Here is a 113,834-nt window from a genome sequence, read left to right as displayed (position 1 = left end):
TCCATGACCGGCTGATCGCCCGCGGTCGACGAACCGATCGGGAAAACGCCCGCGCCACCGTTGCTTAGCGGCACGCGATCGGGCAGCTTGCCGCTGCGGTCGCGGGGGTGCGGCCCGATGGGGGGTGTCATGGGTTCGTTGCGTCTGGGGGCCGCCATGGCCGGTTGCGTCCTGCTTGCCGCGTGTGGCGGGGCGGGTGGCGGCGGCGGCGTAGGGGCGCTTCCCGCACCACCGACCGGCGGCACCGGGGGCGGCACGCCGACGCCGACGCCCGCGCCGGTCAACACGCTCATCACCGACCTCAAAGCCAGCCAGACCTTTACCAACGACGCGACCACGACAGATGTCGAGGTGCGGACCGCCGGCGGCATCGTCAACCGCACCGCTGTGTCGGGCGCCGGGATCCAGGTCAGCTACGACGCGGCCGCGGGCAGCTACACCGTCACGACCGCGGGCCGCAGCCAGACTTTCGCCGCCGCCGACCGCCGGCCGGACCGTTTCCCCGGCGAGGCGACCTTTGCCAAGACGGGCGGCGACCCCGAATATCTGACGCTGGTCACGGTGCCGCTCTACGATGCCGGCAATTCGAACCGCTATGTCGGCCTTGGCTATTGGCAGCGCAACGCCGTGGCGGGCGGGGTACAGGCGACGCAGTTCACGACCTTCGCCTATGGCCTGACCACGCCCGCTGGCGCGGTGCCGCGGTCCGGTAGCGCAGCTTGGGCGACCGATATCTTCGGCCTGCTCACCACCCCGGGCGAGGAATTGCGCACCGTTCAGGGCCGCGGTGATTTCAACGTCGATTTCGGAGGCGGCATCTTTACGGCCTTCGCCAATCTCGACGAGTTCGATTTCATCACCGGCGGCGGCCGTGTCGGCAGCCTGCGCTTTCGCGCGGGCGGTCAGGTGGGGAGCGCCGGTAACGGCTTTTCGGGCAATATGAGCTATTCGAGCGGCCGGGCGGGCACGCTCGGCGGGACGATCAGCGGCCAGTTCTACGGCCCCGGCGCCGAGGAGATCGGCGCGTCGTTCAAGGCGAGCGGGAACGGCACCGTCCTGAACGGCGCGCTCACCGGCCAGCGGGCGACGCCGGCCGCCGGGTTGCCCAACCTGTCGCTGGTCAACGTCCAGTCGACCGAGCGGCTGTTCGCGACCGGCGCGGGTACCTTTACCCAGGCGCGCGAGGGACAGCCCGGCTACTCACAGGTCAACGCGACGCAGTCCGACAGCCGCGTGACGATCACCCCGACCGGACCGGGCTCGATCGAAGTCGGCAGCGCCACCTACACGCCGGTCGAGGCCGATCGTGTCGCCGATGGCCGCCTCAACTACACCACCTATCGCGGACAGGTGGCAGGATCGGACGGTGGCCCGGTCGAGGTCGCCTTTTACCGTCCCGGCGGCACCAACAGCGAGATCGCGCTCACCTATCTGAGCTTCGCCACCTGGACGCGCACTGTTCAGGATGCGGCCCAGGGCCAGCGGATTGCCAACACCACCCGCCAGTTCGTGCTCTACGGCATCCAGACTCCGCGCGAACTGCTGTCGGGCCGGACCGGGACGGGCAGCTATGCCGGGATCGTCGCGGGCGCGGGCGCGAACCGGCTTGGCGATACCTACAGCATCGGCGGCACCTCTCGCTTCGATGTCGATTTCGGGGCCGCAAGCTATACCGGCAGCCTGTCGCTGGTCGGCACCGCCGCCGACGGCACACGCCGCGAGTTCGGCAGCTTCGGCTTCGGCAACCGCCTGATCGAGGGGGTGATGGTCCAGGCCTCGCTCGACGGCGGCCGGAACGCCGATTCGTTCAATATCATCACCCCGGCCTTTTACGGACCCGACGGGCAGGAGATCGGCGCGAGCTTCTACCTGACGGCGGGCAACCCGATGGATGCGGCGGCCGTCGCGATCGGTGGGATCACCGTCGCCAAGCGGCAGTGATCGCGCCTCCGCCGGTCGCGGTACAGGCGGCGCAGGAGGCGCCGGTCACTGCCGTCCGACTCGATCCGGCCGGCGTCTTTGCCGCGGCGGCAGAGGCCGAGCGCGGCGGTCGACCCGAAGAAGCGTTGGTCCTGCTCGACGCGCTGACCCGCGACCGCGACGGGGAAGTGCGGGCAGAGGCGCTGTTCCGGCGCGCGATGCTGCTCGACGCGCTCGGCCGCAGCGACGCGGCGGCGACGACGCTGCGACGGCTTCTCGACGAAAAGCCCGACGCCGCGGCCGTCCGCCTCGAACTCGCGCGCATCCTGCTGGCCCGCGGCGATGCGGAGGGGGCGCGGCGGGCGCTGCGACAGGCACAGGCCGGCGTGCTGCCCGCCGACGTCGCGGCGGTCGTCGATCAATTCGCCGCGGCGCTGCGCACCACGCGGCCTTTCGGCGGCTCGTTCCAGCTCGCGGTGGCGCCCGACAGCAACGTCAATCGGGCGACCGATGCGCGCACGCTCGATACCGTCATTGCCCCCCTGACCCTGTCGCGGGCGGCGCGGTCGCAATCGGGGCTGGGCGTGCGGGCAAGCGGCACGGCGTTCGCGCGCATTGCGGTCGGCGACACGCTGTCGCTGCTGCCGCGGGTGTCGGGATCGGGCAGCTTCTATCGCCAGCGCATGTTCGACGATGCGTCGGCCTCGGCGATGCTCGGCCTCGAATGGGTAAGCGGGCGCGACCGGGTGACCCCGTCCGCCGGTCCCGGATGGCGCTGGTACGGTGGCAGCCTCTATGCCCGCACGAACACCGCGGCGCTCGACTGGCTGCATCCGATGGGGCGGCGTGCGCAGCTGTCGGTGTCGGTCAGTGCCGCCTCGGCCCGATATCGCCGCAATGCGCTTCAGGACGGCGGCTTGTTCGACCTGTCGGCGACGGTCGAGCGCGCGCTGTCGCCGCGTGCGGGGATCGGCGTGACGGTGGGTGCGACACGCCAGACCGCGCGCGATCCGGGCTATGCGACGGTGTCGGGCCAGCTCGGCGTCAGCGGCTGGCGCGACCTTGGCCGAACCACGGTCTTCGCCAGCGCCGCGCTGCGACGGACCGAGGGGGACGCCCGCCTGTTCCTGTTCCCCGATCGGCGGCGCGAATGGCTGGTCCAGGCCAGTGCCGGCGCGACGCTGCGCCAATTGAGCTGGAAGGGCTTTGCCCCGCTGGTACGCGCCACGTTCGAACGCAACGCGTCGAGCGTGGGGCTCTACGACTATCGCCGGTTCGCGGGCGAGATCGGAATCGTCCGCGCGTTCTGAACCGTCGCTTCCGGTTTGACAGCGCGCAGCCAGGCTTCCTACGCGTGACAGCAGTCGGAAGGCAGAAAGGCGGCGGGACGGACATGGCGATCCTCGAAATCTGCGTCGAAAGTCTGGCGGGCGCCCGCACGGCGCTGGCTGCCGGGGCCGACCGGCTGGAACTGTGCGGCGCGCTGGCGGTGGGCGGACTGACGCCGACGCCTGCCCTCGTCGCGCTTGTCTCGGCGGCGGCGGCGGCCGAGGGGCGGCGCGTCCACGCGATGGTCCGGCCGCGCGCTGGCGACTTCGCCTATAGCGAGGACGAGCGCGACCTGATCGCGGCCGAGATGCGCGCGTCGATCGCGGCGGGCGCGGACGGCCTCGTCTTCGGCGCGACGATCGGCGACCGGCTCGATATCGAGACGCTGGGCTGGTTCGCGGCGACCGCGCGGGCGCTGCGGCCCGATATCGATCTGACGCTGCACCGCGCGGTCGACCTGCTCGCCGATCCGGTCGAGGCGGTCGAGCCCGCCGCGGCGCTCGGCTATCACCGCATCCTGTCGTCGGGCGGCGCGCGATGCGCCGCGAACGGCATCGAGACGCTGACGCGCATGACCGCGCGCGCTGCCGGGCGCATCGCGATCATGCCGGGCGCGGGCGTGCGCGCGGGGAACGCCGCGGCGATCTTGGCGGCAACGGGCGCGAAGGAAATCCACGCTTCCGCCAGCGCTCCCGCGGCAAGCGACCCGCGCCTCGTCGCCCTTGGTTTCGCCGCGGCGGACGCCCGCACCACCAGCGGCGATGCAGTGGCGGCGCTCCGCGCGTCGATCGACGCCGGATAGCGCCGCCCCGTCAGTCGTAGATCGGCCGCAGCACCGTATCGAGGTGATAGCGGGTCAGCGCCATCGACGCGAGCATGTCGGGCGAACCGTCATATTCAATCGACATCCAGCCCTTGAACTCATGCTCCTTGAGCAATCGGTACAGCCCCTCGAGGTCGAGTTCGCCGAGACCCGGTTCCCAGAACCAGCGCTTGCCGTCGTCGGTGATCTCCGGATCGCGCGAATAGCGCACGCTATCGGGCTGGCGCGCGGAAGCGGTATCCTTCAGGTGGAAGGTGCTGATCCGGTCGTGATAATCCTTGTAAAAGGTCAGGATATCCTCCCCCAGGATCGCCACTTGCGCAGTGTCGAGGCAATAATGGACGTAGCGCGGGTCGGTCGATTCGATCAGCTCGCGGTGGTTGGGCAGGTTGATCGCGCAGAAGAACTCGTTGTGAATGCCGATCTTGACGCCGTTGTCGGTGGCATAGCGGCCGATCTCGTTCAGCACCTTGGCGCATTGCTGCACCTCTTTGTGGCTCAGTGGCCCGGCACCGCAGTAATTCTGCGTTGGGCAGGTGTTCATATACTGCCCGCCGAACTTCACGATCGTGTCGACCGCCTCCCGCCCCGCGCGGATCGCCTCTTCCTCATGCCCCGCATCGTGCGAGGCGTGGGCGCCGTGGAACATGCCGATCACCTCGACCCCGCGCTTCTTTGCAAACGCGGTGAAGGCCTCGGGCGAACCGAACAGCGGCAGGATATCGGACAGGTCCCAAGGCGCGATCTCGATCCCGTCGAAGCCGAGGGCTGTCTGATATTTAAGGATCGTATCCCAATCCGAATAATAAGCGGTGTTGGTGCGGTCTTCGTAATAGAAGTCGCGGAAGTTCTCGATCCGGCGATAAGGGATCGACTTCCAGTGGCACATGTTGGCGTAGCGGATGTTGGGCATCGTCCGAGCCTCAATTCGAAAACTGGTTGAGAAGCGCGCGGGTGCGCAGCAGCGCGCGGAACGGGTCGCGCGTCTGGCGGGCGCTGACCGTCACCGGACCTGCATAGCCGACGCGATCGAGCAGGCCGGCGACGCCCGCCAGATCGACCGAGCCGGTGCCGGGGTCGCGGAACACCTGCGTCGCACGGTCCTCGGGAAACTCGGGGTTGGCGGTCTTCCACGTCTCGCCCATGTCGACGAAATCTGTGTCGGTCAGGTGGACGCAGCCGATGCGGTCGACATGCGACTCGACGAACGCGGCGGGGTCGATGCCGGCGATCGTCAGGCTGGCGGTGTCGACGTCGAGCTTCACCGCGTCGGGCAGGCCCGCGAGCATTGCCGCCATGTCGTCGCCGCGGAACACGCTCCAATAGTCCTGACGCATGACGACCGTGACGCCCGTCCCCGTTGCCTTTTCGGCAAGGCCAGTGAGCAGTTCGGTCGTCTTCTCGGCGAAGACGCCGCGCTTGGCCTCTAGGTCGGGGTGATAATGCGCCGCGCGGCCGTAATAGGGCGACGGGCTGATCGCCAGATAGTCGGCGCCGAGGTCAGCGGCATGGCCCAGCGCCTCGCCCGCGAAATGGCCCGACGCGCCAAAGAAGAAGCCGAGATTGTCGTTGCGCATGAACAGGTTGGGATCGAACGTGACGCCCGCCACCCGCTCAATCCCAGCCGCCGCCAGCACCGCGCGATAGTTGGCCGCGCTCTCGTACTTCGTCTCGATCGAATAGCGCGTCATCGGCACGCCGCTGCGCCCGCCGAACTGCCACACCGGCTCATACGGAATCTCGATCGAGCGGAAGCCTGCCGCGCGGATCAGGGGGTAGAGTTCCTCCCAGAAATACTTGCTTTCGAAGCGGTTGCGGTTCGGTTCCTGGTAATGGCGGTTGATCAGGTCGAGGCTGATCGCAATCCGGTCGCTGTTCATCGCGAAGGTCCGTTCATGGCAAGAATCGTCCGCCGACCCGTGCCGGCGGGCGGGGTCGTCAGTCGGCGGCGAGCATCCGCTGCGACTGGGCGAGCGACTGGTCCATCGGCATCGTCGGGAAATATTCGAGGCCGATCGCGCCGGTATAGCCAAGGTCGCGCAGCGTCGCGGCGACCTTCACCCAGTCGAGGGTGCCGGTGCCCGGCTCGTTACGGTCGGGGATGTCGGCGACCTGCACATGCTCGACCAGGTGGATGCGGCCCGCGAGCACCTCGGCCATGTCCTCGCCCATCACCGCGCTGTGCCATACGTCGTAGAGAAGGCGCAGATTGGGGCTGTCCACCGCCTCGACGAGGTCAAGGCCAAGCTTGGTGCTGACGAGGTACATCGCCGCGAACAGCCGGGTGTTGAGCGGCTCGAGGAGCAGCATCACGCCCGCGGCTTCAGCCGCGTCGGCGGCGGCGCGCAGCGCGGCGACGGCGTTATCGAAATGCTCCGCCTCGCTCATCCCCTCGACCTTGAAGCCGGAGGCGACGATCAGCGCCGGCTTACCGAGGATCGCGGTCGCCGCGATCGTCTCGCGCACCGCCGCCAGCATCTCAGCACGCTCGGCCGGGTCGACGATCGAGCGGCGCGGATCGACGCAGACGCCGGTCAGGCGCATCCCCGTCTCGTTCAGCGCGTCGGCGATCGCCGCGACGGGCTTGTCGCGCCACAGGTGGAACTCGGCCAGCTCGAAGCCCGCCGCCTTGGCCGCATGCAGCCGCGCGGCAAGGTCGCCCGCCTCGGCGAACTGCCATTCGATACAGGATGATAGTGGGTACGCCGCAGACATAGGATCCCTTCCCATTCTACGGCCCCGTGGTGCGGTCGCACTCGTATGCCTGGCGGGCTCGCCCCGCTATTTTGTGGCGCCGCCTTACCGCGGCGGGCAGCACAAATCAATCGCGGGCCGCGTCAGTTGCCCTCGGCATCGACCATGAAGGTCATCGGCCGCCCGCGTGACATCGGGTCCCAGCCCGCCGCCAGCGCGGCACGGATCGAGCGCGCGATCGTCGGCTCGTCGAGCTGGAGCCGCCCGCGCGGCAGGCCGCGAAGCAGGCGCTTGGGCGCGGGAAACTGGACGAACGCCTCACGCTTGGCCCCCTGTTCGCGCAGGCCGATGGTCATACCCTTCCAGCCTTCGTCGTCGGACAGATGCGGCTCGCTCTGGAGGTGCCAGTCATAAGTGTTGCCGTCGACGACGATCTCGCCGGCATTGGGTTGGGAACGGGACATGGCCCGCCCCCTATCACGGCGCGGCGGGAAGCGCACCGGGCATGGGCAGACGCGGGGGATCGGCGACGGTGCGCAGCCGCCAGCCGTCGGGCAGGTAGTCGATCGACATGTAGAAATAGAAGGCGCAGCCCCCATCGCTGCGATAGCTGCCGCCCTTGAGAATGCCGTACGCGACCGGGCCGAGGAATACCGGCGACCCGCTGTCCCCGGCCTTGCACGACGGCCCGGCGACGGTGATCCACGTCGGCAGGCACGCGCCGCCGCACAGGTCGCCGGCGGGCGCGAAGTCGGTGAGCTCGACCTGCGAACAGCTATGGCCCGTCCGCTCGCCCCGGTGGCAGACGACGTCGCCGGCGCGCATCGATGCCCGCGGCATCGCACCCGCGACCGCGCGGCCACGGGTCCGTTCGGCATCGGTGTAGAAGACCGGATCGAGCGGCACTGCGCTCAGATTGAGCTGCACGTCGCGATTGCCCCAGCCCCATTGCCCGGCGAAGGGCAGGTCGATCGTCCGCCCGCCCGCGTCGCGGATCGACAGCGCGTCGGGGCAATGCGCCGCCGTGGTCAGCGCGTCGCGCGTCCCATCGGTGACAGCAAAGGCGGAGGTGCAGAGGTAGCGCCGCGTATCGCCCGGTCGCGATCCGGTCAGCCGCACCCCGCCGCCCAGCCCCTCGCCTGAAAAGTCCAATGAGGGATCGTTGATGGCGCGCAGCCGCACCGGCACCTGCGTCATCGAGGCGAGCCTGTCGCGAAGGCCCTGCACTCCCTCCCGCGCCACATCGCGGGCAGAGACGACGGCGACCAGTTCGCCGCTGCGCTGATCGATGCCGAGGCCCGGCGGCACGTCGAGGCTGTCGCGCATCGGCGCCTGATAGGTCGTGATCGCCGCCAGCAGCTCGCCTCGGCTCGCCCACGCGCCGGGGACATAGACGATGGCGACGGGCTGCCCCGCGATCACCACCGTCTCGGACACCACCGAATCGTCGCCCTTCAGCCGGACGACGATGCGAAATACCGGGGTGTGCTCGATCGCGATGCCCGTCAGCCGGTCGGCGAAGCGTGCGGCGATGGCGTCGGTGACGGGGACGCTCGCGACCTGGAGCGCCAGCAGGCGCGCTGCAACCGCGGGCGCGACGCCCAGCCGCGGGGCGACCGCCGCCGCATCCTCGGCAAGCGCGGGCTCGGTCGCCGGCGGCAGCGCCTGTGCCGCCGCCACGCCCATGCCGGCACGGATCATCATCGCAACGAGCGCGGCGCGCAGGAACAGTCTCACCCGAGCGTCATAGCCGCGCCCGCTTGGATGCCGAATGAACGAGCGCGGCGCGGATCAGATCGTACCGGCCTTCATCTGCTTGACCGCATGGTCGGCGGCGCGCGCGGTCATCGCCATGAAGGTGAGCGAGGGATTCACGCACGACACCGACGCCATCATCGCGCCGTCGGTAACAAACAGGTTGGCCGCATCGTGCGCCTGGTTGAAGCCGTTGAGCACCGAGGTCCCGGGATCGCGGCCCATCCGTGCGCCGCCCATCTCGTGGATCGCCTCACCCGGGATGTGCGTGCCGCGATTGCTGGTGACGTTGGTCAGGCCCGCCTGGCGGAGCATCCGCTCGCCCTCAGCCTGCGCGTCGTCCATCATCTTGAGCTCATTGTCGCGGAAAGTGACGTCGAAGCGCAGGAGCGGCATGCCGCGCGCATCCTTCTTGGCGAAGTTCAGCATCACTCGGTTGTCGTCATAGGGCAGGCATTCGCCGAACGCGCTCATGTTGAAGCGCCAGCCACCATAGGTGCGCATGCCATGCTTCATCGCCGCGCCGAAGCCCTCGGGCGCGGGCTGTCGCCGGCTGGCCCCGCCCTGATAGCCATAGCCGCGCTTGAACGGCAGTTCCTCGGCCTTGAGGTTGCGGAAGCGGGGGACATAGACGCCGCCCGGCCGCCGGCCATATTCGACGAATTCGGTCATGCCGGGCACGTCGCCGCCGATATTGACCTTGAAGATATGGTCCATCACCGCGCTGCCCAGCGCACCGTTCGAGTGGAAATGGCTGCGCTCGCTCCCCTCCGGCCGTGAATTGAGGAGGACATGGAGCGATCCCATGGCGGACGCGCAGAGGAACACCATCCGCGCCGGCACGACCTCGACCGCGCCTGTATTGGCGTTGACCAGGCGGACGCCCGTGACGCGCTTCTTCGCGGCGTCATATTCGACGTTGGTCGCCCACGTATCGGGGCGCAGCGTCAGCCGCCCGGTCGCGCGCGCGGCAGGCAGCGTCACCGCCTGCGTCGAGAAATAGGCGCCGAAGCTGCACCCGCGGTCGCACTGGGCGCGCTTCTGGCAGCGGGTGCGATTCTGCTCGGGCTTGTCCTCGGTGATGTTCGACAGGCGTGCGTTGATGAGCTTGCGGCCCGGGAACTCGGTTTCCAGCCGTTCCTTCAGCCACTTCTCCGCGACGTTCATCGGGAAGGGCGGCATGAACTCGCTGTCGGGCAGATAGTCGAGATTCTCCCGCCCGCCCGACACGCCGATATATTTCTCGACATAGCTGTACCACGGCGCCACGTCGTCATAGCGGATCGGCCAGTCGGTCCCGATCCCTTCGCGCTGGTTCGCCTCGAAATCGTTCGGCCCCCAGCGAAAGCTCCAGCGGCCCCAGGTCAGCGACTTACCGCCGACCACGCCGCCGCGCACCCAGTGGAACGGATTGGGCGCGTCGAAGTCGTAGGGGTTCAGGCGGTCGTTGGTGAAGAAGGGCTGGTTCGCGGGCTGCACCCAGAAATTGAGGCCCTTGTAGTCGCTCTTCGTGAAGGCCGCCGGCATCCGGTTGCGCGCCGGAATCTCGAAGGCCGGCTTGCCGTCATAGGGATAATCCTCCCCATGCTCGACCATCCGGCCGCGATCGACCATAAGGACGCGCAGGCCCTTTTCGGTCAGTTCCTTGGCGGCCCAGCCGCCGCTGACGCCCGAGCCGATGACGATTGCGTCGAAGCGATCCGTTGCTGCCATGATATCTGCCTGTCGAAATCGGAAAGGGAATGCGCGCGCGAGGAGGCCGCGTCAGGACGAGAAGATGCGGTCGATCTTCGATGCGGGATAGGCACCGTCATAGTCGCCGGGGACGGGCAGATAGCTCCGCTCCTGCATGATCCCGACTTCGGACGTGAAATAGCCGGTCAGCACCAGCTGGCGGAACGCCTCGAAGAACTTCGCACCGCCGGGGATCGCGTCGTTCATCGTCAGGGTCAGCAGCGCATCCTGCTGCGCCGAAGACGCCTTTAGCGCGGGCTTCTGGAAGTCGGCCATGCTGCGCGCATCGATCGCGGCGAGGCCGCCGAGGATCAGGTCGCGGTCGTCGCTGACCGCCCAGTCACCCATCATGTGCTCGATATAGTCGGGTACGCCAGCGGCGATCGCGCCCGGCGTGTCGGTGGTCGGCATGATCCGTTCGCTGAGCGCCGCGACCAGCGCGCGCTGGGCGGGGGTGAAGACGACCGCGGGCTTGCCGGTGTTGATCTTCGGGATCGGCTCGTACCCCGCCGCGCGCGCCAGCGGCGCGAACAGGCTCGCGCCGAACACGCCTGCGATCCCGGCCAGCGCGGTCCGCCGATCGAGCGAAAAATGCGCGCTCGGTTCCGCCGCCATCGTGCCGCCCTGATCCATCCTACCCCTCTCCCAAGGTGATCGGCTGATCCTATAGGATCGCACAGGAGCTGTCGACCGCCTCTTTGCGCCATCGGGATGGAGCCGGATGGCGCGACAGCGGTTCCTCGCCTAGAGTAATCGGCGCGGCAGACCCCTGCCCGCCACCGGATGGAAGCGGGTCGAACCGAATTGCAGCATTCCGACAACCCCGTTCCCGACCACGCGGTCCTGATCGTCAACGCCCATTCGCGAAAGGGCGAAGCGCTGTGCGGCGAGGCCAAGGCGCGGCTCGAGGCGGCAGGGATCACCCTCATCGCATCGCACGCGGTCAAGGATCCCGCCGATCTCGACGGAATCGTCGCCGGGGCGGTACGCGACGGTGCGCCGATGGTGATTGTCGGCGGCGGCGACGGCTCGCTCGCACGGCTGGTCCGCCACGTCGCGGGGACCGAGTGCGTGTTCGCCGTGCTGCCGCTCGGCACCGCCAACAGCTTTGCGCGCACGCTCGGCCTGCCGCTCGACCTGGCTGGCGCAGTCCAGACGATCGCGAGCGGCCGGCGGCGGCGCATCGACCTCGGCCGGATCGGCGAGCATTATTTCGTCAACGCCGCCGCCCTCGGCCTGTCGCCGATGATCGGCGATACCGTGCCGCACAAGCTGAAGCGCTATCTGGGCCGCGTCGGCTATCTCGGCTGGGCGATCTGGTGCCTGACCCGCTTCCGCCCCTTTCGCCTGACGGTCGAGGATGCGGCGGGCGAGCATCGCACCTGGGCCAGCGAAGTGCGCATCTTCAACGGGCGCTATCATGGCGGGGTCGAACTGATCGAGACGACCGACGTCGACAGCGGCGACCTCGTCATACAGGCGGTGACGGGACGCAGCCTCCTGCGCCTCGCCTTCGACTGGTATGCCAAGGTGGTGCGGCTGAAGTCGCGCAGCGCCAACACCGTCGAGTTCCGGGGGGAAGCGCTCGGCCTGCGCACCCGCCCGCGTCAGAAGATCTCGATCGACGGCGAATGCCTGGCGAAGACGCCGGTGACGGTTCGCGTCGCTCAGGGCGCGGTCGAGGTCGTCGTCCCCTCCGCACCCTCGATCGCCTGACGCCGCTGGAGGATCGCGGCGACCCACGACGCCGCGACGGCCCAGGCGATGCCGATCGCCCAGCCCGCCAGCACGTCGGTCGGGAAATGCACGCCGAGGAACACGCGCGAAAAGCCGATCGACAGCGTGAGGAGCAGCGCCGCGGTGATGAGGAACACGCGCACGCGCCGGTCCGGCTCGGCACTGGCGAGGAGTGCCGCGCCGGTCAGATAGACCATCGCCGAGTTCATCGCATGGCCGCTGGGAAAGCTCGCCGAACTCACCTCGACCAGATGCGGGACGATGTCGGGCCGCGCGCGGGCAAAGACGATCTTGAGCAGTGCGGTGAGGACGGCGCCGCTGCCGATCGACCCGGCGACGAACGCCGCCAGCGCCAGCTTGCGTCGCGCGGCCAGATAGCCGGTCACGAAGATCGTCACCAGCGTCAGCACCGTGCCCCCGCCGAGCGCCGTGAGGTCCAGCATCGCCTGCCCGAACCAGCGCGGACCGATCGACACGCCGGGATCGGCGACCTGGCGAAGCAGGAGCAGCAGCCAGCGGTCGATCGCCAGCGGATGCCCCTCCATCACCTCCGACGCGACGTAGGCGAAGCCGGCCAGCCCCGCGGTGACGAGCAGCAGCGCGACGAGAATCCGCGTATCGGGGCGACGCGCCCAGGTCCGGTCGATGAATGGTCGGTGCAAGGCGGTTTCCCGATCGGTGACCCGCCGATAACGCAGGCCCGCGCCGGCGGCTCCGCGCGTCGCTATCCGACCGAGCGCAGGCGCATCGCCGGCAGCACCGGATGCTCGGCCGGCATCCCGAACAGATAGCCCTGCGCCTGCGGGCACCCCTCCTCGGTCACCACGCGGCGCTGTGCGTCGGTCTCCACCCCCTCCGCCACCACCGGCAGGTTGAGGCTGCGCCCCAGCCCGACGATCGCGCGGATGATCGACCGGGCGGCCTCGTCGTCCTCGACCGAGGAGACGAAGCTCTTGTCGATCTTGATCTTGTCGAACGGAAATGCCTGAAGGTTGTTGAGCGACGAATAGCCGGTGCCGAAATCGTCCATCGCGATCCGGACGCCCAGCGCCTTGATCGCGTGCAGCACGGCCAGCGTCGTCTCGCGATTGCGCAGCAAGGCGGTTTCGGTGATCTCCAGCTCCAGCCGCTCGGGCGCCAATCCGCTTTCGGCGAGCGCATCGGCGACAATCGCGGGCAGGTTGGGCACCAGGAGCTGCACCGGCGATACGTTGACCGCGACCCCCACATCGCCCGCCCAGCCCGCCGCGGTCCGGCAGGCGCGGCGCAGCACCCACTCGCCGATCGGCACGATCGCGCCCGTTTCCTCGGCGATCGGGATGAAGATGTCGGGCGCGATCCGCCCGCGCGCCGGATGATCCCAGCGCAGCAGCGCCTCATACCCCACCACCTGCCCGCGGGCGGTCGAGACGAGCGGCTGGAAGACGAGGTGGAGCTGGTCCGCGGCGATCGCCTGGCGCAGTTCGTGCTCCAACTCGCGGCGCTCGCGGGCCAGATGGTCCATCTGCGTGTCGAAGAAGCGGAACTGCCCGCGGCCGCTCTGCTTGGCGCGATACAGCGCGATGTCCGCGTTGAGGCGCAGACCCTCTGCATCGGCGCCGTCGCGCGGGAAGATGGCGATGCCAATACTGACCCCCACCGCCATCGGATCGCGCGCGGTGTCCATTTCGGCGGCGAAGGCGGTGAGGATGCGCTGCGCCAGTTGCTGCGCGCTGTCGGCGGCGTCGGCATGGTCGGCAAGGATGACGAACTCGTCCCCGCCGATCCGCGCGACCAGATCGCCGGCGCGCACCGTCTCGCGCAGGATGCGCGTCACCTTGCACAGCACCTCGTCCCCCGCGGCGTGGCCGAAGATGTCGTTGACCGCCTTGAACCGGTCGAGGTCGAGCGCGAGCAGCGCGAATGGCCGGGTCAGGTCGCGAAGCTGCGCTTCCAGCACCTGGGTGAAGTGTGCGCGGTTGGGCAGCTGGGTCAGCGGGTCGTGGGTGGCGAGGTGCTGGATGCGCCGCTCGAACCGCTTGCGTTCAGTGAGGTCGCGGACCGCCAGCACCCGGCACGGCCGACCGCGATACTCGATCGAGTGGGTGGCGATCTCGAGCCACTGGTCCTCCTGCACCGCGTCGAAGGCGCGCGCCTCGACCGGCCCTTCGTCGAACCAGGCGAGCGGGGCGCCGCCGCCGTCGACGAACAGCGCCTCCGGCCGGGTGCCAATCAGGCTGCGGCTCTCGATGCCGAGAATGGCGGCAAGCCGGGCGTTGACCTCGACGATGCGGCCGTCGCGGCCGACGATCGCCAGCCCCTCCAGCGTCGCCTCGGTCAGGCCCTTGAGGTCGGTGAGCAGCCGATCGAGAAACGCCCCCGCCAGCACCAGCAGGATCAGGCCGATCGTAACCGCCATGACCGCGGCGACGACCCAGATCGGGTCGCCGTCCGCCTCGCTCGCAAGCGCGGGGTCGAGGATCAGCGTGGTCGCGTCGATCGCGGTGAAATGGAGGATGACGACCGCCAGCACGGACAGTGCGGCGGGCACGACGATCCCGGCGGTCCTTCCGAGATCGCGCGTCCCGAACGCCGCCGCAAACAGCCCCGCGACCAGACCGCCGGCGATCAGCACGGGCACCGGCGCGACGCCAAGATGCACCACCCCCTCCAGCGCGGTCATGCCGATGAAGTGCATCGTCCCGACGCCAAGCGCGGCGATGACGCCCGCCGCCAGGCTGCGCCATGCCCGCGGCTGCTTGCCGGCGACGTGCAGCGCCGCCCAGAAGCAGCAGACCGCCGCCGCCGCCGACAGGATCGTCAGCGCCATGCCGAATCGCAGCGGGATCGGCGTACGATAGGCGAGCATCGCGACGAAATGGGTGGCCCAGATGCCAATTCCTGCCGACAGCGCCGCCACCGCCAGCCACTGCCGCCGCCGCGCCTCGACGCAGTCCCCGGCTCGGCGCAGCAGGAGGAACAGGGCGAGGCTACCGATGATCCACACCAGCGCGGCAAGCGCCACGAGCGCCGGATCGTGATCGACCGTCAGACAATTCAGGATCGCAAACATGTACTTGGCCCCCATCACTGCCGATGGAGGGTCCGTTTTCGTCCCCAAGATTCGGTTATCGCCGCTGGTAACCCGATCGGAAACGGAGCTTTCTCTCGCGGCTAGAGCTGGTGCCCCGTCCGGTCGCGCTTGGTCGCAAGATAGCGTTCGTTGTGCGGATTGGGCGGCAGCTTGTGCGGCACGCGCTCGGCGACCGCGATCCCAGCGGCCTCGAGCGAGGCGACCTTTTCGGGATTGTTAGTCATCAGCCGGATGCGCGTCTGGCCGAGCAGCCTCAGCATCTGCGCCGCCACGCCGAAATCACGCGCATCGATCGCGAAGCCCAGGCGCGTGTTGGCATCGACGGTATCGAACCCCTGATCCTGCAGCGCATAGGCGCGCAGCTTGTTGACCAGCCCGATCCCGCGCCCCTCCTGCCTGAGATACAGGAGGATGCCCCAGCCATCGGCACGCATCGCGGCGAGCGCCGCCTGCAACTGCGGCCCGCAATCGCATTTGAGGCTGCCGAGCGCGTCGCCGGTCAGGCACTCGCTGTGCAGCCGGACGAGCGGCGGCGCGCCGGTCGGCTGGCCGATGAGGAGCGCGACATGCTCGCCCGCCGCCTCGGGCGTGCGGAACGCGACGATCTCCGCATCCTCGGCCGCTACCACCGGCAACCGAGCGCGCGCGGCGATGGCGAGGCGGCCGGCATCCTCGTGCGCGTCGATCGCTGCGATCGGCAGCGCGTCGGTGCCGGCATAGGGCCGTACGAAAAAGGCGGGCAGTATGCCGGCGATCCTCGCGAGACGAAGCGCCGCGGCGGCCGCGTCGGGCACGGCGACAGGGGCGGCGTGGAACGGTCCCTTGAACGGGGTTGCCAGATCGAACTGCGGATCGGCGAGCGCGGTCGCGGCGGCGAAGTCGAGCCAGGGCGCCCGCTCGATCCGCACCGGCGCGTCAGGGACCGCGGCATCGGCCTGGTTCGCAAGCTTGAGCGTCGCGGCACGCCCGGCGGACAAGAGCACATCGGCGCGCCCGCCCGCATCGAAGTCGGCAAGCCGGTTGGCATCGCCGCTCTCGATCGCCAAGACCTCGATCGCGCCGCCTTCGCCCGCCAGCGCGACGGGCCAGCCGCGACGCAGCGCGTCGATCGCGCGCGCGGCATCGCGGGCGGGGTCGCTCAAAGCGCGAACTCGGTCATCAGCGGGATATGGTCACTGGGCTTCAGCCAGCTTCGGCAATCCTCGAACACGCGGTGGGCGGTCGCCGTCGCGGCGACGTCGGCACTCGCCCACATGTGGTCGAGCCGCCGGCCGCGATCCGACGCCGCCCAGTCCTTCGCGCGGTAGCTCCACCAGGTATAGAGCCGCGCGGGCGGCGGCACGAACCGGCGGCCAAGGTCGACCCAGTCGTTCGCCGCCTGAAGCCGGCCCAGCGCCTGGACCTCGATCGGCGTATGGCTGACGACATCGAGCAGTTGCTTGTGGCTCCACACGTCGCTTTCAAGCGGGGCGATGTTGAAATCGCCGACGAGCAGCGTCGGGATGCCTTTCAACCCTTCGGACCAGCGCGTCATCCGCTCGACGAAATCGAGCTTCTGGCCGAACTTGGGATTCACCTCGCGGTCGGGCACGTCACCGCCCGCAGGCACATAGACGTTCTCGAGCCGCAATCCGTTCGGCAAGCGCACGCCGACATGCCGCGCCTCGCCGTTTGCCTGCCAGTCGAAGCGGTCGTCCTCGATGAGCGGTACCTTGGACAGGATCGCGACGCCGTGGTGCATCCGCTGGCCATGGATGACGATGTGCTCGTAATCGAGCGCGCGTAAGGGGCCGTGTGGGAAATCCTCATCCACCACCTTCGTTTCCTGAAGGCATAGGATGTCGGGCGCGGCCTCGGTCAGGAAGCGGGTGACGATGTCCATGCGGAACCGCACCGAATTGATGTTCCACGAAGCGATCTTGAGCGTGTCGGTCATGTGCGCCGCGATGTAGCCGCGCATCGGCCGGTCCGCCAGCCACGGGCTTTGGCCCGCAAACGGAAAGGCCCCCGCTCCGGGGGCATGGAGCGAGGGCCGACCTGGCGTTCAGTCACGCAGGCTGGAGGATGGGGGCCGAAGCCCGGGCAACAGGGGGAAAATCCCGGAAAGCGCCCCATCTCCGCGGAACCAGAAATAGGCCCCCCAACCTTGCGCGCGGATGAACGGATCGTCAGTTCCGGCGCGTTCCCTTCCGCGGGTCGTTGAAACGGAACGTGTTATCGGAAACGGGCACGTTGAACCGCTGGTTGGTGAGGCGGACGGTGGTGCGATTCTTCTGCGAATCAAGCGCGACCCAACCCTGAAGCATCAGGCCACCGGGGGCCGATGCCTGCCGCTCGAAAATCATCGTGATGCGTCCATATTCAGGCCGCTTGGCGTCATAGGCCTCGACGCTCAGGATGTTCGGGCTGCTGCTCGGCACCACCTTGGCGTATTTCGAGATGTCGCGGTTGGGGTCGATCAGCACGCCCAGCGGCGAATCGCCGATCGGCCAGCGCGACCGCTGGCCCACCGAATAGTCGAGGAACCAGATCGCCTTGCCGTCGCCGACGATCAGGATCGGCACGCCCTTTTCATACTGGAAGCGGATCCTGCCCGGCTTCTTCAGCGTCAGCGTGCCGTTCAGCACCTTGCCCGACCGATCGGTCTGCGCGAACGCGGCGATCATACTGTCGACGGCGCGCAGATGCGCCTGGACGGCGGCAAGGTCGCCCTGCTGCGCTTGGGCGGCGGGAACGGCGGCGGTGACGGCGACGAGCGCCGCGACGGGTGCGTAACGGATCATGGCAGTCCTAGACATGCGAACCGGCTAGAGGTTCCGCGATGAAGCGGGCGTGAATCGGCCGTTCAGGCCCCGGTTCAGCCCGGGGTTCAGGCGAGCGGCCGCCCCTCCTCGTCCATCAGCACCTCTCGCCGACCGACATGGTCGGGCTTGGAGACGAGGCCGTCCTTTTCCATCCGCTCGATCAGACGCGCGGCGGAATTGTAGCCGATGCGCAGCTGGCGCTGGAGCCACGAGGTCGAGGCCTTCTGGCTCTGCGCGACCAGCGCGATGCCGTTTCGGTACATCTGGTCCTCTGGGCTGTCGCCGCCCACCGGCGCGCCGTCCATGCTGAAATCGGCGTCGCCGTCGGGCTCGTTGGTGACTGCGTCGATATAGTCGGGCTCGCCCTGCCCGCGCCAGAAATCGGCGATCGCCTGCACCTCCTCGTCGCTGACGAAGGGGCCGTGGACACGTGCCAGCGCCTTGCCGCCGGGCATGTAGAGCATGTCGCCGCGGCCGAGCAGCTGTTCGGCGCCCTGCTCGCCCAGGATCGTTCGCGAATCGATCTTCGACGTGACGTGGAAGCTGATGCGCGTCGGCAGGTTCGCCTTGATGACGCCGGTGATGACGTCGACCGAGGGGCGCTGCGTCGCCATGATGAGGTGGATGCCCGCCGCGCGCGCCTTTTGCGCGAGGCGCTGGATCAGGAACTCGACCTCCTTGCCCGCGGTCATCATCAGGTCGGCCAGCTCGTCGACGATGATGACGATCTGCGGCAGCGGCGACAGGTCGAGCGTCTCTTCCTCGTGCACCGGGCGGCCGTTGTCGTCGTATCCGACCTGCACCTTGCGGCCGAGCTTCTGCCCCTTGGCCTTGGCCGCGCGCACCTTTTCGTTGAAGCTGCCGAGCGAGCGAACGTTGACGCTCGCCATCATGCGATAGCGGTCCTCCATCTGCTCGACCGCCCATTTGAGCGCGCGCACCGCCTTGGGCGGGTCGGTGACCACGTCGGCGAGGAGGTGCGGGATGCCCTTGTACATGCTGAGTTCCAGCATCTTGGGATCGATCATGATCATCCGGCACTGGTCGGGCGTCAGCCGATAGAGCAGCGACAGGATCATGCAGTTGAGGCCGACCGACTTGCCCGAGCCGGTGGTGCCCGCGACGAGCAGGTGTGGCATGGGCGCGAGGTCGGCGATGACCGGATCGCCCGAGATGTTCTTGCCGAGCACGATCGGCAGCTGCGCCGACTGATCGGCGAAACCCTGGCTGGCGATCAGCTCGCGCAGGTTCACCGTCTCGCGCCGCGCATTGGGCAGCTCGATGCCGATCACGGTGCGGCCGGGGATCGTCGCGACGCGCGCCGACACCGCCGACATGTTACGGGCGATGTCGTCGGCAAGCTGGATGACGCGGCTGGCCTTGATGCCGCTGGCCGGCTCCAGCTCATACATCGTGACGACCGGGCCGGGGCGCACGCCGACGATCGAGCCGCGGACGTTGAAGTCGTCGAGTACCGTTTCAAGGAGGCGGGCGTTCCGCTCCAGCGCCGCCTTGTCGACGGTGTTCTTCGCATTCGCCGGCGCCTGTTGCAGTAGGTCGGCGGGCGGCAGCTTATAATTGTCGCGCAGGTCGAGTGACTGCTGCGGCTTCGACGCGGCGGGCACGACGGCGGGCGCGCGCTCTGCGATTTCGGGCGCGGGGCGCGGGTCGGGGGCGACGGGCTTGCGCGGCGGGGCGGGCATCCGCGGTTCGGGCGCGGCGTCGATCACGTCGTCGTCGACCTCGAAGGGCAAGTCTTCCTCATCCTCACGCGCGGCGCGGCGCGGCAGGCGAAGCGCCGGGCGTGGCAGCTCGATCGTCATCCCCCGTGCCCAGAAGATCACCCCGGCCAGCCCGGCGAGCGTGCCGAGACCGCGCATCGTCCAGAGCTCGGCCACCGGATTGCCGATCAGCGCGACGCCCGCGCGCGCCGCAGAGGCGATGGCCATGCCGAAGATGCCGCCATAGCCCGCGGGCAGCGCCAGCACCGACCCGCCGACGAGAAAGGCGAGCGCGGTGCCCATCAGCACGACGCCGATGAGGACGCCGCGCAGCATCGCCTTCCACGCGCCGACCGGGCGGTCGCGCCACAACCGGCTGGCGAAGACGAGGCCGAGCGGCATCACCAGGAAGGCGGGCACGCCGAACAGCGTATAGAGCGTGTCGGCGGCATAGGCGCCGGGCAGCCCCAACCAGTTTTCCGCCGGGCCGCCCGCCGCGGTGTTCAGCCCCGGATCGCTGGGCTTGTAGCTGGCGAGCGATAGCAAGAGGATCGCCGTCCCGACGAACAGCGCCGCCGCGCCGAGCAGCGCGGTCGACCGCCGCGCGCCCTCGCGCACCGTATCGCGCCACAAGCGATGCTGGGCCTGCGCACGGCTGGCCATGACAAAATCCCCCGAATGTCCCTGAATCGAGCCGGAATCATCGCCCGGCGCGGGTTTGGCGTCAAGGTGGCGCCGCGGCGGGCTGCCTTGCATCAAGGGTCGTACCCCGGCGAAGGCCGGGATACACGGGTGTGGCTGTTCCGGTCCGCCCTGCCCTCCCGTCACCCCGGACCTGTTCCGGGGTCCACCGTGCCCCGCGAGCAGCGGCGACTTGGCTCGCGGAACCGTGGACCCCGGAACCAGTCCGGGGTGACGGGCGAGGCAATGCCCCAAAGCCCGGTGGTCAACCGCCGTGCGGGTCCTTAAGTCACGTCGCATGACCGATGTGCTCATCCTCGGCGCCGGCCTCGTCGGCACCACCCTCGCAACTGCGCTGGCCGCGCATGGCCTGACCAGCATCGTCGTCGATCCCGCCGACCCCGCGGCGATCCTCGCCCCCGGCCATGACGGCCGCGCCTCTGCCGTGGCGAGCGCGAGCCACCGGATGCTCGACGCGATCGGGGTAGGCGCGCGACTGGCGGGCGAGGGCAATCCGATCCGCTCGATCCGCGTGTCGGACGGCCTTGCGCCGGGCAAGCTCGACTTCGTGCCGGACGAGGACGACGGCGCGCTCGGCACGATGTACGAGAACCGCACGCTGCGCCGCGCGCTCCACGCCGCCGCCAGCGAATTGCCGCATGTCGACCTTCGGATGCAGCGCCGCGCCGTCTCGATCGATCGCGGCCCGGCGGGCGTCACCGCGACGCTCGACGACGGGGCGGTGGTAAAGGCGCGGCTGCTGGTCGCGGCGGAGGGGCGTCGCTCGCCGACGCGGGAGGCCGCGGGGATCAACGTCGCGCGCTGGCAGTACGATCACGTGGCGATGATTGCCACGTTCAATCACGAGCATCCGCACGGCGACTGCGCGTACGAGATATTCTACCCCGCCGGTCCGTTCGCGATCCTGCCCTTGAAGGACGACGAGCGCGGGCATCGCTCCGCCCTTGTCTGGACGGTGGATGCGAAGGACGCGCCCGGCATGCTCAAGCTGTCCGACCGCGCCTGGCTGGCGGAGGCGGAGAAGCGGATGGGCGGGTTCCTGGGCGCGCTCGGCCCGGTCAGCCCGCGGACGAGCTATCCGCTCGGCTTCCACCACGCCGCGCGGCTGACGGCGGAGCGGCTAGTCTTGGTCGGCGATGCCGGCCACGGCATCCACCCGATCGCCGGACAGGGCCTCAACCTCGGCTTTCGTGACGTGGCGGCGCTGGTCGAGGTGCTGGTCGAGGGCAAGCGCCTCGGCCTCGACGTCGGCGATGCCGAACTGCTCAAGCGCTACGAGCGGTGGCGCGGGCTCGACACGCTGATGGTCGCGGGCGCCACCGATACGCTCACCCGCCTGTTCGGGGTGCCGGGCAAAGCAGCGTCGGCCGTCCGCCGCTTTGGCATCAGTGCGGTCGATTCGATCGCGCCGCTCAAGGCCCGCTTCATGGCCGAAGCGCGCGGCGAAAGCGGCGATCGGCCGAAGCTGCTGACCGGCGTGCTGGCCTAATATTCCTGGCGGTTGAGGGGTCTCGCCCCGAGCGCACCGCTCGTTGCCCGCCCCCTCCGTCAGCCTTCGCTGCCACCTCCCCCTGCCGGGGGGAGGATTGCTAAAGTGCCCCCGCCTTCAGTCGCTCGACCGCATGCGCGGCCGCGCGCGCGGTGAGCGCCATATAGGTCAGCGACGGGTTCTGGCACGCCGATGAGCTCATCTGCGCGCCATCGGTGACGAACAGATTGCCCGCATCGTGCGCGCGGCTGAAGCGGTCGAGCACCGACGTCTTCGGGTCGAGGCCCATGCGCGCGCCGCCCATCTCGTGGATCGCGCCGCCGCCCGGATTGGGGGTGTCGAGGCCCATGATGACCTGTCCGCCGGCATGGGTCAGCATCGCCGCCGCCTCCGCCTTGGCATCCGCAAGCGCGGCCTTTTCCTCCGCCCCGAAGGCGAAGGCGATCTCCAGCGCCGGCAGGCCGTTGGCATCGGCCTTGGTCCTGCTCAGCGTCAGGCGATTGGTCGCGCGCGGGACACAATCGGCAAAGGCGACGAGCACCATCCGCCACGGCCCCGGCGCCTGCAGCCCGTTCTTGTAATCGGCACCGATGCCCGCCTCGCGCTTGCCGCGCGTCCAGCCCGATTGCAGCGCGCCGCCCTGGTACGAGAAGCCGCGGCTGTGCCCCTTGCCGTCAAGCGCATCCATGTTGCGGAAGCGCGGAATGACGACGCCGGTCGGGCGGTTGCCGAAGGTGGTGTACCCCTCGTATCCCGGCATCAGCGCGATCGCCGACAACGTGCTCGCATGATCCATGATGTGCGTGCCCAGCACGCCGGACGAATTGGCGAGGCCCCGCGGCATCGCCTCGCTCGCGGAGTTGAGCATCAGGTGGACCGAGTTGAACGACCCGGCATTGAGGAATACCATCCGCGCCGTCGCCGCCTTGCGCGTCTTGGTCGCGGTGTCGATCCAGCGGACGCCGGTCACGCGGCGGGTCCTGGGGTCGTAATCGACCTTCTCGACCACCGCATCGGTCATCAGCGTCAGCCGCCCGGTCTTCTGCGCGGCGGGCAGCGTCGAGCTTTGCGTCGAGAAATAGGCGCCGTAGGAACAGCCGCGCGCGCAGATCGAGCGGTTCTGGCACGCCGCGCGGCCCTCCTCGTCCTTGGCGACAGTGAGGTTGGCGGTGCGGCCGATCGTCAGCCGCCGCTCGGGCCAGCGCGCCATGATCTTCTCGCGCGTCGCCTGTTCGACGACGTTGAGCGCCATCGGCGGCTGGAACTTCCCATCGGGAAGCTGCGGCAGGCCCTCGGCCGCGCCCGACACGCCGATGAAGTCCTCGACCTTGTCGTACCATGGCGCGACATCGGCATAGCGGATCGGCCAGTCGGTGCCCTGCCCGTCACGCTTGTTCGCGCCGAAGTCGTAGTCCGACCAGCGATAGCTCTGCCGCCCCCAGGTCAGCGACCGCCCGCCGAGCTGATAGCTGCGATACCAGGTGAAGTCGGTGCCGGGCGCATTGACGTACGGATTGACCGCGTCGTTGACGAAATGGTCCTGCGTGAACTCGTTGAAGTGCCGATTGCGGACCTGCACCTGATATTCGCGGGCATAGAGATCAGCATCGCCGACGCCGCGGAACGGCATCTCCCACGGCGCCTTGGTCTCGTTGCCGTAACCCGTCTGGTGCTCGATCATCCGTCCGCGTTCGAGCATCAGCACCTTGAGACCCGCCTCGGTCAACTCCTTCGCCGCCCAGCCGCCGGTGATGCCGGAGCCCACGACGATCGCATCGAAATCAAACTCGCTCATCCGAAATCCACCGCGGTCCAGTCGTTGGAAATGGCGCGCGTACCCGGCGGGTTGGGCAGCGCGGGGTCGAAGCGGCCGGGGACGGGCTCGTAGCGCAGCTCCTGCGACCCGCCGACTTCGCTGGTGTAATAGCCGGTCAGGATCAGGCCCTTGATCGCCTTCCACGGATGCGGCGCGCGGCCGTCCCCGGCATAGGCCTCGGCATCCAGCGCGGCGAGCGCGGCGGTCTTTGCCGCGGCATCCTTGCCCGCCCAATTCCCCTTGGCGCGGCGGTCGAGCTCCCCCTCCAGCCAGTCGAGATAGCGAAGGCTCCCGTCCGGCCGCCGCGGTGCGGGCACGCCAGCGGGGATCGCCGCCGCCGCGCCCGGATCGCGCGTGCCATCTAGGCCGTGGGCGAGCGCGAGAATGACGAAGTCGCCCGTCCCCACTTCGCCCGCGCCCGGCGTGCCGGTCTTAGGAATGACGATTTGCGCCACCTCGCGGATCATCGCGCGCTGCCGGTCGGTCGGCGCGTCGCCGTCCTCGACCTTCGACCAGATCGAGGCGCCCGCAGGCACGCCGACGACCATCGCCAGCAGCGCCGCCGCGCCCATGAACTCGCGCCGGTTCCACGCCCGGCCGCCCTCGCTCGACACTCGCCTCTCCCGCTCTTGTCCGAGCGGATGATGCCGAGTCTTATATCAGAATGAAAGTTCTATTTTATGGATGTAGGCGGGGTCGCACCCCCGCCCTGCCCGTCATTCGCCAGTGATCCCCATCATCCGCCGGTTGAGCTCACGATCGACGCCGCCCGCGGCGAAATCGTCGAAGGCGTGCTCGGTGACGCGAATGATATGCGCGTCAATGAACGGCGCGCCCTCGGCCGCGCCCTGCTCGGGATGCTTGAGCGCGCATTCCCATTCGAGCACCGCCCAGCCGGCGAAGTCGTACTGCGCCATCTTGGAGAAGATCGAGGTGAAATCGACCTGCCCGTCACCCAGCGAGCGGAAGCGGCCGGGGCGGTCGACCCAGCCCTGATAGCCGCCGTAGACGCCCGACCGACCGGTCGGATTGAATTCGGCATCCTTCACGTGGAAGCACTTGATGCGCTCGTGATAGATGTCGATGTGCGCGAGGTAATCGAGCTGTTGCAGCACGTAATGGCTGGGGTCGAACAGCACGTTCGCGCGCGGGTGGTTGCCGACGCGCTCGAGGAACATCTCGTACGTGATGCCGTCGTGCAGGTCTTCGCCGGGATGCAGTTCGAAGGCGAGGTCGACGCCATTCTCCTCGAACACGTCGAGGATCGGCTTCCACCGCCGCGCCAGCTCGTCGAACGCGTCCTCGACGAGGCCCGCGGGCCGCTGCGGCCAGGGATAGACATAGGGCCAGGCGAGCGCGCCCGAGAAGCTGGGATGCGCGGTGAGGCCCAGGCGGCGGCTGGCGACCGCGGCCTTCTTCACCTGATCGACGGCCCATTCCTGCCGCGCCTTCGGATTGTTGTGGACCGCGGCGGGCGCGAACCCGTCGAACTGCGCGTCATAAGCCGGATGCACGGCGACGAGCTGCCCCTGAAGGTGCGTTGACAGCTCGGTGATCTCCAGCCCCTTGTCCGCCAGAAGCCCCTTCACCTCGTCGCAATAGGTCTGGCTCTCGGCCGCCTTGTCGAGGTCGAACAGCCGGCCGTCCCAGCTCGGAATCTGGACGCCCTTGTAGCCCATGCCGGCGACCCAGTCGCCGATCGTGTCGAGGCTGTTGTACGGGGCGGCGTCGCCTGCGAACTGGGCGAGGAAGATGCCCGGTCCCTTGATCGTGCGCATATCTCTCTCCTCAAACCGTGAACGCGGTCCAGCCGGCGCGGTCGGCGCTGGCCCGGACGGCGGTGTCGATGAACGCCATGCCGCGCAGCCCGTCGTCGATGCCGGGGATCAGCGAGCCGGGCTCGCCGCGAAGCTGCTTGGCGAAGTCGCGATAGAGGTTGGCGAACGCCTCCAGATACCCCTCGGGATGCCCCGCCGGGGTGCGCGTCGCCGCCTGGGCGATGGGGCCGAGCGCCGCGCCGCCGGCGTGGACGATCTCGGTCCGGCCGTCGATCGTATGGATCGTCAGCGTATTGGGCCGCTCCTGATGCCAGACGATGCCGCCCGTCTCGCCATAGAGGCGGATGCGCAGGCCGTTCAGTTCGCCGACCTCGATCTGGCTGGCGAGCAATACGCCGCGCGCGCCGTTGTCGAACCGCAGGAGCACGGTGCAATCGTCGTCGAGCGCGCGACCCGGCACCACCGCAGCGAGATCGGCGAGCAGCTCGGTCACGCGCAGCCCGGTGATGAACTCGGCAAGGTGAAAAGCATGGACGCCGATATCGCCGATGCAGCCGCCCGCCCCCGACCGCGCCGGATCGACGCGCCATTCGGCCTGCTTGCCGCTCGCCTCGCCCGCAAGCCAGCCCTGTGGATATTCGACGACGACCTTGCGAACGCTACCAATCGCGCCCGCGGCGACGCGTTCGCGCGCCTCGCGAACCAGCGGATAACCCGAATAGGTGTAGCTGAGGCCATAGGGCAGCCCCGCCTGTCCGACGATCTCGCCCAGTTCCTTCGCCTCCGCAAAGGTGGCGGTCATCGGCTTGTCGCTCAGTACCGGATAGCCGGCCGCCAGCGCCGCCTTGGCGGCGGGCAGGTGGTGGTGGTTGGGGCTGACGATCGCGACGAAGTCGATGCCGTCGCCCCGCGCCTTCTCCGCGGCGAACATCGCATCGAGCGACGGATAGGCGCGGTCGGGGTCGATGCGATAGGCCTCGCCCCCCGCGCGCGAGCGGTCGGCGTCGGAGGAGAACACCCCCGCCACCAGCTCGATTTCCCGATCCAGTTCGGCGGCGATGCGGTGGACGGGGCCGATGAACGCCCCCGGCCCGCCGCCGATCATTCCCATGCGCAACCGCGCCATTCGCCTCTCCCTTAGAGGGCCGCGTCGTCCAGATCGTCGAACGCGGCGGTGAGCGGCATGCCATGATCCTCGGCATGCCTTGCGATGCGCAGGTTTAGAGTGCGTCCGATCGGCGTCCAGCCCCCTTGGCCCCAGATCATGAACCGCCGGGCGGGTAGCGCGATGGAAACGCGGCGTTCCTCGCCGGGCTGAAGGCGGACCTTGGCGAAGCCGACCAGCGTCGGCTCGGGCGTGTCGCGATAGACTTGGACGATCTCGCTGCCCGCGCGGTCGCCGGTGTTGCGCACCGTGACGGCGACGCCGCCGCCCTCGACCGCGGCGTCAGACCAGTTGAAGCGGGTATAGCCCTCGCCGCTGCCGAACGGATGCCGCGCGGGGGTGCCGCTGGCGATCAGCCCGCGATAGCCGAGCCGCGTGCCCTCTTTATAGGGGAGCCGCCCGCCCTCGCCGGGCTTCAGGTCGAAGGCGGGATAGTCGGCCTCGTCACGTGCGATCGAGACCGGCAACCGCCCGCCGGGCTCGCGATCGCCCGCCAGCACCGCGGCGATCGCCTCGGCAAAGCCCTCGCCCGGATACCAGGCGGCGATGAGCGCAGCGGCATCCTCGGCCCAGCTCGCGTCGAAGGCATGGCCGATATTGGCGACGATCGCGGTGCGCGGATTGGCGGCGAGCACGCGCGCGACCAGTTCGGCCTGTTCGGGCGCGAGGCGGGTGTCAGGCCGGTCCTTGCTCTCGACGCTCGAGTCCGACGTTTCGCCGACGAACAGCAGCACCGCCTCCGCCTCTCGCGCCGCGGCTTCGGCGCGCGCCAGCATCGCCTCGCGGCTGTCGGGGCCGCGCACGCCGTACCACAGGCCGTGGACGCGCGCGGGGGCATAGGTGAAATCGGCGACGATGCGCACGGGCACGCCGGCCTCGAGCACGACCTCGCCCGTCTCGGCATCGCCGGACTTCAGCTTGCCCATCACGTCCTTGGCGAGCGTTGCGCCCGTCGAGACGACGGTTTCGCCGTCGACGCGCAGCCGCGCTTCGCCCGTCGCGCCGAGATAGAAGCGATGCGGCCCGCTTTGTTCGGGGGTGAAGATGCCGCTCGCGCGCACCGATCCGCCCTTGTCGAACGGTCCCTGCTCATGCACGCCGACGAACCAGACGAGCGAGTTGGTCGCGCGCGTCTCGCTGTTGAGCGGCTCGCCCGAACCGTCGTCGCTGGCGAAATAGTCGATCGTCATGCCGCGGGTGCAGCCGTCGCCGATATCGCGAGCGGGGGCGACGGGCATGGCCGGCAGCCGCGGCGCGGGATCGACGCCCGCCTCGAACGTCACGTTCTCGGCGCCGTAGCGCGCGGCGATCGCCTGTGCCGGGCTCGGCAAATCGGGCGAGACCGAGATCTTGGCAAAGGTGCCGCCCTGGAAGCACGGCGCCGCCGCATTGGGGCCGATCACCGCGATCTTCCTGCCGGGCGCGAGCGGCAGGAAACCGTCGTTCTTCAGCAGCACGAACCCAGCCGCCGCTGCCTCGACCAGCAGGTCGCGGGCCTCGCCGTCGGAATAGGCCTGTCGCTTCTCGCCGGTGACGCGCCGCGCACCGCGGGCGATCCGCTCGGCGGCATCGGCGACGCGCGCGGCGGGCACGTCGCCCGCGGCCACCGCCTCGTCCGCCTTGAAGCCGAGGAACCGCGCCGGTCCGGGCATTTCGAGGTCGAGGCCCGCATTGAGCGTTGGCGCGGTCGAATGCGTGCCGAACCAGTCGGACATGACGAGGCCGTCATAGCCCCATTCGCCCTTCACCACCTCGGTGATGATATGCGCCTGCTCCGCGCACCAGTCGCCGTTCACCTTGTTGTACGCCGCCAGCATGCCCACGCAGCCCGCGCGTGCCGCGAACTCGAACGGCAGCAGATAGACCTCGCGCAGCGTCCGCTCGTCCACCCGGACGTCCAGCGTGTCGCGCTCGGTCTCACTATCGTTGCAGACGAGGTGCTTGGCGACCGACCCGGTGCCCGTCGATTGCAGGCCGGCAATCCACGCCGCGCCGAGGATGCCGGCATGGAGCGGATCCTCGCCGAAATATTCGAACGCGCGGCCAGCCAGCGGACTGCGCGCGAGATTGAGGTTGGGCGCCAGCACCGCATCGACGCCGCGCGCCGCCGCCTCGCTCCCCACCAGTGCACCGATCCGCTGGACGAGGTCGGTGTCGAAGCTCGCGCCGAGCGCGGTGGCGCAGGGGGAAAGCCGGGCGATATCGCGCTCGTCCACCCGGCCGGAAGCGATCCCCATCGGCCCGTCGCTCATCGTGAAGGCGGGGATGCCCGCTTCCGCGACCGCGTGGCTCGCCCACATCGCCGCACCCGCGGTCAGGCGGGTCATTTCCTCGATCGTCGGATCGCGCATCGTCAATTCCATGCAAAAAGGCGCCCCGCCGTCATCGGACGGGGCGCCTCGTGAGTCGTCAGGCGGCGAGGTCGAGTTCCTTCACGTCCTTCGTGGTGGGCACGAAGGGCAGGTAGGAAACGCGCATCCGCACCGCGAACTCGATCCGGTGCTTGCCCGGCGTCAGGCCGCCAGCGCGCACGACGCCGATCGTCGCCTTCTCGCCGAAGTTCCAGCGGTCGTCATAGACCGTTTCCATCTGATCGAGCGTGTAGGTGTTGCCGTGGACGGTGAAGCGCACGTCCCCGCGCGCGACCGCCTCGCCATCGACGGTGACGGCGATATCCTCAATCATCGACAGGCCGAGGCCGCGATAATAGGGAAGCCGCCCCAGGAACGCGAAGCCGGTCGTCTCGCCCCCCTCGACGACGTTCTCGAAGCCGTCGACGCAGATCATCTTGTTGTCCATCATGACACTGGTGCTCCGGTTCAGGCGGCGAGCGCGGCGGGAGTGGGCTGGCCGATCAGGCGCTTGAGCATTTCCTGGTGGCGGCGCACCTGCTCGACCGAATCGGGCTCCTCGACATCCTCGACCCAGCGATTGCCCTCGTACTCCGAGCAGATATAGCCGTCATACCCGCCCTTCTCGAGCACGTGGACGATATCGTCATAGGGGATCGACGGCTCGGTGAGGTCGGCGTCCATCTCGTAGAACTTGCCGTGGATGTTGTGGATGCGCGGCATGTAGTCGAGCATCCGCTTGGGCTCGAACGCAGCATTGTGGCGCAGCGTCTCGGCCATCGCGATCGCCGGCCCCTGACCGCCCATCTCCCGGACGTTGAGGATCACGTATTCGCTCAGCACGCGGTCCTCGTACGCCTTGACGATATAGTCCGAGATGTTCTTCGGCACGCCGATCCGCTCGAACTTCGCCTTCCAGACGCGCGGGAAGCGGAACAGGAACATGCCCATGTCGGGCAGGAAGCCGAGTGCGTCGGAGCCCGACTTCTCGAAGGCGTCGGCGTGACGGACGATCCAAGGGTGGTCGAAATGCAGCGGCGCGTGCACCTCGATCAGGATCTTGATGCCCTTTTCCTCGGCATAGGGCGCGGCGGCCACCAGCACCTCGGGCGCAATCGAGACGAGCGCGCGGATATATTTGACGCCGAGCAGCGCCGCGAAGTCGACATCCTTGCGGACGCTCGCCACCTGCTCCTCGAACGGCATCTCGCGGCCCTTGTACCGCTTGTAGTCGAGCATGAAGTCGTGGGCGACCGGTACACAATCATATTGCTTCAGCAGGCGGTGCCACTCCTCAACCTTCGCATGGTCGACGCCGACTTCCGGCCAGCCCCAGAAGGTCTGCTCGCCGATCACCTCGATACCCCGCGCGCCGAACTCGGCACAGGTGCGGATGCAATCCTCAAGGCTCATCTTGCCCGTGAAGGTGTCGTTCTGAAAGCTGTAGAGGCTGACGCCCCGCTTGATCTCGGCCATTGCCCGTTCCTCGTGCCGTTGCGGCCCGGCGGCGGGCCATCATCGAAGGTGGCGATCGGCACGGCGAGCGTACGACGCTGACGCGCCCGGCCGCTCGACTCCTCTCCCCATCTCAATTAGAACCTGTATTCTATATCAGGCCGGGACGGTCAAGCGGGGAGACGAGAAATGGCGATCGTTCCGACGACTCTGCGCATCTTCCTGTCACTGCCGCTGGCGGCGTTCTTCGGCTTCGTCGGCTGGATGAAGGCGAGCGCGCCGGTGGCGACGCTGGCGCAGCACGGCGCTTGGACCGCGCGCATCCCCGAACCGCTCGGCCGCGCAGTGGGGGTGAGCGAGATCGTGTGCGCACTGCTGCTGCTGGTCGGCCTGCTTCCCGGCCGCGCCCGGATCGGGGCCGCAGCGGCGCTGGTGCTGATCACCAATCAGGGCGTCGCCGCCGCGGTCCATGCAAGCGCGGGCGAGAGCCATGCGCTGCCGCAGAACGCCGTATTGGTCACCGCGCTCGGCGTCGTTGCGTGGCTGTCGCGGCGCTACTTCTCGGTGCGATAGGTCTGGGGAATGTCGAAGCCGGTTGCCTTGTCGAGCGCGGGGATCGTTACCTTGCCCGTCGCTGCCCACTCCGCCCCGCGCGTCACCAGCGTGCGTACGCCGTCGAACTGGAGCGTGTCGGGCCCGTGGCCAAGCGTGATCGAAAACACGCGGCCCTTGCCGTAATCCTGTGTCCAGACGACGGGGTTTGGCTTGTTCATTCCCTTCATCCTCGCGACGTTCGCGGCCTTGTACGCCTCAAAGTCGTATTTCGGCCCGGCCTTCTCGGGCACGTAGTCGGCCGCGTCGTCGAACGCGGTCGCCAGCACCGTCACCTTGGCCGCCCGGTCGAAGGACATGTTGGTGTACTTGTCCTCCATGAAGCTCCAGATATAGGGCCGCAGCCCCGCGGTGACGGGGTGCGTCCTGTTCTCGATCTTCACGCGAAAGCCGTCGGGCGGCGAGCGGCGGCTCTCGCCCGGCACCATCACCGCGCCGAGCAGGCGCTTGTATTCGGGAATGTCGCGGCCCCAGGTGAAGCTGGAGTGGAAGGCGACGAGGCCGCCGCCCTGCGCCACATAATCGTAGAGCGCCTTGAACGCGCCCGGCGACCACAGATGCTGTTCCTTGTCGCCGTAATTCCAGCGGCTGGCATAGTTGAGCAGCACGACGTCGTACTTCTTCAGCATCGCCAGCGTGCCGTCGTCGAAATCCTCGGTCACGCGCACGTCGAAGCGGCCGGTGTCCTTCATCATCGTGCGCAGCTGATTGTTCACGCCGGTCCAGTCATGCTCGTAGCTGTTCTGGCCGCTGATGATGAGGACCTTGAGCCGCGCTTCCTTCGGATCGACGGGGGTGACAACGCGCTGCACGGTTTCGGGCGGGGCATAGGGCTTGTTGCCCGGCATCGTCGGAATGTCGGCGACGGGCACCTGCTGCGCGGCGGCGAGCAGGGGGAGGAGCAGCAGCGGCTTCATCGTGTCTCTCCGGATCAGGCGGTCGCGAGCGCGGGGCGGCGGCCGGCGGGCCACAGCAGGATGACACCCGCTTGAAGCGCGAGCAGCACGATCGGCCAGCCATAGTAAGACCAGCGTATCGTCTGACGCGCAGTCTCGGTCACGCCGCCGGGGACATAGCCCGCGATGCCGAGCGAATAGGCGATGGCGGCGGTCCCCACCGCCATGCCGATCTTGGTGGCAAGGCTGATGCCGGAGGACAGCAGCCCCTCGTTCCGGGTCCCGAAGAGGGCCTCGTGATAATCGACCGTCTCGGCCGCCATCGTGAAGATGCCGGTGATCGTGACCGACGTCGCGATCGAGGCCATCAGATAGACGGCGATGAAGGCGGGCGGCGACGCCTCGGTCAGCGGCAGCACCGCGAACAGCGCGATCGAGATCAGGATCGCGGCGAGGCACCCCCGGCGCAGCCCCGTGCGCGCCAGGATCGGCGGCGCGATGAACGCCGCCAAGAGCAGCATGCCGGAGATCGCGGGCAGCAGGATCGAGATCATCCACGGCCGCCCCAGCACCTCGATCGCGAAGAAGGCGGTGAGGGAGATCATCGTGCCGAAGCGGATGAAATAGAGGAGCGTGAAGCCGAAGCACACGGCCCAGGCGCGGTTGCGCAGCATCTGCCCGATCGCGGGCATCACCGCGAAGCGCGGCGAGGCATTGTCGTCGAACCGCTCGCGGCAGTTGCGAAAGAGGAGGAGCAGCGCGACCAGCGACAGCCCGGCGAACAGCGTCGCGGTCGCCGCGAAGCCGCGCTGCTCGTCCCCGCCGCCGAACAGTCCGACCAGCGGCATCGTCGCGGCAGTGCCGAGGATCACCGAGACCGACGTGCCGATCGAGCGCGCACCCGACAGCTTTAGCCGCTCGCCGGTGTCGCGCGTCATCATCGGGAGCAGCGCGGTATAGGGGATCGACCCCAGCGACATGAGGATGCCGAGCGCCTTGAAGGTCAGGAAGGCGTAGAGCAGCCGCATCGGTTCGCTGCCGCCCGGCACGTTGAACAGGAGCACGACGACGACGGCATAGGGGATGGCGGTGAACAGGAAATAGGGGCGCGTGCGCCCCCAGCGCGTGCGCGTCTTGTCGACGGCGATACCGACGAGAATGTCGATCACCGCATCGAGCAGGCGGGCGGCGAGGAAGATCGTGCCGACCGCCGCGGCGGGCAGCTTAGCGACGTTGGTGTAGTAATAGAGCAGGAACGCCCCGGCCATGTTGTAGGCGAGGCTCAACCCGAAATCGCCCAGCCCGTAGCTCAGCCGCTCGGTCAGGGTCAGGCGGGGCGCATCCGTGTCGGCCATCGATTAATCCACAAAAAAACGGGGCGCCGCGAGGATCGTGCGGCGCCCCAGGACGGGATCAGTAATCGACGGTCAGGCGCACGCCGTAGGTGCGCGGCGCGCCGAAGGTCCAGTTGTAGATGTCGTCAGGGCCAGCCGCGACGAAGGTCCCGAAGGCCAGCGGCTGCGCATCCTCGAGATTGCGGACGAAGGCCTGGACGCTGAACTTCTCGTTCGCCGGGCGATAGATCAGCGCGACGTCGGTCTGGCTGAAGCCGCGCTGGCGGCTGTCGTTATAATTGAAGATATCGAGGAAATAGTCGCTCTTGAACCGCGAGAAGGCACTCGCCGTCAGTGTGCCGGCATTGCCCAGGTCGAAGACGTGGTCGTAGCCGAGCGTGATGATGACGTCGGGGCTCTGCGGCAGCTTGTTGCCGGCGAGGTTGGGCTGCGTCACGGTGTTCGGATTGGTGTCGAGATCGCCCACCGACGTATCCGCCCCGCCGACGCTGAACACCGTATAGGCGGCGAGCAGGTCGTCATACTTGGCGTTCAGGTAGTTGAACGTCGCGTTGAACGTGTCGTTCTTCGACAGCTTAAAATTGCCCTCGACCTCGATGCCCCAGATCGTCGCCTTTCCGGCGTTGAAGATCTGGCCGCCGACCGCCGGATTGAGCAGCACCGACGCCTGCAGATCCTTGTAGTCGTAGTAGAAGGCCGAGGTGTTGATCTGGTGCGGGCCGATGCCGAACTTGCCGCCCACTTCATAGGCGGTGTTGCTCTCGGGATCGTACGACCCGACGCTGTCGAAGCCGCCCGCCTTGTAGCCGGTGGCGACCTTGCCGTAGATCAGCGTGTCGGCATTGGGCTTGTAGTTGAGGCCGGCGAGCCACGTCACCTTCTCACCCTTCGCCTCGGGCCGGATGATCGAGGGGGCGGGGCGGACGGTCGTCTGGTCGACGCGACCCGCGTTGAACACGAAGCCGTAATTGCCGAACACGCCGGTCCGGTCGTCATGCGTGTAGCGGATGCCGCCGACTACGGTCAGTGTCTGGGTCAGGGGCACGTCGACCTGGCCGAACGCGGCGTAGCTCTTAATCTGGCTGTCGCGGGTGAAGAAGTTGATGAAGCTGCCGTTCGGGCCGATGAAGCGGTTGAACAGGCCGCGGACGTTGTCGAGCTTCTCGTCGAAGTAGAAGCCACCAACCTGCCACTGGAAGCCGCCCGCCGGGTTGTTGCCGCTCAGCCGGATTTCGTGGCTCTGCGTCTCGACGTTGTTACCGAACTCCAGGAACTCGTAAGCCGGCGGCAGCGCCTGCTTGGTGTCCTGCGAGCTGTCGCGATAGCCGCCGGTATAGGTGAAGGTGGCTGCACCGAAGTCGTACTGGAGCCGGCCGCGGATGGCGGTCGATTCGATATGATTGGGGCTGAGGCCCGAAATCGGCGCATTATAGGTCTTGCGGTCGATCGTCTGGAGATAGCTGGTGCCGGTCGGGATGCACTGCGTCCCCGGCGTCAGCGGCGCGACTTCGGTGAAGCCGATGCCCGAGCAGCCCGCGCCCGGCGCGCGCCCGCCCTGGTTCAGGTTCACCGCGGCGAAGGCGGGGATGATGTTGTCGATCTCGACATATTCGCCGACCAGGTCGACGGTCAGCCCCGACACCGGCGTCAGGCGCAGGCTGGCGCGGCCACCCTTCGTGCCGGCCGAGCCGCTGCGCGCGTCGATGTTCGGATGATAGAAATAGCCGTCGCGGTCGGTGTAGATACCCGACAGGCGCAGGCCGCCGAAATCGCCGAACGGCACGTCGACGCCGCCCTCGACGCTGAACGCGTTATAGTTGCCGTAGCTGGCGTTCAGGTTGACGCCGAACTCCTTGCCGGGCTTGCGCGTGATGAAATTGATCGCGCCGCCGGTCGCGTTGCGGCCGTAGAGCGTGCCCTGCGGCCCGCGCAGCACCTCGACCCGGTCGAGGTCGAACAGCGAGACGTTGAGGATGTTCGGGCGGTTCAGATACTCGCCGTCGATGTTGATCGCGATCGACTGGTCCTGCGCCTCGTCGTTCGAATTGGTGCCGACGCCGCGCACGGCGACGCGGGTATACTGCGAATCCTGGGTGATCTGGAGCACCGGGGCGATCCGCTCGACCTCGCGAAAGTCGGTGACGCCGGCTTGGGCGATTGCCTCCGCGCCCACCACGTCGATCGCGATCGGCACGTCCTCGACCCGCTCGGCGCGGTTCTGGGCGGTGACGATGATGTCGGCGGCGTCATCCTCGACCTGCGCGGTCGCGGCGGGCGGGGGCACGTCCTGTGCCATCGCCGGCGTCGCCATGGCGATCAGCCCGCAGCCGGCGAGCAGGACGCACTTCTTCGGAAAACGAGTCATCAAACCCTCCCCATCACGTGCGCCGATTCGAATGGGCCGGCGCTTTGTTAATAGAATTGTTGTTCTAGTTCGTTTCAATTCACTGTCAAGCGCCGGGTCGGACGCCCTGCATCAGCTGATCCGCCATCGCCTCGACCGCCGCCGAAATGCCGGTCTCGGCGAGGTTTCCCTCGGCATCGAAGGGCTTCTGCTCGATCGAATTTACGGCCAAGCCGATCGGTGTCGGCCAGCCGCGCATCGCGTGGACGATGCCGCGCAGCGCGGCGAGCGTGACGCCGCCCGCCTGCCACCCCGCCGCCGACACGATCAGCCCCACCGGGCGCCCGTCGAAATAGGGCCGGGCATCGCCGCGCAGATCCTCGAGCAGGTCGATCGCATTCTTGACGAGGCCGGAGACACCGCCGTGATAGCCCGGCGAGGCGATGACCAGCGCGTCCGCCGTCCGCACCGCCTCGACCAGTTCGGCCTCGGCGGGCGAGCGGTCGGGCATCGCCGGGTCAAAATGCGGCAGCTGTGCGAGGTGCGGGCCGTCGAACATCCGCACGCTCGCCCCGCGCACCTCGCACGCGGCAAGGACGGCGCGGCCCAGCCGCTCGCTCGACGATCCGGCGCGCAGCGTGCCGCCGATGCCGACGACGCGCATCAGGCCGCGACCGACGACGCGCCGAGCGCGGGCATCACCTTCTGCGAGATGAGGTCGAGCGTCTGGTCGGCGAGGCGCAGCCGCTCCTCGGTCAGCGGGCCGGTGGTCGTCCCGCACAGGATGTTGCCGATGCCGAGGTCCTGATAGGGCTTCAGATGCTCGATCACCGTTTCGGGCGAGCCATAGAGGCACCAGGTGCCGATCCAGTCCTCGGTCAGCGCGTTGGGCGTGCGATCGGTCTTCTTGTTCGCCGCGTCACCCTCGGCCCGTGCGTTGAACTCGGCCTCGCGCTCGATCGCTTCCTGATAAGCCGTGAGGATGACCTCGAGCTCCTCGCGCGCCTGCTCGTCGGTTTCGGCGATATGGACGCACTGATAGGTGTGCGTCGTCCAGTCGAGCGCCGCCGCGACCGCTTCGTCCGAATGGCCCGCGCCGGTCAGCGCGGCGTGATAGGCGTCGAAATACTTCTTCACATGCACGAACGGCTCAGTCCCGCCGATGACCGGCGGGGTGAAGGCGGGGATGAACGCCGGCCAGGCATTGTCGGCGGCGCGGCGCATGCTCGCCTCCTTCATCGCGACGGGCATCAAACGGGCATGGCGGGGCGTGTAGTTGGTGGGCGCGATCCGCTGGAGCACGCGGCCCTGATGGGGTCCGTTGTCGATGATGATCGCGGGGTCGTTCATCTGTTTGGCCCACAGCGCCTCGGCGAGCTCTAGCGTCTTTTCGGCGATCGGCCCGGCGTCCTTGTAGTTGACGTTGAAGCCGATCATCTCCTCGGGCGTCGTGCCCGACCCGATCCCGACGAGCAGCTTGCCGTCGGTCAGCTGGTCGAGGATGTTGATCCGCTCGACCAGCCGCACCGGGTGGTGGAGCGGCACCGAGACCACCGAAAAGCCGAAATGCATGTGCGGCAGCTTGGCCGCGAGGTAGCCGGCGAAGATGAAGCTGTCGCTGGCGACGGGCATGTACCCGTTGAAGTGATGGTCCGGCATGAAGATCGCCGAAAAGCCCTGCCCCGCCGCCTTGACCGCGTGGGCCTCCAGGTCGCGCATCAGCGCGCGGTCCTCTTCGGGCCGCATCGTACGCGCGTTGAGGAAGACAGAGAAACGCATGGCCGGACCCCTCCCAAGGCTCCATCCGTCCGAATCAAAACGTGAGACGGCAGATGAATTAGAATTGACGTTCTGTTTTTATTTGTTTCAACGTCGTGGCCATGTCAACTGCCATTTCCAGCCTCGCCGCCACCGCAAAGCTCGCCGCCTCCGCCGTCTCGCGTCAGCCGCGTCAGGGGCGCAGCAAGGAATCGTTCGAACGGATGCTCGTGGCGACGCGCGAGCTGATGCTCGAGCGCGCGAGCGAGGAGTTCACGCTCCAGGACGTGAGCGAGCGCGGGGCGGTGTCGATCGGCTCGATCTACCTGCGCTTCGAGAGCAAGGATAACCTCATCCACGCGGTGATCGCCGAGGCGCTGGAGGGGATCATCTCGTCCGAAACCGACATGCTCGCCGCGGTACGGGCCGAGTCGCCGACCCTCGCCGCGTTCGTGCCCGCCTATATCGAACGCTATTCGCAACTTCTGGCCGAACACGCGCCGATGCTGCGCCTCGTCATGCAGCGCGCCTCGTTCGATCCGGCGGTGTCCGCACCCGGCAAGGCGACCGCAGCACAGAGCGCCCAGACCGCGGTCAAGGCGATGCTTCACTACCGCGCCGAAATGGCCGCGACCGACCCGGAGGCGAAGGCGCTGGCGGCGTTCCACATCATCTTCGCGACGATGGCGCGACACCTGAGCCTCGGCTCGACCGCCGAGGGCGCGGACGCGGCGGCGTTCGGCCTGTTGCGCGTCGAGCTGGCGGAGATGGTGCTGGCATACCTCACCACCTCGCGCTGAGAGCTAGAACATCGGGTGAGCGTTCCTCGCCTGTTCGGGCACGGGCTGGATCGCGTCCCAATGCTCGACGATCCGGCCGTTCTTGAGCCGGTACATGTCGAACACCGATGCGCCGCGCGACCCAGGCGTCGGAATCGCGTGGATGTGGATCACCGCCATGTCGCCGTCGACCAGGATGCGCTTGATCGCGAACACGCGGCCCGGCTGCGAAAACATCGGCGCGAGTGCGGCGACCGCGGCGGCGCGGCCGTCGGGAATGCCCGGATTGTGCTGGACATAATCGGACACGACATAGCGATTGAACGCTGCTTTCACGTCGCGCTCGAAATAGAACAACCGCGCGAAGTCGGCGACGATGGCCCGGTTGTCCGGCGGCGGCGCGGCACCGAGCAGCGCCAGCGACAGCAGTGCGCGCTTCACGAGCGGGCTTTCAGGAAGCCGCGGATGCCAAGCCAGGTGTAGAACCGCTCGATCCACCCCTCGCTCCCCGTCCCCGGTTTGCCGAGGCCGAAGCCGTGGCCGCCATCGGCAAGCAGGTGAAACTCGATCGACTTGCCCGCCGCGCGATAGCTGTCGATCAGGCCGAAACCGCCAGCACGTTGGAGCAGGAAGTCGTCGACGGCGATCGTCACGAACATCGGCGGCGCGTCGGCCGGCACCTTAAGCGGCTTCATGTTCGGATAGATCGGCGCGGCAAAGTCGGGCTTGTCGGCCCCGCCCTCCGCCACGACGCTGCGCGTCAGGAAGCCGCCCGCGGAAAAGCCCATGAAACCCACGCGTTTCGGATCGATGCGATACTCGCCCGCATGACCGCGCAAATAACGCAGCGCCGCGATGCCGTCCGCCAGCGCCTCGGCCGGGGTATCGTCGGGCGGGGCGACGCCGGTCCTCTCGCCGCGCATCGCCCGCGCGAGGCTGTCCTGAAACACCGCGTTGTCGCGCGGCGTCGGCAGGATACGGTACTTGAGCACGAACGCGGCGATGCCGTGATTGGCGAGCCAGCGCGCGACCTTCCACCCCTCTTCCTCGATGGCGAGGCCGAGGAAGCCGCCGCCCGGCGCGACGATCACCGCCGCGCCGCTGCCGGGACCGACCGGCAGCACCGGGGTCAGCGTCGCGCGGGTGACGTTGCGTACGTCGATGGAGCCGTCACGCAGCATCCATTGCTCGCGATTCGGCGCCTTCGGATCGCCGATCACCACCTCGCCCGGCTGCGGCGGCGCTTCGATCTCGGTGAAGGTCCGCTCCTGCGCCGCGGCGGGCGTGGCAGCGAGGATCGCGGTGAGCGCCAGCAGCGCCCTCATGCCGGCGCGCCCACCAGCACTGCCGCGTCGCGGCGACCCAGAAGCGCCAGCACGACCACCGCCCCGATCATCCCCAGCATCCCGGCCACAAGGAACGCGCCCTGCATCGTGCCGGTAAAGCGCGAGACGAGATTGACGAGCAGCGGCGAACTGAACTGGCCGAAGAAGAAGCAGGCGGTCCATACCCCCATGCCGCGCCCGCGATGCGCGAAGGGCAGTTTCGACTGCGCCCAGGCAATCAGCGACGGGATCGCCATGCCTGCCCCCGTCTGCTGCACCGCCATCCCCGCGATCATCCAGCGCCAGTCGGTCGCCAGCCCGATGATCGCGAGGCCGGCGCCGAGGATGCCGAGGAACGTCGCGATCTGCACCCGCGAGGAGAAGCCGCGCTTGCCCGTCCACCAGAAGATCACCGCGCCGACGAGGATGAACAGCGTCGGCAATGCGCTGATCTGGCCGATCTCATGCGGGTCGGCGACGCCCAGTTCCTTCCAGACGAGCCCGCCATTGATGATGAAGACGTAGTAGAGCGCCGAGGCGAACAGCGTCAGCGCACCGATCGAAATGACGGTCGGCCACGGGAATCGCGAGCCCGACCGATCCTCGTCCATCCCCAGCATCCGCCGCGCGGTCGCGTCGCTTTCCGGCTCATACATCCAGCGCAGCATCGCGAGAAAGATCGGGAAGGCGACGAGGTAGAGGAGGAAGATGCCGTTCCACCGCCATGCCGCGAGGCTGCCGGCGAAGAAGATCATCACCGAGGACAGCGCCGGCCCCACCAGCCCCTGCAACGTCAGCCAGTTGCGCCGGCCGTCCTCTGCCCAGTAATCCGCGATCAGCGTGTTGAGCGTCGTCAGGATCACCGCCTCCGCCACGCCCAGGGCAAGGCGCGATGCATAGATCGCGTCGAGCGATTCGAGGAGGAACGGCATCGCGCCGAACAGCCCGTAGACCAATGTCGCGGCGAGCAGCAGCCGCCGCCGCCCGAACCGGTCGACCAGCACGCCCGCGAACAGCGCGACGATCGCGATCGTCAGTCCCGGCGCCGACACCATCGCCGGCACCTTCCACCCCGCATTGGGGTCGGCCGAGAAATGCCCGATCATCGCCGGCACCGCCGGGAACATCGACACGATCGCCAGGATCGGCAGGAAACCCGCGATGATGACCGTCAGTCCCTGTGCCGGCCCCGGTCGCCGCACGCCCGTCTCGCTCGTCAACTCGCCTCTCCCCACGCGTCATTTTGCCGCTGATGCTTGACGCTTAGTCGATCGACGTCAATAGTAGAAGCAATATTCTATTTTAGCGGAGGGGGAGCCGCCCGTGTCGACCATCGAAGCCGCGCCGGCAGGGGCCGGGCGCAGCGACTGGCGCCGCACGCTCGCGTTCGTGACAGTGCTGATCGCCTTCGTGGTCGAGATCGCCGATGCGACGATCGTCAACACCGCCTTGCCGCAGATCCGGCGCGGCCTGGGCGCGGGCGACATCGCGATGCAATGGATCGCGGCGGCCTATTTCCTCGGCCTCGGCTCGCTCCTCCTGATCGGCGGGCGAATGGGCGACATCTTCGGCTATCGGCGGATGTTCATGGTCGGCATCGCCGCATTCGTCGTGGCGTCGGGCCTGTGCGGCCTTTCGCGCACGCCGGACCAGCTCGTCGCGGCGCGCCTGATCCAGGGGGCCGCTGGCGCGCTGATGGCGCCGCAGGTCATGTCGATCGTGCAGTTGCTCTACACGCCGCTCGAGCGCGTCGCACGGCTCGCATGGTTCGGCGTGCTGGGCGGGCTGGCGGCGATCCTCGGGCCGATCGCGGGCGGGCTGCTGATCGAGGCGGACGTGATGGGGCTCGGCTGGCGTGCGATCTTCCTCGTGAACCTGCCGATCGGCGCGGTGGCGCTAGCAGCGGCATGGCGATTCGTCCCGCCGCTGAAGTCGGAGGCTTCGATCCGCATCGACCTGATCGGGGCGGGCATCTTCATGGCCGGGTTCGCCGCGTTGCTCGCCGCGCTGATCGAGGGGCCGGAGCGCGGCTGGCCGCCGCTCACCTTGCTGGCGCTGGCGGTCGGCACGGCGCTGATCGCGATCGGCTGGCGCCATGCGAAGCGGCGCGAGGCGACGCACGGCTCCGCGGTCATCGCCACCGCGCTGTTCTCGCTGCCCACCTTCTTCTGGGGCCTCGTCGCGATCCTCGCCTTTTCGGCGGCGTCGGCCGGGTTCCTCCTCGTCTTCGCGGTCGCGCTGCAACAGGGGCTCGGCTACTCCGCGCTTCACGCGGCGCTCGCGCATGTGCCTTTCAGCGTCGGCGTCATGGCGGGGATCAGCGTCGTCGGCCGCCGCTTCCTGCCGCGGCTGGGGCGCAAGCTCCTGGTCGCGGGCGCGATCGTGATGGCGACGGCGGGCACTGCCGTTCTGCTGCGCGTCGCGGGCGGCGATGCGCGCGATCCGCTGACGATGGCGCTGCTCGCGCTGACGGGGCTCGGCATGGGGATGCTCGCCGGGCCATTGCCGCCGGTGATCGTCTCCGACGTCGACCGGGCGCAGGCGGGGGCGGCTTCGGCGACGCTCAAGACCGCGCAGCAGATCGGCGGCGCGGCAGGCGTCGCCCTGATCGGTGCTGCGTACTTCACCGCGGGCGACGGGGCGGATGCGCGGCTGGCGGGGCTGTATCCCGCGGCCGCCGCCTTCGCTGCCTTACTGGCGGCGGCGATGTTCGCGGCGCTGCGGCTGCCAGCGGTCATCTTCAAGCGCTAGAGCGCCTCGATCGTTTCCAGCCCGTATCGCGCCACGGCCGGCGTGAGGGCACGCGCATGGTCGTCGAGGCGGGTGAAGATCGCCCGCCCCGGCACCGCGGCATCGGGCCAGGCCTGCCCCTCGGTCAGATGGGCGATGCGCCGCGCGATCCCCGGCCCGCCATCGACGAAGTCGAGCGGGCGCGGTGCCGCCGCCGCCAGCCGGTCGGCGACCAGCGGGAAATGCGTGCACGCGTTGACCACCACGTCAATCCGCTCGCCCCCCGGCTGATCGAGCAGCCCCGCCAGCACCGCGGCATAGGCCTCGTCCGGCTGCCGCTCGTCCGCCAACTCCGCTTCGGCCAGTGCCACCAGCGCCGCCGATCCGTGCCGCACGACAATGCAGTCGGCGGCGAACCGCCGGGCGAGGTCGTCGACATAGGGCTGTCGCACCGTCGCCTCGGTCCCAAGCACGCCGATCGCGCGCGTCTTGCTCATTTCGGCGGCGGGTTTGATCGCGGGCACCGTGCCGACGACGGGCAGGTCGAGCCCCCCGCGCACCGCCGCCAGCGCGATCGTCGAGGCGGTGTTGCACGCGATCACGACCAGCCGCGGCCGCACCCGCTCGACAAGCCGCCCGAGCAAAGCGGGCACACGCGCGGCGATCTCCGCCTCGCTCTTCGTGCCATAGGGAAAGCCCGCGTTGTCCGCGGCATAGACGATCGGCGCGGCGGGCAGCAGCGCCCGCGTCGGCGCGAGCACCGACAGGCCCCCCACGCCCGAATCGAAGAACAGGATCGGCCGTGCGTCGCTCATCGCCGAGCGATTAGGCCTGTGTACGCTAGCGGACAACCGGTCGGGTTCGGACCCCGACTGATCGAGATCGTTGCGCAGACGGTCCGCCCTGCCCTAAAGGCGGTACAAATGGGGCACGCGACTTGACCACCGAGATCCTCTGGCTGCCGCCCGTGGCCGCGCTGCTGATCGGCTATCTGCTGGGCAGCATCCCGTTCGGCGTGATCCTGACGCGGATGGCGGGCGCGGGCGACCTGCGCCAGATCGGCTCGGGCAATATCGGCGCGACCAACGTGCTGCGCACCGGGCGCAAGGGGCTGGCGGCGGCGACATTGCTGCTCGACGCGCTGAAGGGCGCGGCGGCGGTGTGGATCGTCGCGGCGATCTGGCCTGGCCTCGCCCCCGTCGCGGGCGCCGCGGCGTTCATCGGTCACTGCTATCCGGTCTGGCTGCGCTTCAACGGAGGCAAAGGCGTGGCGACGCTGATGGGCATCGCACTCGCGCTCAGCCCGCCGGTCGCAGCGGTCTATGCCGTCGTCTGGCTCGGGCTGCTCGCGCTCGTCCGCATTTCCTCGGTCGCCGGCATGGCGGCCGCGGTCAGCGCGCCCGTCGCGGCGGCGTGGTTCCAGCGGTTCGACATCGTCCTCGTCCTGCTCGCGCTCGCGCTCATCGTCCTTTGGAAGCATCGCGCCAATATCGATCGCCTCGCCAGCGGCACCGAACCGCGCATCGGCAGCGGCAAGCGTGGATGATGCGGAGCGTCGCGCGCGGCTTCGGCTCGCGCGCACGCACCGGGTCGGGCCGGTCGGCTATGCCGCACTCCTCGCCCGCTTCGGCACCGCGACCGCGGCGCTCGAGGCACTCCCCTCGCTTGCCGCGCGCGGCGGCGGCAAGCCGATCGAGCCCGCCGACCCCCGCCGCATCGACGATGAGATCCGCCGCGTGGCCAAAGCGGGCGCGCGCCACTGCCTGACCGGCGATCCCGATTATCCCGCTTTATTGGCGGAGGCGGACGGCGCCCCCGTCGTGCTGATCGTTCGCGGCGACCTGTCGCTGCTCGCCCGGCCGAGCGCGGCGATGGTCGGCGCTCGCAACGCCTCGGCCGCTGCCTGCCGCTTCGCGCGCGGGCTGGCACAGGAACTGGGACAGGCGGGCGTCACGATCGTCTCGGGCCTCGCCCGCGGCATCGACACCGCCGCGCATCAGGGGTCGATCGCCAACGGCACCGTGGGCGTGATCGCCAGCGGCATCGACATCGCCTTCCCACCCGAAAACGAAGGCCTCCAGGCGCGAATCGCCGAGGAGGGGCTGCTGATCGCCGAGCAGCCGCCGGGCACGCAGCCGCTCGCGCGCTTCTTCCCCCAGCGCAACCGCATCATCGCCGGCGCCGCGCAAGGGACGGTGGTGGTGGAGGCAGCGCCGCGCTCCGGTTCGCTCATCACCGCGCGGCTGGCGGCGGAGGCGGGGCGCGAGGTGATGGCCGTCCCCGGCAGCCCGCTCGACCCGCGCGCACAGGGGTGCAATTCGCTGATCCGCGAGGGCGCGACGCTGATCCAGACCGCGGCCGACGTGCTCGAACTGCTCCGCCCCATCGACCTGCGCGCTTTGCGCTCGCCAACGCAAGCCTGGGGCGCGCCGCCGCCCGAGGATGCGAGCGACCGCGAGCGAGCCGCCGTCACCGGCTTGCTCGGCCCCGTCCCCACCGCGATCGACGAGGTGATCCGCCAGTCGGGCCTGTCCCCCGCGATCGTGCAAACGGTGCTGCTCGAACTCGAACTCGCCGGCCGGCTCGAACGCCATGCCGGCGCGCGCGTCAGCCTGCTTCTTGGATAGCGGGCCGGGGCTTGCCCGCCCCCGCCGCATCGCCTAGGTCCGTCGCCGCTGCCCCTGTGGCGAAATGGTAGACGCATTCGACTCAAAATCGAACGCCGCAAGGCATGCTGGTTCGAGTCCGGCCAGGGGCACCATTTCCGACGCTAGCGCGCGAGGATCGCCTCGGCCGCTTCGGTCCCCGATAGCCAGGCGCTCTCGACCCGAGGCGCGATTAGCCAGTCGCCGCACGCGGTGAGGTGGGCCGCGTCGTCCCGCCAGTGCCCCAGCCCCCCCGCCGCGGACCGCGCGTAGCGCCAGCGATGCGCGCTGGCATGAACGGGCGCGGGCAGGCTCGGGAGACGCGCGGCGAGCGCGTCGGTCAGGCGGCGGGCGACCTCGTCCCGCGATGCCCCCAGATGGCGCGCGGACCAGTCGGCGTCGGCATGGACCGTCCACGCCTCGCCATCGGCGCGGCCGGGCTTGGCAGGATTGCGGACGGCCACGTCGATCACGGCGTCGCCCTCCAGCATCGGCGGTGCGCCGGTGGGCCGCTCGAACGCGAGCAGGGCCGTCCAGCAGGGCTGTGAGCGGTTCGCCCGGGCCAACGCCGCGAGGGCGAGGCTCGCCGACGCGGCCATCGCTTCCGCCTGCTCGGCGGGAAGGGCGAGGACGAGTTCGTCGAACGGCCCCACCACGACATCCCCAATCCTCAAGTGCCAGCCATCGGGCGCGCGCTCGATCCGTTCGACCTGCGCCGACCAGTGGACGTCCAGTCGGCCCGCCATGACGGCGAGCGGGGCGTCCATCGATGGCGTCCCCACCCACGCATCCGGCCCGGCCGCGGGCCAGGGCGCAGCCACGCCCGCCGCTTCCCAAGCGCGCAGCCGCTCGACAAAGCCGGGCGCGCGTGCCGTCATGTACTGCGCGCCGTAATCGAAGGCATAGGCGACGCCGCCGACCTCGATCGTGCGGCTCGCCAGCCGCCCGCTCGGCCGTCGGCCCTTGTCAAAAATCGCCGGACGGATCCCCGCCACGGCCAGCGCCTCGCCGCAGGCGAGCCCGGCCATCCCCGCCCCGACGATGGCGACGCGCTTCGCCATCAGGTGAACGACCGGACCGGCGTGTCCGACGACATCAGCGTCACGCGAAACGCGATGACGCAGATCCAGATGACGATGAACAGCACGACGGCGGCGATCAGCGCGTTGCGCTGCTGCGGGGTGATCTTACGCATTACCGGTCTCCGCTCACATCAACAGGTCTTCGTAGATGAAGTGATAGCGCCGGTGGCCCGATTGATCGCGATCGAGCGCGAGGCCGTGGCGGACGCCGAAAAAGCCCCTCGCCGCAGCCTGCGCCATCTCGTCACGGCGCTCGAGGATGAACGCCGGGCTTTGCGGGTTCTTCTGCTGCATCGGATGTCTCCTTCGCTGATTGACCCACCCCCGGCGCGCACGTCACGCTGTCGCACCGAGTTTTCGCGTGCCGGATCTACAAAGAACATACGGCGTTATTTCCGCATGCTGCCGCCGGGAACCCGATCGCTTTGTGCGGTATGCTTTACCAACCCACGTGAAAGCCGTGATTTTCCCATGGCCTTCGTCGCGGACTGGGCTTTGGCCTAGGTCCTGCTGCGACCGTATCCGCGCCTATCTCTACCGCATGGCCGCCCCTATCCCCCCCGAAGCCGAAAGAGACGATGACATGAAGACGTACAAGGACGCGCTTGCTGGCAAATGCCCCTTCGGCGGCGATCGGATCGGTGGGACCGAGGGGACCCCGCCGACGCTGGCGCAGTGGTATCCCGAGCGACTGCGCGTCGAACTGCTCGCGCGCAACGCCCCTGCGGCCAATCCGCTCGGTGACTTCGACTACCCGGCCGCCTTTGCGAAGATAGACCTCGACGCGCTCAAGGCCGAGATTAAGGCGTTCCTGACCAGCTCGGTCGAGTGGTGGCCGTCGGATTACGGCAATTACGGGCCGCAGATGATCCGCATGTCGTGGCATTCGGCGGGCAGCTATCGCATCGCCGACGGGCGCGGCGGCGCGGGGGAGGCCATGCAGCGCTTCGCTCCGATCGAAAGCTGGTGGGACAACGGCAATATCGACAAGTCGCGCCGCCTGCTCTGGCCGATCAAGGCCAAGTACGGCGCGTCGCTGTCCTGGGCGGACCTGATCGTCCTGACCGGCAATTGCGCGCTCGAGATCATGGGCCTGCCGACGCACGGCTATGCCGGCGGGCGTGAGGATGCGTGGATCGCCGACGACGCAACCTACTGGGGACCGGAGGTTTGGGACCCGCACCACATCGAATCGTTCGATTCGATGACGATGCGCGACAAGCGCTGGCGGGGACAGAACGGCGATGCCGACTACGACCTCGAACATCCGCTGGCCGCGTCGCATCAGGCGCTGATCTACGTCAACCCCGAAGGCCCCTACGGCAACGGCGATCCGGAGGCGTCGGCACGGGACATCCGCATCACCTTCACCCGCATGGCGATGAACGACGAGGAAACGGTGGCGCTGATCGCCGGCGGCCACGCCTTCGGCAAGAGCCATGGCATGGTGAAGCCCGACCGCATCGGTGCGCCGCCCGAAATGGCCCCGCTGGAGGCCGCCGGCCTCGGCTGGCACAACCCGGAAGGGACCGGCAACGCCGAGTTCACGATGACCAACGGCATCGAGGGCAGCTGGACGCAGGACCCGACGCGCTGGGACAACAGCTATATGGAAAACCTGTTCGGCCATGAATGGGAGCAGACGCGCAGCCCCGCCGGCTCGCTCCAGTGGACGCCGGTGGACAAGAACGCGCCGCGCACCCCCGACGCGCACATCCCGGGCAAGACGCACCCGTTGATGATGATGACCAGCGACATCGCGCTCAAGGTCGACCCAGTGTACCGCGAGATCTGCCAGCGGTTCATGAGCGACTTCGACTATTTCACCGAACAGTTCTCGAAGGCGTGGTACAAGCTCACCCACCGCGACATGGGGCCGCGCGAGCGGTACATCGGGCCGGAGGCGACGATCGCCCCCGACCTGCTCTGGCAGGACCCGATCCCCGAGCGCGATTACGCGTTGATCGACGGGGGCGACGTGGCGGCGCTGAAGCAGTCGATCCGTGATGCCGGCCTGTCGATCTCCGATCTCGCCTTTACCGCGCTGTCGGCGGCGATCCCCTATCGCGACAGCGACAAGCGCGGCGGCGCCAACGGCGCGCGCCTCGCGCTCGCGCCGCAAAAGGACTGGGCGGTCAATGCGCGGACGGTCCCGGTGATCGAACGGCTGAAGGCGCTCAAGGCCGAGTTCGACGGGCAGGCGGCGGGCGGCAAGCGCGTCTCGCTTGCCGACCTGATCGTGCTAGGCGGCGTCGTGGCGGTCGAGGATGCGGCGGCGGCGGCGGGCCATACCGCACCCGTGCCGTTTACGCCGGGCCGGCGCGACACGACCGACGAACTGACCGACGCCGACAGCTTCGAATGGCTGCGCCCCGTCGTCGACGGGTTCCGCAACTATACCGACGAGCATTTCGAGGCGGTGACGCAGGGCCGCGTCGCGCCCGAGCAGCTGTTCCTCGACAAGGCGGCGCTGCTGCGGCTCAGCACCCCCGAATGGGCGGTGCTGACCGGCGGCTTGCGCGCGCTCGGTGCCAACTGGGACGGCGGCAAGGCGGGGGTGTTCACCGACCGGCCGGAGACGCTGACCAACGACTTCTTCAAGGTCGTGACCAGCACCGACTATGTGTGGGCGAAGACCGACGAGGCGGGGCACCGCTTTACGCTCAACGACCGCGCCTCGGGCGAGGCGAAGTACGAGGCGACGCGCTACGACCTCATCTTCGGCGCAAACAACCAGCTGCGCGCGGTGACGGAAGTCTATGCCGCCGCCGACGGCGAAGCGCGCTTCGTGCGCGATTTCGTGAAGGTCTGGGACAAGCTGATGACCGCCGACCTGTTCGGCGAGACGAAGGCGCCGCGCTGACCCGATGACGGCCCGCCGCCGCTCTTCCCGAGCGGCGGCGGGATCGCCTCAGTCGTGCTCGCGGCCGTTGGCGCCGATATAGAGCTCGCGGCCGCCCTCGTTATACGCCTCGCTCATCGCGGCCATGCCGGCCTCGGCCTCTTCGGCGGCGATAAAGGTCGTCGCTTCCTGATTCTGCTTGGCGGCGAAGTCGCGCACTTCCTGCGTGATCTTCATCGAGCAGAATTTCGGCCCGCACATCGAACAGAAATGCGCGGTCTTGGCGCCCTCGGCGGGCAGCGTCTGGTCGTGATACTGCTCGGCGGTTTCCGGATCGAGCGACAGGTTGAACTGGTCGCGCCAGCGGAACTCGAACCGTGCGCGGCTCAGCGCATCGTCGCGCAGCTTGGCGGCCGGGTGGCCCTTGGCGAGGTCGGCGGCGTGGGCGGCGAGCTTGTACGTCACCACGCCCACCTTCACGTCGTCGCGGTCGGGCAGGCCCAGATGCTCCTTGGGCGTGACGTAGCAGAGCATCGCCGTGCCGTACCAGCCGATCATCGCCGCGCCGATGCCGCTGGTGATGTGGTCGTAGCCGGGCGCGATGTCGGTCGTGAGCGGCCCAAGCGTGTAGAAGGGCGCCTCTCCGCACGCCTCCAGCTGCTTGTCCATATTCTCCTTGATCTTGTGCATCGGCACATGGCCGGGGCCCTCGATCATCACCTGCACGTCCTGCGCCCAGGCGCGCTTGGTCAGTTCGCCGAGCGTGTAGAGCTCGCTGAACTGCGCCTCGTCATTGGCGTCGGCGATGCTGCCGGGGCGCAGGCCGTCGCCGAGCGAATAGGCGATGTCGTACGCCTTCATGATCTCGGTGATCTCGTCGAACCGCTCGTAGAGGAAGCTCTCCTTGTGGTGCGCGAGGCACCATTTCGCCATGATCGAGCCGCCCCGGCTGACGATGCCGGTGACGCGCTTCGCCGTCATCGGGATGTAGGGCAGCCGGACGCCGGCGTGGATGGTGAAGTAATCCACCCCCTGCTCCGCCTGCTCGATCAGCGTGTCGCGGAAGATTTCCCAGGTCAGCTCCTCGGCGATGCCGCCGACCTTTTCGAGCGCCTGATAGATGGGCACCGTGCCGATCGGCACGGGCGAGTTGCGCAGGATCCACTCGCGCGTGTCGTGGATGTTGCGCCCCGTGGACAGGTCCATCACCGTGTCCGCGCCCCAGCGGATCGACCAGACCAGCTTGTCGACTTCCTGCGCCACGTCCGACGCGACCGCCGAATTGCCGATATTGGCGTTGATCTTGACCAGGAAATTGCGGCCGATCGCCATCGGCTCGGATTCGGGGTGATTGATGTTGTTCGGGATGATCGCGCGGCCGCGCGCCACTTCGTCGCGGACGAACTCGGGCGTCACATAGTCGGGGATCGCCGCGCCGAAGCTCTCGCCGTCGCGGACGTACTCGCGCAGCATCTCGCGGCCCAGATTCTCGCGGGTCGCGACATATTCCATCTCGGGCGTGACGATGCCGCGGCGGGCATAGTGCATCTGGCTGACATTCGCGCCGGGCTTCGCGCGTAGCACACGGCGGCGGACGTTGGGGAAGGGCTGGACTCCGCCCGAGCGGTCGGGGCCGAGCTGGCCGTTATCCTCTGGCCGCACCTCGCGCTGGTCGACTTCCTCGACATCGCCGCGATCGCGGATCCAGTCCCGGCGGATCTCGGGCAGCCCTGCCATGATGTCGATGCGCGCGTTCGGGTCGCTGTACGGCCCGCTGGTGTCATAGACGTTGAGCGGCGGCTCTCCGCACGAGGGTTCGAGGTCGATCGCGCGCATCGCGACCTTGAGCGGCCCGACATGGATCTTGCGGCTCCCGCGGATGGGGCCGGTCGTGACCTTGAGTTCGGTGCGGGCGGGGATATCGGCCATTGTCAGTTCCACTCCATGCGGAGGAAACGGACCTCATTGGCGGGGCCGCTCCCTCCCTACGCCGGTGTCAGCCGGATCAGGTTCAGCGGGTCGGTGGCTGCGGCCACCCTCTCAACCGCTGCGTCAGCGGTCCCCCGGGGATGGCATGGGTGTAGGCGCTTCACGGGTCGCCCGCAAGCGAGGCGAACCAGTCGGCATAGGGCGTATTCCGCACCATGTGGCGGTTGAGATCGGGCGCGCCGTCATCCCACCAGACCGGCCCGCGCTCGCCAAGCGCCACCTTGGCCGCCTGTACCCGCGCACGAGCCGCGCGGGTCATCGCTTCGTCGGCGGCATCGCGAACGGCGCGGCGGGCGTCCATCAGTTCGTTGACGAGCGCCTGCCGCTCCGCCTCCGGCAGCGCAGGATTGCTCCGCCGCCACAGCCGCCCGCGGACGACGATGTACCGTCCGTCGGGTGTCTGGAGCGGTGCTTCTTTGGATCCGCTCAGGCGGATGGTGCGGCACCGGCCCGCTCCCCCACCCGGCCCCCCCACAGCATATCCTGAATGGGTGGTCGGGCGGGCGAGCGGGCCGGTGCCGCCATCAAAGCGCTCAGAAGCTGTAGGCAAGCCCGAGCGCGCCGATCCACTGGTTGGGCGATCCGACGCGGGTCAGCGGCGAATCGGCGAAGTCGCCCGAGAGCCGGCGATAGACCACGCCGCCGACCAGCTGGAGCCCGCCGGTCAAATCGCCGGTCAGCGACCGCATGCCCACGGCGCCGATGCCCCAGTTCTTGAACCCGCCGCCCGCGGTATAGATGGGCAGGCCCGAGCGCGCGCTCTCGGCCGGGGTGACGCTGAAATAGGTACGGCCATAGCCGCGCTCGACGAACTCGGCCGAGGCGAACAGGCCGACCAGCGCCTTGGTCGACAGCGGCGTCGTATAGGTGACGGTCGGCGTCAGGATGCCGCTTGAATGCACGCCCGCCACGTCGTAGCGATAGCTGACGGTCGCGGAGAAGCGGTCGTAATCGCTGGTGATGACGCCGGTCTTGCCGATGCCGACATAGCCGCCGAGCTCGATCGCGGTGCCGCGTTCGTCGAGCAGCGCGACCTGGGGGTTGTCGATCGCATCGCGGCTGTTGCGGTTGAAATTGACGACGCCGATCGGTCCCGCCTGCACGTCCCAGGTCGGACCGTAGCCGTCCTTGATGAGGTCGACGCTGACGCGGTTGCCCGCCAGGATGAAGCGATAGCCCGAAACCTGACCGATCGCGGCGGGCACGGGCGAGACGCTGTAATCGCCCGACCCCTCGTAATCCGGAAGCAGGCCGACACCGACGCCGACGATCGCGAAATCGCCCTGCGGATCGGTCGAGGGCGGGGTGTCGACCGGCGCGGGCGCGGTATCTTGGGCAAAGGCGGGGGAAGCGAGGCCGAGCGACAGCGCGGCGGCGAGAAGGATGCGCAAGTGACGGAACTCCGAAGCTTTCAGCCGCGAAACGTCTCCGGTTCCGTTTAGGTCCGTTCAGAACATGTAGCGCATGCGAATCCTCTGTTCCTCGCCGCCCTGCTGCACCGTGAAGCGGGCCGCGTCGAAGCGCGGCGGGCCGAAGGCGATGCGCGGATTGCGCGAGAAGCCGAACCCCTCGCGCGGGATCCCGGCAAAGGTGTCGAGCTTGCCGTTGCCGTTCTCGTCATGGATGATCGCCACGGCATAGCCGCCGGGCGGCAGACCGTCATAGGCAAGGCTGCGCTGGCTGGCGGGCACCGAGCGGGCGACCGCGCGCGCATCGTCCTCGCACGTCGGGAAGTTGCTGGCGACCGCGGTCAGGCAGAGGCGAATGACGCCGCGCGCATTGCGCAGCGCATCGACGTCAACCTTGAGCGTCGCGACCGGCGAGGCGCCGACCAGCAGCGCCAGCGGCGCGAGCGCGGCGAGCCGCCGCATCGAAGTTACCCAAACCGTCATCGGTCCCGCACACCCGGTCCCAGAACCGGAAATAAAGCCCGTAATTGCACCCGTAGCGCTCATGATGGCGCTGGTGATGGCTGGCCGTGATGAGCCAGCGGCCCAGCGGCCCCTCCACCATGAACTTCGGGAAAACCTCCCACCCCATGTGGTTGGTCACACCCATAAGCGTCATGATCGCCAGGACCAAGCCCAGTGCGGCGACATGGATCGGAATTGCGAAGACCAGTAGCGGAATTACCACGGCGCCGGTCAGCGCCTCGATCGGATGGAACGCCATCGCCGCCCAGGCAGTGGGCGGGCGGCTGGCGTGATGGACCGCATGCGCGGCCTTGAAGGGCTTGGGCCGGTGCATCCAGCGATGCGTCCAGTAGAACCAAGTGTCGTGCGCGAAGAGGTAAAGGAACACCGAAACCGGCAGGTACCAGAGCGGATAGGCGCCCACGTCCTCGTAGATCTGCGTCCAGCCATGCTCGCGCCAGCCCCAGGCGACGACCCCCGCCGGCACGCCATAGATCGCGGCGGAGGCGAGGCTCCACTTGATCTCCCGCCCGATCTGCTTGTCGAGGCCGACATACAGGCCCGGCCGCGTCGCCCGTGTGGCGAGCGCGAACGCGCCGGAGGTGATGATGTAGCGGACGCCGACGATCGCCGTCATCGCGGCGGCGGACAGGAGGATGGCGGCTAGCGCGTTCATCGGGCTCGTCTAGCCGCTTTACGTGCGGCGTTGAAGCCGGCGGCCGGCTGCGCGTCCACACCTAGTCGATCCGATTATCGAACCGACAGATTGCAGTGCGTAGAACGGGGACATCACGGTATCAGGAGCGTCCGCCATGTCCCTCACGCCCGTCCAGCAAAACGCCTATGACGATGTGCGTGGCCGGCTCGAGTCGGGGTTTCTGAACCCGGTCACGCACGGCGACGTGAACGCCGCGGCCGCGACGCTCAAATCGCTGAACGCCGCCGACGCCAATGCCGTCGTCGCCGAGATGGAAAAGAGCGGCCAGCTCGACAAGCTCGCGTCGGAGGGTGTCGACGGCACCTGGTTCGGCAATGGCGGCTATACCGATGGCGAACGGCGCGACCTGTTCAACGATCTGGCCGGCAAGCTGACCGGATCGAACCTTGCCGCGGTGTCGAACGCGTTCGAGCGATCGAAGTCGGGCGAAGGTGGCTTCGACCTTGCCGGTGAATTCGCGTCGTCCGTGGCGACGCACGCGTCGGCCGCTCAGAAGGTGGATTTCATCAAACAGCTCACCAGCGAGGCGAGCGATGGCAAGGGCCTGTCGGGGGTCAACATCGGCGGGAGCTGGAGCCGCGAGGTCGACGGCGACGCAGCAGCGATCGGGACCGTGCTCGGCTCGCTGCGCGGCGGACAGGCAGAGGCGGCATTCCGCCACCTCGCCGCCAATCCCGCGGCGCTGAGCGCGGTGACCCGGACCGGCATCGACCAGACCAGCCACTACAGCCAGGGCGGCGTCGTCACCGGCTTCGACACCGCGCGGTTCCGCGGGGTGATGGACGCGGCGGCATCGATTTCGAATCCCGATCTCAAGGCGCGCGTCTTCGATGCCGGCGCGACCGAGCTTCGCACGATTCGCGACACGCCGGGCATCAGTTTGGGCGTCAACTCGATCGACCGCGGCGAAGCACTGGGCGACGTGCGCGACAGCCTGACCAAGCTGATCGACAGCGACACGACGGGCGTCGTCCACGAACTCGAAACCAACAGCGAGACGCGCGCCGGCTCGGCGCTGTCGGCCTATACCCAGCAGATGTTCGAGGGTGACAAGGCCGACACGCTCGGCGAGCAGATGGCCCGCCTGCAACTCGGCAACGACGCCACGACTCGGCCGCAGGACCCGGTCGCCCGGCTCAACCAGACGGTGAAGGCCCCCGACGGCACCGACCGTCGCGAGAACGCCGCCGCGCTTGGCTATTTCGTGGGTGCCGCCTATGCCGGCGCCGCGGCGCAAGCCGACGGGATCAAGGGGCAGCAGGACAACGTGACCGCGATGCTCAAATCGGTCGGCGCGATCGTCGGCGCCGCTACCGGGCCGGTCGGCGGCGCGATCACGGGCGCGGGCGGCGAATGGCTGAACAAGGCGGTCGAAGCGGCGATCGACAACCCCAAGCTCGAGCCCGCCCAGCGACTGGAAAGCGCGGCCCTCCCCTCGGTCGCGAACGATCCCGACGCGCCCTTCGACCGCGAGGTTGCGGTCGGCGACAAGGCGGAGAGCGCGTTCGGCGATGCCGTCGACCGCGTGCGCCGGAACGCCCAGCCCTGATGCGGGCCGGCCGATGGCCCCTCCTCTTGATCCTTGCCGCCGGCTGCACGGATAAGGTGCCCATGACCCTGCCCGATCCCCCCGCGCCGATCGTCCAGCCCGCGGAATATGCGTTCGGCGATGCCATCGCCTCTGCCGACAATCGCGCGGCGGCGGCGGCGCAGGACCTGTTGCGGCCGCGTTTCGGCGGCGGACAGGAGCGCAATCTGGTCGCACCGGCCGGCACCGACTTCGCCGCGGTCACGCGCTGGTACGACGCGCGCGCCCAGGAAGCGGGATGGGAGCCCGTCGCCGGATTCACCGACCGACTGGGTGGCGGACGACACGGCTTCGCCTATGCGGCGGGAACCCGCGCCTTTGCGCTGGTGTGGATCGATGAGGCTTCGCCGGACGGCAACCGCCCGGTCACCACCATTCGCTTCGGCGAGGGACGCTGAGTCCGCGCATCCCCTTCCCACTCCCCCCGATCCCCGCTAGTCGAGGGACATGGCCTCCACCCATCGTTGCAACGTCGCGATCGTCGGCGCAGGCCTTGCCGGCGGGCTGATCGCGCTGGCGCTGGCGGAGCGGCGGCCGGGGCTGGAAATCCGGCTGATCGACGGTGCGGGATCGGTGGGGGGCAATCACCTCTGGTCGTTCTTCGACCACGACATCGCGCGCGAGGATCGCTGGCTGGTCGAGCCGCTGATCGTGCATCGCTGGGACAGCTACAATGTCCGCTTCCCGCGGCACGGCCGTGCGATCGCGGCGCGCTACAATTCGATCGAATCCGACCGGCTCGACGCGGTGGTGCGAAAGCGGCTGCCCGAGCGCGCGCTGATGCTGGGGCGCAAGGTGCTGGCTGCCAGCGCGACCGCGGTGGTGTTCGCCGACGGCGACCGGATCGAGGCGGACGGCGTCATCGACTGCCGCGGGCCGGGCGACGTGTCTCACCTCGTCATGGGGTGGCAAAAGTTCATCGGGCAGGAACTGGTGCTGACTGCCGATCACGGTGCCCCGCGGCCGATGGTGATGGACGCGTCGGTCGAACAGATCGACGGCTATCGCTTCGTCTATTGCCTGCCCTTCGCGCCCGACCGGATGTTCGTCGAGGACACTTATTACAGCGACACCCCCGACATCGACGACCGCGCGCTGGACGGCCGCATCGCCGCCTATGCCGCCGCGCGCGGGTGGGAAGTCGAACGCGTCGCGCGGGCCGAACGCGGGGCGCTCCCCGTCGTGTGGGGCGGCGATTTCGAAAGCTACTGGCTGTCGGGCGGGCGCGGGGTGGCCAAGGCGGGAATGCGCGCAGGGCTGTTCCATCCGCTGACCGGCTATTCGCTGCCCGATGCGGTGCGCACCGCCTCGATGCTGGCGCGCGCCCGCGATTATGCGGGCGCGGCGCTGCACGACACGACGCACGACCATGCCGCCGCCACCTGGGCGTCGCGCGGCTTCTATCGGATGCTCACCGCGATGCTGTTCCGCGCCGCCGATCCGGCGGATCGCTGGCGCGTGCTCGAACGCTTCTACCGCCTCGATGCCGGGTTGATCGGCAGGTTCTATGCGGGGCAATCCACCATCTTCGACAAGGCACGGGTACTGACGGGCAAGCCGCCGGTCCCCATCGGGCGCGCGATCGCGGCTATTAGGGAGTCAAGGGTTTGAAGACCGCAGCGGTCATCGGTTCGGGTTTCGGCGGGCTGGCACTCGCCATCCGCCTGCAGGCGGCGGGCATCGCCACGACCATCGTCGAGGCGCGCGACAAGCCCGGCGGACGCGCCTATTACTGGCAAAAGGACGGCTTCACCTTCGACGCCGGCCCCACCGTCATCACCGCGCCGGAGGCATTGCAGGAGCTCTGGGCACTGTCGGGCCACGACATGGCCGAGGATGTCGAGCTGGTCGCGGTCAATCCCTTCTATCGCCTCAACTGGGCGGACGGGACCAATTTCGACTACACCAACGACGATACCGTGCTCCGCCAGGAAATCGGCAAGCTCGATCCCGGCGATATCGAGGGATACGCCCGCTTCCTCGACTATTCGCGCGGCGTGTACGAGGAAGGCTATGTCAAGCTGGGGTCGAAGGCGTTCCTCGACTTCGGATCGATGGTGAAGGCGGCGCCCGCGCTGGCGAAGTATCAGGCGTGGCGCTCGGTCTATTCGATCGTCGCGGGGTTCGTGAAGAACGAGAAGCTGCGCCAAGCGCTGAGCTTCCACACGCTCCTCGTCGGCGGCAATCCGATGAAGACGTCGAGCATCTATGCGCTGATCCACAAGCTGGAGCGCGACGGCGGCGTCTGGTTTGCCAAGGGTGGCACCAACCGGCTGGTCGCGGGCATGGTCCGCCAGTTCGAGCGGCTGGGCGGCACGATCCGCCTCGACGACCCGGTCGTCTCGATCGAGACGCTGGGCGACCGCGCGACGGGGCTGACGACCAAGAGCGGCTGGCATCTCGACGTCGATGCGATCGCGTCGAACGCCGACCTGATGCACAGCTACAAGGACCTCCTTTCAGGCTCGCGCAGCGCCAAGCGGACGGGTGCGAAGCTGGAGCGCAAGAAGTTCTCGCCCTCGCTGTTCGTCGTGCATTTCGGGGTGAAGGGCACGTGGCCGGGGATCCCGCACCACATGATCCTGTTCGGCCCGCGCTATCAGGGGCTGCTCGCCGACATCTACGATCACGGCGTGCTGTCGGAGGATTTCAGCCTCTATCTCCACCACCCGACCGTCACCGATCCGTCGATGGCGCCGGAGGGGCACTCGACCTTCTACGCGCTCGCCCCCGTGCCGCATCAGGGCAAGTTCCCCGCCGACTGGGACGCGATCAAGGAAACCTACGAGCGCCGCATCCTCGACGAGGTGGGGCGCCGGCTGATCCCCGACATCCACGACCGGATCGTCACCAAGTTCAGCTACACGCCGGCCGACTTCACCCGCGACCTGTCGGCGCATCTGGGCAGCGCGTTCAGCCTGGAGCCGGTACTGACGCAGAGCGCATACTTCCGCGCGCATAACCGCGACGATCATATCCCGAACCTCTATTTCGTCGGCGCGGGCACGCATCCGGGCGCGGGCATCCCCGGTGTCGTCGGCAGCGCGAAGGCGACGGCGGAGCTGATGCTGGCGGAACCACGCTGATCGGCCTATCGGCGGCGCGGACAAGCCATTGAGAAAGACGAAGTCATGAACCGCATCGCGGTCTATTGCGGGTCGGCGACCCCCGCCGACCCCTCCTATATCGAGTGCGCGGCGCTCACCGGCCGGACGCTGGCGGGCCGCGGCATCGGCACCGTCTATGGCGGCGGCAAGCTGGGGCTGATGGGCGCGGTCGCCGACGCGGCACTGGCGGCGGGAGGCGAGGTGATCGGCATCATCCCGCAGGCGCTGGTCGATGCCGAAGTCGCGCATCGCGGCCTCACCAGCCTCGAAACCGTCACGGGCATGCACCAGCGCAAGCAGCGCTTCACCGACCTGTCCGACGGCTTCCTGACGCTGCCGGGCGGCACCGGCACGATGGACGAGTTGTGGGAAGCGATGAGCTGGTCGCAGATCGGCTATCACACCAAGCCCGTCGGCCTGTTCAACTGGCAGGGCTTCTACGACCCGCTGATCGCCTTCGTCGATCGTATGGCCGAGGTCGGGTTCCTGCGCCCGCAGCACCGCGACATCCTGATCGTCGACAGCGACCTCGACCGGCTGCTCGAACGCATGGCCGCCTATCGCCCGCACGTGCCGATCACGCGGATGACGCGCGAGGAACTGTGAGCGAGCGCGCCGCGCTGGTCGCCGCCGCCCGCGCGTCGATCGCGCGCGGGTCGAAGAGCTTCGCCGCCGCCTCCACCCTGTTCGACCGGGCGACGCGTGAGCGCGCGTGGCTGCTCTATGCGTGGTGCCGCAAGTGCGACGACGTGGCCGACGGGCAGGACCATGGCCACGGCATGTCCCGCGTCGAGGACGCCCCCGCCCGCGTCGCGCAGCTTCGCGCGCTGACCCATGCCGCGTTCCGGGGCGAGCCCACCGGCGACCCGGCGTTCGACGGCCTCAACGTGGTGGTGCGCGAAACGGGCCTGCCGCAGCGGTTCGCCGACGACCTGATCGACGGCTTCGTCCTCGATGCCGAGGAGTGGCAGCCGCGCAGCGAAGCCGACCTCTACCGCTATTGCTACCATGTCGCCGGCGCGGTCGGGTGCATGATGGCGGTGGTGATGGGCGTCGACCCGGCCGACGAGGCGACGCTTGACCGCGCCTGCGACCTCGGCCTCGCGTTCCAGCTCGCGAACATCGCGCGCGATATCGAGGAGGATGACCGTGCGGGCCGCTGCTACCTGCCGCAGGAATGGCTGGCGGAAATGGACGTGCCGCCCGGCCAGCACATGAAGCCGCCCTTCCGCTCGCGCCTCACCGTCCTCGCCCGGCGGCTGGCGACGCGCGCGGCGCTGCACGAGCAAAGCGCGCGCGGCGGCACGCCTGCGCTCTCGCTGCGCTCAGCCTGGGCGGTGCTGGCGGCGGCGGGCATATACGGCGACATCGCCCGCGAAGTCGCCCGCCGCGGCGACCACGCCTGGGATCACCGCGTCCACACGACCAGGGCGGAGAAGCTCCGCTGGATCGCGCGCGCGGGGGTGCAGGCGGCGCGGCGGGAACGGTATGCGGGGACGGCGCGGCCGGCGGAATTGTGGAGGCGGCCGCGGTGAGGCGACGGCATTAGGTCGTGGTCGATACAAGCTCTGGCCGCGTGTCCTAACCCATCATCACGAACGAATAGTCTTGCCCCGGCCGGGCGCGGCGCGGCGCTCAGTGCGGTTTCGGTTCGGTGTCCGCCAAGGCGGACTGGCGGAGCCGCGTGACCCGGATGGCAGGACTGCCATCATCCCCCGATACGACCGCCCCAGTCAACAGAACGAAGATCTCGCGCGGTGCGCCGCGCCGCTCCGGCGAGATGTCTGCCCCGTCGATAGCTCGATACGCGTCGCGGGCGGCCTGGTTCACGAGACTGATCGGATAGCGGGGACAGTTTTCGCCGCCGCCCAGCTTCGGCCCGATGTGAAAGGAAAAGGGCGAGGGGATGTAGAGTATGGCGGCTCCCTCTATCCGATCGCCTGCAGAAACCGACCAGCACTGGCCTACCGTGATGCGCGCCGGCTGGGAACTGCAAGCGGCAACGCTCAAGATCGCCACAGGAAGAGCCGCAACTCGCATGCATCAAGGCTCACAGATACCAAGGCGTTACGCAAGCGGCGTTCTCTACTGCCGGCACTTGGCGAGATCGTGGCGGGGAGGGCCCCGGTTCTTCCTCGTCACCCCGGACCCTTCGACAGGATCGGGACAGGCTTGATGCGGGGTCCCGCTCACTCTTCTACAAGCGTCAGGCAGCGGGACCCCGGGGTGACGATGAGGGTCAGGGTGGGCTTCCGTCTCGAAGCAGCGCCGCCCCCAGCAGCGTCAGCAGCTTCACGTCGACCCCGCACCCCTCCGCCCGCTTCGTCGCCACGAACGCGGGAAGCGCATCCAGCGCCACGCGGTGGACGGTGATCCCCTCGCCCGCCACACCGCCGCCCGGCCCGACCTGCGTCAACCCGCTCGCGCGCATCAGGGTGAAGCCCTCCGACGCCATGCCGGGGGAGGACCAGAACTCGCCCACCGGCTCCATGACGGCGGCGCGCCAGCCGGTTTCCTCCTCCAGCTCGCGCCGCGCGGCCTCGACCGGGTTCTCGCCCTCGGTCTCGTCGCCGACCAGCCCGGCGGGCAGTTCGATGCAGTTGCGGCCCAGTGGCACGCGGTACTGCTCGACCAGCAGGACATGGCCGTCCTCGACCGCCAGGATCACCGCCGCGTGGATGTTGCCGGTGCGCGAGACATATTCCCACCGCCCCCGCCGTTTCATGTCGAGCCAGCGGCCCGCCCACATCGTCTCGACCGGCTTGTCGCGGTCGAAGGGGTCGTCGGTCATGGCTCGCCACCCTTGCTGATCGTCGTTAGGCTGGCGCCGCCTTTAACGGGATCAAGGGGACAAGGCCAATGCTCAAGGATTTTCAGGCGTTCATCGCGCGCGGCAACGTGCTCGACCTCGCGGTCGGCGTCATCATCGGCGCGGCGTTCGGCAACATCACCAAGTCGCTGACCGACGACGTCATCATGCCGGTGATCGGCGCGATCTTCGGCGGGGTCGATTTCTCGGGCTATTTCCTGCGGCTGGGGCCGGTGCCCGCGGGCTATACCGGGTCGCTCTCCAACTATGCGGCGCTCAAGGCGGCGGGCGCGCCGCTGCTCGGCTTCGGCCAGTTCGTGACGGTGGTCATCAACTTTCTGATCCTCGCCTTCATCGTCTTCCTGCTGGTGCGCAGCGTCAACCGGATGATGACGCGCCTCGAAAAGCAGAAGGCCGAAGGTACCGCAGCGCCCGCCGCCGACCCGGCCGACGTAATCCTCCTTCGCGAGATCCGCGACGAGCTGAAGGCGTCGCGGGGAAATGCCCCGAGTGTCTGAATGAAAAAACGGCCGGTGCATCGCTGCACCGGCCAGAGTGGTCCGCAGGAGGAACCTGGGTACGGGGCCGGCCCTGAACCGGCCCCGAAGCTTGTCAGAGGTTGTAGGCGCGCTCGCCATGCTCGTTGATGTCGAGGCCCTCGACCTCGACCTCGAGGCTGGGGCGAAGGCCCATCACCTTGTCGATGACGAAGAACAGAACGAAGCTGATGAGGCCCGAATAGAGGAGCGTGAAGGCGACGGCCTTGACCTGCGTCCAGACCTGCGTCGCGATCGAATAGGTCGAGGCGTCGAATGCGGCGGGCAGGACGTTGTAGTCAAACACGCCCTGGCCGCCGAGCGACGGGGCCGCGACGATGCCGGTGCCGATCGCACCGACGATCCCGCCGACGCAGTGGACGCCGAACACGTCGAGCGTGTCGTCATAGCCGAACTTGTTCTTCACGGTGGTGACGAAGAAGAAGCAGACGATGCTGGCGACCGCACCGAGCACGATCGACGTGCCGGGATGGGCGAAGCCCGCTGCCGGGGTGATCGCGACGAGACCCGCGACGACGCCGGTGGCACCACCCAGCAGCGACGGCTTCTTGTGGACGATCTGCTCGATCACCGCCCAGACGACGCCCGCTGCCGCGGTGGCGACGAAGGTGTTGATGAACGCGACCGCGGTGACGGCATTTGCCTCGAGATTGGAGCCGGCGTTGAAGCCGAACCAGCCGATCCAGAGGAGCGAGGCGCCAATCATCGTCATGACCAGGCTGTGCGGCGGCATCGGCTCGGACTTGTAGCCGTGACGTTTGCCGAGGACGATGCAGCCAGCGAGGCCCGCGATGCCCGCATTGATGTGGACGACCGTGCCGCCGGCGAAGTCGAGCGCACCCCAGCCCCAAAGCAGGCCGTGATCGTCGGGCAGCCCCGGCTGGAAGTCCGGACCCGGCCAATACCAGACCATGTGCGCCATCGGGAAATAGACCAGCGTCAACCAGATCACCGTGAAGATGATGAGCGGCGTGAACTTCACCCGCTCGGCGAACGCGCCGACGATCAGCGCGGGGGTGATGCACGCGAACGTCATCTGGAAGATGACGAAGACCAATTCGGGCAGATAGACGCCGTTGGTGAACGTCGCGGCGAAGGTGGTCGCATCGACGCCCTTCAGGAACATCTTGGAGAAGCCGCCGACGAAGCTGTTGAGCGCGCCGCCGTTGGTGAACGCCATCGAATAGCCCCAGCCGACCCAGACCAGGCTGGCGACGCAGACGATCGTCAGCACCTGCATCAGCACCGACAGCATGTTCTTGGCGCGGACGAGGCCGCCGTAGAACAGCGCGAGCGCCGGCACCGACATCATCAGGACGAGCGCCGAGGAGAACAGCATCCAGGCGACGTCGCCCTTGTTCACCATCTCGGCGGTGGGCACCACGGGCGCGGCGGCGGCCGCGGTCTGGGCGAAAGCGGGTGCCGCGGCGAGGAGCGCGGCGCCCCCGGCGGCGATGGGTGCAATCAGTCGCTTCATCGGTCCCCCCTTCAAAGCGCGGTCTGGTCGGTTTCGCCGGTGCGGATGCGAACCGCCTGTCCGACGTCGAGCACGAAGATCTTGCCGTCGCCGATCGCGCCGGTGTTGGCGGCGGCCTGCACCGCCTCGACCACGCGCGGGGCGAGGTCGGAGGCGCAGACGACCTCGACCTTGATCTTGGGCACCATGTTCGTGGAGTATTCGGCGCCGCGATAGATTTCGGTCTGACCCTTCTGGCGGCCGAAGCCCTTCACTTCGCTGACGGTCATGCCCGCCACGCCGATTTCGGTGAGCGCCTCACGCACCTCGTCGAGCTTGAACGGTTTGATGATGGCGATGACGAGTTTCATGGCGCCCCCTGGCTGTGTCCCGGGGTCAACTTCGCAAGGCGCGTGCCAAACGCGAAAAACCCGGGTTACGGGCGCCTGCGGCAACGAAACTTCGTTACGGAAGTGTGAAATTTGTGCAGCCGCGAGAAGCTGCCTGTTTTTGAGGCAGGTGAGGGGCCGTGCCGATGTGCAAAGCCCCTCCCTGGCAGGGAGGGGTTGAGGTGGGTTGGCCGATGGGGTGGGTGCCGCCAGACGACGGGCCTACCAACCCCCAGCCCCTCTCTTCCAGAGAGGGGAGCAAAAGGGAGCTAGCCTTCCAGCGCCTCGGCGATCACGGCGCGGGCTTCGCGCTCGTCGTCGGCGTCGACCATGACGCGGACGGGGATGAGGAAGGCGCTGCCCTCCCCCAGGCTCATCTCGCCGTCGAAGCCGATCGCGGGGATGCCCGCGGCCTCCAGCGCGCCGACGACGACATGGGCTTCGATGCGATTGTAGCGGCCGATCTCGACGAGCATGACACCCGCCTGCCCCGCTTCGGCCGTCAGGGCAAGGGGTTCAGGCGGCGCGGCGCTTGCCCGAGGCGCGGGCGTTGTCGGCGGCGATGCTGTCGACCATGAGCTCGTACTGGCGGAGGTCATAACCCGCATCGACGAACCGGCGGATCTCGGAGGTGTCGACCTCATACCCGTGCCGCCAGCTCAGCACCGCCATTCGGCGCAGTGCCTCTAGCTTCGGATCGGCGAGGCGCGGGTTGGGCCGCTCGCCGAACAGGACGCCCATCGCGACCGCGACGCGGCCCGGCTCACGCAGCGATGCCACCTTGTCCCGGCGCGCAAGTGCGACGACCGACCATTCGAGCGGGCTGAACGCGGGCTTCGCGCGGAAGCTGGCGGGCGCAGGAGCAGCGGCGCTGCCGGCTGCCACTTCGGCGAAAGCGAGATATGCCATGAACCGTCCTTCCCTGAACCCGGCCGCACAGCCCCGCCGCGAACCGCATAGCTCGCGCGCCGCCGAACGTCGCCGCCTTTTCGATGGTGGAAGGAGGGTCGATCCCGACTTCCATACCAAGCGGTATAGAAGTTCATTCAGTCGCCGTCAATCGTTCTGTACCGCCCGGTACAGAAAAAAGTTCAGCGCGTCGGCCAGATGTCGAGCGTGAAGTCGACGGTCCGGGCAAGCTGCTCGCGCGGGACGCCCGCGCTCGCCTGCACCGCCAGGCCCTGAAGCACGGCGAACAGGTAGTGGATGAGATCGTCGGGCGCGATGTCGGCGCCGAAATCGCCCTCGGCCTGCGCGCGCTCGAACCGGGCGAGCATCGCTGCGTGCGAGGAGGCGCGGCGCGCGATCACTTCCTCCCGAATTGCCTGCGCATCGTCGCCGCAGGGCAGGCTGGAGATGACGCTGAGGCAGCCCTTGGCCGCGCAGTCGCTGGTCTGCGTCTCGATCCCGCCGCGCATCATCCGCTCGGCAACGCCGCGCGCGGTGGGGGCGGCGAGCGCACGGCCGATATAGTCGAGCTTCTCGCGCTCGTAGAGGTCGAGTGCGTGGCGGAAGAGCGATTCCTTGTTGCCGAACGCGGCATACATGCTCGGCCGGGTGATCCCCATCGCCTCAGTGAGGTCGCTGATCGAGGCGCCTTCATAGCCCTTGGTCCAGAACACACGCAGCGCCGCGGCCAGCGCGGTGTCGGTGCAGAAACCGCGCGGGCGGCCCTTCTGCGCCTGGACGCAATCGCCCTGAATGTCGTGATCGAGAACCGTGACCATCGCACGCATATACGACGCGCGGGCGCCGCTTTCAAATCGGACCGCGACGCGTCAGGCGAACGCAGGTTCGCGCTCGGTTGTGGCGACCTGTCGATAGAGCGATTCGCAGCCGTCGAGCCAGCGGTCGTGCGTGAAGCAGCGGCGGACCCGCGCATGCGGCACCGCGCGCGGGATCGCCGCCGCTTCGCCGATCGCGCGGGCCAGTGCGGCGACGTCGCCGGGCGGAACGACCACCCCGCCTTCGCCCACCACTTCGGCCGCAGCGCCCATGTCGAACGCGGCGACGGGAAGCCCGCAGGCCATCGCCTCGATCGCGACGAGGCCGAAGGGCTCGTCCCAGCAGGGCGTGAACACGAAGACCGATGCGCGGCCCACTTCCGCTGCCAGCGCCGCGCCGCGCAGGTGCCCGCCATAGCGGATTGCGGGGCCGAGGCGGGGCTCGACCTCCGCCGCCCAGTAATCGGCATCCTCGATCGCGCCGAACAGCGTGAGGGGCACGCCCGCCCGCCGCGCCGCGTCGATGGCGTGGTGCGCGCCCTTGTTCGGGGTGATCCGCCCGCACCACACCGCCTCGCCATTGCCCATGGGGACGAACGGCCAGCGATCGGGGTCGATGCCGTTGTGGAGCACCGATGCCTCCGCCGGTGCCCCCTCCGGCCACCAGGCGTCCAGTTGCCGCGCCGATGTGACCGTCAGCCGGTGACCGGGCGCCGCACTCGCCCGCACGAACCAGTGGAGCGCGTCATAGGGCGGCACGTGGAGCGAGGTGACCGTCGGCACCGCCGCCGTCCGCCGCGGCTCCAGCGGGAAGCGGTGAAGGCTGTTGTTGTGGACGACGTCGAAAGCGCCGCGCGCGATCCGGTCGCATGCCGCGCCGTATGCGGCGTCGAGATAGCCGGTCAGCACCGCCGACCCGCGATAGACATCCCAGGGAAAGGCACGCTCGTAATGCTTGGCGAGCACGGGATCGATCGCGAACGCCGCGTCGCTGTCGCCAGAGGCGAACAGCACCACCTCGTGCCCGCGTGCCGCCAGTCCGCGCACCAGATGCCAGCAATGCGATTCCATGCCGCCGGCGAACGGCTCGGCGATCGGCTGGCGAAGGTGCGCGAGGACGGCGATCCTCACGCGGCGACCGTCACCGTGGTGACCTGCAACGCCTCGGCCTGAAGCTGGCGCAGGACGCGCGCGGAATTGGCATAGGGCATGTGGCTCTGCTGGCCGGTGAGCGCGCGGTCAGCCTCGTCGGGGCGGCGCAGGATGCGGATCGGCTGGCCGGGGGTGTCGTCAACCAGCCCCATCAGGCGGAACGCGTGGAGCCAGTGGCCCATCGTCCGGTATCCCCACTTCGCCTCGAACAGCTCGGCATTGCGCACCACGCTGTCGAGATGGTGGACCGGCGGCATGTGGTGCGGGTGGTACTGGTGATAGGCGAGCGCGCCCTTGATCCACGCGATCGGCACGCCCGCCAGGCTGATCGTCTTGCCGAAGTCGGTATCCTCGCCGCCATAGCCGGCATAGCGCTCGTCGAAGCCGCCGGTGGCGAGGAAGGTCGCGCGGCGCATCGCGAAGTTGAGCGACCAGAAGCAGCGATAGTCGGCGCAGATCTCGATCCCCGAGGGCGGTGGCCCGCGGCGGTCCGAATGCCGCTCCGCCACCGCGGCGAACCCCTCGTAGGTCCACGCGCCCGCCGTCGCGCCGCCGGGCAGGTACATGACCTCCCCCATGATGAGCCCGTCGAGTTCGGCGAGGCCCGCGGCATAGTCGGCGACGAGGTCGGGCGTCGGGATGCAGTCCATGTCGAGGAACACCAGCCCCTCCCCCACCGCAGTCGCCGCAGCGGCATTACGCGCGGCCGCGAGCGGCAGCTCGTCGGCGAGAATGTGGATCTGGCGGGTGGGGAACGGTGCTTCGGGCAACGTATAGAGCGCGTCCTGCATCACCGCGACGATCAGTTCGGCCGGCTGCTGCGTCTGCCGGCAAAGCCCCTCGACGACGTTGGTCAGGTGATCGGGCCGGCCGCTGGCAAGCGTGACGACCGAAAGGCTGTTCATCGGATCAGGGCTCCATCGTCGGGGGTGGTCTGTGGTGCGGGCTCAGGGTTCCAAAGGCGCTCGGCGAGCGTTTCGAGCCAGAAGGCGACGCGCTCGGCCGGGTCGTCGTCGATCATCGCCTGCTGAACGGCGGGGCGATGGTTGCCGAGCGTCTCGGCGAGCGCGGCGGTCCAGGCGTGCGCCGAGGCGGGCAGATGGGGGCGCACCGTCGCCGCCCCCGCAGCGGCCAGCGCCGCCGCCTTGGCATGCTGCTCGTCGAAATAGCGCCATTCGGGCACCGCCAGCCAGGGCCGGCCGGCGGCGAGGATCTGCTGGCAGGTAGTGTTGCCCGTCGACGCGACGATCAGGTCGGCGGCGGCGATATGGTCCGCCGCATCCTCGACCCAGCCGCGATGCTCGACATTGGCGGGCTCGGTGGCGTGCCAGTCGCGCTGGACGTTGCCGATCGTGATCCAGCGCGCGCCGGGCCTCGAACGTGCGCCGACGCCGATCGGAGCCTGTGCGAACCCCGCGCCGCCGCCGCCCGACAGGACGAGGATCATCTCCTCGCCCGCGGCCACGCCGATCCGCTGCCGCGCGACTTCCCGCTCGGGCACGCGCGTATCGACGCCCAGCCCCCCGGCGAAACACGTCTTGGCCCGCCATTCGGGCGTCCACTCGGGCTGCGCCAGCGCGGCATGGAACGGCGCGAGCAACCCCGCCGCCCCGTCATAGGCCGCCCGATGCCCCGCATCGCCGCGGTCGCCGTGCTGGAGCACCTTCACGTGCGGGACCGAGCAGATGCGCGCGAGCTGCGCCACCTCGGCCGACACATCGCTGACCATGAGCGCAGGGTCGGCGCGGTCGAACCAGTCGGTCATCACCGCCATCGCCCGGCGGATGCCCGGCCAGCCGAGCGGCGCGCAGTGCAGCGTCTGCGGCGTGGGCACCCAGTCCATGCCGCCGCTCTCCTCGCCCGTCGGTTCGAACAGCGAGGGAAGCTTCACGATCTCGACATGGCCGGGCAGCGCCGGGAAGATATCGTCCCGCGCGCAAAAGACGGTGAGCGGGCGCGCCGTGGGCAGCGCATTGGCGATCGCCGCCAACCGCTCGGCATGGCCGCGCCCCTGATGATGGACGAAGTAACCAAAAGGCCGCATCATGCGACCTTCGCGATGGGCAAGGCAGCGAGGCCAAGCCGCGCCAGCCCCTCGATCACACCATCGGCATGGCAGGCCGCCGCGCGGTAGAGCCCCGGCCGGTCGGGCAGAACGGCGAGTTCGTCGCCCGCATTGCCGACGACGATCGCATGGCCGCACGCGGTCAGCATGTCGATATCGTTGCCGCTGTCCCCGGCGGCGACGCACTGCGCCAGGGCCAAACCGGTGCGCGCCGCATAGGCGGCGATCGCCCGCGCCTTGCCTCCCGTGGCCGCGATCACGTCGATCAGGCGGCCGTGCGAGAAGATCACCTGCGCGCGCACGCGCGCTGCCGCGAGCGCGCCGCGCATGCGCGTCGCGTCGCCCGCACCGCCGAAATAGCTCAGCTTGTGCGGCCCCGCGGTCTCGGGCGGCTGCGCATCGAGGTCGAGCGGGGCAAGCGCAGCCTCCACCGCGCCGCGGTCCCACCCCTCGTCCAGCGCCGCCGCATAATCCTCGCACTCGCGCCAGCCGCCGCGCCCGTCGGGCAGCATGATCCGCGTGCCCACATCGACGATGAAGGCATCGGGCACCGGCAAGCCCCAGCGCGACAGGATCGTCCGCGCCATCGGCAGGCTGCGCCCCGTCGCCACGACGAACGGCAGCGACGAGGCACCGCGCCACGCGGCGAAGGCAGCGGCAGCGGCGCGGCTGCCGGTGAGCGTATTGTCGATGTCGCAGGCGAGCAGCCCGGGCTCGGCCAGGTCGGCATAGATCGACACCGACCCGGCGGCGTACCGATCCCAGTCATACGTTCCGACGCCGCGCCGTCCCGCCTCGGCAAAGCCGCGGTGCCGCGCGCGGTTGCACAGGATCGCGCGCATCGCCGCGGCGAGCGCCGCCTCGTCGGTCGGATCGACGGACAGGCCGTGGCCGATCGTCGCGACGATCTCCGCCGCGCCGCCGCGGTTCGTCGCGACGATGGGGACGCCCGCCGCTGCCGCCTCGAGCAGCGTCAGCCCGAACGGTTCGTGGAGCGCCGGATTGACGAAAAGCCCGCCCGCCGCCGCCCGCGCATAGAGCGCCGCCACGTCGCCCGCATCGTGGCGCGGCGGCAGCGCAATCCGACCCGCCAACGACGGCCGGCCGGCAAGCGCGCGGAGTGCGTCCAGCACTGCCGCTTCCTCATCGCTCGCATGGTCGTGCTGTCCGGCGAGGATCACGAGGTTCGCCGCCTCGCGCAGCGCCGCATCGCCGGCATAGGCGCGAAGGAGCGCGGCAAGATTCTTCTTCGCCACCGGGCGGGCGATCGCGAGGATGATCGGCTTGTCCGGATCGCTCAGCCACTCGCCGAGCCGGTCGGTGATCGCCGAGCCTGTGTCGCCATGCCGCGCGGGCACCCCGGGCGCGACGACATGCACCCGCGTACCCGGTGCCATGCCATAGCCGCCGACCTGCCGCGATGCCTCTTCCCGCGTGGAGACGATGACCGCCGAAGCGCCCCGGATCGCCGCCCGCTCGCCTTCGATCCGCGCGGCAAGGCCGGGGCACTCCAGCCCCTGCCGCTGCTTGTCGATGCCCAGCGCGTGCGGCGTGTAGACAAAGGGGATGCCGAAACGGCGCTCGGCCTCCGCCGCGACCGCTGCGGCATCGGCGAAATGAGCGTGGATGACGTCGGGGCGGCGATCGAGCGCATCCAGATAGGCGCAGAACGCCTCGACAAAGGCCGGCAACTCGGCCGCGAGCGCTTCCTTTTCGAGATAGCCGGGGCTCGGGGTGGCGATCCGTCGAATGGCAACGCCGGGCGCAACCGGCTCCGTCGCGGCGCCGTGGACGGCGCCCAATCTCGCATCGGTGAAGCGGCGCGTGACGATCGTCACCTGCTCCACCCAGCGCAGCCGCGCCTGCGCGAGCGCAGCGTCGATGACATAGGCGATGTGCCCGCCCGTATCGGCGGTGATGCCGTACTTGATCGGCGGCGCCTTCAGGCAACCGCCCAGGGCAAGATGGACGATGTGCATGCCTGCCCCCGTTTTCCTTGAAAAACGAGAACGTTGCGATGCTCGATTCGGGTCCCGAACGAAATATTGATCCCGATCATAGCCGATGCTCGGTCAATCGGACCATGCTCCAGCCCTGCGCTGATCAGGCTGCGGGATATGTCGTTATTCGGAAAGTGGTGCCCGGGGACGGAGTCGAACCGCCGACACTGCGATTTTCAGTCGCATGCTCTACCAACTGAGCTACCCGGGCACGGGTCCGCGGCCTTGGAGCGCCGCTGGGAGCGCGCCTCTTAGTCGGGCGAATCGCCCCTGTCCAGCCCATCAATCTCCATCGGATCGACGGGGCGGCCGGGCAGGCGATAGCCCTCGCCCAGCCATTGCAACAGGTCGCGGTCGCGGCACCCCTGTGAGCAGAAGGGCGCGTGCTCGGCGCTGGCGGGGCGATCGCAGATCGGGCAGCCCTTGGACTTGGTCATCGTGGCTCCTCGGCGACGAACCGCGCGGCCACGCCGGTTCGCCGCGCCAGTTCATCGATCAGGTCGGGGCGGCGCGCCAGCCAGCGCGCCACGGGTTCGGGGACGATATGGGTATCGGGCACCGGCGGCGGAACCCGCTCGGCGATGCGCAGCGCCGCGCGGGCGGCGTGGCCCACGGGATCGGCGAGGATCACCTCGGGCAGCGAGGCACGGGTGCGGCGGCGCACGACCTGAAGGAAGCCGAAGCCGTTGATCGCGGTTCGCTCGAACGGCTGGGGCAGCGCGGCGTCCAGCGCGGCGGCAGCAGCCACGCGCTCGGCCTTGTTGGCGAGCGTCGGGAAGTCGATGCCGATCGAGCCGCCGATCCCGTGCCGCTCGATCGCCTGCGCCGCGGCATGCGCGGCGGCGATCGATAGGGGGCCATGCGGCGGCGGGCCGTCGACATCGAACAGCGTCATCGCTGGCGTCACCGCCATGCGCAGCCAGCCGCCGGGAAAGGCGATGTCGCCGGCGATCGCCTCGTCGATGACTTCGGACCAGCCTGTCGCCTCCAACGCGTCGGGCTGGTGCGCGCGGAGCTCGACGACGGGGATGCCGGTCGCGGCGATGCGATCGCGCAGCGTCGGGCCGGGTTGCAGCGGGCCATCTGACGGCACCGCCTTGGGCAGGCGGCGGCGGCCGCGCTCGATGATCGCCTCGCGCACGATGCGCACGGTCAGCGATGCGCCCTGGGTGATACCGGGGGGCAGCGGCTCGACCAGCGCCTCGCCCAGCTTGCCCGGCAGCGCGACCTTGCCGGTGCGGGGGCCGTTTCGCTCGACCAGGCGGGCGCGGGCGACCATCCCGTCGCGCGGCTCAGGTCCGTCCACCTCGATCCGCGCCTTCCAGATGCGCCCGCGCGAGACGAGCGCGGCGCGCGCCTCACCGATCCCCGCCTCGTAGATCCATTCAGCCAAGGGGGACGCCGGCGCTCTCGAGCAATGCGCGCGTGTCGTAGAGCGGCAGGCCGATGACGCCCGAATGGCTACCCGACAGGAAGCGGACGAACGCCTCGGCCCGGCCCTGGATGGCATAGCCGCCCGCCTTGCCCAGCCCCTCGCCGCAGGCGATGTACGCCTCGATCTCGACATCGGTCAGCCGCTTGAATGCGACGATCGTGTCGGACAGACGCGTTCGCGCACGGCCGCTCGCGTCGATGACGCAGACCGCGGACAGCGCGTGGTGACGGCGGCCCGACAGCAGGCGAAGCAGGTCACGCTGGATCTCGGGCGTCTCGGCGGGGGGCAGGATGCGGCGGCCGACCGCGATCGTGGTGTCGCCGGCGATGACCACCTCATCGGCGGCGCGGTCCACCGCGCGCGCCTTGGCCTCGGCCAGCCGCAGCGCATAGGGGCGCGGCAGCTCGCCCTTCAACGGCGATTCGTCGATGTCGGGCGCGGCGACGCGCGACGGTACCGCGCCGATGCGCGCGAGCAGGTCCCGTCGCCGCGGCGACGTCGAGGCGAGCACGAGCGGCACGGACAGGATCGTCAGGCGGGGATCAGGACGACGACGGGCCGGGGCCGCCGCGACCGGGCATGAAGCGATAGGTGATGCGACCCTTGGTGAGGTCGTAGGGGGTCAGCTCGACCAGCACCTCGTCGCCGACGAGCACGCGGATGCGGTTCTTGCGCATCTTGCCCGCGGTGTGCCCGAGAATTTCGTGATCGTTCTCGAGCCGGACGCGGAACATCGCGTTGGGGAGCAATTCCACCACGCGCCCGCGCATTTCGAGCAGTTCTTCCTTGGCCAAACGCAGTCCTCACGGGGTTCGCAAAAGTCGCGGGCCTATACGCCCGGACGGTCAAAAAGGAAAGCGCCGCGGCGGCTTGGGGCTCGGCGGCGGCGGTTTCACGCCTCAGCCGTGGTTCAGATGCCACGCGGCAAAACTTATATAGGCGGATTGTCGCGTAATTCGAGGGTGGTTCGATGGCTTATGCCGCGGTCGATCGACGGGAACGGGTGCCGGGCGCGGTCGCGGCGCTGGCGGCGACGGGGCTGTTCGGCTGGGCGCTGATCACCGGGCTCGGCTTCGATCCGGTGTCCCATGTGGTCGAGAGCCTCAAGACGTTCGACGTGGCCCCCGAACCGCCGCCGCCGCCCGATCCCGTCGTCCCCCCGCCGCGCCGCGACAAGCGGCCGGAGGGGGAGGCCGCACCGCCCAACCTGCGCTCGAAGGCGACCGAGGTGACAGCACCGAAGCCGATGATCGTCCTCCCCCTGCCCCCGCCGCCGGTCACCGTCGCGGAGAAGCCGGGGCCGGGGGTGCAGGCGACCAGCGGCGCGGCCGATGTGCCCGGTCCGGGCACGGGCGCCGGCGGCGTCGGCAACGGCTTCGGCGCGGGCGGTTCGGGCGATGGCGAGGGCGGCGGCTGGGAAGACGAAACCCCGCCCGAGCAGATCCGCGGCAACATCGCCGATGCCGACTATCCCTCGCACCTCGCCGATGCGGGGATCGGCGGGCGTGTCGGCGTGCGCTATCGCGTCGATCCCGACGGGCGCGCGCGGGACTGCCGCGTCACCCGGTCGAGCGGCACGCGCGAGCTCGATGCGCTGACCTGCGACTATATCCAGCGGCGCTTCCGCTTCCGCCCCTCTCGCGATGCGCGCGGGCGTGCGGTGGCGGCGGAGATCGTCGAGAATCACGAATGGGTGCCGGACGGCAATTGAGCGGGGCGCCCCGACGGGCGCCCCGCGCCGTCGTCAGTCTTTGAGATTCGCGGGCACCGCCCCGCCGCTCTTGGCCAGTTCGCGCATCACGGCCTGGTGCAGCCAGATATTCATTTCGGCACTGCCGTCGGTCGCGCCCGTATAGCCGAGCTCGGTCGCCAGTTCCTTGCGGTTGGCGAGGCTCGAATCGAGATCGAGCAGCTTCATCAGGTCGACGATCGATGTCTTCCAGTTAAGGTCGGGATTGCCCTTCGCCTGCGCGATTTTCGCGATCGCTGCCTCGGGATCGACGGGGGTCGGGGCGGCAGGCTGCGCCGCCGCCGGGGCGGGCGCGGCCGGATTCGAAGCCGGGGCGGCGGTCGGCTGGGCCGGCGCGGGCGCCGGGCGCGGCGCCGCGGGCGCGGATGCAGGCGTCGGCGCGGCAGGCTTGTTGTTGCTGTGGCCGAGGTAATTGTCGCTGAAGGGTCCGCCGCTGCCGAAGATCGCGCTCTTGATCTTGCCGAGGATGCTCATGGTCCGTCGCTCCTTGAATGACGGTGCCTGAACGCCCCCGCGGCGCGAACGCTCCTAGCGCACGAGCCGGATTGGCGGGGAATAATCGGCCTGGGTCATGAAGATGCTCTCGACCCGCTCGACCAGCTTGCCGTTCGCTTCCGAGGCAGCGGCGACGGCGCGCCATTCGGGGTCGGCGCCGAACGCCGCCCAAGCTTTCTCCCGCGCCTCCCGGCTCGGATAGGCGAGGACATAGACGACGCGGCCGCCGGGCGACTTCTCGTTCGGCTGCTCGACCCAATAGGCGACGTTGGTCATGCCGTGCCGCTCGAACAGCTTGAGCGTATGTCCACGGAACCGGGCGCTCAGCGCATCGAGCTTGCCCGGCGCGGCGTGATAGATGCGCAGTTCGTAGATCGCCGTGCGCGGATCGAGCCGCGGCTGGGCCGCTTGAGCGAGGGCGAGCGTCGTCAGCGCGGCGATCATGTCGGTTTCCTTCGAAGAAAGCGGCCCGCCCCTTGTCGGAGCGGGCCGGTCGGGTCAGCCCATGCCCGCCAGCGCGGCGAGCAACAGCAATGCGACGATGTTGGTGATCTTGATCATCGGGTTGACCGCGGGGCCGGCGGTATCCTTGTACGGATCGCCCACGGTGTCGCCGGTGACGGCGGCCTTGTGCGCCTCCGACCCCTTGCCGCCGTAATTGCCGTCCTCGATGTACTTCTTGGCATTGTCCCACGCGCCGCCGCCGCTCGTCATCGAGATCGCGACGAACAGGCCCGAGACGATGACGCCGAGCAGCATCGCGCCCAGCGCCGCGAACCCCTGCGCCTGCCCCGCCACCGCCGTCACGATGAAGTAGATCGCGATCGGCGCGAGGACGGGGAGGAGCGAGGGGATGATCATCTCGCGGATCGCCGCGCGCGTGACGATATCGACGGTGCGGGCATAGTCGGGGCGGCTGGTGCCCGCCATCAGGCCGGGGTTGGAGCGGAACTGCTCGCGCACATCCTCCACCACCGAACCCGCCGCGCGGCCGACCGCAGTCATGCCGAACGCGCCGAACAGATAGGGCAGCAGGGCGCCGAGCAGCAATCCGACGATCACATAAGGGTTCGACAGGCTGAAATCGACGGTCAGCTCGGGGAAGAACGCTTTGAGGTCGGTCGTATACGCCCCGAACAGCACCAGCGCGGCGAGCGCGGCCGACCCGATCGCATAGCCCTTTGTCACCGCCTTGGTTGTATTGCCCACCGCGTCGAGCGCATCGGTACGCCCGCGCACGTCGTCGGGCAGGCCCGCCATCTCGGCGATGCCGCCGGCATTGTCGGTGACGGGCCCGTAAGCGTCGAGCGCGACGACCATGCCGGCCAGCGCGAGCAGCGCCGTCGCGGCAAAGGCGACGCCGATGATCCCGGCAAGCTGATACGCCGCCACCACCGCGACGACGATGACGAGCGTCGGCAGCGCGGTCGATTCGAGGCTGATGGCCAGCCCCTGGATGACGTTGGTGCCGTGGCCGGTGACGCTGGCCTTGGCGATCGACTTGACCGGGCGATAGTTGGTGCCGGTGTAATATTCGGTGATCCACACCAGAAGCCCGGTGACGGCGAGCCCGATCATCATGCACCAGAACAGGTCCCAGCCGGTGAAGCTGAGCCCCGCCTCGGGCAGCGGCCCGCCCTCTGTCGTCAGCGCATCGGTGCTCGCTTCAAGGAAGCCGGCCCCGCCGATCGGCGCGGACAGGTCGCCGAGCGTCATCTGCGTTGCGAGCCAGATGGCCGGAATGGCGAGCAGCGCAGTCGTCCAGAACCCCTTGTAGAGCGCGCCCATGATCGACCCGCCCTTGCCGAGCTTGACCATGTAGGTGCCGAGGATCGAGGTGACGATGCACACGCCGCCGACGATCAGCGGCAGCGCCATGAGTTGCAGGAGGTTGCCCGCCGCGGGGACGAGCAGCGCGATCGAGACCATGGTGAGGCCGAGGGTCACGACGTACGTCTCGAACAGGTCGGCGGCCATGCCCGCGCAGTCGCCGACGTTATCGCCCACGTTATCGGCGATCACGGCGGGGTTGCGGGGATCGTCCTCCGGGATGCCCGCCTCGACCTTGCCCACAAGGTCGGCGCCGACATCGGCGGCCTTGGTGAAGATGCCGCCGCCCAGCCGCGCGAAGATCGAGATGAGCGACGCGCCAAAGGCGAGCGCGGTGAGCGCCTCGACGATATGCCGGCGATCCGCCTCGACCGACAGGTCCATGCCGCCCGGCCCGATCAGATAGGCGAAGATACCCGCAATCGCGAGCAGGCCCAGGCCCGCGACGAGCATCCCAGTCACCGCGCCCGACCGGAACGCCATGGTGAGCCCACCCTGAAGCGAGCCGCGCGCCGCCTCTGCCGTGCGGACGTTCGCGCGGACCGAGATCAGCATGCCCACATAGCCGGCAATCCCCGAGAGCACCGCGCCGATGAGGAACCCGACCGTGGAAAGCGCCCCGAGCGTCGGCCACAGGACGATCGCGACGATCACGCCGACGATGGCGATGGTGCGGTATTGCCGGCCCAGATAGGCCTTGGCCCCCTCCTGGATCGCGGCAGCGATATCCTGCATCCGGGCGTCGCCGGCGGGCGCGCGCAGGACCTGTGCGGCGGTAACGATGCCATACAGGACCGCGAGCACGCCGCAGCCGATGGCAATCAGAACGATATCCATATCGCTGACTTCCCCTCCTATGGGGCGCCCGCGCCGATACGATGCCGCCGCGGGTCACCGAACCCACAGGGGTATAGGCCGATTCGGTGCCACGCAAGCCGCGGTTTCCGCTCAGTCCCGCCCATGCTCCCAACCAAGCGAGGCGGGCAGCGGCACCGATTCGCCGCCGTCGATCAGCCGCAGGCCGAACCCCGCCTCGAACCAGCCGACGCGGCGGGCCTCGACCGGCGGGCTGGTGCCGTGGGGTAGCGCGAAGAGCAGCGCATAGTCGTCGCCCGCAGTCGCCGCCTCCAGCCGGGCCTCGCGGCTCGATCCCGCCAGTTCGCGCGCGGCGGGCGAGCGGGGGATGCAGGACAGGTCGATCACCGCGCCGCACTGGCTGGCGGCGGCCATCCGCGCGGTGTCGATAAGCAGGCCGTCGGACACGTCGCACATGGCCGTGACGACGGGGCCGAGCGCGCAGCCCGCCTCGATCAGCGGCATCGGCCGGCGATAGGCGTCGAGCAGCACGCTCGGCCCCATCCCGCTCATCGCGAGGGCAAGGCCGAGGCCCGCATCGCCGATCGTGCCGGCGACCCACAGCGTATGGCCCGCCTGTGCGCCGCTGCGCAGCGGCACCTTGGGCCCGGCGCGCCCGATCGCGGTCAGCGACAGCGTGCGCAGCCCCACCCCGCGGACCGTGTCGCCCCCAAGCAGCGGACAGGCGAACGCCTCGCAGGCAGCCCGCAGCCCCTTCAGGAACGCGCGATCCCAAGCATCCTCGCCCAGCGGATAGCCCAGCAGCACGCCGACCGGCGCCGCGCCCTTGGCCGCCAGATCGGAAAGGTTGACCGCCATCAGCTTCCACGCGACGTCGCCCGCCGAGTCACCGGGCAGGTAATGCACCCCCTCGACCAGCAGGTCCTTGGTCAACACGAACTCGGACAGGCGGGCCGCGTCGTCGGACAGGTTCATCGCGCCGGGGTGCAGCGGCAGGCCGCGCAGCGCGGACAGGAAATCGTCTTCGTTCACCGCGCGAGTGCTAGCGCGCTTTGACCCGTCTGTCGCCAACATGGTGATGCCGCCGCCCCGGTCCGGGACGACGGCAACGACGATCGATCTAGGTTTCGATTAGCGGCAGCGGACGCCGCCGCGGTCGATCTCGCGGCCGAGCAGCGCACCGCCGCCGGCGCCCAGCAGCGTGCCGAGCGTGCCGCCGCCGACGAGGTTGCCGAGCACGCCGCCGCCGACCGCGCCGACGACGAGGCCGGTGGTGCCGTCGTTGCGGCGGCAATAGGCGCGGCCGTCACGCCCGCGATAGATGCGGTCGTTGCGACCGAGGCGACGCTCGCGATAGCGACCCTCGCGATAGCTGCGGCTCGGCTCCCAGTCGCGACGGTCGCCGTTCCAGCGATAGTCGCGATCGCGGCGCTGCGCGGTGGGCGCCATCTCTACTGGGGCGGCGATCGCAGTCGCGGTGGGCGCGGCCGCAGCGGCGGGCATCGCGGTGAGCGGCATGGCGGCCGCAACGGCGGCGATCAGGAAACGCTTCATGGTCGGGGGCTCCTTTGGACGTTTGCCCCCACAGAACACCCCGACGTTGATTTGGGTTCAGTCGGCGGCGGGCTTCGCGCGCACTTCCTTGGCAACCGCGTCGAGCAGGCCGTTGACGAAGCCTTTCTCCCGCCGGTCGTAAAAAGCGTCGGTCACGTCGAGATACTCGCTGATGACCGCGCCCACCGGCACGTCGGGCCGCGCGATCAGCTCGTAAGTGCCGCAGCGCAGGATCTGCCGCATCGGCTTGTCGAGCCGGTCGAGCGACCAGCCGGCGGCGAGCTTGCCCGCGACCGCGGCGTCGATCTCCGCGCGGCGCGCCATCGTCCCCTGCACGAGGTCGTCGAAGAAGAAGACGTCGGCGTCGTGATATTCGGCATCCTCGATCGTCGCGCCGAGCCGGTGCTGGTGGAACTCATGCAGCAGCGCGGGAATCGCGGTCCCCTCCATCTCGTGCTGATAGAGCGCCTGGACGGCGGCGAGGCGCGCGGCGGCGCGGGCCTGGGTGCGGGAGCGGGACTTGGGACTGGGCATTCGGGTTCCGGAACTGGGATGAAATCAGGAAAGGCGAAGCGCGACCGAGCGGGCATGCGCGGGCAGCCCCTCGGCCTCGGCCAGCCGGACGGCGGCAGGACCGATCGCGGCGAGGCCTTCTTGGCTAAGCGACAGGAAGCTGGTGCGCTTCATGAAGTCGAGCACCGACAACCCGCTGGCAAACCGCGCGCGGCGACCGGTGGGCAGGACGTGGTTCGGCCCGGCGACGTAATCGCCCACTGCCTCGGGCGTATGCCGGCCGAGAAAGACCGAGCCGGCATGGCGCACGAGATCGAACAGCGGTGCCGGGTCGGCAACCGCCAGCTCCAGATGCTCGGGCGCCAAGCGATTGACGAGCGGCATCGCCTCCTCGAGCGAACGCACCAGCACGATCGCGCCGTTGGCGTCCCAAGCGGCGCGCGCGACCTTTGCGGTCGACAGCGTGCCGATCTGGCGATCGACAGCGTCGGCGACGGCATCGGCGAAGCCGGCATCGTCGGTGAACAGGATCGACTGGCTGGTCGGATCATGCTCGGACTGGCTCAAGAGGTCGGCGGCGGTCCATTCGGGGTCGTTCGCACGATCGGCGACGACGACGATCTCGCTCGGCCCCGCCACCATGTCGATGCCGACGACGCCGTACAGCTGGCGCTTGGCCTCGGCGACCCAGGCATTACCGGGACCGCAGATCACATCGACCGGCTTGATCCTGTCGGTGCCATAGGCGAGCGCGGCGATCGCCTGTGCGCCGCCCACTCGCCACACCTCGTCCGCGCCGACCAGCGCGGCGGCGGCGAGAACGAGCAAGTTCGCCTCGCCCCTCGGGGTTGGCGTGACAATCACCAGCCGCTCGACCCCGGCGACGCGCGCGGGGATCGCGTTCATCAGCACCGAGCTTGGGTAGGCCGCGCGCCCGCCGGGCACGTACAGCCCCGCCGCATCGACCCCGCGCCAGCGCGCGCCGGTGACAATGCCGTTGTCCTCGGCATATTCCGCATCGGCGGGCCGCTGCTTCTCGTGATACGCCGTAATCCGGTCGCGGGCCAGCGTCAGGGCCTCGCGCAGGTCGGGATCGAGCGTTTCGAGCGCCGCTTCGCAATCCGCGCGCTCGATCCGCCAGCCACTGTCGTTGAGGTCGTGGCCGTCGAACTTCTTCGTGAACGCATGGAGCGCCGCATCGCCTTCCCGCCGGACGCTGCCGATGATTGCGGCGACGTCGCGCGACACGTCGGCATCGGCTTCGCGGCGGTCGTTCACCAGCGTGTCGAACGCGGCGGCAAAGCCGGGGGCGGCGGTGTCGAGGCGGATCATGCGGCGACCTTCTCGGCGACGGCCGCGCGGAAGGCGTCGACCAGTCCCACCACCTCGGCGCGCGTCTTGAACGCGGTGCGGTTGACGACGAGGCGCGAAGAGACCTCCGCGATCGTCTCGACCTCGACCAGCCCGTTTTCCTTCAGCGTGCGGCCCGAGCTGACGAGATCGACGATGCGCGGGGCGAGGCCGAGGATCGGGGCCAGCTCCATCGCGCCGTTGAGTTTCACGCACTCGGCCTGGACGCCGCGCGCCTCGAAATGGCGGCGGGTGATGCCGGGATATTTGGTGGCGATGCGGACATGGCTCCACCCGCGCGGATCGTCCTTGGCGGCCATGTCGGCGGGCTCGGCCACCGACACGCGGCAATGGCCGATGCCGAGATCGACGGGCGCATAGAGCTCGGCATAAGCGAACTCCATCAACACGTCGGATCCGACGATGCCGAGCTGCGCCGCCCCGTGCGCGACGAAGGTCGCAACATCGAACGCGCGCACGCGGATGAGGTCGATGTCGGCCCGGTTGGTAGCGAAGCGCAGCGCCCGGCTATCCTCGTCGGAGAAGGCAGGCTCGGGCACGATTCCCGCCGCGGCGAGCAGCGGCAGCGCCTCGGACAGGATGCGGCCTTTCGGCACGGCGATGACGAGTGGGCTTTTCATGGGACGGCGCGCTTTACTTGGGGGGCCGCGCGGGTGCAACAAGGCGGGACCTATACGGCCCTAAAGTCCCCCCGGGAGCCCCCATGATCCTTCGCACCCTGTTGCTTGCCTCGCTTTCGCTCGCCACCGTCGCCGCCGCGCAGGAGGCGCCCGCCCCTGCCCCCGCCGCCAATCCCGCCGAAGTGAACGCCCGCGTCAACGCCGCGCTGCCCGAAGCGGAAGCGGCGATGAAGGCGCACGTGATGTTCCTGGCCAGTGACGCGATGCAGGGGCGCGAGGCGGGGAGCGAGAGCTACAACGTCGCCGCGCAGTACGTGGCCTCGCAATATTATGCCGCGGGCCTGCGCCCGGCGGGCGATAATGGCAGCTATCTCCAGACCGTGCCGCTCGTCAGCTACAAGGCGGCCGACAAGGGCGCGTTCGGGTGGACGCCCAAGCGCGGCGAGGCGGCGTCGCTGACCTTCGGCGAGGATTACCTGCCCGGCGCCGACCCGATGCGCGCCGAGACGACCGTCGACGCGCCGGTCGTGTTCGTCGGCTACGGCATCGACGCCCCCGCCTTCAAGCGCGACGACTATGCCGGGGTCGACGTGCGCGGCAAGGTCGTCGCCTTCTTCTCGGGCGCGCCCGCCGGGCTGCCGGGCGAGGAGCGCGCGCATTTCGGCAATGCCGCGAACAAGGCGGTGACCGCGCAGGCCAAGGGCGCGGTCGGCGTCATCACGCTCGAATCGCCGTCGAGCGCGAAGGTTCGCCCCTTCTCGCGCCTTGCCGACACCTGGGACAGCGCGCGGATGACCTGGGCCGAGAAGGACGGCACCGGCTTCTTCGCCGCGCCCAAGACGCCCGCGCTGGGCACCTTGAGCATGAAGGGCGCCGAAAAGCTCTTCGCCGGCGCCAGGACGAGCTGGGCCAGCGTCGTCGCGACCGCCGAGAACCCGAACGCGAAATTCCGCGCGGTCGAACTGCCGGGCCGCCTGTCGGTCAAGCTCAAGACCGAGACCAAGCCCGTCACCAGCTATAACGTGGCGGGGCTTCTGCCCGGCAGCGATCCGAAGCTCAAGGACGAGGTGGTGGTGCTCACCGCGCATCTCGATCACGTCGGCGTCGGCAAGGCGAAGAACGGCGACACGATCTACAACGGCGCGATGGACAATGCGGTCGGCATCGCCTCGCTGATCGAGGAGGCCAAGCGGTTCAAGGCGGCGGGCGCGGCGCCGAAGCGGTCGGTGCTGTTCCTCGCCGTCACGGCGGAGGAAAAGGGGCTCGTCGGCGCGGATTACTTCGCGCACTATCCGACGCTGCCCAAGGCGAACCTGGTGGCCGACGTCAATCTCGACATGCCGATCATCACCTACAAGTTCGAGGATGTGGTCGCCTTCGGCGCGGATCGCACGACGCTCGGCCAGTACGTCAAGAACGCGGCGGGCAAGCTCAATCTCGAAATCTCGCCCGATCCGATGCCCGATCAGGGCTTCTTCGTGCGCTCCGACCATTACCGTTTCGTCCAGCAGGGCATCCCCAGCGTGTTCGTCTGGCCGGGCACCAAGGGACCGGGCAAGGCGGCGTTCGAGGCGTTCCTGTCCACCCACTACCACCAGCCGAGCGACGAGGTGGGCCAGACGCCGCCGATCGACTGGGGCTCCGGCGTGCGCTTCATCGAGGCGAACTACATGATCGCGCGCGAGATCGCCGACGCGCCAGAGCGGCCGCGCTGGAACAAGGGCGACTTCTTCGGCACGCTCTATGGCGGGCTGGGCGCCAAGTGAGGGCGTGGCTGCTCGCCGGTGTCGCCGGGCTGCTGATCGCGGCCAACGACGCGCCGCTTCCGCCGGATCAGGCGGCGATGAAGGCGCATGTCGCGTTCCTCGCCGACGACGCGCTGAAGGGTCGGCAGGCGGGCAGCCCCGAATATGACGTGGCCGCCGCGTACGTGGCGGCGCGGATGCAGGAAGCGGGGCTGACCCCCGCTGGCGACAACGGCACGTGGCGACAGACGGTGCCGCTGGTCGCGTCGCGGCCCATGGAGGGCAGCGCCTCGCTGACGCGCGGCGGGGCGAGCGAGCCGCTGGTCGCCGGCAAGGATTTCGTCGGCCGCGCCAGCCTGACCGACGCCGATCGCACCGTCGAGGGCGAGGTGGTGTTCGCCGGATACGGCGTCGTCGATCCCACGCGCGGGGTGGACGACTATCGCGGCCTCGACGTGAAAGGCCGCATCGTCGCCGTCCTCTATGGCGGCCCGCCGGGTCTCAACAGCGAAGTCGCCGCACACTATGGCAACCGCGAGGTGAAGGCCGAAATCGCCGGCAAGCGCGGGGCGAAGGGCATCGTCTTCATCGAATCGGCGGCGATCCGCGCGACCTACGACTTTCCCGCGATCGTCGAGGCATGGTCGGGACCCAGCATGAACTGGACGAGGCCGGGCCAGCCGCGCGGCGACGGCGCGCCGCAACTCGCCGCGATCAGCGATGCGGGGGCGGCCAAGCTGTTTGCGAAGTCGCCCGTGTCGTGGGACCGCGTGCGCAAGGCTGATGCCGCCAAGAAGCCGGTGCCGGCCGGCGCCCTCGGCGTCACCGCTCGCTTTGCCCAGCGCAGCGAGATCGTCTCGCTGGCCAGCGCCAACGTCGTCGGCAAGCTCGAGGGAAGCGATCCGGCGCTCAAGGGCGAATACGTCGTCCTGACCTCGCATCTCGACCATATCGGCGTCGGCGAGCCGGTGAACGGCGATGCGATCAACAACGGCGCGATGGACAATGCGATGGGCATCGCCTCGATGCTCGAGGCTGCGCGCGCGTTTCGCGACGCGGGCGCGGCGCCCAAACGCAGCGTGCTGTTTCTGGCCGTCACCGCGGAGGAAGAGGGGCTGATCGGCTCGGACTATTACGCCCGCTTCCCGACCGTGCCCAAGGGATCGATCGTCGCCGACGTCAATCTCGACATGCCGATCATGACCTACAAGTTCGAAGATATCGTCGCCTATGGCGCGGACCGGTCGAGCATCGGCCCGATCCTCGCCAAGGTGGCGACCGCCGACGGGCTGAAATTGAGCCCCGATCCCGCGCCCGAGGAATCGAACTTCGTGCGCACCGATCACTACAGCTTCGTCAAGCAGGGCGTCCCCTCGGTCTCGATCGACGCGGGCTGGGCGGGGCCGGGCGCGGCGGCGACCAAGGATTTCCTCGACAAACATTATCACCAGCCATCGGACGACATGAAGCTGACCTTCGACTGGGCGTCGGCCCGGCGGTTCGCGATGCTGAACTACAAGCTCGCGCGGGCGCTGGCCGACGGGCCGCGGCCGGTGTGGAACAAGGGCGATTTCTTCGGATCGCTCTATGGGAGCACGCCCGCCCCGTGAAGCTCCTGATCTTCGGCCTCGGCTATAGCGCGCGGGTGATCGCCGCGCGGCTTGCCCCGCGCGGCTGGCGCGTCATGGCGACGACGCGCGACGGGCGCGAGGGCACGATACGCTTCGACGATGCCGAGCGCGTGCGGTTCGAGGCGGGCGAGGCGACGCACATCCTGTCGAGCGTGCCGCCCAATGAAGCGGGCGATCCGGTGCTCGCGACCTATGGCGATGCGCTGGGCCGGGCGAGCCTCGCCTATCTTTCCTCGACCGGCGTCTATGGCGATGCGGGCGGCGCGTGGGTGGACGAAAGCACGCCGATCCGCGGCCGGCGCGCTAGCCGGAACGAGGCGGATGCCGCGTGGCTCGCCCGCGGGGCGCGCGTGTTCCGCCTGCCGGGCATCTACGGCCCCGGTCGCTCGCCGCTCGACCGCGTGGCTGCTGGGGAAGCGCATCGGACGGGGATCGCGGGGCAGGTGTTCAGCCGCATCCATGTCGACGATCTGGCCGAGGGGGTGGCCAAGGGCCTCGACGCCCCACCGGGCGCCTACAACCTTGCCGACGATGCCCCGTGCGCGCAGGACGAGGTCGTCACCTTCGCCGCCCGCCTGCTCGGCCTCGACCCGCCGCCGGTCGTACCGCTGGAGGCGCTGAGCCCCGCGGCGCGCGCCTTTCATGCGGAGAACCGGCGCGTCGCCAACGGCAAGGCGAAGCGACTGCTCGGCTGGCAGCCGCGATATGCCGATTATCGGTCGGGCCTGCGCGCCCTCAAGGCGACGACCAGCCCCGTCATCGCCAGCGCCGCGCCCAGCCCGGCCAGCAGCGACCAGCGATAGCCCTCGAACAGCGTCGACAGCGCCATCGCGATGACGGGGACGAGCACGCCCGAATAGGCCGCCTTGGCCGGGCCGATCGTGCGGATGACGCCGAAATAGAGCGTAAAGGCGAGCGCCGAGGCGGCCAGCCCCAGATACAGCAGCCCCGCCACGTAAGGCAGGCTCCAGTCGAAGCGCGGCGGCCCCGTCGTGACCCAGGCGAAGGCCGCATCGACGCTCGCCCCCCACAGCATCGCCCAGCCGAGCATCGCCGCCATCGGGTAGGCCCGCGCGGTCTGCGTCGCCTGCATGACATTGGCGACCGAGGCGGCGCAGACCCCCGCGATGGTGATCGCGATGCCCGTCAGCGTGCGCCCCGCCCCGCCGCTGTCGATCCGCGCCTCGTGAATGAAGAGCAGCGCGATCCCGCTCATCGCGATCACCGACCCGACGATCAGTTGCGCGCCCATGCGCTGGCCGAGGAAGATGCGCGACAGAATCGCGTTGGGGACGAGCAGCAGCGCGAACACCACCGCGACCAGTCCCGAGGTGACGTAAAGCTCGGCACGGTAGACGAAGTTGAAATTGAGCACGAACTGCATGAGGCCGAGCACCGCGGCAAATCGCACGCCGCGCCCATCGAGCTTTAAGCGCTCACGCCGCCACAGCCCCCAGCCGAGCATCGCCACCCCGCCGATCGCGAAGCGATAGGCGACCGACCATGACGGCGGCACCTGTCCCAATTGGCCGGTGATGACGATCCAGGTCGAGCCCCAGATCAGCGTGACGATGCCGAACGGAATGAGGACCGACAGCCGCGTCGATTGCGGCTTGGGTTGGTCGCTCACAGTCCGGCGATGGCGTCGGCGAGCGGCCGCACCGCCGCCTCGCCCTGATCCCACGCCGTCACGAACCGCGCCTGCCCCGGACCCCAGTCGTAGAAGTCGAAACCTTTCGCACGCAGCGTCGCGGCCTCTTCGGCAGTCAGGCGGCAGAACACCTCGTTCGCCTCGACCGGCTCGACCAGCCGATCGCCCGCCGCCGCCGCGATCAGCGCCGCGCCGGCATTGGCGGCGCGCGCGTTGGCGAGCCACACGTCGTTCTCGAGCATCGCCAGCAATTGCGCGGCGAGATACCGCCCCTTGGATTGGAGGTGCCCCGCCCGCTTGCGGCGATAGCGGGTCGCGGCGGCAAGGTCGGGGCGGAAGAACACCAGCGCCTCCGCGGACATGCCGCCATTCTTGACGAAGCCGAAGGAGAGCGCGTCGACGCCCGCGCGCCACGTCACCTCGGCCGGCGTGCAGCCTACATGCGCGACCGCGTTTGCGAAGCGCGCCCCGTCCATGTGTAGGGCGAGATTGCGGCGCTTCGCCACCTCGCCGATCGCGGCGACCTCGGTGGGGGAATAGGCGCGCCCCGCCTCGGTCGCGTTGGTGATGCTGATCGCGTGAGGCTGCACCTGGTGCACGTCGTCGCGGATCGCGGCGGCGGTTGCCTCGATGGCGTCGGGGGTCAGCTTTCCCCCCTCGCCGTCGATCAGGAGGAGCTTGGCGCCGTGCGTATAGAACTCCGGCGCGCCGCATTCGTCGACCTGGATATGCGCCTCGCGGTGGCAGAGCAACGCGCCATGCGGCGGCACCATCGCCGCGAGCGCGAGCGCGTTGGCGGCTGTCCCCGTCGGCACCCAGATCACCGTGACATCGGTGCCGAACAGGTCGGAGAACGCCCCGTCGAGCCGCTTCGACCAGGCATCGCCGTCATAGGCGGTGTCCTGTGCGTTGGCCTCGACGAGCGAAGCCATGACGGCGGGACAGGCGGGGGCGGCATTGTCCGAGAAGAAGCGCATGGGTCAGCGCATTACGGGGCCGACCGCGGCCGTCAATGCCGGTGCAGGCGGTTCCTGACCCGGCGCGCACGGCGGCGGATGCCGCGGACGAGGCGGCCCGGCCCGGCGGGTTCGAACGCCTGTTCGGGATGCTCGGGATCGAGCGCCTGGCTGCGCGCGATCCCGCGCTGGATCTCGCCCTTGTCCGGCGGATCGAACGGCGCGAGCGTCCGCCCCGATCCGCGCAGCCGCTCGACCGTGGCGATCAGCGATCCCGTCGCCTCCAGCGTCTCAGCGACGACGGCAGGCCCAACGCCCAGATGCTCGCCGATGAGGTCGGCGCGGATCGCGGCGATCATCGCGCGGGCGTCGTCGTCCGGCGCCTCGATCACCAGGTCGCATTCGCTGTCGAGGCCCATCGAGCGGTTGTTCATGTTCGCCGAGCCGACGCGCAGCACCCGATCGTCGGCGATCATGATCTTGGCATGGACATAGATGTCGGCGCCGCGATGCGTGACGGGGGTGTAGATGCGGATACGCTCGTGATGCGGATGCTGGCGGAGGGCATCGATGAGCTCGGCCCGCGCTGCGCCCATCACCTCTTCCTCCAGCCAGCCGTCGGCGACCTTTGGATTGACGATCACGAACTCGGGGCCGTCATCCTCGTCCAGCCGCTTGGCGATCGCCTCTGCAATGACGCGAGAGGCGAAATACTGCGTCTCGATATAGGCGAAGCGCTCCACCCGCTCGATCATCGCAACGAACATCGCCTCGATCTCGCGAATCTCGGCGATTTCGCCATTCTCGCCGCGGGTCCGCGCGATCGTGATGTCGAGGTCGCGGAAATGCGGCTCCAGCCCGTCCGGCCAGGCGTGACCACCGGGCGCGGGTTCGGGCAGCTCGCTGCCGCCCGCGATCCGCCACCGTTCGCGCGCCAGGTCGCCCAGCGCCTTGGCGATCGGACCGTCCACCGCCATGGAGGCGTCGTGCCACGGCATCGAGCGCCGCCCGGTGAACGGCCGCCGCCGCCGCTCGTCATCGTCCAGATGCTCGCGCGTGTCCCAGCGCGAGGCGGTCATGTCGATGCCCCCGCAAAAGGCGAACGCGTCGTCGATCACGACGATCTTCTGGTGGTGGCTGCCGCTGAACGGGTGCGCGCGGTCAGGCAGGAAGGTGATGTTCGGCCGCGCCATCCAGCGCAGCAGGCGCAGCCCGGTAGTCCCGCGCCCGAGCAGCTTCACCGCCGCCACGTCCCAGGTGAGGATGTTGATGCACAGGTCCGGCTTGGTATCGGCCAGCCAGGTCAGGAACGGCCCCAGCTCGGTCGGCGCCCCGTCGCGCGGGGTGCTGCGGTCGAGGATAATGCGCGTGTCGAAGTCCCAGCCGATCAGCATGATCCGCTCGCGCGCCTGCATCATCGCGCGGCGGGCATGGACGTAGTAATCGGCGGCATCGACGATCAGCGCGGCGCGGTTCGCATGGTCGGTGCGCCAGCCGTGCTCGGAAAGGCTCATGCCGGTTCGGGTCCCTCTGGCGTCAGGATGTGCGTGCACAACTGGGCGGCGGGGGTGTCCTCACCCTCCAGCGCCGCGACCGTAACCCAGCCCTGCCGCCGCAGTTCCGCCGCCGCGGCGGGATCGGCGCCCACTGGCACGAACAGCCGCCGCCGCTCGACGGGGGCAAGGCCGGCATCGAGGATCGCGTCGGCATAGAGCGAGAAGCCGATCGCTGGCTCCTCCGCGCCGTCGTCATGGACGATCGCATAGCTGCCGCCGCGCCCCACCTCGACCGGCACGCCGGTCTGGAACAGCGAGAAGCCGAGCCAGCTCTGATATTCGAACCCGTGCCGCTCGGTCGGGTCGAGCGTCAGCGCGACGCCGGCGGGCACCGACGCGGCGATCTCCGCCAGCCCGTCGAGCCGGGTCTTCAGCGCCGCCCCGTGTGCGCTCTCGCGCAACCGGGCGAGTGCGGCGTCGAACGGCCCCGCCGCCTCGATGAGGGGCAGGTACGCGCGATCGATCGCGGCGACCCCGGCGGCGTCCTTGCCGTCCAGCGCTTCACGCAGCGCCGCCAGCGTTTCGGGGGCCATGTCGCCGGCCAGTTCGGCGAGCAGGTCGGGAAGCGTGAAGTCGATCGACAGCCCTTCGAGGCCCGCGGCCTGCAACGCCTCGATCGCGACGCCGACGACCTCGCGCGCGGCGGCGACCGAATCGCGGCCGATCAGCTCGCAGCCGATCTGTCGTGCCGCCCGCTCGGGCCGAATCTTGCCCCCGCGCAGCCGCACGACCGCGCCGGCATAGGACAGGCGCACCGGGCGCGGGTGGTGGCCCATGCGCGTGGCCGCGATGCGACCGACCTGCGCGGTGATGTCGGGGCGGACCGCCAGCGTCGCCTGCGACACCGGATCGACGAAGCGCACCGAATCGCGTGCGCCGCCCGCCTTCAGCCGGTGGGTGAGCGCGCCCTCGAACTCGACGAGCGGGGGGTCCACCTGCTCGTAGCCATGCGCGAACGCGGCATCGAGCACGCGCCGCTCAAGCCGCGCGGCGGCATCGGCGAACGGGGGCAGGCGGTCGTGAAACCCTTCGGGAAGGAGGCCGGTCATGGCCGGCCTCCTAACCGGATCAGAACTTGAGCGCCATCACCGTCTTGACGCCCGGCAGCGCGCGGACCTTGGCGATCAGGTCGGGCGTCACCGGTTCGTCGACCGAGAGGAGCAGCACCGCCTCGCCGCCCGCGGCGCGGCGGCCGAGGTGGAAGGTGCCGATATTGACGCCCGCCTCGCCCAGCGTCGTGCCGATGCGACCGATGAAGCCGGGCGCATCCTCGTTGACGACATAGAGCATGTGGCCGGCCAGATCGGCCTCGACCTTGATCCCGAACAGCTCGATCAGGCGCGGCGCCTCGTTGCCGAACAGCGTGCCGGCCACCGACCGCTCGCCCGCCTCGGTCTTGACCGAGACGCGCACCAGCGTGTGGTAGTCGCCTTCGCGCTCGGTCCGCACCTCGCGCACCTCGATCCCGCGCTCCTTGGCGAGGAAGGGGGCGTTGACCATGTTCACCGTGTCCGAATGGACGCGCAGATAGCCGGCGAGCACCGCCGAGACGATCGGCTTGGGATTGAGCTCGGCCGCCGCGCCCTCGGTATGGATCGAGATGCGCGGGACGGCGTCGTGGCTCAGCTGGCCGATCAGGCTGCCGAGCCGTTCGGCGAGCGCCATGTACGGGCGGATGCGCGGTGCTTCCTCGGCCGAGAGGCTCGGCATGTTGAGCGCGTTGGTGACGCCGCCCGAGACGAGATAGTCGGCCATCTGCTCGGCCACCTGCAGCGCCACGTTCACCTGCGCCTCGTTGGTCGAGGCGCCGAGGTGCGGGGTCGCGACAAAGTTCGGCGTGCCAAACAGCGGGTGCTCCTTGGCCGGCTCGGTCACGAACACGTCGAGCGCGGCGCCGGCGATATGGCCCGAGTCGAGCAGTTCCTTCAGCGCCGCCTCGTCAATGAGGCCGCCGCGCGCGCAGTTGATGATGCGCACGCCCTTCTTGGTCTTGGCGAGGTTCTCCGCCGACAGGATGTTGCGCGTCTGGTCCGTAAGCGGCGTGTGCAGCGTGATGAAGTCGGCGCGCGCGAGGAGCTGGTCGAGCTCGACCTTTTCGATGCCGAGTTCCACCGCGCGGTCGGCGGACAGGAACGGATCGAACGCAACGACCTTCATCTTGAGGCCGAGCGCGCGGTCGGCGACGATCGAGCCGATATTGCCAGCCCCGATCAGGCCCAGCGTCTTGCCCGTTACCTCGACGCCCATGAAGCCGTTCTTGGGCCAGGTGCCCGCCTGCGTCTGCGCGTTCGCCTCGGGCAGTTGGCGGGCGAGTGCGAACATGAGGGCGATCGCGTGCTCGGCGGTGGTGATCGAGTTGCCGAACGGCGTGTTCATGACGACCACGCCCGCAGCGGAGGCGGCGGGGATGTCGACGTTATCGACGCCGATGCCCGCGCGGCCGATCACCTTGAGGTTCGTCGCGGCGGCGAGAATGTCCTTCGTCACCTTGGTCGAGGAGCGGATGGCGAGGCCGTCATACTCGCCGATGATCGCCTTCAGCTCTTCGGGGGTCTTGCCGGTGATCTCGTCCACCTCGACCCCGCGTTCGCGGAAGATCTTGGCGGCGAGGGGGGACATCTTGTCGGAAATCAGGACCTTGGGCATGGTTCACCTCGTCATCCCAGCGAACGCTGGGATCGGGCGCCGCAGGGGCGCGATTGGGAAAAGCGACCCCAGCGTTCGCTGGGGTGACATCAAAAGCGAAGGGTTCAGGCCGCCTTCGCCTGGGCGTAGGCCCAATCGAGCCACGGGCCGAGCGCCTCGACATCGGCGGTGTCGACCGTCGCACCGCACCAGATACGCAGGCCCGGCGGCGCGTCGCGATAGCCGGCGACGTCGTAAGCGGCGTCTTCCGCCTCCAGCAGCGAAGCCATCTTCTTGATGAAGCCCTCGTCCGCGCCCTCGACCGTCAGGCAGACGCTGGTGTTCGATCGCGTCGCCGGGTCGGCGGCAAGATGGCCGAGCCAGTAGCGTTCCTCGACGATACGGCCGAGCGCGGTGGCGTTGGCGGTCGACCGCCCGATGAGCGCATTCAGCCCGCCGATCGACTTCGCCCATTCGAGCGCGAAGATGTAATCCTCGACCGCAAGCATCGAGGGGGTGTTGATCGTCTCACCCTTGAAGATGCCCTCGATGATCTTCCCGCCCTTGGTCATGCGGAAGATCTTTGGAAGCGGCCAGGCGGGCGTATAGCTCTCGAGCCGCTCGACCGCGCGCGGGCTGAGGATCAGGATGCCGTGGCCGCCCTCCCCGCCCATCACCTTCTGCCAGGAGAAGGTGGTCACATCGAGCTTGTCCCACGGCATGTCCATCGCGAACACGGCCGAGGTCGCGTCGGCGAAGGACAGCCCCTTTCGATCGTCGCGGATCCATTCGCCGTTCGGCACGCGCACGCCCGAGGTGGTGCCGTTCCAGGTGAAGATGACGTCGTGGCTCTGGTCGACGGTCGTCAGGTCGACGATCTCGCCATAGGGCGCCTTCATCACGGTGGGCTCGATCTTCAGCTGCTTGACCGCATCGGTCACCCAGCCTTCGCCGAAGCTTTCCCAGGCGAGCAGGCTGACGGGCCGCGCGCCGAGCAGCGACCACATCGCCATCTCGACCGCGCCGGTGTCGCTCGCCGGCACGATGCCGATGCGGTGCGTGTCGGGCACCTGCAGGATCTCGCGGGTCAGGTCGATGGCGTGCTGGAGCCGGTTCTTGCCGAGCTTCGAGCGGTGCGAGCGGCCCATGACGCGCGTGTCGAGCTTGTCGGGCAACCAGCCGGGGGGCTTGGCACAGGGACCGCTGGAGAAATGGGGGCGCCGGGGTTTCTCGGCGGGCTTCACAGGCGCAAGGGTGGCGTCGGCGGCAGGCAAATCAGTCATGTCAGTCTCTCCTTGCAGAGAGCACGCGCGGCGTTGGGACCGCGTGGCCCGCCGCCGGCCCTAACGGCACGTGGCGGCGAGTCAAGCAAGGAATGGCGCGGGCGCCGACCCCGCGCCGCATCTTTATTTCGCGAGGACGGCGCTCGCCTGTGCCTCGCCCTGATCGCGGACGGCCTTGGCGCGGGCCTCGGCCTGTTCCTTGATCAGGTCGGCTTCCTTGCGAAGCGCCTCAGCGCGGACATTGGTGCGCTGCGCGTCATAGCCCTGCGAGGTGCCGGCCTGGTTGGTCAGCGCGGCGGCCTGTTCGTCCATCTGCGCGGCCTGGTTGGCGGCGGCGGCTTCGATCGAATCGCCCTGGGCATCGGCCTGGTCGCGAATCTTCTCGGCCTGCTGCTCCTGCGGGGTCTCCGGCGAGCAGGCGACGGTGGCCAGCGCGAACGGGAGGAGCGCAAGCGCGGGGCGGAGTGTCATCATCTTCACCTCGATCAATCTCTTTGGCCCGTGGCAACGCCGCGGCGAAGCGAAGGTTGCGTGGGGGTCGCTCCCGCCCCTAAGCCCGCGCGATGCTCGTCCGCCTCGCGCTCAGCGATTTTCGCAACCACGCCGACGCGGTGATCGAGCCGGGGCCGGGCTTCGTGGCGCTGACGGGGGAGAATGGTGCGGGGAAGACCAACGTACTGGAAGCGGTCTCGCTGCTCGCCCCCGGCCGCGGCCTGCGCCGCGCGACCTTTCCGGCGATGGCGCGGCAGGGCGGACCGGGCGGGTTCGGAGTCGCCGCGACGCTGATCGGCGATGCGACGCTGGGGACGGGCGTGCAGCCCGGTGCGCCGGAGCGGCGGCTCGTTCGCGTCAATGGCGCCGCCGCGCCCGCCACCGCGCTCGCCGAATGGCTGGCGGTGCTGTGGCTGACGCCCGCGATGGACCGCCTGTTTGCCGAACCCGCGAGCGAGCGGCGACGGTTCCTCGACCGGCTGACGCTGGCGCTGGAGCCCGGCCATGCGAGCCACGCTACGCGCTACGAAACCGCGATGCGGGAGCGCAACCGGCTGTTGGCGGACGAGGTGCCCGCCGATCCCCAGTGGCTGACAGCGCTGGAAACGCGGATGGCCGAGCATGGCGCCGCGGTGGATACGGCGCGGCGGCGGACGGTGGCGGCGCTGTCGGCGATCGTCGAGAGCGCCGATCCGGGGCCGTTCGCCCGCCCGACACTGGCGCTCGATGGCTGGGCGGGCGGCGACCTGTCGCGCGAGCTGGCGCAGGGGCGCGGGCGCGATGCCGCGGCGGGGCGCACGCTGGTCGGGCCGCACCGCGCCGACCTGATCGTCACGCACCGTGACAAGGATCAACCGGCGGCGCTCTGTTCGACGGGCGAGCAGAAGGCGCTGTTGCTCAGCATCGTCCTCGCCCATGCCGACCTCGTCGCCGCGACGATGCCGCATCCGCCGGTGCTGCTGCTCGACGAAGTCGCCGCGCATCTCGACCCGCTACGCCGCGCCGCGCTGTTCCAGCGCCTCAGTGGCAAGGGACAGGTGTGGATGACGGGGACCGAGGAAGCGCTGTTCGCCGAGCTGCCCGCCGATGCCACGCGGCTGCATGTCGAGCACGGGCACGTCACCGCATCTTGACTTTTCGGACGTTCGGGCGCATCTGCCGCAGTGCAGCGACGCTTTCAATCGAAGCAGCGTGATCGGCGAGGGTTTCAAGACCCCGCCAGGCTCGCGTCGCCCAGCCAGCATCCCATGTCACGCGGGGCGCCTTTACGACCCGCCCGTCGTGCGCCCTTTGCTGTGCCCGGCGCGCCAGAATACGAGATACCCCCATGTCCTTTTCGACCCTCGGCCTTTCGCGGTCCGTGCTCGATGCGCTTGCGTCGAAGAACTACGACACGCCGACTCCCATCCAGAGCCAAGCGATCCCCGCCCTGCTCGAGGGCAACGACCTGCTCGGCATCGCCCAGACCGGCACCGGCAAGACCGCGGCGTTCATGCTGCCGTCGATCGACCGTCTGGTGAAGGCGAACGAGCGCCGCAAGCCGATGCGCTGCCGCATGCTCGTCCTTGCGCCGACGCGTGAGCTCGCCAGCCAGATCGCCGATTCGGCGCGCGCCTATGCCAAGTTCACCAAGCTCACGGTCGCGACCGTGTTCGGCGGCACCCCGATCGCGCGCAACCGCCGCGATACGGCTGCGGGCGTCGACATCCTCGTCGCCACGCCCGGCCGCCTGATGGACCTGATCGAGCAGCGCTGCATGAGCCTCGGCGATCTGGAAATCCTCGTCCTGGACGAGGCGGACCAGATGCTCGACCTCGGCTTCATCCACACGCTGCGCAAGATCGTGTCGATGCTGCCCGTCAATCGCCAGTCGCTGTTCTTCTCGGCCACCATGCCCAAGACGATCAAGGAACTGGCCGACAAGTTCCTGACCGATCCGGTCGAGGTGCGCGTCGCCCCGGTGAGCTCGACCGCCGAGCGCGTTGAGCAGTACGTTACCCACGTCAACCAGGCCGAGAAGCAGGCGCTGCTGACGCTGTTCTTCCAACGCAACGAGGTGGAGCGCGCGATCGTCTTTACCCGCACCAAGCACGGCGCGGACCGCGTGGTGAAGCTGCTTGCCTCGAACGGCATCGTCGCCCACGCGATCCACGGCAACAAGTCGCAGCCGCAGCGTGAAAAGGCGCTGGCCGAGTTCCGCGCGGGCAAGGTCAAGATCCTCGTTGCCACCGATATCGCCGCGCGCGGCATCGACGTGTCCGACGTCAGCCATGTCCTCAACTTCGAGCTGCCCAACGTCGCCGAGCAGTACGTCCACCGCATCGGCCGCACCGCGCGCGCGGGCAAGACCGGCGTCGCCTTCGCGTTCTGCGACGCCGAGGAGAAGGGCTACCTCCGCCAGATCGAGAAGCTGACGCGCCAGAGCATCAGCGTCGTGCCGCTCCCCGACAATTTCGAGGCGGAGAGCCACCGCATCAAGTCGAGCCGCGTCGGCCCGATCCCGGCAGAGCGTCCCGAGCGTCCGCGCCAGGAGCAGGGTCCGCGCCGTCCGCGCGCGACGCATGCGGCCAAGCCCGCGGGCGATCGCGCGGGTCACGGTGCCGGCCGCCCCGGCGGCCCGCGCGGTGGCCGCGGTCGTCCCGGCGGCGGTGGTCGCCCGGGCGGCGGCAATCGCCAGGGTGGCGGTGCCCGCGCGCAGGGTTGATCTGATTGAATTAAGAAGCGGGATCTCGGGTCGAGCCCGGGGCGACGGGTTTGGGGGCGTCACGCCTTTTACCTCCGTCACCCCGGACTTCATCCGGGGTCCCGCTTCTTTCTTCTTTCGACCGACCACCCGACCTTAACCTGCGATAAGCGGACCGGCCAGCAACGGTTCAAGCCTTCGGGCGTAGCGCCCACCGTCGGTTGCGGGGGCAGCTACGAAAGGTTTGAACATGGGTAACAAGCGTAACCTCATCCTCCTGTCGATGATCGGCGCGACTGCCAGCCCGGCGCTGGCGCAGAACTGGGACTGGTCGGGCGGTCGCCGCGGCCAGCCCGCGATCCGGCTGGTCGGCGCTGGCGTGCCCGCACTCTATCCCGAACTGCGCGCCAGCAACCGCGGTCGCGCGTTCGTCCTGCGCAACTTCGACCGCAATCGCGACGGCCGCATTCAGCCGATCGAGGCGCGCGAGGCCAATCGTGCGTTCGAGATCCTTGCCGACGGGCGCCGCGACCGCTTCGACTGGGAAGCGCGCGATCGGGGCGCAGTGGTCGTTGTGCGTGAGGGACCGGGCCCCTGGGATCGCGCGCGGATGCGCGGCTACGGCTTCCGTCAGACCCCGCGCGGCGCGACGATGACGCTGGCCGAGGAAGTGCTGTTCGCCACCGACAGCGCGGTGCTGCGCCCCGGTGCGATCGCCAGGCTCGAGCCGCTGGCCGATTACCTGCGCGCGACGCCGGGCGTGCGCGTCGCGATCGACGGCCACACCGATTCGCGCGGCACCGACGCGCACAACAACGCGCTGTCGCTGCGCCGGGCCGATGCCGTGCGCGCCGCGTTCGACCAGATGGGTGTCACCAGCGCGCGCTTCAGCACCAAGGGGTTCGGCGAGCGTCAGCCCGTCGCCACCAACGCCACCGCAGAGGGGATGCGCCGCAATCGCCGCGTCGAGATCACCCTGCTCGGCCGCCGCGCCGCCGAGTTCGACGGGCGCTGATTGGAACCGAGCCGCTCCGTGGCGACGCGGGGCGGCTCCTCCATCGTCCGACCGAGGCGAACGTCATGGCGGCACATTCGTCGCTTGGCATTTCCTATAGGATGCGCTTGGCTGCTCGAAAGGGAGAGCCAGATGCATACCATACTCAAGACGCTAGCCGGCGGACTGTTGATCGCCGCTTCGACCCTGCCGGCACAGGCGCGCCAGAGCGGCGCCATCGCCGAACGCCGCTTCATCCACCATGTCTTCTTCACGCTGAAGCGGCCGGGCAATATCGAAGATCGCGCGAAGCTGATCGCCGCCCTCAAGAAGCTCGCCGCGACGCCGACAATCCGCAGCTATCAGATCGGCCAGCATGCCGGGACGACGCGCGACGTCGTCCAGCGCGGCTATGATCTGTCGTGGACGCTCACTTTCGACAGTCCAGCCGATCAGGAAGCATATCAGGATCATCCGATCCATCTGGACTTCGTGCGCGACAATGCGGCGCTCTGGTCGAAGGTGGTCGTCTTCGACACCGTGCCCGCGGGCTGAACGACGCGGAAAACCGCGGATTAACCGTTCGCGCGCTAAGGGCGGGCATGGCCAGCCGCCCCGCCCCCCTTGCGCCAGTCACCCTGCCCGCCCCCATGCTGGTGCGCGCCGCGGCGCTGGCACAGGCGGGGGCGTGGCGCTGCGAGCTTGCCGATCAACGACTTTCGTGGACGCCGGCGGTGTTCGACCTGTTCGGAATCGACCCCGCACGACCGCTTGATCGGTGCGAAGCCGTCGAGCGGTACACCCCCGAATCGCGCCAGACAATGGAGCGGCTGCGCGCCGCGGCGATCGAGCGCGGCACTCCCTTTACCTTCGATGCCGAGCTGGTACCGGGCGACGGCGCGCGCCGCTGGGTCCGCGTCTGGGGCGAGGTCGAGCGGCACCACGGCCGTGCGGTCGCGCTCAACGGCTGGAAGCAGGACGTCACCGCCGAACGCGCGGCGATCGCGGCGCTGCGCGAGCGGGCGGACCGCGATGCGCTGACCGGCCTTGCCAACCGCGCGGCGTTCCGTGCGCGGCTGGAGGCGGGGGATGCCGGGGCGCTGCTGCTCCTCGATCTCGACGGGTTCAAGGGGATTAACGATGCGCACGGCCATGCCGCGGGCGATGCCTGCCTCGCGGTCGTGGGCGAGCGGCTGGCCAGCGCGTTCGGCGATGCGCACATCGCCGCGCGCCTGGGCGGCGACGAGTTCGCGATCCTGCTGCCCGATGCGGGCGAGGCGCGGCTGGCGGCGGCGCGGCGGATCGAGCGACGCGCGCGGATGCTGTCGCTGCCGGTCGAATGGGACGGCCGGTTGCTGCATTTCGGCGTGTCGGGCGGCCTCGCCTTTGTCGATGCGGGGCGGCTGGCCGATCCCGATGCGTGGATGCGCGATGCCGACGGCGCGCTCTATGCGGCGAAACGGCTGGGCAAGGGGCGGATCCGCATCGCCTGAGGGGGCCGAAACGGCCCATTTCGCTTTCGTTACACAGCGCTCGCGCCTATATGATGGTGCATGGCAACCACCAACGAAAACGAATACGGCGCCTCTTCGATCAAGGTGCTGAAGGGCCTCGACGCGGTTCGCAAGCGGCCGGGCATGTATATCGGCGATACCGACGACGGTTCGGGCCTCCACCACATGGTGTTCGAGGTGAGCGACAATGCGATCGACGAGGCGCTGGCCGGGCATTGCGACCGGATCATCATCCAGTTGAACGCCGACGGATCGGTCAGCGTCGAGGATAACGGCCGCGGCATCCCCACCGGCATCCACCCAGAGGAGGGCGTGTCGGCGGCCGAGGTCATCATGACCCAGCTGCATGCGGGCGGTAAGTTCGAGAACACCAGCGACACCAACGCCTACAAGGTGTCGGGCGGCCTGCACGGCGTCGGCGTCAGCGTCGTCAACGCGCTGTCCGAATGGCTCGACCTCAACATCTGGCGCGACGGCGAAGAGCATTACATGCGCTTCCGCCACGGCGATGCAGAGGCGCCACTGCGCGTCCTGGGCCCCGCGCCGGAGGGGAAGAAGGGGACGCGCGTCACCTTCCTCGCCTCACCCGAGACGTTCAAGATCACTGAATACGACTTCGACAAGCTCGAGCATCGCTATCGCGAGCTCGCCTTCCTCAATTCGGGCGTCCGCCTGTTCCTGCGCGACGCGCGGCACGAGGAAGTGAAGGAAGTCGAATTGTTCTACGAGGGCGGCATCGCCGCGTTCGTGAAGTATCTCGACCGCAACAAGCAGCCGCTGATGCCCGATCCGGTCGCGATCGCGGGCACGCGCGACGACGTGACGATCGACGTCGCGCTGGAGTGGAATGACTCGTATTACGAGAACGTCCTCGCCTTCACCAACAACATTCCGCAGCGCGACGGCGGCACGCACCTAGCCGCGTTCCGCGCGGCGCTCACCCGCACGATCAACAATTATGCCGACAAGTCAGGTCTCCTGAAGAAGGAGAAGGTCACGCTGACCGGCGACGACATGCGCGAGGGGCTGACCGCGATCGTCAGCGTCAAGCTGCCCGACCCCAAGTTCAGCTCGCAGACCAAGGACAAGCTCGTCAGCTCCGAAGTGCGCCAGCCGCTCGAGGCGCTGATGGCCGACAAGCTCGCCGAATGGCTGGAGGAAAACCCCGCCGTCGCCAAGCAGATCATTCAGAAGGTGATCGACGCCGCCGCCGCGCGAGAGGCGGCGAAGAAGGCGCGCGAACTGACCCGGCGCAAGGGCGTGATGGACATTGCCTCGCTCCCCGGCAAGCTCGCCGACTGTCAGGAGCGCGACCCCGCCAAGTCCGAGCTGTTCCTGGTCGAGGGTGACTCGGCCGGCGGGTCGGCCAAGCAGGGCCGCGACCGCCATTTCCAGGCGATCCTGCCGCTCCGCGGCAAGATCCTGAACGTCGAGCGTGCGCGCTTCGACCGGATGCTGGGCAGCCGCGAGATCGGCACGCTCATCCAGGCGATGGGCACCGGCATCGGCCGCGACGACTTCAACCTCGCCAAGCTGCGCTATCACAAGATCGTCATCATGACCGACGCCGACGTCGACGGCGCGCATATCCGCACGCTTTTGCTCACGTTCTTCTACCGCCAGATGCCCGAGATCATCCAGGCAGGGCACCTCTACATCGCCCAGCCGCCGCTCTATAAGGCGACCAAGGGCCGGTCGGAAGTGTACCTCAAGGACGACGCCGCGCTGGACGAATATCTGGTCGAGGCGGGCGTGGGACTGAATGTGCTGGAGGGTGCGACCGGTACGCGCGCGGATCAGGACCTGCGCGGTCTCGTCGATCATGCTCGCCGGATGCGCACGCTGATGCGCTACGTGCCGCGCCGCTACGACCCCTCGATCATCGAGACGCTGGCGCTGGCCGGCGCGCTCGATCCCGAGGCCTCGCGTGAGGTGCGCGCCGAGCGGCTGATCGAGGCAACCCGCCGCCTCGACCTTGCCGACGGCGAGGGCAAATGGTCGGCGGAGATGAGCGAGGAAGGCGGCTTCCACTTCCGCCGCCTGTGGCGCGGGGTGACCGACCACCACATCATCGAGGCGACCTTCCTCGCCTCCGCCGAGGCGCGCAAGCTCCACACGCTCGCTGCCGAGGAAGCGCAGACCTATGTCAGCGCCGCCAAGCTGGTCCCCGCGCGGTCGGCGCAGGCCGTCGAGGCGAGCGAGGGCGAGGAAGAGGCGATGACCGTCGCCAAGGGTGAGACGCTCGTCGGCCGCCCCAGCCAGCTGCTCGAGGCGATCCTCTTATCGGGGCGCAAGGGCCTGTCGATCCAGCGCTACAAGGGGCTGGGCGAGATGAATGCCGAGCAGCTCTGGGAAACGACGCTTGATCCGTCGGTCCGCTCGATGCTCAAGGTCGCGATCGACCAGGCCGACGTGGCGGACGAGATCTTCACCCGCTTGATGGGCGACGTGGTCGAACCGCGCCGCGAGTTCATCCAGGAAAACGCGCTGAGCGTCGCCAACCTCGACGTCTGACGGATCACCGGCGGTGGGCGCGAACCGGCGCGCCCGCCGCTGTTGCCGTCATTGCCGGGGCGGGATCCTTGGCCCGCTGCGCATAGCGCCGGGCGAGCGCGGCGCAGACCATGAGCTGCATCTGGTGGAACAGCATCAGCGGCAGCACGATCAGGCCGACAGCGCTTGCCGGAAAGATGATGTTGGCCATCGGCAGGCCGCTCGCCATGCTCTTCTTCGATCCGCAGAACACGATCGCGACCTCGTCCTCGGTCGTGAAGCGCAGGAGGCGGCTGGCCGCCGTGGTCGCGGCGAGCACGATCGCCAGCAGCACGAGGTCGAGGACGATGACGAGCGCCAGGCTCTGCGGCGTGACCCGGCCCCAGATGCCGGCAACGACGCCCGCGCTGAACGCCGAATAGACGACGAGCAGGATCGAGCCGCGGTCGACGGCCATCGTCAACATCCGCCGGCGCTCCAGCCATTCGCCGATCAGCGGGCGGGCGAACTGGCCGATCACGAACGGCAGCAGGATCTGGAGCGCAATCTCTCCCACCGCATCCAGCGACATGCCGCCGCCCCCGGCACTCAGAACCATCGTCGCCAGCAGCGGGGTGATGACCACGCCCGCCAGGTTCGAGAGCGAAGCACAGCACAGCGCCGCGGGCACGTTGCCGCGCGCGATCGAGGTAAAGGCGATCGACGACTGCACCGTCGAGGGCAGCAGCGAAACGAACATGAGCCCGGTGACGAGGCCGGGGTCGAGATGCCCGGCGGCGAGCTTGGCGATCCCGAAGCCCAGCAGCGGAAAGAGGACGAACGTCGTCGCGAACACGAGCGATTGCAGCCGCCAGTGGAGGATGCCCGCCCAGATCGCCTGACGCGAAATCCGCGCGCCGTAGAGGAAGAACAGGAGCGCGATGGCGGCGTGGACGATGATGTCGAGCACGTCCTTCCCCGCGCCGCGGGCGGGCAGGATCGCGGCGATCGCCACCATCCCCATGATCGCGAGGATATAGGTGTCGATCCGCAGTCGGCGGAAGATGGCGTTCATCGTCGATCTTTCGGTCGTGCGTGTCAGGGCGTCCCCCTTGGCCACTGTGGCTCCCTTATGGAAGCCGTGGCGGCCTCGATCAGGCCGACAGCTCGGCACGGACGATCGCCGCGCCGGCGCCCAGCGCCGCGAGCTTGCCGCGCGCGACCGCGCGGGGCAGCGGTGCCATCCCGCAATTGGTGGCGGGATAGAGCTTGTCCGCATCGACATAAGCAAGCGCGGCGCGCAGCGTCTCGGCGACTTTCTCCGGCGTCTCGACGTCGTGGATCGCCACGTCGATCGCGCCGACCATCACCTTCTTGCCGCGGACGAGCTCGATCAGCTCCATCGGCACGCGCGAGTTCCGGCATTCGAGCGAGATGATATCGATCGCCGACTTTTGCAGGTTGGGGAAGGTCCGTTCGTACTGACGCCATTCACTGCCGAGCGTCTGCTTCCAGTCGGTATTCGCCTTGATGCCATAGCCGTAGCAGATGTGGACCGCGGTTTCGGCCTTCAGCCCCTCGGCCGCGCGTTCCAGGGCGGCGATGCCCCAGTCGTTCGCCTCGTCGAAGAAGACGTTAAAGGCCGGCTCGTCGAACTGGACGATATCGACGCCGGTGGCCTCCAGCTCACGCGCTTCCTCGTTGAGGATGCCGGCGAATGCCCAGGCCAGCTTTTCGCGGCTTCGGTAGTGCGCGTCGTACAGCGTGTCGATCATCGTCATCGGCCCGGGCAGCGTCCATTTGATCGGCCGATCGGTCTGCGCGCGCAGGAAGCGGGCATCCTCGACGAAAACCGGCTTCGGGCGCGAGACGGCGCCGACGACCGTCGGCACGCTGGCATCGTAGCGATTGCGGATGCGCACCGTCTCGCGCTTCTCGAAGTCGACGCCGTCCAGTTGCTCGACGAACGTCGTGACGAAATGCTGGCGCGTCTGTTCGCCGTCGCCGAGGATGTCGATGCCCGCCTGCCGCTGGTCGTCGACCGCGAGGCGCAGCGCATCCTGCTTGCCCATGGCGAGTTCCTCGCCGGACAGTTTCCAGGGGGACCAGAGGGTCTCGGGCTGTGCGAGCCAGGCGGGCTTGGGCAGGCTGCCCGCGGTGGTGGTCGGCAACAAGGTCGTCATGGGAAATACCTTCGTGAATGCGGGGGATCAGCGGCCGGCGGTCGCTGACCAGCGGCGGAGCGCTTCGGCATGCGGCCTGATGAAATGCGCTTCGGCGAACCGGCCCTGCTCGACGGCGAGGCGGCTGCGCTCCTCCCGGTCGTAGACGATGCGGGTCAGCGAATAGTCCTGCGCGGTCAGGCTCGGCTGATAATGTTCCGCGGCCACCGAGTTGGCGTTGTAGATTTCGGGCCGGTAGATCTTCTGGAACGTCTCCATCACCGCGATCGCGCTGGCGAGTTCGAGGTCGCTGTAGCCGCCGACCAGATCGTCGATGTGATAGAAGGCGAACGGCGCGACGCTGTGCGGCGGCATGAAGTAGCGGGCCTTCATCCCCATCTTCTCGAAATAGCGATCGGTCGGCGACAGCGCGTCGGTGCGGTATTCGGCGCCGAGGATCGGATGGACGTTGGCGGTGCGATTATAGACCGCCTTGCTCGACACGCTGAGGCAGATGACCGGGGGCTTGCGGAACCGGTCGCGATAGGCGGCGGAGCCGACGAACTGCCGGAACAGCTGGCCGTGGAGGTCGCCGAACCCTTCCGGCGCGTCACGGCCCCCGGCGCGGAGATGATCGGGCAGGACGACGCTGAAGTCGTAGTCGCGGACATAGGACGAGAAATTGTTGCCGGTCATGCCGTCGTGGCGCTCGCCACTGATCCGGTCGGTCACCTCGCTATGTAGGATCTCGATCAGCGGAAACGGTTCGTCCGCCGCGCCATCGCCGAGCGTGAGGGCGGCCGAGACGATGCTGAGCGCCAGCGAATAGCGATCGCCCCGGGGATTGTCCCAGTGCATCAGCGCGTTGAACCGCCGGTCGATCATGACGAGCGTGTTGGAGAGGTTCGCCCGGCGGCTTTCCCCGCGCGCCAGATTGGCGAAGTTGGTGGTGATCCGTGTGTTTTCGGCGGGGCGATAATCCTCGTCGAACGGGATGCTGTCGATCGTGAACCTGAAGCCGCTGTCCGTCATGACTCACCTGTCTTGGCGGACGGAAGTCAGGCGAAAGCGCACCCGGCGACGGCGATCCCGGCGGTGGGTCGCCTTGGATCGACGCTTTCCAAGCGCGATCCACCGGAGGAACCCCCGTCCGAGGAACGTTATGGCGTCGAAGGCAGGTCTCCTGGCTCACGGGTCAACGCGGTGGCTCCGGCCTTCCCGGGCGCCTTGCGGGCACCCAGTGACACGAGATGAAGCCGCCGCTCGCCGCTTACAGTTGCGGGGGCAGCGCCGGATTCCGTCCCGAAGGACGCCACCGGCTTCCCGTCTTAGCCCCATCGCCACGCCTGGGATGGGGAACCTTGACGCACCCGTTCAACACGCTCGGATAACGCCTGTCAATACTGATATAAAGATATGCTTATATCCTGATGCGAGCGTCGAAGTGCAGGACATGACGCGTCACAAACGAACGACGCCCCCGAACCGAGGGGCGCGGGGGCGTCGTCGCAATCGAAAATGTCGGCGCGGGGAGCGATCCCCGCGCCCCGTTCGTCAGGCCGGCTCGGCAATGCCCACCGGCTGGACGCTGTCCGCCTTTTGCGTAAGGTCGAAGCGGTCGGCGTTCATCACCTTGGTCCAGGCCGCCACGAAGTCGCGCACGAACTTTTCCTCGTGCCCGCGCTCGGCATAGACCTCGGCCACCGCGCGCAGCTGGCTGTTCGATCCGAAGATGAGGTCGGTGCGCGTCGCCTTCCACCGCTCGTGCTTGCCCGCGCGGTCATAGCCGATGAACTCCTCGTCCGCGCTCGTGTCGACGACCTTCCAGAAGGTGTCGTTGTTGAGCAGGTTGACGAAGAAGTCGTTGGTCAGCTGGCCCTTGCGGTCGGTGAACACGCCCTCCGGCGCATCCTTGTAGTTCGCGCCGAGGACACGAAGCCCGCCGAGGAGCACCGTCATCTCGGGCACCGACAGGCCGAGCAGCGAGGCGCGGTCGAGGAGCAGTTCCTCGGTCTTCACCGTCTGCTTGGTCTTGAGGAAGTTGCGGAAGCCGTCGGCGACGGGCTCCAGCGGCTCGAAGCTCTCGGCATCGGTCCATTCCTGCGTCGCGTCGCCGCGGCCGCCGGTGAACGGCACCTCGACATCGAAGCCGGCGTCCTTCGCCGCCTTCTCGACCGCCGCCGTGCCGGCGAGGACGATCGCGTCGGCGACCGACAGGTTGCCGCGAAGCTCCTCGATCTTGGCGAGGACCGCCGACAGTTCCTCGGGCTCGTTCACCTTCCAGCCGCGCTGCGGCTCGAGGCGGATGCGCGCGCCGTTGGCACCGCCGCGATGATCGCTGCGGCGATAGGTCGAGGCCGAGGCCCAGGCGGTCTTGACCAGATGGCCCACGGTGAAGCCGGCGTCGAGGATCTTCGCCTTGAACGCGGCGACGTCGGCGTCCGACGGCGTCGTGCCGGCGGGGATCGGATCCTGCCAGATCAGGTCCTCTTCGGGCACTTCCGGCCCGAGGTAGCGGACCTTGGGACCCATGTCGCGGTGGGTGAGCTTGAACCAGGCGCGGGCGAAGGCGTCCTTGAACGCCTCGTGATCGCGGCGGAAGCGCTCCGAAATCTCGCGGAACTCGGGATCGACCTTCAGCGCCATGTCCGCCGTCGTCATCATCGTCGGCACGCGCTTGTTCGGATCATGGGCCGCCGGCGCCATGTCCTCTTCCTTCTGGTTGATCGGCTGCCACTGCTTGGCGCCCGCGGGGCTGCGGACGAGCTCGTAGTCATAGTCGAGCAGCAGGCGGAAATAATTTTCCGACCACTCGGTGGGGGTGTTGACCCACGACCCTTCGATGCCGCTGGTGATCGTGTGCTCGCCGAAGCCGGTGCCATGCGCGCTCGCCCAGCCGAGGCCCTGGAGCGCGATGTCCGCACCCTCGGGCGCCTCGTCGATCAGCGTCGGGTCACCCGCGCCATGCGCCTTGCCGAAGGTATGGCCGCCCGCGGTCAGCGCGACGGTCTCCTCCGAGTTCATCGCCATGCGCTTGAAGGTTTCCTTCATGTCGCGTGCCGACTGAAGCGCGTCGGGCACGCCGCCCGGCCCCTCGGGATTCACATAGATCAGGCCCATCTGGATCGCGGCCAGCGGCTGCTCCAGCTCGAGCTCTTCCTCGGGCAGAATGCGCGTCTTGTTGTCGGGGTGGCCGACGAACTGCTCTTCCGAACCCCAGTAGATGTCCTTTTCGGGCTCGAATACGTCGGCACGCCCGCCGCCGAAGCCGAACACCGGGCCGCCCATCGATTCGATCGCGACATTGCCGGCGAGGATGAAGAGGTCAGCCCAGCTGATGTGCTTGCCGTACTTCTGCTTGATCGGCCACAGCAGGCGGCGCGCCTTGTCGAGGTTGCCGTTGTCCGGCCACGAGTTGAGCGGGGCGAAGCGCTGCTGCCCGCTGTTCGAGCCACCGCGGCCGTCGGCGGTGCGGTACGTGCCCGCCGCGTGCCACGCCATGCGGATGAACAGACCGCCGTAATTGCCATAGTCGGCCGGCCACCAGGGCTGGCTGTCGGTCAGCAGCGCCTTCAGGTCCGCCTTCAGCGCGTCATAGTCGAGCTGCTTGAACGCCTCGGCATAATTGAACTCGTTGCCCATCGGGTCGGGCGAGGTGCCGCCTTGGTTGAGCACTTCGAGCGGCAGCGAATCGGGCCACCAGTCCTTGTTGGTGCGGCCGAGCAGCGACCGAACCGTGGTCGGCCCGTTGACCGGGCAGCCACTCATCTCTCCGGTTTTCGCGTCCATTCAGGGTCTCCAACTAGAATCAGGCTTTCCCCCTACGCGCTCCGGCGCGATCGGTTTAGCCAATTGTCTCGCTTACACTCGGCGAGAAACTCGATTGTGACAGCGCGGCCGGTTTCAGCGGCGGACGGCGGCGCTCCGTTCCCGTACGCCCTTGAACTCCGATCCCGCCTTCCAGGTCGGCCAGCGGGTCGAGGTCGCCAGCTCCTGTGCCAGCGTGCCGACCAGTTCGATATCCTGTGCAGCCCCGGTCAGGTCCCAGCTTTCGTCCCACGCATCGCACGCCTGATGATAGCATTGGCCGGTATAGCGATCGATCCACGCCTGTCCCGCCGCGCGTCCGCCGACCTTGAGGTCCGACGCACCCGCAATGCCCATCTGGAGCAGCACGGGCACGCCGCGCTTGGCGAAGGAGAAATGGTCAGCGCGATAGAACAGCCCGCGCTCCGGCAGGCTTTCGGGCGTCACCGTCCGCCCCTGCGTGCCCGCGATGCGCGCCATGTCGTCCTCCAGGCTGTCCTGCCCCTCGCCGACCAGCACCACGTCGTTCGCCGCCCCTGCGGTCTGTAGAATGTCGAGCGCGAGGTTCGCGACGGTTTTTTCCATCGGATAGACGGGATTGGCGGCGTAATATTCGCTGCCCAGCAAGCCGCGCTCCTCGGCGGTCCAGAAGGCGAAGACGACGCTGCGGTCGGGCTTCGGCCCCGCCTTCATCGCGCGGGCGATTTCGAGGAGGCCAGCGACGCCTAGCGCGTCGTCGTTGGCCCCGGCGCGATAGATGCGCCCCTGCGCGTCGGGCGCACCCTTGCCATAAGCGTCCCAGTGCGCGCCGAGCGAGACCACCTCGTCGGGGCGCTTGTTGCCGGGAATGCGGGCGAGGACGTTGTGGCTGTCGACCGTCTCGTGTTTCACCGCGACGTCGGCGCTGAAGGTCGCGCCTTTCAGCGGCACCGGGCGGAAGTCGGCGCGGCGCGCGGCGATGCGCAGCTTGGCGAGGTCCTGTCCGGCGCGCTGGAACAGCGACGATGCCGCCGCGCCCTCGATCCATCCTTGCAGGCGCAGGCTCGTCACGTCCCTGGGTGCGCGGACGATGTCGTAATTCTCGCCGCGCGGGCTGACGACGACGTTCCAGCCATAGCCCGCACCCGGCGTGTCGTGGACGATCAGCGCGGCGATCGCGCCGCGGCGCGCGGCTTCCTCGAACTTGTAGGTCCAGCGGCCGTAATAGGTCATCGTCCGGCCGCCGAACTTGCCGGCGACCGGCTCCCCCGCCTTGGCCTCGAAATCGGGATCGTTGACGAGGAAAACGGCGACCTTGCCCTTCAGGTCCACGCCCTTGAAATCGTCCCAGCCGCGCTCGGGTGCGGTGACGCCGTAGCCGACGAACACCATCGGCGCCTTGTCGATCCGCGCGCGATCGTCGGGGCGGATGGTCGAGACGTAGATCTGCTTGCCGCGCTCGATCGGCTGGTTGCCGAACGCGAGGGTGCCGTCGCCGAGTTCGGTGTGGAGCAGCGGCACCTTCTGCGTCCACTGGCCATCGGGACCGCCGGGTTCGAGCCCCGTCTCCTTCACCCGGGCGACGAGATAGTCGATCGTCTTCTTCTCGCCCGCGGTGCCGGGCGCGCGCCCTTCGAACGCGTCGGAGGCGAGCGTCCTTACATCCTTCGTTATGCGGGCCGTGTCGACCTTGATCTGGGCAATGGTGGGGGCGGCGAGAAGGCCGGCGGCTAGGATCAGGCGCGTGTACATGCACCCCACCCTAGCCGCCGGCCCATCATGCGCAACCTTAGCGCAGTTCGAGCACCACCACCGACTTGGCCGGCAGCGTCACCGACAGCTTGCCGCCCGCGACGGTCGCCCCAGTGAACGCCTGCGGCGCGACCCGGTTCGGCGCGTCGAAGTCGTTGCGCGCGGTGATCGCATCGCCGGTCAGCACCGTGCCCGTCACCGCCGAGGCCTGCACCCCGGCGAGGTCCGCGGTCACGCTGTTCGGCCGGTTCGGATCGGCATTGGCGAGCGCGATGCGTACCACCCCGTCCTTGCCCCGGATCGCCGAGGCGCTGACCGCAGGCACGACATACTGGTCCTTCGAATACCAGCCGCCCTTCAGCTCGATCGGCAGCACGGTGGCATCGATCCACGGCTTGTACATGTGGAAGACATGATAGGTCGGCGTCTTCACCATCTTCGCGCCGTCGGTCAGGATCATCGCCTGGAGGACGTTCACCATCTGCGCGATGGCGGTCATCTTCACCCGGTCGGCGTGCTTGGCGAAGATGTTGAGGTTGATTGCGGCCACCATCGCATCGCGCAAAGTGTTCTGCTGGCGCAGGAAGCCCGGATTGGTCCCCGGATCGCCCGCATACCAGGTGCCCCATTCGTCCACCGCCAGCCAGATGCGCTTCTGCGGATCGTATTTGTCCATGATCGCGGTGTGCTTGCCGACGAACTCGTCCATCTTCCACGTGGCGGCCAGCGTCTGTGCCCAGCCGGCCTCGTCGAACTCGCTGGCGGAGGCGCGCGGCGGCCAGCCGCCGGGGACGGTGTAGTAATGGAGCGAGAGCGCATCGATCGTCGACGCGCTCTCGCGGATCATCACCTCGGTCCAGTTATAGTCGTCGTTGTTGGCGCCCGACGCGATCTTGAGGATGCGGGTGCCCGCCGGCGCCTTGACAAAGGTGGCATAGCGGCGCGTCACGTCGGCGGCATATTCGGCGCGCATGTTGCCGCCGCAGCCCCACAGCTCGTTGCCGATGCCGAAATAGGGGAGCTTCCACGGCTCCTTGTGGCCGTTCCTCGCGCGCTCGTCGGCGAGGCTGCCGGCGGGCGCCGTCATGTATTCGACCCACTCGGCCATTTCCTGCGGCGTGCCATTGCCGACATTGCCGGAGATGTACGCCTCCGCCCCCACCTGTCCGACCAGGTCGAAGAACTCGTGCGTGCCGACGGTATTGGGCTCGGTCACGCCGCCCCAATGAGTGTTGATCTTGACCGGACGCTTGGCCCGCGGGCCGACGCCCTCCCGCCAGTGATATTCGTCGGCGAAACAGCCGCCCGGCCAGCGGATGATCGGCACGCCGAGGTCCTTGAGTGCGCCCACGACGTCGCTACGGAAGCCGCGGACATTGGGGATCTTCGACTTCTCGCCGACCCACAGCCCGCCATAGATGCCGGTGCCCAGATGCTCGGCGAACTGGGTGAAGATCGCCTTGTCATAGGTCGGGCCGGGGGTGTCGGCGCGGACGGTGATCTCGGTGGGCTTGGCCGGCTCCTGCGCCATGGCCGGCGCCGCGAGCGTCAACGCGACCGCCCCTAGCAACATTCGCTTCGCCGTCCGTCCGATCATGCGCAATCCTCCCGTCTGACCGGGGCGACGATGGTCTCGCCGCCCTCTCCATTAGTCAGACATATTCGGAGGCGTCTGGCTTGTCTACTCCGCCGCAACCACTTCCGGCTCGGGCAGCGCGTTGGTCGTCTTCGCGCCCCAGACGGCGTAGAAGAGGATATAGAGCTCGCACACCACGGTCAGTAGAAACGAGGTCTGGAGGCCGTAGCGGTCGGCCAGCCACCCCTGCACCACCACCAGCGCGCCGCCGGCGATCGCCATGATGAGCAGGCCGGACCCCTCCTCGGTCAGCGGGCCGAGGCCCTTGATGCCGAGCGAGAAGATCGTTGGGAACATGATCGAGTGGAACAGGCCCACAAGGATGAGCGACCACATCGCCGCCGGCCCGGTCAGGAACGTCGCCCCCAGCATCACCACGAACGCGCCGATCGAGAAGCCGGCGAGCACGGTTTCGGCCGGAATCTTCTGCATGATGAGCGAGCCGGCGAAACGGCCGACCATCATCCCGCCCCAGAGCAGCGCGAGATAATGCGACGCCTGTTCCTGCGTCACGTTGGCGATGTCGGGCGAGGAGACGAAGTTGATGAAGAGGTTGGCGACGCCGATCTCGGCGATCAGGTAGATGAAGATTGCCGGCACGCCGAAGACGAGATTGCGGTGCTTCCAGAGCGACAGACGCTTGCGCTCCTCGCGCGTCACGCGCTGCGTCGACTGGCCGATCGCGGGCAGCGGGAAGCGCGCGATGACGACCGCGAGCACGACCAGCACGATCGCGACGAGGACATAGGGCAGGATCACCGACTGCGCATCGGCCAGCCGCTCCGCCGGGGTCAGCACGCGCCCCTGCGTCGTGCCGCCGACCGAGCGGCCGAGGATGAGGTAGCCCGCGAAGATCGGCGCCAGCGTCGTGCCGAGCGAATTGAACGCCTGAACCAGGTTGAGGCGCGACGATCCCGTCTCCGGCGGGCCGATGACGGTGACGTACGGGTTGGCCGCGACCTGGAGCAGCGTGATCCCGCTGGCGATCACGAACAGCATGACTAGCGTGACGCCGTAGGACGGCAGGCTCGCCGCCAGCGTCATGCCCGCAGCGCCCGCCGCCATGACGAGCAGGCCGGTCACCAGCGACTTCTGATAGCCGATCCGCTCAATGAGCTTGGCCGAGGGGATCGAGGCGACGAAATAGGCGATGAACCACACGCTCTCGATCAACGTCGTCTGCGTGTAGTTGAGGTCGAACACGCTCTTCAGGTGCGGCAGCAGCGTGTTGTTGATGACGGTGATGAAGCCCCACATGAAGAAGAGGCTGGCAAGCAGCGTCAGCGCGGGGGCGTAGGATGCGCCCCTGCCCCCTGCCGGCGAAGTGTGGGCGCCCGGTGCGGGCTGGCTCGGCGGCAGGGCCATCGGCGATCCTTCCTGAAACTTGGTCTGACTATATGTTTGGAAAAAGGGCGGTCAATCGTCCCAGCGGAACGCACCGACCCGCTCGTGCCGCCCGAGCATGAAGGCATCGGCGACGAGGCGGAAAGGCGAGAGATCGGCATCGATCGCGCCAGTGCCGATCATGTCGGCGAAGCGGGCATAGAGCCGGCCATATTCGGTCCCCTCGGGCACCGCGACCTCGGCATCGTCCACGAACAACCGCCCGCCGCCCTCGCGAAGTTCGGCGGTGCCTTCGTCGGTCTCGAGCGTCATCGACCAGGTCTGCGGTCCGCGCTGGTCGAAGCTGAACGCCGCCTCAATCGCGGTATCCCCGTGCGCCATCGTCAGGTCGGCCATGATCGGCGCCTCGCGATCGGCGGGGTATTTGAGGGTGGCGCCGTGAAGCTCGGTGCCGGGGACCAGCCGGGTCAGGATCGACAGCGCGTTCACGCCCGGATCGAATACACCGATTCCCGGCTCCCAGATCCATTCCTGTCCCGGATGCCAGACGCGCACGTCTTCCTTCCACGCGACCGACACGCGGCGGAGCGTCTTGCCCGACAGCCACTGTGCGGCCGGCTCCACCCCGCTCGCCTCGCGCGAATGCCAGGTGAGGTAGAGCGCCCGCCCCGCCTCCCGCGCCATGCCGGCATAGCGTTCGGCGACGCTGACGCTGGCGGCGGGCGGCTTCTCGACCATCACGTCGAGACCGAGAGCGAGCGCCTCCTTGATCAGCGCGGTGCGCGCCATCGGCGGGGTGCAGAGCGACACGGCGGCAAGTTCGGGGACTTGGCGCTTCAACTCGGTGATCGTTGCGGCGACCGGCGCGCCCTCGTCCCGCGCATGGCCGCTGACGATGCCGGCAAGGTGCAGTCGGTCGCTGGCAGCGAGCGTCGGCAGATGCTGGTCGCGCGCGATCTTCCCGAGGCCCACGATCGCGATGGCATGGCTCAACGTCACTCTCCCGATGCCGCTGAAGCGGCTTGTCTGACAAATCTGATTTCGCAGATCGGCCGCGCGGCGACAAGCCGGTTTAGTCGAACAGTGATGGCGCCTGATCTTCGGGCGGAAATCCCGACACGGTAACGCCGACGAGGCGCAGGCCCCGGTCGAGCGGATAGAGCGTCGCGATCAGCGCGCGGGCGGTGGCGTGCAGTTGCTCGCGATCGCGGACCGGCGCGGGGGTGCTGCGGCTGCGCGTCACCTGGCGGAAATCGGCGTACTTCGCCTTCACCGTCACCGTTCGGCCATAGCGGCCGCGCGAGACGCACCAGTCCCAGACTTCGTCCGCCTGCCCCGCCACCGCCGCCTCGATCTCCGCCGGATCGGTCAGGTCGCGGGCGAAGGTCGTCTCGGAGCCCGACGACTTGCGCACGCGATTGGGCTCGACCGGGCGGTGATCGATGCCGCGCGCGATGCCGTGATACCATTCGGCCGAACTGCCGAAATGCTCGGCAAGAAAGGCGAGCGACTTGGCGGCGAGGTCGGCACCGCTCTCGATCCCAAGCCGCCGCATCTTTGCCGCCGTCACCGGGCCGACCCCGTGAAACCGCTCGACCGGCAGCGACGCGACCCAGGCCGGCCCCATCTCGGGCGTCACCGCGAACTGGCCGTTGGGCTTCTTCTGGTCGGAGGCGAGCTTGGCGAGGAACTTGTTGTACGAAATGCCCGCCGATGCGGTGAGGCCGGTCTCCTCGGCGATGCGCGCGCGGATCGCCTTGGCCGTCGCCCAGGCGGTGCCGAGCCCGCGCCGGTCCGCGGTCACGTCGAGATACGCCTCGTCCAATGAGAGCGGCTGGATGAGGTCGGTGAACTCGGCGAAGACGCCGTGGATCTGCTGGCTGACCGCGCGATAGACGTCGAACCGCGGCGGCACGAAGATGAGGTCGGGACAGCGCCGCTTCGCCGTGACCGATGGCAGCGCCGACTTCACCCCGAACGCCCGCGCCTCGTAGCTCGCCGCCGCGACGACGCCGCGCGACTCGCCATGGCCTACCGCCACGGGCTTGCCGCGCAGTTCAGGCGCGTCGCGTTGTTCGACCGACGCGTAGAAGGCGTCCATGTCGACATGGATGATCTTGCGGACGGGCGGGGACTCGGCAGTCACGTGGCCCCGTTCTAGCCAGTCGGTTTGCGATGCGGGAGAGGCGAAACACCGTCCGAACCTTAACGCCACCTTACAGTTTTCGGCTCGCCGGTTGGATTCCGGCGGCGAAACGAGTTGGTCGTTCAGGCAGTCATCGCGGCGTCATGCTAGTCAATCGACGCCCGCCCAGTGTCGCGGGTGCCGTGGGGGACCGCATGTGTCGTTGAAACTCTCGATCGCCGCGCTCGGTTCCGGAATCGCCCTGTTCGTCGCCACGCCCGCCTGGGCAGAGGAGACGCCGGCCGCGACCGAGACCCCTTCGGTGATCGAGAAGGTGGGCGAAGGCCTTGCCAGTTTCTTCGGCCGCGAAATCGCCGGTGCGCGCACTGCCAGCGGCGAGAAGTGCGATCCGACCACGCTGACCGCCGCACACCGCACGCTTCCCTTCGGCAGCCTCGTCCGCGTGACCGACGCGCTGACCGGCAACAGTGTCATCGTCCGTATCAACGACCGCGGCCCCTTCTCCGGCAAGCGCGTTATCGACCTGTCGAAGGCGGCCGCCGCCGAGCTCGGCATCGTCGGCCGCGGGACCGCCCGCGTCATCATGAACCTCGTCTCGCGCAACTAAGATTGCGCGAAATCGGGCCTGCGCATTCGTATTGATGCGTTGACCCGGCCACCGCTGCGGTGCAGCAAGCGTTCATGGCCACGCTTCCCCCGATCGCGAACAATCCCGACATCCGCCTGCTCGGCCGCATGCTGGGCGACGTCATCCGCGCCTATGGCGGCGAGGCGCTGTTCAAGCGGATCGAGTATATCCGCTCGACCTCAGTCGACCGCCATCGCGGCGTCGCGGGCGCCG

Annotated in this window: 107 protein-coding genes, 2 tRNA genes and 2 riboswitches (2 of these 111 cut by a window edge); of the genes, 32 read left to right on the top strand and 77 right to left on the bottom strand. The window is 68.8% G+C overall.

All coding sequences use genetic code 11. From position 1 onward, the window contains the following. The 4 genes from FHR19_RS01095 to FHR19_RS01080 all read left to right on the top strand — a co-directional run. Positions 1-68, top strand: partial view of a DUF2238 domain-containing protein gene (locus FHR19_RS01095; RefSeq protein ID WP_184023411.1) — the 3' end only. The gene continues 598 nt to the left of window position 1, outside the view; the window shows 68 of its 666 coding nt (coding positions 599-666); its start codon lies off the left edge, out of view; it ends in the stop codon at positions 66-68. Positions 69-129: 61 nt separating this feature from the next. Further along, entirely contained in the window at positions 130-1,941 is a 1,812-nt protein-coding gene (locus FHR19_RS17570; protein WP_184023409.1) for a HupA family protein, read from the top strand. Continuing rightward, the gene (locus FHR19_RS17565) at positions 1,938-3,230 is read left to right on the top strand and encodes a surface lipoprotein assembly modifier (protein ID WP_184023408.1); all 1,293 of its coding nucleotides are present in this window, start codon (positions 1,938-1,940) and stop codon (positions 3,228-3,230) included. Before FHR19_RS17570 ends, FHR19_RS17565 begins: the two co-directional genes overlap by 4 nt. 83 nt (positions 3,231-3,313) lie before the next feature. After that, a complete protein-coding gene (locus FHR19_RS01080) occupies positions 3,314-4,051 on the top strand; it encodes a copper homeostasis protein CutC (RefSeq protein ID WP_184023407.1) in 738 nt (245 codons plus the stop codon). A gap of 10 nt (positions 4,052-4,061) precedes the next feature. On the opposite strand, the gene FHR19_RS01075 is transcribed toward FHR19_RS01080, so the two are convergent. The 7 genes from FHR19_RS01075 to FHR19_RS01045 all read right to left on the bottom strand — a co-directional run bounded on the left by FHR19_RS01075 (position 4,062) and on the right by FHR19_RS01045 (position 10,888). Then, positions 4,062-4,985 (bottom strand): sugar phosphate isomerase/epimerase family protein, encoded by a 924-nt coding sequence (locus tag FHR19_RS01075; RefSeq protein ID WP_184023406.1) that lies wholly within the window; start codon positions 4,983-4,985, stop codon positions 4,062-4,064. A gap of 10 nt (positions 4,986-4,995) precedes the next feature. Continuing rightward, positions 4,996-5,952: a sugar phosphate isomerase/epimerase family protein gene (locus FHR19_RS01070; protein ID WP_184023404.1), complete on the bottom strand. Its 957-nt coding sequence runs from the start codon at positions 5,950-5,952 to the stop codon at positions 4,996-4,998. Between the two features lie 58 nt (positions 5,953-6,010). Beyond that, a complete protein-coding gene (locus FHR19_RS01065; protein WP_184023403.1) occupies positions 6,011-6,787 on the bottom strand; it encodes a sugar phosphate isomerase/epimerase family protein in 777 nt (258 codons plus the stop codon). A gap of 122 nt (positions 6,788-6,909) precedes the next feature. Next, complete coding sequence (locus tag FHR19_RS01060; RefSeq protein WP_184023402.1) at positions 6,910-7,230, bottom strand: hypothetical protein; 321 nt, start codon at positions 7,228-7,230, stop codon at positions 6,910-6,912. Between the two features lie 13 nt (positions 7,231-7,243). Then, complete coding sequence (locus tag FHR19_RS01055) at positions 7,244-8,503, bottom strand: chymotrypsin family serine protease (protein ID WP_343053115.1); 1,260 nt, start codon at positions 8,501-8,503, stop codon at positions 7,244-7,246. Between the two features lie 54 nt (positions 8,504-8,557). Beyond that, positions 8,558-10,234: a GMC oxidoreductase gene (locus tag FHR19_RS01050; protein ID WP_184023401.1), complete on the bottom strand. Its 1,677-nt coding sequence runs from the start codon at positions 10,232-10,234 to the stop codon at positions 8,558-8,560. A gap of 51 nt (positions 10,235-10,285) precedes the next feature. Then, on the bottom strand, positions 10,286-10,888 hold the full coding sequence (locus FHR19_RS01045) for a gluconate 2-dehydrogenase subunit 3 family protein (RefSeq protein ID WP_246359244.1): 603 nt from the start codon (positions 10,886-10,888) through the stop codon (positions 10,286-10,288). 171 nt (positions 10,889-11,059) lie between these two features. Here FHR19_RS01045 and FHR19_RS01040 point away from each other — a divergent pair, with 171 nt between their 5' ends. Beyond that, positions 11,060-11,971: a diacylglycerol/lipid kinase family protein gene (locus FHR19_RS01040; protein ID WP_425505915.1), complete on the top strand. Its 912-nt coding sequence runs from the start codon at positions 11,060-11,062 to the stop codon at positions 11,969-11,971. Here FHR19_RS01040 and FHR19_RS01035 read toward each other — a convergent pair. The 6 genes from FHR19_RS01035 to FHR19_RS01010 all read right to left on the bottom strand — a co-directional run bounded on the left by FHR19_RS01035 (position 11,923) and on the right by FHR19_RS01010 (position 20,253). After that, positions 11,923-12,654, bottom strand: coding sequence for a phosphatase PAP2 family protein (locus FHR19_RS01035; protein WP_221228338.1), 732 nt, complete (start codon positions 12,652-12,654; stop codon positions 11,923-11,925). The genes FHR19_RS01040 and FHR19_RS01035 overlap by 49 nt on opposite strands. Positions 12,655-12,716: 62 nt before the next feature. Then, entirely contained in the window at positions 12,717-15,059 is a 2,343-nt protein-coding gene (locus FHR19_RS01030) for a bifunctional diguanylate cyclase/phosphodiesterase (RefSeq protein ID WP_246359243.1), read from the bottom strand. Positions 15,060-15,145: 86 nt separating this feature from the next. After that, a complete protein-coding gene (gene ribA, locus FHR19_RS01025; RefSeq protein WP_184023399.1) occupies positions 15,146-16,207 on the bottom strand; it encodes a GTP cyclohydrolase II in 1,062 nt (353 codons plus the stop codon). Continuing rightward, positions 16,204-17,001 carry an exodeoxyribonuclease III gene (locus tag FHR19_RS01020; RefSeq protein ID WP_184025693.1) on the bottom strand — a complete coding sequence of 266 codons (798 nt, stop codon included), beginning with the start codon at positions 16,999-17,001 and terminating at the stop codon, positions 16,204-16,206. The genes ribA and FHR19_RS01020 overlap by 4 nt, the downstream gene beginning before the upstream one ends. Before the next feature lie 232 nt (positions 17,002-17,233). Further along, positions 17,234-17,863: a LolA family protein gene (locus FHR19_RS01015; RefSeq protein ID WP_184023398.1), complete on the bottom strand. Its 630-nt coding sequence runs from the start codon at positions 17,861-17,863 to the stop codon at positions 17,234-17,236. Positions 17,864-17,934: 71 nt separating this feature from the next. Beyond that, positions 17,935-20,253: a DNA translocase FtsK gene (locus FHR19_RS01010; protein WP_184023397.1), complete on the bottom strand. Its 2,319-nt coding sequence runs from the start codon at positions 20,251-20,253 to the stop codon at positions 17,935-17,937. A gap of 316 nt (positions 20,254-20,569) precedes the next feature. On the opposite strand from FHR19_RS01010, the gene FHR19_RS01005 reads away from it, so the two are divergent. Next, the gene (locus tag FHR19_RS01005; protein ID WP_184023395.1) at positions 20,570-21,781 is read left to right on the top strand and encodes a UbiH/UbiF/VisC/COQ6 family ubiquinone biosynthesis hydroxylase; all 1,212 of its coding nucleotides are present in this window, start codon (positions 20,570-20,572) and stop codon (positions 21,779-21,781) included. Positions 21,782-21,881: 100 nt separating this feature from the next. Here FHR19_RS01005 and FHR19_RS01000 read toward each other — a convergent pair whose 3' ends face one another. From FHR19_RS01000 to FHR19_RS00970, 7 genes are all read right to left on the bottom strand, one after another. Next, positions 21,882-23,576 (bottom strand): GMC oxidoreductase, encoded by a 1,695-nt coding sequence (locus FHR19_RS01000; protein ID WP_184023393.1) that lies wholly within the window; start codon positions 23,574-23,576, stop codon positions 21,882-21,884. Next, positions 23,573-24,211, bottom strand: a complete 639-nt coding sequence (locus tag FHR19_RS00995; protein WP_343053114.1) for a gluconate 2-dehydrogenase subunit 3 family protein — start codon at positions 24,209-24,211, stop codon at positions 23,573-23,575. The genes FHR19_RS01000 and FHR19_RS00995 overlap by 4 nt, the downstream gene beginning before the upstream one ends. A gap of 102 nt (positions 24,212-24,313) precedes the next feature. Next, positions 24,314-25,375 (bottom strand): sugar phosphate isomerase/epimerase family protein, encoded by a 1,062-nt coding sequence (locus tag FHR19_RS00990; RefSeq protein WP_184023392.1) that lies wholly within the window; start codon positions 25,373-25,375, stop codon positions 24,314-24,316. A 10-nt stretch (positions 25,376-25,385) separates the two neighbouring features. Then, on the bottom strand, positions 25,386-26,501 hold the full coding sequence (locus FHR19_RS00985) for a Gfo/Idh/MocA family protein (RefSeq protein ID WP_184023391.1): 1,116 nt from the start codon (positions 26,499-26,501) through the stop codon (positions 25,386-25,388). Positions 26,502-26,512: 11 nt separating this feature from the next. Next, the gene (locus FHR19_RS00980) at positions 26,513-28,891 is read right to left on the bottom strand and encodes a beta-glucosidase (RefSeq protein ID WP_184023390.1); all 2,379 of its coding nucleotides are present in this window, start codon (positions 28,889-28,891) and stop codon (positions 26,513-26,515) included. A gap of 58 nt (positions 28,892-28,949) precedes the next feature. Next, complete coding sequence (locus FHR19_RS00975) at positions 28,950-29,339, bottom strand: C-glycoside deglycosidase beta subunit domain-containing protein (RefSeq protein ID WP_246359242.1); 390 nt, start codon at positions 29,337-29,339, stop codon at positions 28,950-28,952. A 20-nt stretch (positions 29,340-29,359) separates the two neighbouring features. Then, on the bottom strand, positions 29,360-30,367 hold the full coding sequence (locus FHR19_RS00970) for a sugar phosphate isomerase/epimerase family protein (RefSeq protein WP_184023386.1): 1,008 nt from the start codon (positions 30,365-30,367) through the stop codon (positions 29,360-29,362). Between the two features lie 168 nt (positions 30,368-30,535). Here FHR19_RS00970 and FHR19_RS00965 point away from each other — a divergent pair, with 168 nt between their 5' ends. Further along, entirely contained in the window at positions 30,536-30,919 is a 384-nt protein-coding gene (locus FHR19_RS00965; RefSeq protein WP_184023384.1) for a DoxX family protein, read from the top strand. On the opposite strand, the gene FHR19_RS00960 is transcribed toward FHR19_RS00965, so the two are convergent. The 5 genes from FHR19_RS00960 to FHR19_RS00940 form a co-directional block, all read right to left on the bottom strand. Beyond that, positions 30,901-31,875, bottom strand: coding sequence for a ThuA domain-containing protein (locus FHR19_RS00960; RefSeq protein WP_246359241.1), 975 nt, complete (start codon positions 31,873-31,875; stop codon positions 30,901-30,903). The genes FHR19_RS00965 and FHR19_RS00960 overlap by 19 nt on opposite strands. A 14-nt stretch (positions 31,876-31,889) precedes the next feature. Next, the gene (locus FHR19_RS00955) at positions 31,890-33,209 is read right to left on the bottom strand and encodes an MFS transporter (protein ID WP_184023382.1); all 1,320 of its coding nucleotides are present in this window, start codon (positions 33,207-33,209) and stop codon (positions 31,890-31,892) included. A 58-nt stretch (positions 33,210-33,267) separates the two neighbouring features. Further along, positions 33,268-35,574 (bottom strand): TonB-dependent receptor, encoded by a 2,307-nt coding sequence (locus FHR19_RS00950; RefSeq protein ID WP_184023380.1) that lies wholly within the window; start codon positions 35,572-35,574, stop codon positions 33,268-33,270. Between the two features lie 85 nt (positions 35,575-35,659). Continuing rightward, positions 35,660-36,217, bottom strand: a complete 558-nt coding sequence (locus FHR19_RS00945) for an NADPH-dependent FMN reductase (protein WP_184023379.1) — start codon at positions 36,215-36,217, stop codon at positions 35,660-35,662. Then, the gene (locus FHR19_RS00940; RefSeq protein ID WP_184023377.1) at positions 36,217-37,332 is read right to left on the bottom strand and encodes an LLM class flavin-dependent oxidoreductase; all 1,116 of its coding nucleotides are present in this window, start codon (positions 37,330-37,332) and stop codon (positions 36,217-36,219) included. Before FHR19_RS00940 ends, FHR19_RS00945 begins: the two co-directional genes overlap by 1 nt. A 101-nt stretch (positions 37,333-37,433) precedes the next feature. Between FHR19_RS00940 and FHR19_RS00935 the strand changes: the two genes are divergently transcribed. Then, complete coding sequence (locus FHR19_RS00935) at positions 37,434-38,111, top strand: TetR/AcrR family transcriptional regulator (protein WP_184023375.1); 678 nt, start codon at positions 37,434-37,436, stop codon at positions 38,109-38,111. Between the two features lie 3 nt (positions 38,112-38,114). On the opposite strand, the gene FHR19_RS00930 is transcribed toward FHR19_RS00935, so the two are convergent. Genes FHR19_RS00930 through FHR19_RS00920 form a run of 3 tightly spaced genes read right to left on the bottom strand, consistent with a single transcriptional unit; the run spans position 38,115 to position 40,635 of the window. Further along, a complete protein-coding gene (locus tag FHR19_RS00930; RefSeq protein ID WP_184023374.1) occupies positions 38,115-38,531 on the bottom strand; it encodes a nuclear transport factor 2 family protein in 417 nt (138 codons plus the stop codon). Continuing rightward, positions 38,528-39,415 (bottom strand): alpha/beta hydrolase, encoded by an 888-nt coding sequence (locus FHR19_RS00925; RefSeq protein ID WP_184023372.1) that lies wholly within the window; start codon positions 39,413-39,415, stop codon positions 38,528-38,530. The genes FHR19_RS00930 and FHR19_RS00925 overlap by 4 nt, the downstream gene beginning before the upstream one ends. Continuing rightward, positions 39,412-40,635 carry an MFS transporter gene (locus tag FHR19_RS00920; protein WP_184023370.1) on the bottom strand — a complete coding sequence of 408 codons (1,224 nt, stop codon included), beginning with the start codon at positions 40,633-40,635 and terminating at the stop codon, positions 39,412-39,414. Before FHR19_RS00920 ends, FHR19_RS00925 begins: the two co-directional genes overlap by 4 nt. Before the next feature lie 103 nt (positions 40,636-40,738). Here FHR19_RS00920 and FHR19_RS00915 point away from each other — a divergent pair, with 103 nt between their 5' ends. After that, complete coding sequence (locus FHR19_RS00915) at positions 40,739-42,166, top strand: MFS transporter (RefSeq protein WP_184023368.1); 1,428 nt, start codon at positions 40,739-40,741, stop codon at positions 42,164-42,166. On the opposite strand, the gene murI is transcribed toward FHR19_RS00915, so the two are convergent. Continuing rightward, a complete protein-coding gene (gene murI, locus FHR19_RS00910; RefSeq protein ID WP_184023366.1) occupies positions 42,163-42,960 on the bottom strand; it encodes a glutamate racemase in 798 nt (265 codons plus the stop codon). The two genes, FHR19_RS00915 and murI, sit on opposite strands and share 4 nt — an antisense overlap. 122 nt (positions 42,961-43,082) lie before the next feature. Between murI and plsY the strand changes: the two genes are divergently transcribed. The 3 genes from plsY (at position 43,083) to FHR19_RS00895 (ending at position 44,906) form a co-directional block, all read left to right on the top strand. Beyond that, positions 43,083-43,691 carry a glycerol-3-phosphate 1-O-acyltransferase PlsY gene (gene plsY, locus FHR19_RS00905; protein ID WP_184023364.1) on the top strand — a complete coding sequence of 203 codons (609 nt, stop codon included), beginning with the start codon at positions 43,083-43,085 and terminating at the stop codon, positions 43,689-43,691. Continuing rightward, positions 43,684-44,772: a DNA-processing protein DprA gene (gene dprA, locus FHR19_RS00900; RefSeq protein ID WP_184023362.1), complete on the top strand. Its 1,089-nt coding sequence runs from the start codon at positions 43,684-43,686 to the stop codon at positions 44,770-44,772. The genes plsY and dprA overlap by 8 nt, the downstream gene beginning before the upstream one ends. Positions 44,773-44,822: 50 nt before the next feature. Next, a tRNA-Leu gene (locus FHR19_RS00895) sits at positions 44,823-44,906 on the top strand. Between the two features lie 9 nt (positions 44,907-44,915). Here the strand turns inward: FHR19_RS00895 and FHR19_RS00890 are convergent. From FHR19_RS00890 to FHR19_RS00885, 3 genes are read right to left on the bottom strand one after another with little or no spacing between them, the layout of a single operon-like run. After that, entirely contained in the window at positions 44,916-45,851 is a 936-nt protein-coding gene (locus FHR19_RS00890) for an NAD(P)/FAD-dependent oxidoreductase (protein ID WP_184023360.1), read from the bottom strand. Beyond that, positions 45,851-45,985 carry a hypothetical protein gene (locus FHR19_RS17815; protein ID WP_281375627.1) on the bottom strand — a complete coding sequence of 45 codons (135 nt, stop codon included), beginning with the start codon at positions 45,983-45,985 and terminating at the stop codon, positions 45,851-45,853. The genes FHR19_RS00890 and FHR19_RS17815 overlap by 1 nt, the downstream gene beginning before the upstream one ends. 13 nt (positions 45,986-45,998) lie before the next feature. Continuing rightward, complete coding sequence (locus tag FHR19_RS00885) at positions 45,999-46,166, bottom strand: hypothetical protein (RefSeq protein WP_184023358.1); 168 nt, start codon at positions 46,164-46,166, stop codon at positions 45,999-46,001. A 289-nt stretch (positions 46,167-46,455) separates the two neighbouring features. Between FHR19_RS00885 and katG (FHR19_RS00880) the strand changes: the two genes are divergently transcribed. Beyond that, the gene (gene katG / locus FHR19_RS00880) at positions 46,456-48,735 is read left to right on the top strand and encodes a catalase/peroxidase HPI (RefSeq protein WP_184023356.1); all 2,280 of its coding nucleotides are present in this window, start codon (positions 46,456-46,458) and stop codon (positions 48,733-48,735) included. 48 nt (positions 48,736-48,783) lie between these two features. Here the strand turns inward: katG (FHR19_RS00880) and thiC are convergent, their stop codons facing one another. The 5 genes from thiC to FHR19_RS00855 form a co-directional block, all read right to left on the bottom strand. Continuing rightward, positions 48,784-50,643, bottom strand: coding sequence for a phosphomethylpyrimidine synthase ThiC (thiC, locus tag FHR19_RS00875; protein WP_184023354.1), 1,860 nt, complete (start codon positions 50,641-50,643; stop codon positions 48,784-48,786). 36 nt (positions 50,644-50,679) lie between these two features. After that, a riboswitch (TPP riboswitch) is annotated at positions 50,680-50,790 on the bottom strand. Between the two features lie 13 nt (positions 50,791-50,803). Continuing rightward, positions 50,804-51,133, bottom strand: a complete 330-nt coding sequence (locus FHR19_RS00870; protein ID WP_184025686.1) for a hypothetical protein — start codon at positions 51,131-51,133, stop codon at positions 50,804-50,806. A gap of 103 nt (positions 51,134-51,236) precedes the next feature. Further along, positions 51,237-52,094 (bottom strand): MipA/OmpV family protein, encoded by an 858-nt coding sequence (locus FHR19_RS00865; RefSeq protein ID WP_184023352.1) that lies wholly within the window; start codon positions 52,092-52,094, stop codon positions 51,237-51,239. Between the two features lie 57 nt (positions 52,095-52,151). After that, on the bottom strand, positions 52,152-52,574 hold the full coding sequence (locus FHR19_RS00860) for a DUF2141 domain-containing protein (RefSeq protein ID WP_184023350.1): 423 nt from the start codon (positions 52,572-52,574) through the stop codon (positions 52,152-52,154). Continuing rightward, entirely contained in the window at positions 52,501-53,292 is a 792-nt protein-coding gene (locus FHR19_RS00855) for a sterol desaturase family protein (protein ID WP_184023348.1), read from the bottom strand. The genes FHR19_RS00860 and FHR19_RS00855 overlap by 74 nt, the downstream gene beginning before the upstream one ends. 136 nt (positions 53,293-53,428) lie before the next feature. Here FHR19_RS00855 and FHR19_RS00850 point away from each other — a divergent pair, with 136 nt between their 5' ends. From FHR19_RS00850 to FHR19_RS00825, 6 genes are read left to right on the top strand one after another with little or no spacing between them, the layout of a single operon-like run. Further along, the gene (locus FHR19_RS00850) at positions 53,429-54,883 is read left to right on the top strand and encodes a hypothetical protein (RefSeq protein ID WP_184023346.1); all 1,455 of its coding nucleotides are present in this window, start codon (positions 53,429-53,431) and stop codon (positions 54,881-54,883) included. A gap of 26 nt (positions 54,884-54,909) precedes the next feature. Further along, positions 54,910-55,320: a hypothetical protein gene (locus tag FHR19_RS00845; RefSeq protein ID WP_184023344.1), complete on the top strand. Its 411-nt coding sequence runs from the start codon at positions 54,910-54,912 to the stop codon at positions 55,318-55,320. A 49-nt stretch (positions 55,321-55,369) separates the two neighbouring features. Continuing rightward, a complete protein-coding gene (gene crtY, locus FHR19_RS00840; RefSeq protein ID WP_184023343.1) occupies positions 55,370-56,533 on the top strand; it encodes a lycopene beta-cyclase CrtY in 1,164 nt (387 codons plus the stop codon). Continuing rightward, on the top strand, positions 56,530-58,008 hold the full coding sequence (locus tag FHR19_RS00835) for a phytoene desaturase (protein ID WP_184023342.1): 1,479 nt from the start codon (positions 56,530-56,532) through the stop codon (positions 58,006-58,008). The genes crtY and FHR19_RS00835 overlap by 4 nt, the downstream gene beginning before the upstream one ends. A gap of 45 nt (positions 58,009-58,053) precedes the next feature. Continuing rightward, on the top strand, positions 58,054-58,635 hold the full coding sequence (locus FHR19_RS00830) for an LOG family protein (RefSeq protein ID WP_184023341.1): 582 nt from the start codon (positions 58,054-58,056) through the stop codon (positions 58,633-58,635). Between the two features lie 14 nt (positions 58,636-58,649). Further along, positions 58,650-59,564 carry a phytoene/squalene synthase family protein gene (locus FHR19_RS00825; protein WP_221228366.1) on the top strand — a complete coding sequence of 305 codons (915 nt, stop codon included), beginning with the start codon at positions 58,650-58,652 and terminating at the stop codon, positions 59,562-59,564. 100 nt (positions 59,565-59,664) lie between these two features. On the opposite strand, the gene FHR19_RS00820 is transcribed toward FHR19_RS00825, so the two are convergent. Beyond that, positions 59,665-60,048, bottom strand: a complete 384-nt coding sequence (locus tag FHR19_RS00820) for a hypothetical protein (protein WP_221228337.1) — start codon at positions 60,046-60,048, stop codon at positions 59,665-59,667. Between the two features lie 220 nt (positions 60,049-60,268). Next, a complete protein-coding gene (locus FHR19_RS00815) occupies positions 60,269-60,820 on the bottom strand; it encodes an NUDIX hydrolase (protein WP_184023338.1) in 552 nt (183 codons plus the stop codon). 68 nt (positions 60,821-60,888) lie between these two features. Between FHR19_RS00815 and mscL the strand changes: the two genes are divergently transcribed. Next, positions 60,889-61,356 carry a large conductance mechanosensitive channel protein MscL gene (gene mscL / locus FHR19_RS00810; protein WP_184023337.1) on the top strand — a complete coding sequence of 156 codons (468 nt, stop codon included), beginning with the start codon at positions 60,889-60,891 and terminating at the stop codon, positions 61,354-61,356. 94 nt (positions 61,357-61,450) lie between these two features. Here the strand turns inward: mscL and FHR19_RS00805 are convergent, their stop codons facing one another. The 14 genes from FHR19_RS00805 to infA all read right to left on the bottom strand — a co-directional run bounded on the left by FHR19_RS00805 (position 61,451) and on the right by infA (position 72,410). After that, positions 61,451-62,872, bottom strand: coding sequence for an ammonium transporter (locus FHR19_RS00805; protein ID WP_184023335.1), 1,422 nt, complete (start codon positions 62,870-62,872; stop codon positions 61,451-61,453). 11 nt (positions 62,873-62,883) lie between these two features. Beyond that, positions 62,884-63,222 (bottom strand): P-II family nitrogen regulator, encoded by a 339-nt coding sequence (locus FHR19_RS00800; RefSeq protein WP_096342826.1) that lies wholly within the window; start codon positions 63,220-63,222, stop codon positions 62,884-62,886. A 287-nt stretch (positions 63,223-63,509) separates the two neighbouring features. Next, positions 63,510-63,716 (bottom strand): putative signal transducing protein, encoded by a 207-nt coding sequence (locus tag FHR19_RS00795; RefSeq protein ID WP_184023333.1) that lies wholly within the window; start codon positions 63,714-63,716, stop codon positions 63,510-63,512. A gap of 40 nt (positions 63,717-63,756) precedes the next feature. Continuing rightward, positions 63,757-64,149: a hypothetical protein gene (locus FHR19_RS00790; RefSeq protein WP_184023331.1), complete on the bottom strand. Its 393-nt coding sequence runs from the start codon at positions 64,147-64,149 to the stop codon at positions 63,757-63,759. A gap of 182 nt (positions 64,150-64,331) precedes the next feature. Continuing rightward, positions 64,332-64,967 carry a TetR/AcrR family transcriptional regulator gene (locus FHR19_RS00785; protein WP_184023329.1) on the bottom strand — a complete coding sequence of 212 codons (636 nt, stop codon included), beginning with the start codon at positions 64,965-64,967 and terminating at the stop codon, positions 64,332-64,334. Positions 64,968-65,018: 51 nt separating this feature from the next. Next, the gene (locus tag FHR19_RS00780; RefSeq protein ID WP_184023328.1) at positions 65,019-66,095 is read right to left on the bottom strand and encodes a glycosyltransferase; all 1,077 of its coding nucleotides are present in this window, start codon (positions 66,093-66,095) and stop codon (positions 65,019-65,021) included. Continuing rightward, on the bottom strand, positions 66,092-67,021 hold the full coding sequence (locus FHR19_RS00775) for a galactosyltransferase-related protein (RefSeq protein ID WP_184023327.1): 930 nt from the start codon (positions 67,019-67,021) through the stop codon (positions 66,092-66,094). The genes FHR19_RS00780 and FHR19_RS00775 overlap by 4 nt, the downstream gene beginning before the upstream one ends. Then, entirely contained in the window at positions 67,018-68,163 is a 1,146-nt protein-coding gene (locus FHR19_RS00770; protein WP_184023326.1) for a glycosyltransferase, read from the bottom strand. The genes FHR19_RS00775 and FHR19_RS00770 overlap by 4 nt, the downstream gene beginning before the upstream one ends. Beyond that, on the bottom strand, positions 68,160-70,160 hold the full coding sequence (locus tag FHR19_RS00765) for an HAD family hydrolase (RefSeq protein ID WP_184023325.1): 2,001 nt from the start codon (positions 70,158-70,160) through the stop codon (positions 68,160-68,162). The genes FHR19_RS00770 and FHR19_RS00765 overlap by 4 nt, the downstream gene beginning before the upstream one ends. A gap of 156 nt (positions 70,161-70,316) precedes the next feature. Next, positions 70,317-70,392 (bottom strand) — tRNA-Phe (locus tag FHR19_RS00760). Positions 70,393-70,432: 40 nt separating this feature from the next. Next, positions 70,433-70,618, bottom strand: a complete 186-nt coding sequence (locus tag FHR19_RS00755; protein WP_184023323.1) for a DNA gyrase inhibitor YacG — start codon at positions 70,616-70,618, stop codon at positions 70,433-70,435. Next, positions 70,615-71,574, bottom strand: a complete 960-nt coding sequence (locus tag FHR19_RS00750; RefSeq protein WP_184023321.1) for a ribonuclease — start codon at positions 71,572-71,574, stop codon at positions 70,615-70,617. Before FHR19_RS00750 ends, FHR19_RS00755 begins: the two co-directional genes overlap by 4 nt. Beyond that, positions 71,567-72,136: a Maf family nucleotide pyrophosphatase gene (locus FHR19_RS00745; protein WP_184023320.1), complete on the bottom strand. Its 570-nt coding sequence runs from the start codon at positions 72,134-72,136 to the stop codon at positions 71,567-71,569. The genes FHR19_RS00750 and FHR19_RS00745 overlap by 8 nt, the downstream gene beginning before the upstream one ends. Before the next feature lie 22 nt (positions 72,137-72,158). Further along, positions 72,159-72,410, bottom strand: a complete 252-nt coding sequence (gene infA / locus FHR19_RS00740; RefSeq protein WP_096342836.1) for a translation initiation factor IF-1 — start codon at positions 72,408-72,410, stop codon at positions 72,159-72,161. A gap of 176 nt (positions 72,411-72,586) precedes the next feature. Between infA and FHR19_RS00735 the strand changes: the two genes are divergently transcribed. Further along, positions 72,587-73,327, top strand: a complete 741-nt coding sequence (locus FHR19_RS00735) for an energy transducer TonB (RefSeq protein ID WP_184023319.1) — start codon at positions 72,587-72,589, stop codon at positions 73,325-73,327. 33 nt (positions 73,328-73,360) lie between these two features. Here the strand turns inward: FHR19_RS00735 and FHR19_RS00730 are convergent, their stop codons facing one another. The 8 genes from FHR19_RS00730 to hisG all read right to left on the bottom strand — a co-directional run bounded on the left by FHR19_RS00730 (position 73,361) and on the right by hisG (position 80,565). Beyond that, positions 73,361-73,840 (bottom strand): DUF3597 domain-containing protein, encoded by a 480-nt coding sequence (locus FHR19_RS00730; RefSeq protein WP_184023318.1) that lies wholly within the window; start codon positions 73,838-73,840, stop codon positions 73,361-73,363. 54 nt (positions 73,841-73,894) lie between these two features. Further along, positions 73,895-74,305, bottom strand: coding sequence for an NIPSNAP family protein (locus tag FHR19_RS00725; RefSeq protein WP_184023317.1), 411 nt, complete (start codon positions 74,303-74,305; stop codon positions 73,895-73,897). Between the two features lie 54 nt (positions 74,306-74,359). Beyond that, positions 74,360-76,528, bottom strand: a complete 2,169-nt coding sequence (locus tag FHR19_RS00720) for a sodium-translocating pyrophosphatase (RefSeq protein ID WP_184023316.1) — start codon at positions 76,526-76,528, stop codon at positions 74,360-74,362. A gap of 111 nt (positions 76,529-76,639) precedes the next feature. Beyond that, positions 76,640-77,539 (bottom strand): thiamine-phosphate kinase, encoded by a 900-nt coding sequence (thiL, locus tag FHR19_RS00715; RefSeq protein WP_184023315.1) that lies wholly within the window; start codon positions 77,537-77,539, stop codon positions 76,640-76,642. Positions 77,540-77,638: 99 nt separating this feature from the next. Then, positions 77,639-78,061, bottom strand: coding sequence for a glycine zipper 2TM domain-containing protein (locus FHR19_RS00710; protein ID WP_184023314.1), 423 nt, complete (start codon positions 78,059-78,061; stop codon positions 77,639-77,641). A gap of 57 nt (positions 78,062-78,118) precedes the next feature. Then, entirely contained in the window at positions 78,119-78,595 is a 477-nt protein-coding gene (gene nusB, locus FHR19_RS00705) for a transcription antitermination factor NusB (protein ID WP_184023312.1), read from the bottom strand. A 24-nt stretch (positions 78,596-78,619) separates the two neighbouring features. Next, positions 78,620-79,906 carry a histidinol dehydrogenase gene (gene hisD / locus FHR19_RS00700; RefSeq protein WP_184023310.1) on the bottom strand — a complete coding sequence of 429 codons (1,287 nt, stop codon included), beginning with the start codon at positions 79,904-79,906 and terminating at the stop codon, positions 78,620-78,622. Then, a complete protein-coding gene (gene hisG, locus FHR19_RS00695; protein ID WP_184023298.1) occupies positions 79,903-80,565 on the bottom strand; it encodes an ATP phosphoribosyltransferase in 663 nt (220 codons plus the stop codon). Before hisG ends, hisD begins: the two co-directional genes overlap by 4 nt. A gap of 83 nt (positions 80,566-80,648) precedes the next feature. On the opposite strand from hisG, the gene FHR19_RS00690 reads away from it, so the two are divergent. The 3 genes from FHR19_RS00690 to FHR19_RS00680 are packed head-to-tail and all read left to right on the top strand — an operon-like array spanning position 80,649 to position 84,744. Continuing rightward, a complete protein-coding gene (locus FHR19_RS00690; RefSeq protein ID WP_184023297.1) occupies positions 80,649-82,331 on the top strand; it encodes a M28 family metallopeptidase in 1,683 nt (560 codons plus the stop codon). Next, a complete protein-coding gene (locus FHR19_RS00685; protein ID WP_343053111.1) occupies positions 82,328-83,920 on the top strand; it encodes a M20/M25/M40 family metallo-hydrolase in 1,593 nt (530 codons plus the stop codon). Before FHR19_RS00690 ends, FHR19_RS00685 begins: the two co-directional genes overlap by 4 nt. Next, positions 83,917-84,744, top strand: coding sequence for a Rossmann-fold NAD(P)-binding domain-containing protein (locus FHR19_RS00680; RefSeq protein ID WP_184023295.1), 828 nt, complete (start codon positions 83,917-83,919; stop codon positions 84,742-84,744). The genes FHR19_RS00685 and FHR19_RS00680 overlap by 4 nt, the downstream gene beginning before the upstream one ends. Here FHR19_RS00680 and FHR19_RS00675 read toward each other — a convergent pair. The 7 genes from FHR19_RS00675 to FHR19_RS00645 all read right to left on the bottom strand — a co-directional run bounded on the left by FHR19_RS00675 (position 84,654) and on the right by FHR19_RS00645 (position 92,483). Further along, positions 84,654-85,571, bottom strand: a complete 918-nt coding sequence (locus FHR19_RS00675; RefSeq protein ID WP_184023293.1) for an EamA family transporter — start codon at positions 85,569-85,571, stop codon at positions 84,654-84,656. The two genes, FHR19_RS00680 and FHR19_RS00675, sit on opposite strands and share 91 nt — an antisense overlap. Next, positions 85,568-86,569 (bottom strand): threonine aldolase family protein, encoded by a 1,002-nt coding sequence (locus FHR19_RS00670; protein WP_184023291.1) that lies wholly within the window; start codon positions 86,567-86,569, stop codon positions 85,568-85,570. The genes FHR19_RS00675 and FHR19_RS00670 overlap by 4 nt, the downstream gene beginning before the upstream one ends. A 32-nt stretch (positions 86,570-86,601) precedes the next feature. After that, positions 86,602-88,062: a phospholipase D-like domain-containing protein gene (locus FHR19_RS00665; RefSeq protein WP_184023289.1), complete on the bottom strand. Its 1,461-nt coding sequence runs from the start codon at positions 88,060-88,062 to the stop codon at positions 86,602-86,604. Further along, complete coding sequence (locus FHR19_RS00660) at positions 88,059-89,153, bottom strand: ATP phosphoribosyltransferase regulatory subunit (RefSeq protein ID WP_184023287.1); 1,095 nt, start codon at positions 89,151-89,153, stop codon at positions 88,059-88,061. Before FHR19_RS00660 ends, FHR19_RS00665 begins: the two co-directional genes overlap by 4 nt. Before the next feature lie 19 nt (positions 89,154-89,172). Then, positions 89,173-90,750, bottom strand: a complete 1,578-nt coding sequence (serA, locus tag FHR19_RS00655; protein ID WP_184023285.1) for a phosphoglycerate dehydrogenase — start codon at positions 90,748-90,750, stop codon at positions 89,173-89,175. A gap of 104 nt (positions 90,751-90,854) precedes the next feature. Continuing rightward, on the bottom strand, positions 90,855-92,012 hold the full coding sequence (locus FHR19_RS00650; RefSeq protein ID WP_184023283.1) for a phosphoserine transaminase: 1,158 nt from the start codon (positions 92,010-92,012) through the stop codon (positions 90,855-90,857). Positions 92,013-92,135: 123 nt separating this feature from the next. Continuing rightward, positions 92,136-92,483: a hypothetical protein gene (locus FHR19_RS00645; RefSeq protein ID WP_184023281.1), complete on the bottom strand. Its 348-nt coding sequence runs from the start codon at positions 92,481-92,483 to the stop codon at positions 92,136-92,138. Between the two features lie 92 nt (positions 92,484-92,575). Between FHR19_RS00645 and recF the strand changes: the two genes are divergently transcribed. From recF to gyrB, 6 genes are all read left to right on the top strand, one after another. Continuing rightward, complete coding sequence (gene recF / locus FHR19_RS00640) at positions 92,576-93,637, top strand: DNA replication/repair protein RecF (protein WP_184023279.1); 1,062 nt, start codon at positions 92,576-92,578, stop codon at positions 93,635-93,637. A gap of 194 nt (positions 93,638-93,831) precedes the next feature. Further along, positions 93,832-95,208: a DEAD/DEAH box helicase gene (locus tag FHR19_RS00635; protein WP_184023277.1), complete on the top strand. Its 1,377-nt coding sequence runs from the start codon at positions 93,832-93,834 to the stop codon at positions 95,206-95,208. Positions 95,209-95,437: 229 nt separating this feature from the next. Beyond that, positions 95,438-96,202 (top strand): OmpA family protein, encoded by a 765-nt coding sequence (locus FHR19_RS00630; protein ID WP_184023275.1) that lies wholly within the window; start codon positions 95,438-95,440, stop codon positions 96,200-96,202. Positions 96,203-96,334: 132 nt separating this feature from the next. Next, positions 96,335-96,736 carry a Dabb family protein gene (locus FHR19_RS00625; protein WP_184023274.1) on the top strand — a complete coding sequence of 134 codons (402 nt, stop codon included), beginning with the start codon at positions 96,335-96,337 and terminating at the stop codon, positions 96,734-96,736. Between the two features lie 47 nt (positions 96,737-96,783). Then, on the top strand, positions 96,784-97,674 hold the full coding sequence (locus FHR19_RS00620) for a sensor domain-containing diguanylate cyclase (RefSeq protein WP_184023273.1): 891 nt from the start codon (positions 96,784-96,786) through the stop codon (positions 97,672-97,674). A gap of 60 nt (positions 97,675-97,734) precedes the next feature. Beyond that, complete coding sequence (gyrB, locus tag FHR19_RS00615; RefSeq protein ID WP_184023271.1) at positions 97,735-100,209, top strand: DNA topoisomerase (ATP-hydrolyzing) subunit B; 2,475 nt, start codon at positions 97,735-97,737, stop codon at positions 100,207-100,209. 4 nt (positions 100,210-100,213) lie between these two features. Here gyrB and FHR19_RS00610 read toward each other — a convergent pair whose 3' ends face one another. From FHR19_RS00610 to dinB, 9 genes are all read right to left on the bottom strand, one after another. Continuing rightward, on the bottom strand, positions 100,214-101,242 hold the full coding sequence (locus FHR19_RS00610) for a bile acid:sodium symporter family protein (protein WP_184023269.1): 1,029 nt from the start codon (positions 101,240-101,242) through the stop codon (positions 100,214-100,216). Between the two features lie 79 nt (positions 101,243-101,321). Further along, complete coding sequence (locus FHR19_RS00605; protein WP_184023267.1) at positions 101,322-102,350, bottom strand: methionine synthase; 1,029 nt, start codon at positions 102,348-102,350, stop codon at positions 101,322-101,324. Positions 102,351-102,377: 27 nt separating this feature from the next. Beyond that, positions 102,378-103,361, bottom strand: a complete 984-nt coding sequence (locus tag FHR19_RS00600) for a putative oxygenase MesX (RefSeq protein WP_184023265.1) — start codon at positions 103,359-103,361, stop codon at positions 102,378-102,380. A gap of 124 nt (positions 103,362-103,485) precedes the next feature. Beyond that, positions 103,486-103,707, bottom strand: a riboswitch (cobalamin riboswitch). Positions 103,708-103,883: 176 nt separating this feature from the next. Beyond that, positions 103,884-106,118, bottom strand: coding sequence for a catalase/peroxidase HPI (katG, locus tag FHR19_RS00595; RefSeq protein WP_184023263.1), 2,235 nt, complete (start codon positions 106,116-106,118; stop codon positions 103,884-103,886). Between the two features lie 114 nt (positions 106,119-106,232). Beyond that, a complete protein-coding gene (locus tag FHR19_RS00590; RefSeq protein WP_184023261.1) occupies positions 106,233-107,867 on the bottom strand; it encodes a M28 family metallopeptidase in 1,635 nt (544 codons plus the stop codon). A gap of 37 nt (positions 107,868-107,904) precedes the next feature. After that, complete coding sequence (locus tag FHR19_RS00585) at positions 107,905-109,464, bottom strand: alpha-N-arabinofuranosidase (RefSeq protein WP_184023259.1); 1,560 nt, start codon at positions 109,462-109,464, stop codon at positions 107,905-107,907. A gap of 84 nt (positions 109,465-109,548) precedes the next feature. Then, a complete protein-coding gene (locus tag FHR19_RS00580; protein ID WP_184023258.1) occupies positions 109,549-110,868 on the bottom strand; it encodes a sugar MFS transporter in 1,320 nt (439 codons plus the stop codon). Between the two features lie 51 nt (positions 110,869-110,919). Then, positions 110,920-111,840 carry a Gfo/Idh/MocA family protein gene (locus tag FHR19_RS00575; protein WP_184023257.1) on the bottom strand — a complete coding sequence of 307 codons (921 nt, stop codon included), beginning with the start codon at positions 111,838-111,840 and terminating at the stop codon, positions 110,920-110,922. A 79-nt stretch (positions 111,841-111,919) separates the two neighbouring features. Beyond that, entirely contained in the window at positions 111,920-112,948 is a 1,029-nt protein-coding gene (gene dinB / locus FHR19_RS00570) for a DNA polymerase IV (protein ID WP_184025682.1), read from the bottom strand. 241 nt (positions 112,949-113,189) lie between these two features. Between dinB and FHR19_RS17560 the strand changes: the two genes are divergently transcribed. Both FHR19_RS17560 and ppc read left to right on the top strand, forming a co-directional pair. After that, on the top strand, positions 113,190-113,600 hold the full coding sequence (locus tag FHR19_RS17560) for a septal ring lytic transglycosylase RlpA family protein (protein WP_343053109.1): 411 nt from the start codon (positions 113,190-113,192) through the stop codon (positions 113,598-113,600). A gap of 74 nt (positions 113,601-113,674) precedes the next feature. Then, a protein-coding gene (ppc, locus tag FHR19_RS00560; RefSeq protein ID WP_184023256.1) for a phosphoenolpyruvate carboxylase crosses the window boundary here: on the top strand, positions 113,675-113,834 show its start. It continues 2,516 nt past the right edge of the window; only the first 160 of its 2,676 coding nucleotides appear in the window; its start codon is at positions 113,675-113,677; the stop codon falls past the right edge of the window.

The sequence above is a fragment of the Sphingomonas yantingensis genome, from assembly GCF_014199325.1.
Classification (GTDB): Bacteria; Pseudomonadota; Alphaproteobacteria; order Sphingomonadales; family Sphingomonadaceae; genus Sphingomonas; species Sphingomonas yantingensis.
The sequence above is the reverse complement of the archived record's forward strand: the minus strand, read 5'-3'. Positions and strand labels throughout refer to the sequence as shown.

Bases quoted from the DNA above. Each gene is read 5' to 3' on its own strand.
- FHR19_RS17570 (WP_184023409.1), top strand. From the start codon at position 130: ATGGGTTCGTTGCGTCTGGGGGCCGCCATGGCCGGTTGCGTCCTGCTT.
- FHR19_RS01080 (WP_184023407.1), top strand. From the start codon at position 3,314: ATGGCGATCCTCGAAATCTGCGTCGAAAGTCTGGCGGGCGCCCGCACG.
- FHR19_RS01075 (WP_184023406.1), bottom strand. From the start codon at position 4,985: ATGCCCAACATCCGCTACGCCAACATGTGCCACTGGAAGTCGATCCCT.
- FHR19_RS01070 (WP_184023404.1), bottom strand. From the start codon at position 5,952: ATGAACAGCGACCGGATTGCGATCAGCCTCGACCTGATCAACCGCCAT.
- FHR19_RS01065 (WP_184023403.1), bottom strand. From the start codon at position 6,787: ATGTCTGCGGCGTACCCACTATCATCCTGTATCGAATGGCAGTTCGCC.
- FHR19_RS01060 (WP_184023402.1), bottom strand. From the start codon at position 7,230: ATGTCCCGTTCCCAACCCAATGCCGGCGAGATCGTCGTCGACGGCAAC.
- FHR19_RS01050 (WP_184023401.1), bottom strand. From the start codon at position 10,234: ATGGCAGCAACGGATCGCTTCGACGCAATCGTCATCGGCTCGGGCGTC.
- FHR19_RS01045 (WP_246359244.1), bottom strand. From the start codon at position 10,888: ATGGATCAGGGCGGCACGATGGCGGCGGAACCGAGCGCGCATTTTTCG.
- FHR19_RS01030 (WP_246359243.1), bottom strand. From the start codon at position 15,059: ATGGGGGCCAAGTACATGTTTGCGATCCTGAATTGTCTGACGGTCGAT.
- FHR19_RS01020 (WP_184025693.1), bottom strand. From the start codon at position 17,001: ATGACCGACACGCTCAAGATCGCTTCGTGGAACATCAATTCGGTGCGG.
- FHR19_RS01015 (WP_184023398.1), bottom strand. From the start codon at position 17,863: ATGTCTAGGACTGCCATGATCCGTTACGCACCCGTCGCGGCGCTCGTC.
- FHR19_RS01010 (WP_184023397.1), bottom strand. From the start codon at position 20,253: ATGGCCAGCCGTGCGCAGGCCCAGCATCGCTTGTGGCGCGATACGGTG.
- FHR19_RS01005 (WP_184023395.1), top strand. From the start codon at position 20,570: ATGACCGATGTGCTCATCCTCGGCGCCGGCCTCGTCGGCACCACCCTC.
- FHR19_RS01000 (WP_184023393.1), bottom strand. From the start codon at position 23,576: ATGAGCGAGTTTGATTTCGATGCGATCGTCGTGGGCTCCGGCATCACC.
- FHR19_RS00990 (WP_184023392.1), bottom strand. From the start codon at position 25,375: ATGCGCACGATCAAGGGACCGGGCATCTTCCTCGCCCAGTTCGCAGGC.
- FHR19_RS00985 (WP_184023391.1), bottom strand. From the start codon at position 26,501: ATGGCGCGGTTGCGCATGGGAATGATCGGCGGCGGGCCGGGGGCGTTC.
- FHR19_RS00980 (WP_184023390.1), bottom strand. From the start codon at position 28,891: ATGCGCGATCCGACGATCGAGGAAATGACCCGCCTGACCGCGGGTGCG.
- FHR19_RS00975 (WP_246359242.1), bottom strand. From the start codon at position 29,339: ATGGACAACAAGATGATCTGCGTCGACGGCTTCGAGAACGTCGTCGAG.
- FHR19_RS00970 (WP_184023386.1), bottom strand. From the start codon at position 30,367: ATGGCCGAGATCAAGCGGGGCGTCAGCCTCTACAGCTTTCAGAACGAC.
- FHR19_RS00965 (WP_184023384.1), top strand. From the start codon at position 30,536: ATGGCGATCGTTCCGACGACTCTGCGCATCTTCCTGTCACTGCCGCTG.
- FHR19_RS00960 (WP_246359241.1), bottom strand. From the start codon at position 31,875: ATGAAGCCGCTGCTGCTCCTCCCCCTGCTCGCCGCCGCGCAGCAGGTG.
- FHR19_RS00955 (WP_184023382.1), bottom strand. From the start codon at position 33,209: ATGGCCGACACGGATGCGCCCCGCCTGACCCTGACCGAGCGGCTGAGC.
- FHR19_RS00950 (WP_184023380.1), bottom strand. From the start codon at position 35,574: ATGACTCGTTTTCCGAAGAAGTGCGTCCTGCTCGCCGGCTGCGGGCTG.
- FHR19_RS00945 (WP_184023379.1), bottom strand. From the start codon at position 36,217: ATGCGCGTCGTCGGCATCGGCGGCACGCTGCGCGCCGGATCGTCGAGC.
- FHR19_RS00940 (WP_184023377.1), bottom strand. From the start codon at position 37,332: ATGCGTTTCTCTGTCTTCCTCAACGCGCGTACGATGCGGCCCGAAGAG.
- FHR19_RS00935 (WP_184023375.1), top strand. From the start codon at position 37,434: ATGTCAACTGCCATTTCCAGCCTCGCCGCCACCGCAAAGCTCGCCGCC.
- FHR19_RS00925 (WP_184023372.1), bottom strand. From the start codon at position 39,415: ATGAGGGCGCTGCTGGCGCTCACCGCGATCCTCGCTGCCACGCCCGCC.
- murI (WP_184023366.1), bottom strand. From the start codon at position 42,960: ATGAGCGACGCACGGCCGATCCTGTTCTTCGATTCGGGCGTGGGGGGC.
- FHR19_RS00890 (WP_184023360.1), bottom strand. From the start codon at position 45,851: ATGGCGAAGCGCGTCGCCATCGTCGGGGCGGGGATGGCCGGGCTCGCC.
- FHR19_RS17815 (WP_281375627.1), bottom strand. From the start codon at position 45,985: ATGCGTAAGATCACCCCGCAGCAGCGCAACGCGCTGATCGCCGCCGTC.
- FHR19_RS00885 (WP_184023358.1), bottom strand. From the start codon at position 46,166: ATGCAGCAGAAGAACCCGCAAAGCCCGGCGTTCATCCTCGAGCGCCGT.
- katG (WP_184023356.1), top strand. From the start codon at position 46,456: ATGAAGACGTACAAGGACGCGCTTGCTGGCAAATGCCCCTTCGGCGGC.
- thiC (WP_184023354.1), bottom strand. From the start codon at position 50,643: ATGGCCGATATCCCCGCCCGCACCGAACTCAAGGTCACGACCGGCCCC.
- FHR19_RS00860 (WP_184023350.1), bottom strand. From the start codon at position 52,574: ATGCGGCGGCTCGCCGCGCTCGCGCCGCTGGCGCTGCTGGTCGGCGCC.
- FHR19_RS00855 (WP_184023348.1), bottom strand. From the start codon at position 53,292: ATGAACGCGCTAGCCGCCATCCTCCTGTCCGCCGCCGCGATGACGGCG.
- FHR19_RS00850 (WP_184023346.1), top strand. From the start codon at position 53,429: ATGTCCCTCACGCCCGTCCAGCAAAACGCCTATGACGATGTGCGTGGC.
- crtY (WP_184023343.1), top strand. From the start codon at position 55,370: ATGGCCTCCACCCATCGTTGCAACGTCGCGATCGTCGGCGCAGGCCTT.
- FHR19_RS00830 (WP_184023341.1), top strand. From the start codon at position 58,054: ATGAACCGCATCGCGGTCTATTGCGGGTCGGCGACCCCCGCCGACCCC.
- FHR19_RS00815 (WP_184023338.1), bottom strand. From the start codon at position 60,820: ATGACCGACGACCCCTTCGACCGCGACAAGCCGGTCGAGACGATGTGG.
- mscL (WP_184023337.1), top strand. From the start codon at position 60,889: ATGCTCAAGGATTTTCAGGCGTTCATCGCGCGCGGCAACGTGCTCGAC.
- FHR19_RS00805 (WP_184023335.1), bottom strand. From the start codon at position 62,872: ATGAAGCGACTGATTGCACCCATCGCCGCCGGGGGCGCCGCGCTCCTC.
- FHR19_RS00800 (WP_096342826.1), bottom strand. From the start codon at position 63,222: ATGAAACTCGTCATCGCCATCATCAAACCGTTCAAGCTCGACGAGGTG.
- FHR19_RS00795 (WP_184023333.1), bottom strand. From the start codon at position 63,716: ATGCTCGTCGAGATCGGCCGCTACAATCGCATCGAAGCCCATGTCGTC.
- FHR19_RS00790 (WP_184023331.1), bottom strand. From the start codon at position 64,149: ATGGCATATCTCGCTTTCGCCGAAGTGGCAGCCGGCAGCGCCGCTGCT.
- FHR19_RS00785 (WP_184023329.1), bottom strand. From the start codon at position 64,967: ATGGTCACGGTTCTCGATCACGACATTCAGGGCGATTGCGTCCAGGCG.
- FHR19_RS00775 (WP_184023327.1), bottom strand. From the start codon at position 67,021: ATGAACAGCCTTTCGGTCGTCACGCTTGCCAGCGGCCGGCCCGATCAC.
- FHR19_RS00770 (WP_184023326.1), bottom strand. From the start codon at position 68,163: ATGATGCGGCCTTTTGGTTACTTCGTCCATCATCAGGGGCGCGGCCAT.
- FHR19_RS00765 (WP_184023325.1), bottom strand. From the start codon at position 70,160: ATGCACATCGTCCATCTTGCCCTGGGCGGTTGCCTGAAGGCGCCGCCG.
- FHR19_RS00755 (WP_184023323.1), bottom strand. From the start codon at position 70,618: ATGACCAAGTCCAAGGGCTGCCCGATCTGCGATCGCCCCGCCAGCGCC.
- FHR19_RS00735 (WP_184023319.1), top strand. From the start codon at position 72,587: ATGGCTTATGCCGCGGTCGATCGACGGGAACGGGTGCCGGGCGCGGTC.
- FHR19_RS00730 (WP_184023318.1), bottom strand. From the start codon at position 73,840: ATGAGCATCCTCGGCAAGATCAAGAGCGCGATCTTCGGCAGCGGCGGA.
- FHR19_RS00725 (WP_184023317.1), bottom strand. From the start codon at position 74,305: ATGATCGCCGCGCTGACGACGCTCGCCCTCGCTCAAGCGGCCCAGCCG.
- FHR19_RS00720 (WP_184023316.1), bottom strand. From the start codon at position 76,528: ATGGATATCGTTCTGATTGCCATCGGCTGCGGCGTGCTCGCGGTCCTG.
- FHR19_RS00710 (WP_184023314.1), bottom strand. From the start codon at position 78,061: ATGAAGCGTTTCCTGATCGCCGCCGTTGCGGCCGCCATGCCGCTCACC.
- nusB (WP_184023312.1), bottom strand. From the start codon at position 78,595: ATGCCCAGTCCCAAGTCCCGCTCCCGCACCCAGGCCCGCGCCGCCGCG.
- hisD (WP_184023310.1), bottom strand. From the start codon at position 79,906: ATGATCCGCCTCGACACCGCCGCCCCCGGCTTTGCCGCCGCGTTCGAC.
- hisG (WP_184023298.1), bottom strand. From the start codon at position 80,565: ATGAAAAGCCCACTCGTCATCGCCGTGCCGAAAGGCCGCATCCTGTCC.
- FHR19_RS00690 (WP_184023297.1), top strand. From the start codon at position 80,649: ATGATCCTTCGCACCCTGTTGCTTGCCTCGCTTTCGCTCGCCACCGTC.
- FHR19_RS00670 (WP_184023291.1), bottom strand. From the start codon at position 86,569: ATGCGCTTCTTCTCGGACAATGCCGCCCCCGCCTGTCCCGCCGTCATG.
- FHR19_RS00665 (WP_184023289.1), bottom strand. From the start codon at position 88,062: ATGAGCCTTTCCGAGCACGGCTGGCGCACCGACCATGCGAACCGCGCC.
- FHR19_RS00660 (WP_184023287.1), bottom strand. From the start codon at position 89,153: ATGACCGGCCTCCTTCCCGAAGGGTTTCACGACCGCCTGCCCCCGTTC.
- serA (WP_184023285.1), bottom strand. From the start codon at position 90,750: ATGCCCAAGGTCCTGATTTCCGACAAGATGTCCCCCCTCGCCGCCAAG.
- FHR19_RS00650 (WP_184023283.1), bottom strand. From the start codon at position 92,012: ATGACTGATTTGCCTGCCGCCGACGCCACCCTTGCGCCTGTGAAGCCC.
- FHR19_RS00645 (WP_184023281.1), bottom strand. From the start codon at position 92,483: ATGACACTCCGCCCCGCGCTTGCGCTCCTCCCGTTCGCGCTGGCCACC.
- recF (WP_184023279.1), top strand. From the start codon at position 92,576: ATGCTCGTCCGCCTCGCGCTCAGCGATTTTCGCAACCACGCCGACGCG.
- FHR19_RS00635 (WP_184023277.1), top strand. From the start codon at position 93,832: ATGTCCTTTTCGACCCTCGGCCTTTCGCGGTCCGTGCTCGATGCGCTT.
- FHR19_RS00630 (WP_184023275.1), top strand. From the start codon at position 95,438: ATGGGTAACAAGCGTAACCTCATCCTCCTGTCGATGATCGGCGCGACT.
- FHR19_RS00625 (WP_184023274.1), top strand. From the start codon at position 96,335: ATGCATACCATACTCAAGACGCTAGCCGGCGGACTGTTGATCGCCGCT.
- FHR19_RS00620 (WP_184023273.1), top strand. From the start codon at position 96,784: ATGGCCAGCCGCCCCGCCCCCCTTGCGCCAGTCACCCTGCCCGCCCCC.
- gyrB (WP_184023271.1), top strand. From the start codon at position 97,735: ATGGCAACCACCAACGAAAACGAATACGGCGCCTCTTCGATCAAGGTG.
- FHR19_RS00610 (WP_184023269.1), bottom strand. From the start codon at position 101,242: ATGAACGCCATCTTCCGCCGACTGCGGATCGACACCTATATCCTCGCG.
- FHR19_RS00605 (WP_184023267.1), bottom strand. From the start codon at position 102,350: ATGACGACCTTGTTGCCGACCACCACCGCGGGCAGCCTGCCCAAGCCC.
- FHR19_RS00600 (WP_184023265.1), bottom strand. From the start codon at position 103,361: ATGACGGACAGCGGCTTCAGGTTCACGATCGACAGCATCCCGTTCGAC.
- katG (WP_184023263.1), bottom strand. From the start codon at position 106,118: ATGGACGCGAAAACCGGAGAGATGAGTGGCTGCCCGGTCAACGGGCCG.
- FHR19_RS00590 (WP_184023261.1), bottom strand. From the start codon at position 107,867: ATGTACACGCGCCTGATCCTAGCCGCCGGCCTTCTCGCCGCCCCCACC.
- FHR19_RS00585 (WP_184023259.1), bottom strand. From the start codon at position 109,464: ATGATCGGACGGACGGCGAAGCGAATGTTGCTAGGGGCGGTCGCGTTG.
- FHR19_RS00580 (WP_184023258.1), bottom strand. From the start codon at position 110,868: ATGGCCCTGCCGCCGAGCCAGCCCGCACCGGGCGCCCACACTTCGCCG.
- dinB (WP_184025682.1), bottom strand. From the start codon at position 112,948: ATGGACGCCTTCTACGCGTCGGTCGAACAACGCGACGCGCCTGAACTG.